The 113,565-nt window shown below is 65.2% G+C and carries 110 protein-coding genes (2 of these 110 only partly in view); 61 read left to right on the forward strand and 49 right to left on the reverse strand.

The window, feature by feature from the left end; genetic code table 11:
- From RM2_RS04455 to RM2_RS04475, 5 genes are all read left to right on the forward strand, one after another.
- Positions 1–976, forward strand: the 3' portion of a protein-coding gene (locus tag RM2_RS04455; protein WP_072687621.1) for an alcohol dehydrogenase catalytic domain-containing protein. Its footprint begins 131 nt before the window's first position; the window shows 976 of its 1,107 coding nt (coding positions 132–1,107); its start codon lies beyond the left edge, outside the window; its stop codon occupies positions 974–976.
- A 119-nt stretch (positions 977–1,095) separates the two neighbouring features.
- Positions 1,096–1,854, forward strand: a complete 759-nt coding sequence (gene dapB / locus RM2_RS04460) for a 4-hydroxy-tetrahydrodipicolinate reductase (protein WP_072687622.1) — start codon at positions 1,096–1,098, stop codon at positions 1,852–1,854.
- Positions 1,851–2,330 (forward strand): hypothetical protein, encoded by a 480-nt coding sequence (locus RM2_RS04465; RefSeq protein WP_072687623.1) that lies wholly within the window; start codon positions 1,851–1,853, stop codon positions 2,328–2,330. Before dapB ends, RM2_RS04465 begins: the two co-directional genes overlap by 4 nt.
- Before the next feature lie 167 nt (positions 2,331–2,497).
- Positions 2,498–2,950: a flavodoxin family protein gene (locus tag RM2_RS04470; RefSeq protein WP_072687624.1), complete on the forward strand. Its 453-nt coding sequence runs from the start codon at positions 2,498–2,500 to the stop codon at positions 2,948–2,950.
- A gap of 385 nt (positions 2,951–3,335) precedes the next feature.
- A complete protein-coding gene (locus tag RM2_RS04475) occupies positions 3,336–5,087 on the forward strand; it encodes a cutinase family protein (protein WP_072687625.1) in 1,752 nt (583 codons plus the stop codon).
- A gap of 305 nt (positions 5,088–5,392) precedes the next feature.
- Here the strand turns inward: RM2_RS04475 and RM2_RS04480 are convergent, their stop codons facing one another.
- Entirely contained in the window at positions 5,393–5,995 is a 603-nt protein-coding gene (locus RM2_RS04480) for a phosphatase PAP2 family protein (protein ID WP_245813730.1), read from the reverse strand.
- A gap of 165 nt (positions 5,996–6,160) precedes the next feature.
- On the opposite strand from RM2_RS04480, the gene RM2_RS04485 reads away from it, so the two are divergent.
- Positions 6,161–7,399 (forward strand): winged helix-turn-helix domain-containing protein, encoded by a 1,239-nt coding sequence (locus tag RM2_RS04485; protein WP_072687627.1) that lies wholly within the window; start codon positions 6,161–6,163, stop codon positions 7,397–7,399.
- A gap of 26 nt (positions 7,400–7,425) precedes the next feature.
- Here RM2_RS04485 and RM2_RS04490 read toward each other — a convergent pair whose 3' ends face one another.
- The gene (locus RM2_RS04490) at positions 7,426–7,860 is read right to left on the reverse strand and encodes an SRPBCC family protein (protein ID WP_072687628.1); all 435 of its coding nucleotides are present in this window, start codon (positions 7,858–7,860) and stop codon (positions 7,426–7,428) included.
- A 102-nt stretch (positions 7,861–7,962) separates the two neighbouring features.
- Positions 7,963–8,451, reverse strand: coding sequence for a toxin-antitoxin system HicB family antitoxin (locus tag RM2_RS04495; RefSeq protein ID WP_072687629.1), 489 nt, complete (start codon positions 8,449–8,451; stop codon positions 7,963–7,965).
- A gap of 157 nt (positions 8,452–8,608) precedes the next feature.
- Here RM2_RS04495 and thyX point away from each other — a divergent pair, with 157 nt between their 5' ends.
- The 6 genes from thyX (at position 8,609) to RM2_RS04525 (ending at position 16,923) form a co-directional block, all read left to right on the forward strand.
- Complete coding sequence (gene thyX / locus RM2_RS04500) at positions 8,609–9,361, forward strand: FAD-dependent thymidylate synthase (protein ID WP_072687630.1); 753 nt, start codon at positions 8,609–8,611, stop codon at positions 9,359–9,361.
- A 43-nt stretch (positions 9,362–9,404) separates the two neighbouring features.
- Complete coding sequence (dapA, locus tag RM2_RS04505; protein WP_072687631.1) at positions 9,405–10,313, forward strand: 4-hydroxy-tetrahydrodipicolinate synthase; 909 nt, start codon at positions 9,405–9,407, stop codon at positions 10,311–10,313.
- On the forward strand, positions 10,310–12,358 hold the full coding sequence (locus RM2_RS04510; RefSeq protein ID WP_072687632.1) for a ribonuclease J: 2,049 nt from the start codon (positions 10,310–10,312) through the stop codon (positions 12,356–12,358). The genes dapA and RM2_RS04510 overlap by 4 nt, the downstream gene beginning before the upstream one ends.
- A gap of 25 nt (positions 12,359–12,383) precedes the next feature.
- On the forward strand, positions 12,384–13,007 hold the full coding sequence (locus RM2_RS04515) for a TIGR03085 family metal-binding protein (RefSeq protein ID WP_072687633.1): 624 nt from the start codon (positions 12,384–12,386) through the stop codon (positions 13,005–13,007).
- Between the two features lie 80 nt (positions 13,008–13,087).
- A complete protein-coding gene (locus tag RM2_RS04520; RefSeq protein ID WP_072687634.1) occupies positions 13,088–15,712 on the forward strand; it encodes a DNA translocase FtsK in 2,625 nt (874 codons plus the stop codon).
- A 224-nt stretch (positions 15,713–15,936) separates the two neighbouring features.
- The gene (locus RM2_RS04525) at positions 15,937–16,923 is read left to right on the forward strand and encodes a TerC family protein (protein ID WP_072687635.1); all 987 of its coding nucleotides are present in this window, start codon (positions 15,937–15,939) and stop codon (positions 16,921–16,923) included.
- 40 nt (positions 16,924–16,963) lie between these two features.
- Here RM2_RS04525 and RM2_RS04530 read toward each other — a convergent pair whose 3' ends face one another.
- Both RM2_RS04530 and RM2_RS04535 read right to left on the reverse strand, forming a co-directional pair.
- On the reverse strand, positions 16,964–17,248 hold the full coding sequence (locus RM2_RS04530) for a YciI family protein (RefSeq protein WP_072687636.1): 285 nt from the start codon (positions 17,246–17,248) through the stop codon (positions 16,964–16,966).
- 58 nt (positions 17,249–17,306) lie between these two features.
- Positions 17,307–17,831: an amino-acid N-acetyltransferase gene (locus RM2_RS04535; protein WP_072687741.1), complete on the reverse strand. Its 525-nt coding sequence runs from the start codon at positions 17,829–17,831 to the stop codon at positions 17,307–17,309.
- Positions 17,832–17,948: 117 nt separating this feature from the next.
- Between RM2_RS04535 and pgsA the strand changes: the two genes are divergently transcribed.
- From pgsA to pspM, 5 genes are all read left to right on the forward strand, one after another.
- Positions 17,949–18,611, forward strand: coding sequence for a CDP-diacylglycerol--glycerol-3-phosphate 3-phosphatidyltransferase (pgsA, locus tag RM2_RS04540; RefSeq protein ID WP_072687637.1), 663 nt, complete (start codon positions 17,949–17,951; stop codon positions 18,609–18,611).
- Positions 18,608–19,108 carry a CinA family protein gene (locus tag RM2_RS04545; RefSeq protein WP_072687638.1) on the forward strand — a complete coding sequence of 167 codons (501 nt, stop codon included), beginning with the start codon at positions 18,608–18,610 and terminating at the stop codon, positions 19,106–19,108. The genes pgsA and RM2_RS04545 overlap by 4 nt, the downstream gene beginning before the upstream one ends.
- 72 nt (positions 19,109–19,180) lie before the next feature.
- The gene (locus RM2_RS04550) at positions 19,181–19,558 is read left to right on the forward strand and encodes a helix-turn-helix domain-containing protein (RefSeq protein ID WP_072687639.1); all 378 of its coding nucleotides are present in this window, start codon (positions 19,181–19,183) and stop codon (positions 19,556–19,558) included.
- Between the two features lie 156 nt (positions 19,559–19,714).
- A complete protein-coding gene (locus tag RM2_RS04555; protein WP_072687640.1) occupies positions 19,715–20,545 on the forward strand; it encodes a PspA/IM30 family protein in 831 nt (276 codons plus the stop codon).
- A 15-nt stretch (positions 20,546–20,560) separates the two neighbouring features.
- Positions 20,561–21,391 (forward strand): phage shock envelope stress response protein PspM, encoded by an 831-nt coding sequence (gene pspM / locus RM2_RS04560; RefSeq protein WP_072687641.1) that lies wholly within the window; start codon positions 20,561–20,563, stop codon positions 21,389–21,391.
- 2 nt (positions 21,392–21,393) lie between these two features.
- Here the strand turns inward: pspM and RM2_RS04565 are convergent, their stop codons facing one another.
- Genes RM2_RS04565 through RM2_RS04575 form a run of 3 tightly spaced genes read right to left on the reverse strand, consistent with a single transcriptional unit; the run spans position 21,394 to position 23,309 of the window.
- A complete protein-coding gene (locus RM2_RS04565) occupies positions 21,394–21,999 on the reverse strand; it encodes an energy-coupling factor transporter transmembrane component T family protein (RefSeq protein ID WP_072687642.1) in 606 nt (201 codons plus the stop codon).
- A complete protein-coding gene (locus RM2_RS04570; RefSeq protein ID WP_072687643.1) occupies positions 21,996–22,676 on the reverse strand; it encodes an energy-coupling factor ABC transporter ATP-binding protein in 681 nt (226 codons plus the stop codon). Before RM2_RS04570 ends, RM2_RS04565 begins: the two co-directional genes overlap by 4 nt.
- A 39-nt stretch (positions 22,677–22,715) precedes the next feature.
- Positions 22,716–23,309, reverse strand: a complete 594-nt coding sequence (locus RM2_RS04575; protein ID WP_072687644.1) for a biotin transporter BioY — start codon at positions 23,307–23,309, stop codon at positions 22,716–22,718.
- Between the two features lie 275 nt (positions 23,310–23,584).
- Between RM2_RS04575 and RM2_RS24390 the strand changes: the two genes are divergently transcribed.
- The 7 genes from RM2_RS24390 to recX all read left to right on the forward strand — a co-directional run bounded on the left by RM2_RS24390 (position 23,585) and on the right by recX (position 29,347).
- Complete coding sequence (locus tag RM2_RS24390) at positions 23,585–23,761, forward strand: hypothetical protein (RefSeq protein WP_169846673.1); 177 nt, start codon at positions 23,585–23,587, stop codon at positions 23,759–23,761.
- A gap of 240 nt (positions 23,762–24,001) precedes the next feature.
- A complete protein-coding gene (locus RM2_RS04585; protein WP_072687646.1) occupies positions 24,002–24,640 on the forward strand; it encodes a TetR/AcrR family transcriptional regulator in 639 nt (212 codons plus the stop codon).
- Positions 24,637–26,181, forward strand: coding sequence for a glycerol-3-phosphate dehydrogenase/oxidase (locus RM2_RS04590; protein ID WP_072687647.1), 1,545 nt, complete (start codon positions 24,637–24,639; stop codon positions 26,179–26,181). Before RM2_RS04585 ends, RM2_RS04590 begins: the two co-directional genes overlap by 4 nt.
- A 26-nt stretch (positions 26,182–26,207) precedes the next feature.
- Positions 26,208–27,356 (forward strand): glycosyltransferase, encoded by a 1,149-nt coding sequence (locus tag RM2_RS04595; protein ID WP_072687742.1) that lies wholly within the window; start codon positions 26,208–26,210, stop codon positions 27,354–27,356.
- A gap of 33 nt (positions 27,357–27,389) precedes the next feature.
- On the forward strand, positions 27,390–27,584 hold the full coding sequence (locus RM2_RS04600; protein WP_072687648.1) for a DUF3046 domain-containing protein: 195 nt from the start codon (positions 27,390–27,392) through the stop codon (positions 27,582–27,584).
- Between the two features lie 194 nt (positions 27,585–27,778).
- On the forward strand, positions 27,779–28,822 hold the full coding sequence (gene recA / locus RM2_RS04605) for a recombinase RecA (protein ID WP_072687649.1): 1,044 nt from the start codon (positions 27,779–27,781) through the stop codon (positions 28,820–28,822).
- A 9-nt stretch (positions 28,823–28,831) separates the two neighbouring features.
- Positions 28,832–29,347 carry a recombination regulator RecX gene (gene recX / locus RM2_RS04610; RefSeq protein WP_072687650.1) on the forward strand — a complete coding sequence of 172 codons (516 nt, stop codon included), beginning with the start codon at positions 28,832–28,834 and terminating at the stop codon, positions 29,345–29,347.
- Between the two features lie 51 nt (positions 29,348–29,398).
- On the opposite strand, the gene RM2_RS04615 is transcribed toward recX, so the two are convergent.
- From RM2_RS04615 to RM2_RS04630, 4 genes are all read right to left on the reverse strand, one after another.
- The gene (locus RM2_RS04615; protein WP_072687651.1) at positions 29,399–30,295 is read right to left on the reverse strand and encodes an amino acid ABC transporter permease; all 897 of its coding nucleotides are present in this window, start codon (positions 30,293–30,295) and stop codon (positions 29,399–29,401) included.
- Positions 30,292–30,972, reverse strand: a complete 681-nt coding sequence (locus RM2_RS04620; protein ID WP_072687652.1) for an amino acid ABC transporter permease — start codon at positions 30,970–30,972, stop codon at positions 30,292–30,294. Before RM2_RS04620 ends, RM2_RS04615 begins: the two co-directional genes overlap by 4 nt.
- 90 nt (positions 30,973–31,062) lie before the next feature.
- A complete protein-coding gene (locus tag RM2_RS04625; RefSeq protein ID WP_072687653.1) occupies positions 31,063–31,896 on the reverse strand; it encodes a glutamate ABC transporter substrate-binding protein in 834 nt (277 codons plus the stop codon).
- Between the two features lie 100 nt (positions 31,897–31,996).
- Positions 31,997–32,725, reverse strand: coding sequence for an amino acid ABC transporter ATP-binding protein (locus tag RM2_RS04630; protein WP_084721639.1), 729 nt, complete (start codon positions 32,723–32,725; stop codon positions 31,997–31,999).
- Positions 32,726–32,943: 218 nt separating this feature from the next.
- Here RM2_RS04630 and miaB point away from each other — a divergent pair, with 218 nt between their 5' ends.
- Together miaB and RM2_RS04640 are read left to right on the forward strand one after the other, a co-directional pair.
- Positions 32,944–34,485, forward strand: coding sequence for a tRNA (N6-isopentenyl adenosine(37)-C2)-methylthiotransferase MiaB (gene miaB / locus RM2_RS04635; RefSeq protein WP_072687743.1), 1,542 nt, complete (start codon positions 32,944–32,946; stop codon positions 34,483–34,485).
- Complete coding sequence (locus tag RM2_RS04640) at positions 34,482–35,087, forward strand: Rv2732c family membrane protein (protein WP_072687655.1); 606 nt, start codon at positions 34,482–34,484, stop codon at positions 35,085–35,087. The genes miaB and RM2_RS04640 overlap by 4 nt, the downstream gene beginning before the upstream one ends.
- Positions 35,088–35,114: 27 nt before the next feature.
- Here RM2_RS04640 and RM2_RS04645 read toward each other — a convergent pair whose 3' ends face one another.
- Positions 35,115–36,494: a DUF349 domain-containing protein gene (locus RM2_RS04645; RefSeq protein ID WP_072687656.1), complete on the reverse strand. Its 1,380-nt coding sequence runs from the start codon at positions 36,492–36,494 to the stop codon at positions 35,115–35,117.
- A gap of 205 nt (positions 36,495–36,699) precedes the next feature.
- Between RM2_RS04645 and RM2_RS04650 the strand changes: the two genes are divergently transcribed.
- The 6 genes from RM2_RS04650 (at position 36,700) to RM2_RS04675 (ending at position 42,769) form a co-directional block, all read left to right on the forward strand.
- Positions 36,700–37,416, forward strand: coding sequence for a class III extradiol dioxygenase subunit B-like domain-containing protein (locus tag RM2_RS04650; protein WP_072687657.1), 717 nt, complete (start codon positions 36,700–36,702; stop codon positions 37,414–37,416).
- On the forward strand, positions 37,413–38,342 hold the full coding sequence (gene miaA, locus RM2_RS04655; protein ID WP_174553820.1) for a tRNA (adenosine(37)-N6)-dimethylallyltransferase MiaA: 930 nt from the start codon (positions 37,413–37,415) through the stop codon (positions 38,340–38,342). Before RM2_RS04650 ends, miaA begins: the two co-directional genes overlap by 4 nt.
- Positions 38,339–39,187 carry a TrmH family RNA methyltransferase gene (locus RM2_RS04660; protein WP_072687659.1) on the forward strand — a complete coding sequence of 283 codons (849 nt, stop codon included), beginning with the start codon at positions 38,339–38,341 and terminating at the stop codon, positions 39,185–39,187. Before miaA ends, RM2_RS04660 begins: the two co-directional genes overlap by 4 nt.
- Positions 39,188–39,223: 36 nt before the next feature.
- Positions 39,224–40,093: a diaminopimelate epimerase gene (gene dapF, locus RM2_RS04665; RefSeq protein ID WP_072687660.1), complete on the forward strand. Its 870-nt coding sequence runs from the start codon at positions 39,224–39,226 to the stop codon at positions 40,091–40,093.
- A gap of 83 nt (positions 40,094–40,176) precedes the next feature.
- A complete protein-coding gene (hflX, locus tag RM2_RS04670) occupies positions 40,177–41,640 on the forward strand; it encodes a GTPase HflX (RefSeq protein WP_072687661.1) in 1,464 nt (487 codons plus the stop codon).
- The gene (locus RM2_RS04675; protein ID WP_072687744.1) at positions 41,633–42,769 is read left to right on the forward strand and encodes a hypothetical protein; all 1,137 of its coding nucleotides are present in this window, start codon (positions 41,633–41,635) and stop codon (positions 42,767–42,769) included. The genes hflX and RM2_RS04675 overlap by 8 nt, the downstream gene beginning before the upstream one ends.
- On the opposite strand, the gene RM2_RS04680 is transcribed toward RM2_RS04675, so the two are convergent.
- The 6 genes from RM2_RS04680 to RM2_RS04705 form a co-directional block, all read right to left on the reverse strand.
- A complete protein-coding gene (locus RM2_RS04680; RefSeq protein ID WP_072687662.1) occupies positions 42,755–43,420 on the reverse strand; it encodes a cyclase family protein in 666 nt (221 codons plus the stop codon). The genes RM2_RS04675 and RM2_RS04680 overlap by 15 nt on opposite strands.
- A gap of 158 nt (positions 43,421–43,578) precedes the next feature.
- A complete protein-coding gene (locus RM2_RS04685) occupies positions 43,579–43,869 on the reverse strand; it encodes a hypothetical protein (RefSeq protein WP_139277664.1) in 291 nt (96 codons plus the stop codon).
- On the reverse strand, positions 43,866–44,123 hold the full coding sequence (locus tag RM2_RS04690; protein ID WP_072687664.1) for an HPr family phosphocarrier protein: 258 nt from the start codon (positions 44,121–44,123) through the stop codon (positions 43,866–43,868). The genes RM2_RS04685 and RM2_RS04690 overlap by 4 nt, the downstream gene beginning before the upstream one ends.
- A 57-nt stretch (positions 44,124–44,180) precedes the next feature.
- On the reverse strand, positions 44,181–46,256 hold the full coding sequence (locus tag RM2_RS04695) for a PTS fructose transporter subunit IIABC (protein ID WP_072687665.1): 2,076 nt from the start codon (positions 46,254–46,256) through the stop codon (positions 44,181–44,183).
- On the reverse strand, positions 46,249–47,253 hold the full coding sequence (gene pfkB, locus RM2_RS04700) for a 1-phosphofructokinase (RefSeq protein ID WP_072687666.1): 1,005 nt from the start codon (positions 47,251–47,253) through the stop codon (positions 46,249–46,251). Before pfkB ends, RM2_RS04695 begins: the two co-directional genes overlap by 8 nt.
- A complete protein-coding gene (locus RM2_RS04705) occupies positions 47,250–48,017 on the reverse strand; it encodes a DeoR/GlpR family DNA-binding transcription regulator (protein ID WP_072687667.1) in 768 nt (255 codons plus the stop codon). The genes pfkB and RM2_RS04705 overlap by 4 nt, the downstream gene beginning before the upstream one ends.
- A 168-nt stretch (positions 48,018–48,185) precedes the next feature.
- Between RM2_RS04705 and ptsP the strand changes: the two genes are divergently transcribed.
- From ptsP to RM2_RS04720, 3 genes are all read left to right on the forward strand, one after another.
- Positions 48,186–49,853 (forward strand): phosphoenolpyruvate--protein phosphotransferase, encoded by a 1,668-nt coding sequence (gene ptsP, locus RM2_RS04710; RefSeq protein ID WP_072687668.1) that lies wholly within the window; start codon positions 48,186–48,188, stop codon positions 49,851–49,853.
- A gap of 169 nt (positions 49,854–50,022) precedes the next feature.
- Positions 50,023–51,264 carry a uracil-xanthine permease family protein gene (locus RM2_RS04715; RefSeq protein ID WP_072687745.1) on the forward strand — a complete coding sequence of 414 codons (1,242 nt, stop codon included), beginning with the start codon at positions 50,023–50,025 and terminating at the stop codon, positions 51,262–51,264.
- Between the two features lie 110 nt (positions 51,265–51,374).
- Positions 51,375–52,517 (forward strand): acyl-CoA dehydrogenase family protein, encoded by a 1,143-nt coding sequence (locus tag RM2_RS04720; protein WP_072687669.1) that lies wholly within the window; start codon positions 51,375–51,377, stop codon positions 52,515–52,517.
- Between the two features lie 33 nt (positions 52,518–52,550).
- Here RM2_RS04720 and lexA read toward each other — a convergent pair whose 3' ends face one another.
- Positions 52,551–53,282, reverse strand: coding sequence for a transcriptional repressor LexA (gene lexA / locus RM2_RS04725; RefSeq protein ID WP_072687670.1), 732 nt, complete (start codon positions 53,280–53,282; stop codon positions 52,551–52,553).
- A 320-nt stretch (positions 53,283–53,602) separates the two neighbouring features.
- Here lexA and RM2_RS04730 point away from each other — a divergent pair, with 320 nt between their 5' ends.
- Together RM2_RS04730 and nrdR are read left to right on the forward strand one after the other, a co-directional pair.
- A complete protein-coding gene (locus RM2_RS04730; RefSeq protein ID WP_072687671.1) occupies positions 53,603–54,118 on the forward strand; it encodes a LysM peptidoglycan-binding domain-containing protein in 516 nt (171 codons plus the stop codon).
- A gap of 180 nt (positions 54,119–54,298) precedes the next feature.
- Complete coding sequence (gene nrdR / locus RM2_RS04735; RefSeq protein ID WP_072687746.1) at positions 54,299–54,763, forward strand: transcriptional regulator NrdR; 465 nt, start codon at positions 54,299–54,301, stop codon at positions 54,761–54,763.
- A 44-nt stretch (positions 54,764–54,807) separates the two neighbouring features.
- On the opposite strand, the gene hrpA is transcribed toward nrdR, so the two are convergent.
- Positions 54,808–58,695, reverse strand: coding sequence for an ATP-dependent RNA helicase HrpA (hrpA, locus tag RM2_RS04740; protein ID WP_072687672.1), 3,888 nt, complete (start codon positions 58,693–58,695; stop codon positions 54,808–54,810).
- A 112-nt stretch (positions 58,696–58,807) separates the two neighbouring features.
- On the opposite strand from hrpA, the gene RM2_RS04745 reads away from it, so the two are divergent.
- Together RM2_RS04745 and RM2_RS04750 are read left to right on the forward strand one after the other, a co-directional pair.
- Entirely contained in the window at positions 58,808–59,902 is a 1,095-nt protein-coding gene (locus RM2_RS04745; protein ID WP_084721633.1) for an alpha/beta fold hydrolase, read from the forward strand.
- Positions 59,903–60,236: 334 nt separating this feature from the next.
- Entirely contained in the window at positions 60,237–61,469 is a 1,233-nt protein-coding gene (locus RM2_RS04750; RefSeq protein WP_072687673.1) for an aminotransferase family protein, read from the forward strand.
- On the opposite strand, the gene RM2_RS04755 is transcribed toward RM2_RS04750, so the two are convergent.
- Positions 61,433–61,735, reverse strand: coding sequence for a hypothetical protein (locus tag RM2_RS04755; protein WP_072687674.1), 303 nt, complete (start codon positions 61,733–61,735; stop codon positions 61,433–61,435). The two genes, RM2_RS04750 and RM2_RS04755, sit on opposite strands and share 37 nt — an antisense overlap.
- A gap of 17 nt (positions 61,736–61,752) precedes the next feature.
- On the opposite strand from RM2_RS04755, the gene RM2_RS04760 reads away from it, so the two are divergent.
- A complete protein-coding gene (locus RM2_RS04760; protein WP_084721634.1) occupies positions 61,753–62,469 on the forward strand; it encodes a hypothetical protein in 717 nt (238 codons plus the stop codon).
- Here RM2_RS04760 and RM2_RS04765 read toward each other — a convergent pair.
- The 3 genes from RM2_RS04765 to RM2_RS04775 form a co-directional block, all read right to left on the reverse strand.
- Positions 62,455–63,135, reverse strand: coding sequence for a PhzF family phenazine biosynthesis protein (locus RM2_RS04765; protein ID WP_072687676.1), 681 nt, complete (start codon positions 63,133–63,135; stop codon positions 62,455–62,457). The genes RM2_RS04760 and RM2_RS04765 overlap by 15 nt on opposite strands.
- 89 nt (positions 63,136–63,224) lie before the next feature.
- The gene (gene ahpD, locus RM2_RS04770) at positions 63,225–63,764 is read right to left on the reverse strand and encodes an alkylhydroperoxidase, AhpD family (RefSeq protein WP_072687677.1); all 540 of its coding nucleotides are present in this window, start codon (positions 63,762–63,764) and stop codon (positions 63,225–63,227) included.
- A gap of 3 nt (positions 63,765–63,767) precedes the next feature.
- The gene (locus RM2_RS04775; protein ID WP_072687678.1) at positions 63,768–64,355 is read right to left on the reverse strand and encodes a peroxiredoxin; all 588 of its coding nucleotides are present in this window, start codon (positions 64,353–64,355) and stop codon (positions 63,768–63,770) included.
- 226 nt (positions 64,356–64,581) lie between these two features.
- Between RM2_RS04775 and RM2_RS04780 the strand changes: the two genes are divergently transcribed.
- Positions 64,582–65,514: a hydrogen peroxide-inducible genes activator gene (locus RM2_RS04780; RefSeq protein ID WP_072687679.1), complete on the forward strand. Its 933-nt coding sequence runs from the start codon at positions 64,582–64,584 to the stop codon at positions 65,512–65,514.
- 22 nt (positions 65,515–65,536) lie between these two features.
- On the opposite strand, the gene RM2_RS04785 is transcribed toward RM2_RS04780, so the two are convergent.
- On the reverse strand, positions 65,537–66,295 hold the full coding sequence (locus RM2_RS04785; protein ID WP_072687680.1) for a LysR substrate-binding domain-containing protein: 759 nt from the start codon (positions 66,293–66,295) through the stop codon (positions 65,537–65,539).
- 73 nt (positions 66,296–66,368) lie between these two features.
- Here RM2_RS04785 and RM2_RS04790 point away from each other — a divergent pair, with 73 nt between their 5' ends.
- On the forward strand, positions 66,369–66,800 hold the full coding sequence (locus RM2_RS04790) for a DUF5997 family protein (protein WP_072687681.1): 432 nt from the start codon (positions 66,369–66,371) through the stop codon (positions 66,798–66,800).
- Between the two features lie 112 nt (positions 66,801–66,912).
- Here RM2_RS04790 and RM2_RS04795 read toward each other — a convergent pair whose 3' ends face one another.
- The 5 genes from RM2_RS04795 to RM2_RS04815 all read right to left on the reverse strand — a co-directional run bounded on the left by RM2_RS04795 (position 66,913) and on the right by RM2_RS04815 (position 74,528).
- Positions 66,913–67,827 (reverse strand): diacylglycerol kinase, encoded by a 915-nt coding sequence (locus RM2_RS04795; RefSeq protein ID WP_072687682.1) that lies wholly within the window; start codon positions 67,825–67,827, stop codon positions 66,913–66,915.
- On the reverse strand, positions 67,824–69,404 hold the full coding sequence (locus tag RM2_RS04800) for an FAD-binding oxidoreductase (protein ID WP_084721640.1): 1,581 nt from the start codon (positions 69,402–69,404) through the stop codon (positions 67,824–67,826). Before RM2_RS04800 ends, RM2_RS04795 begins: the two co-directional genes overlap by 4 nt.
- 426 nt (positions 69,405–69,830) lie before the next feature.
- Complete coding sequence (locus tag RM2_RS04805) at positions 69,831–72,335, reverse strand: DEAD/DEAH box helicase (RefSeq protein WP_072687684.1); 2,505 nt, start codon at positions 72,333–72,335, stop codon at positions 69,831–69,833.
- Positions 72,336–72,389: 54 nt separating this feature from the next.
- A complete protein-coding gene (locus tag RM2_RS04810) occupies positions 72,390–73,472 on the reverse strand; it encodes an alpha/beta fold hydrolase (RefSeq protein WP_072687685.1) in 1,083 nt (360 codons plus the stop codon).
- 96 nt (positions 73,473–73,568) lie between these two features.
- Complete coding sequence (locus tag RM2_RS04815) at positions 73,569–74,528, reverse strand: proteasome assembly chaperone family protein (RefSeq protein ID WP_072687686.1); 960 nt, start codon at positions 74,526–74,528, stop codon at positions 73,569–73,571.
- 288 nt (positions 74,529–74,816) lie between these two features.
- Between RM2_RS04815 and RM2_RS04820 the strand changes: the two genes are divergently transcribed.
- Both RM2_RS04820 and RM2_RS04825 read left to right on the forward strand, forming a co-directional pair.
- Complete coding sequence (locus RM2_RS04820) at positions 74,817–75,545, forward strand: DUF5642 family protein (RefSeq protein WP_072687687.1); 729 nt, start codon at positions 74,817–74,819, stop codon at positions 75,543–75,545.
- Positions 75,546–75,705: 160 nt separating this feature from the next.
- Positions 75,706–76,857: a DUF4192 domain-containing protein gene (locus RM2_RS04825; protein ID WP_072687688.1), complete on the forward strand. Its 1,152-nt coding sequence runs from the start codon at positions 75,706–75,708 to the stop codon at positions 76,855–76,857.
- 7 nt (positions 76,858–76,864) lie between these two features.
- On the opposite strand, the gene galE is transcribed toward RM2_RS04825, so the two are convergent.
- Together galE and RM2_RS04835 are read right to left on the reverse strand one after the other, a co-directional pair.
- Positions 76,865–77,857 carry a UDP-glucose 4-epimerase GalE gene (galE, locus tag RM2_RS04830; protein WP_072687689.1) on the reverse strand — a complete coding sequence of 331 codons (993 nt, stop codon included), beginning with the start codon at positions 77,855–77,857 and terminating at the stop codon, positions 76,865–76,867.
- A gap of 9 nt (positions 77,858–77,866) precedes the next feature.
- The gene (locus RM2_RS04835) at positions 77,867–78,553 is read right to left on the reverse strand and encodes an iron-dependent transcriptional repressor DtxR (RefSeq protein WP_072687690.1); all 687 of its coding nucleotides are present in this window, start codon (positions 78,551–78,553) and stop codon (positions 77,867–77,869) included.
- 135 nt (positions 78,554–78,688) lie between these two features.
- Between RM2_RS04835 and RM2_RS04840 the strand changes: the two genes are divergently transcribed.
- Both RM2_RS04840 and RM2_RS04845 read left to right on the forward strand, forming a co-directional pair.
- Positions 78,689–79,960 carry an acetoin utilization protein AcuC gene (locus RM2_RS04840; RefSeq protein WP_072687691.1) on the forward strand — a complete coding sequence of 424 codons (1,272 nt, stop codon included), beginning with the start codon at positions 78,689–78,691 and terminating at the stop codon, positions 79,958–79,960.
- Positions 79,953–82,682, forward strand: coding sequence for a bifunctional acetate--CoA ligase family protein/GNAT family N-acetyltransferase (locus tag RM2_RS04845; RefSeq protein WP_373863283.1), 2,730 nt, complete (start codon positions 79,953–79,955; stop codon positions 82,680–82,682). The genes RM2_RS04840 and RM2_RS04845 overlap by 8 nt, the downstream gene beginning before the upstream one ends.
- 139 nt (positions 82,683–82,821) lie before the next feature.
- On the opposite strand, the gene RM2_RS04850 is transcribed toward RM2_RS04845, so the two are convergent.
- From RM2_RS04850 to RM2_RS04860, 3 genes are all read right to left on the reverse strand, one after another.
- The gene (locus RM2_RS04850) at positions 82,822–83,793 is read right to left on the reverse strand and encodes a sigma-70 family RNA polymerase sigma factor (protein WP_072687692.1); all 972 of its coding nucleotides are present in this window, start codon (positions 83,791–83,793) and stop codon (positions 82,822–82,824) included.
- Positions 83,794–84,134: 341 nt separating this feature from the next.
- Entirely contained in the window at positions 84,135–85,622 is a 1,488-nt protein-coding gene (locus RM2_RS04855; RefSeq protein ID WP_072687693.1) for a DUF7782 domain-containing protein, read from the reverse strand.
- Positions 85,623–85,653: 31 nt separating this feature from the next.
- A complete protein-coding gene (locus RM2_RS04860; protein WP_072687694.1) occupies positions 85,654–86,007 on the reverse strand; it encodes a DUF3099 domain-containing protein in 354 nt (117 codons plus the stop codon).
- A gap of 59 nt (positions 86,008–86,066) precedes the next feature.
- Between RM2_RS04860 and RM2_RS04865 the strand changes: the two genes are divergently transcribed.
- A complete protein-coding gene (locus RM2_RS04865; protein ID WP_072687695.1) occupies positions 86,067–86,303 on the forward strand; it encodes a DUF3039 domain-containing protein in 237 nt (78 codons plus the stop codon).
- Here RM2_RS04865 and RM2_RS04870 read toward each other — a convergent pair.
- Entirely contained in the window at positions 86,276–87,463 is a 1,188-nt protein-coding gene (locus RM2_RS04870; protein ID WP_072687748.1) for a YihY/virulence factor BrkB family protein, read from the reverse strand. The two genes, RM2_RS04865 and RM2_RS04870, sit on opposite strands and share 28 nt — an antisense overlap.
- 257 nt (positions 87,464–87,720) lie before the next feature.
- Here RM2_RS04870 and RM2_RS04875 point away from each other — a divergent pair, with 257 nt between their 5' ends.
- Positions 87,721–89,478, forward strand: a complete 1,758-nt coding sequence (locus RM2_RS04875) for a DEAD/DEAH box helicase (protein ID WP_072687749.1) — start codon at positions 87,721–87,723, stop codon at positions 89,476–89,478.
- Positions 89,479–89,601: 123 nt separating this feature from the next.
- Here RM2_RS04875 and RM2_RS04880 read toward each other — a convergent pair whose 3' ends face one another.
- Positions 89,602–89,796 (reverse strand): DUF7455 domain-containing protein, encoded by a 195-nt coding sequence (locus tag RM2_RS04880; protein ID WP_072687696.1) that lies wholly within the window; start codon positions 89,794–89,796, stop codon positions 89,602–89,604.
- A 258-nt stretch (positions 89,797–90,054) separates the two neighbouring features.
- Here RM2_RS04880 and RM2_RS04885 point away from each other — a divergent pair, with 258 nt between their 5' ends.
- The 3 genes from RM2_RS04885 to RM2_RS04895 all read left to right on the forward strand — a co-directional run bounded on the left by RM2_RS04885 (position 90,055) and on the right by RM2_RS04895 (position 92,163).
- Entirely contained in the window at positions 90,055–90,429 is a 375-nt protein-coding gene (locus RM2_RS04885; protein ID WP_072687697.1) for a DUF952 domain-containing protein, read from the forward strand.
- A 65-nt stretch (positions 90,430–90,494) separates the two neighbouring features.
- Entirely contained in the window at positions 90,495–90,977 is a 483-nt protein-coding gene (locus RM2_RS04890; RefSeq protein WP_072687698.1) for a cation:proton antiporter regulatory subunit, read from the forward strand.
- 7 nt (positions 90,978–90,984) lie between these two features.
- On the forward strand, positions 90,985–92,163 hold the full coding sequence (locus tag RM2_RS04895; protein ID WP_072687699.1) for a cation:proton antiporter: 1,179 nt from the start codon (positions 90,985–90,987) through the stop codon (positions 92,161–92,163).
- A gap of 142 nt (positions 92,164–92,305) precedes the next feature.
- Here the strand turns inward: RM2_RS04895 and RM2_RS04900 are convergent, their stop codons facing one another.
- Both RM2_RS04900 and ppgK read right to left on the reverse strand, forming a co-directional pair.
- A complete protein-coding gene (locus RM2_RS04900; RefSeq protein ID WP_072687700.1) occupies positions 92,306–93,682 on the reverse strand; it encodes an RNA polymerase sigma factor in 1,377 nt (458 codons plus the stop codon).
- 121 nt (positions 93,683–93,803) lie between these two features.
- Positions 93,804–94,556: a polyphosphate--glucose phosphotransferase gene (ppgK, locus tag RM2_RS04905; RefSeq protein ID WP_072687701.1), complete on the reverse strand. Its 753-nt coding sequence runs from the start codon at positions 94,554–94,556 to the stop codon at positions 93,804–93,806.
- A gap of 183 nt (positions 94,557–94,739) precedes the next feature.
- Between ppgK and RM2_RS04910 the strand changes: the two genes are divergently transcribed.
- Positions 94,740–95,642 carry an inositol monophosphatase family protein gene (locus tag RM2_RS04910; RefSeq protein WP_281250396.1) on the forward strand — a complete coding sequence of 301 codons (903 nt, stop codon included), beginning with the start codon at positions 94,740–94,742 and terminating at the stop codon, positions 95,640–95,642.
- A gap of 7 nt (positions 95,643–95,649) precedes the next feature.
- Here RM2_RS04910 and cei read toward each other — a convergent pair whose 3' ends face one another.
- Entirely contained in the window at positions 95,650–96,303 is a 654-nt protein-coding gene (gene cei, locus RM2_RS04915) for an envelope integrity protein Cei (RefSeq protein WP_072687702.1), read from the reverse strand.
- A 466-nt stretch (positions 96,304–96,769) separates the two neighbouring features.
- Between cei and RM2_RS04920 the strand changes: the two genes are divergently transcribed.
- Positions 96,770–97,072, forward strand: coding sequence for a DUF4193 domain-containing protein (locus tag RM2_RS04920; RefSeq protein WP_072687703.1), 303 nt, complete (start codon positions 96,770–96,772; stop codon positions 97,070–97,072).
- Positions 97,073–97,141: 69 nt separating this feature from the next.
- Here RM2_RS04920 and RM2_RS04925 read toward each other — a convergent pair whose 3' ends face one another.
- Complete coding sequence (locus tag RM2_RS04925; protein WP_072687704.1) at positions 97,142–97,648, reverse strand: DUF3093 domain-containing protein; 507 nt, start codon at positions 97,646–97,648, stop codon at positions 97,142–97,144.
- Between the two features lie 35 nt (positions 97,649–97,683).
- On the opposite strand from RM2_RS04925, the gene dut reads away from it, so the two are divergent.
- Both dut and RM2_RS04935 read left to right on the forward strand, forming a co-directional pair.
- Positions 97,684–98,205 (forward strand): dUTP diphosphatase, encoded by a 522-nt coding sequence (gene dut / locus RM2_RS04930; protein WP_084721635.1) that lies wholly within the window; start codon positions 97,684–97,686, stop codon positions 98,203–98,205.
- 2 nt (positions 98,206–98,207) lie between these two features.
- On the forward strand, positions 98,208–99,053 hold the full coding sequence (locus RM2_RS04935; RefSeq protein WP_072687706.1) for a DUF3710 domain-containing protein: 846 nt from the start codon (positions 98,208–98,210) through the stop codon (positions 99,051–99,053).
- A gap of 50 nt (positions 99,054–99,103) precedes the next feature.
- On the opposite strand, the gene RM2_RS04940 is transcribed toward RM2_RS04935, so the two are convergent.
- Positions 99,104–99,808: an alpha/beta fold hydrolase gene (locus RM2_RS04940; protein ID WP_072687707.1), complete on the reverse strand. Its 705-nt coding sequence runs from the start codon at positions 99,806–99,808 to the stop codon at positions 99,104–99,106.
- 135 nt (positions 99,809–99,943) lie between these two features.
- Here RM2_RS04940 and RM2_RS04945 point away from each other — a divergent pair, with 135 nt between their 5' ends.
- Together RM2_RS04945 and RM2_RS04950 are read left to right on the forward strand one after the other, a co-directional pair.
- Positions 99,944–100,321 carry an OB-fold nucleic acid binding domain-containing protein gene (locus tag RM2_RS04945; protein ID WP_072687751.1) on the forward strand — a complete coding sequence of 126 codons (378 nt, stop codon included), beginning with the start codon at positions 99,944–99,946 and terminating at the stop codon, positions 100,319–100,321.
- Between the two features lie 29 nt (positions 100,322–100,350).
- The gene (locus RM2_RS04950) at positions 100,351–101,046 is read left to right on the forward strand and encodes a DUF3159 domain-containing protein (protein ID WP_072687708.1); all 696 of its coding nucleotides are present in this window, start codon (positions 100,351–100,353) and stop codon (positions 101,044–101,046) included.
- A gap of 85 nt (positions 101,047–101,131) precedes the next feature.
- Here the strand turns inward: RM2_RS04950 and RM2_RS04955 are convergent, their stop codons facing one another.
- Together RM2_RS04955 and RM2_RS04960 are read right to left on the reverse strand one after the other, a co-directional pair.
- Positions 101,132–101,806 (reverse strand): potassium channel family protein, encoded by a 675-nt coding sequence (locus RM2_RS04955; protein WP_072687709.1) that lies wholly within the window; start codon positions 101,804–101,806, stop codon positions 101,132–101,134.
- 48 nt (positions 101,807–101,854) lie between these two features.
- Positions 101,855–102,520, reverse strand: coding sequence for a potassium channel family protein (locus tag RM2_RS04960; protein WP_072687710.1), 666 nt, complete (start codon positions 102,518–102,520; stop codon positions 101,855–101,857).
- 175 nt (positions 102,521–102,695) lie between these two features.
- On the opposite strand from RM2_RS04960, the gene RM2_RS04965 reads away from it, so the two are divergent.
- Genes RM2_RS04965 through RM2_RS04975 form a run of 3 tightly spaced genes read left to right on the forward strand, consistent with a single transcriptional unit; the run spans position 102,696 to position 106,554 of the window.
- Positions 102,696–104,705 (forward strand): APC family permease, encoded by a 2,010-nt coding sequence (locus RM2_RS04965; RefSeq protein WP_072687711.1) that lies wholly within the window; start codon positions 102,696–102,698, stop codon positions 104,703–104,705.
- Complete coding sequence (locus tag RM2_RS04970; protein WP_072687712.1) at positions 104,702–105,976, forward strand: class I SAM-dependent RNA methyltransferase; 1,275 nt, start codon at positions 104,702–104,704, stop codon at positions 105,974–105,976. The genes RM2_RS04965 and RM2_RS04970 overlap by 4 nt, the downstream gene beginning before the upstream one ends.
- Positions 105,977–106,026: 50 nt before the next feature.
- On the forward strand, positions 106,027–106,554 hold the full coding sequence (locus tag RM2_RS04975) for a MarR family winged helix-turn-helix transcriptional regulator (protein WP_084721636.1): 528 nt from the start codon (positions 106,027–106,029) through the stop codon (positions 106,552–106,554).
- Between the two features lie 84 nt (positions 106,555–106,638).
- Here the strand turns inward: RM2_RS04975 and RM2_RS04980 are convergent, their stop codons facing one another.
- The 3 genes from RM2_RS04980 to glsA form a co-directional block, all read right to left on the reverse strand.
- Positions 106,639–107,478 (reverse strand): ABC transporter permease, encoded by an 840-nt coding sequence (locus RM2_RS04980; RefSeq protein ID WP_072687713.1) that lies wholly within the window; start codon positions 107,476–107,478, stop codon positions 106,639–106,641.
- Positions 107,475–108,437, reverse strand: a complete 963-nt coding sequence (locus tag RM2_RS04985) for an ATP-binding cassette domain-containing protein (protein WP_072687753.1) — start codon at positions 108,435–108,437, stop codon at positions 107,475–107,477. The genes RM2_RS04980 and RM2_RS04985 overlap by 4 nt, the downstream gene beginning before the upstream one ends.
- Before the next feature lie 93 nt (positions 108,438–108,530).
- Positions 108,531–110,351 (reverse strand): glutaminase A, encoded by a 1,821-nt coding sequence (gene glsA / locus RM2_RS04990; protein WP_072687714.1) that lies wholly within the window; start codon positions 110,349–110,351, stop codon positions 108,531–108,533.
- A gap of 249 nt (positions 110,352–110,600) precedes the next feature.
- Here glsA and dxs point away from each other — a divergent pair, with 249 nt between their 5' ends.
- Positions 110,601–112,553: a 1-deoxy-D-xylulose-5-phosphate synthase gene (gene dxs / locus RM2_RS04995; RefSeq protein ID WP_072687754.1), complete on the forward strand. Its 1,953-nt coding sequence runs from the start codon at positions 110,601–110,603 to the stop codon at positions 112,551–112,553.
- 52 nt (positions 112,554–112,605) lie between these two features.
- Here the strand turns inward: dxs and RM2_RS05000 are convergent, their stop codons facing one another.
- Positions 112,606–113,565 carry the 3' portion of a sugar porter family MFS transporter gene (locus tag RM2_RS05000; RefSeq protein WP_072687715.1) on the reverse strand. It continues 444 nt past the right edge of the window, so only the last 960 of its 1,404 coding nucleotides appear in the window; the start codon falls outside the window, past its right edge — the gene reads right to left on this strand; its stop codon occupies positions 112,606–112,608.

The following is a 113,565-nucleotide window of genomic DNA, read 5'->3' on the forward strand; positions in this document are numbered from 1 at the left end:
CGCCGGCCTGTGCCACTCGGACCTGTCTGTCGTCGACGGTAACCGGGTCCGGCCGGTACCGATGCTGCTCGGACACGAGGCGGCGGGGCGGATCGTGCAACTCGGCGCCGGTATCGACGACGTCGCGGTCGGTCAACGCGTGGTGATGACGTTCCTTCCGCGCTGCGGAGAGTGTGAAGGCTGCGCCACCGACGGCAGGAGGCCGTGCGTGCCCGGCAGCAAGGCCAACAATGATGGCACCCTGCTCGGTGGCGGATCACGACTGCGGCGCGGCGAAGATATTGTGCGCCATCATCTCGGCGTGTCCGGATTCGCGACGCACGCCGTTGTCAACAGACGGTCCGTCGTTCCCGTCGGCGACGACGTCCCGGCCGATGTGGCCGCGGTGCTCGGCTGCGCTGTTCTCACCGGCGGTGGCGCGGTACTCAACGAGGGAGATCCCGGACCAGGTCAGGCAGTCATGGTCATCGGACTCGGCGGCGTGGGAATGGCAGCGATCCTTACCGCGGTTTCACGCGGCGCAGGAGAGGTGATCGGCGTCGATGCCGTTCCCGAGAAACTCGAGACCGCACGGGAACTCGGTGCGACCTCGGTCTACACACCGGCCGAACTCGAACAGGCCGGGGTGCGGGCGCCCATCGTGATCGAGGCCGCAGGAAACGCCCGGGCATTCGAATCCGCGGTCCGCGCAACCGCTCCTGGTGGCAAGACGATCACAGTGGGATTGCCGGCGCCCGATGCGCGCTCGTCGATCTCGCCACTGACGTTGGTCGCCGAGGCTCGCACGATCATCGGTTGCTACCTCGGGTCTGCGGTTCCGTCGCGGGACATCCCGATCTACGAGGGACTCTGGCGCTCCGGAAAGCTTCCGGTGGAGAAACTCATCTCGTCACGTATTGCCCTCGACGACATCAACCAGGGCATGGACGAACTCGCCGACGGGAAGGCGATCCGTCAGATCATTACTTTCGACTGATCGCGCGCGACCGCTCCCGTGAGACGGACGGCTTGTGGGGCGGCACCCGGCATTGCGTAGGCTTTCGGACGAATCGTTGTGACTGGACGAATCGTTGTGACTGGACGGAGCGTGGAGAAGTGAGCGCAGCAGCACCCATTAGGGTCGGGGTTCTCGGGGCCAGGGGCAAGGTCGGCCGGGCGATCTGCGAGGCGGTGGAGCAGGCGCCCGATCTCGAACTCGTCGCCGCGGTGGACCACGGCGACCGGTTGGAGGCGTTCGTCGAGACCGGCACGCGGGTGGTCGTCGACTTCACCCATCCCGATGTGGTGATGGACAACCTGAAGTTCCTCGTCTCCAACGGTATTCATGCGGTGGTGGGCACCACTGGCTTCGATGACGCTCGACTGGACACGGTGCGGTCGTGGTTCGTGGACCGGACCGAGGTTGGTGTGCTGATCGCCCCCAACTTCGCGATCGGTGCGGTTCTCTCGATGCGCTTCGCGGAGTCGGCGGCACGGTTCTTCGACTCCGTCGAGGTCATCGAACTGCATCACCCGAACAAGGCGGACGCGCCGTCCGGCACGGCGTACCGCACCGCCGCGCTCATCTCTGAGGCGCGGCGCAAGGCCGGTGTGGGCCCCAGTCCCGATGCCACGACTACCGAACTGGATGGCGCGCGGGGCGCAGACGTGGGCGGGGTGCGCGTGCACTCGGTGCGACTGGCCGGACTTGTCGCCCACCAGGAGGTAATCCTTGGTACCCAGGGGGAGACCCTGACCATCCGGCACGATTCGATGGACCGCAACTCCTTCGCTCCCGGCGTCCTGCTCGGTGTGCGGGAGATCGGTTCCCGGCCGGGCCTCACCGTCGGTATCGACCCGCTTCTTGACCTGTGAAGGAAGACTCGACCAAGATCGTCTTCACGATCGGACTTTTGGTCGCGGCCCTGGCCTTCTATTTCGTCCTCCTCGGTCAACGCGGGATAGAACTGATCCAGGACGGAGGCGGCGCCGCGATCGGGCTCGGTATCGGCGTCCTGATCCTTCCGGTCCTGGGTGTATGGATCGTCTACGCCACGCTGCGTGCCGGATTCCAGCATCAGCATCTCTCCCGCCGGATCGCGGACGAGTCGCTGGAATTGGACGTCTCCGATCTGCCGAAGCGACCCTCCGGCCGCGTCGACCGCGACGCTGCAGACGCGTTGTTCCAACAGGTCAAGTTCGAATGGGAAGAAGACCCCGACAACTGGCGTCACTCGTACCGGCTCGCCCGCGCCTACGACTACGCCGGCGACCGCGGGCGCGCACGCGAGACGATGCGCAGAGCCGTCGAACTCGAGCGCGCCGAGCGCGAAGGCCGCGCGGGGAGTTGAACGCGGGCGTACGCTGATGTCCTCCAAACCGATGTCCTCCAAACCGATGTCCTCCAAACCGATGTTCACCAAGCTGATGGATTCCTGTTCGGGACACCAGCGAACTTTGGGAATATGTCAGGGGCGCTCGAGCACAATTAGGTCAACTAGCGGAATACTTGGATCAGATGCCACGACTGTTGATCGTTCACCACACTCCATCTCCATACACGCAGGAGATGTTCGAGGCGTTGCTCTCCGGCGCAACCGCTCCTGAGATCGAGGGCGTCGAGGTCGTGCGCCGACCGGCACTCACGGTCTCACCGGCCGACATGCTGGAGGCGGACGGCTACGTGCTCGGTACCCCGGCCAATCTCGGGTACATGAGCGGCGCACTGAAGCACGCGTTCGACATGTGCTACTACCCGTGCCTGGACTCGACGCGCGGGCGACCGTTCGGCCTGTATATCCACGGCAACGAGGGTACCGAGGGAGCCGCGAGGGGCGTCGATTCCATCACGACCGGGCTGGGTTGGGTGAAAGCCGCTGAGACCGTGGTGGTGTCGGGAAAACCGAGCACGGCCGACATCGAATCATGCTGGGAACTCGGCGCAACGGTCGCCGCACGACTGATGGGATGACGGTGCGGCAGAGACTCCCGCACTGTCCAGGCTCGGGTGCCGTTTCCCACCGATACGAGTTGCCACGCGCGACAACTTGTACGGGCCGATCGGTCTGCTCCAAATCGAGGCCCGCTTCCCGGCGTGGCTCGATGCAAACGGCGGTCCGGTGCTGCTCGCCGACCAGGATCGTGGACGAGGCACGAGCCGAATTCGAAGCAGCCGTCCGACTCACCGGCAACGGACGGGAGCAGGTGCTTTTGTGGCGCCGGGCCGCGGCACTCGCAGGCGGGTGAGCGCCCCGATGTAACACTGCAGCCCTGATCGGCGACATTCCCCCTGACGTGACGCGCGGTGCAGCGTTTGCCCGTGCGTCGACTGCCGGTCTGGTTTCGGGGAGTGGACATTGACTATCGACGGTTTCTTGGTGCGGCACCGGATTGCGACTCGGGTGTTCACCCGGGTCGCGTTGGGGGTGGTGCTGCTGGTGGGTTTGACGTGGGCCCTGTGGCCTGCATCGACGCGCACCGACGACGCCGCGTTGGTGGCGTCGACCACCGAATGCCACGACATGGTCACCGTCTCGATCGCCGGCCGCGGTGACACGCCCCGAGCGGGCACCACCAGGATGCTCGTCGACGAGAACGGCAACGAACTGCCCGCGGCGTCTGCGGACGATTACGAGAGCCCGTGGATCGATCAGGCGGCCAACGCACCGATTGGCGCCGTCGATCCTGACTCGTACGCCGCTATGTACATCGCGTACCCGGCGGACATGTCCAGCTACGAAGACGCGGTGAACACCGGTGTCGCGAACACCGAAGAGGTGATGAAAGCGATCCGCTTCTCGTGCCCGGACACCCAGTTCGCGATCGTCGGCTACAGCGAGGGGGCCGATGTGGCCCGCCGTGTCGCGATGAACGTCGGCCACCAGGAAGCCGGTGCGGACGGCGAATACGGGATCGTGAATCCGAGCGACGTCGTCGGTGTCGTCATCCTCGCCGACGCCGGACGCGCCGACGGTCAGGGTCCCTTCCCCGGCGCGGAGAACCCCTTCGCCAATCCAGACGGATTCGACCAGCAGTACCAGAGCGGCGATAACCCCGTTTCCGGCCAGGGTGCGCTGCCGGACACCGGCGGCTCGGATTTCGGCGACCTGAACGGCCGGATCGCCTCGTTCTGCTCCGAGGGCGACCTCACCTGCGCGGCACCACAGAACATTTCTCTGTTGCAGCTGGTCATCAACGTCGGCCGACAGCTCGACGTCGACGCACTCGAAACCGAACAGTTGACCCCGGCGACGGGCATCGACGTCGCGACTGTCGTGTCCCGGATCGCGCTCGACGCATTCGCGGACATCAAGTCGCAGCCCGACTGGATGCAGGGCGACGAGACTTTCCTGAACGTGCTGCTGAAGGTGTCGGATCCGTCGTACACCGGACCCGCTGAGACGCTGACGCCGACCACGGACCAGGCCGACGCCTCGGGCATTCCGGGTGCGACTCCGGTGTCGGGAGAGCTGGATTCGATCTCGGCAGAGGAGATGTCGCCGCTCGCATACCTACCGGAAAAGCTGTTCAATGAAGTCATCGGCCTGATTGTGACGAATCAGAACACGATCCCGGTGGTCATGAGCGACCCGTACCAGCTGACGCTCGGCCCCGACGTCGGGCACCACTTCGACTACTGGCGCGACGCCGATCCCGAGAACGGCAAGTCGTTGACCTCCGCCGACTACGCGGCGGCATGGTTGACCCACCTCGCAGAGCAGGCTCAAGCCGGTGAGCGGTTGGACCCGTCGGCGAAGCTCAGCCCGACCGAGCTGTCGGAGGCATTGGAGGAGGTGGCGGCCACCTCGGCTGCAGCGTCCTCAGCGGCATCGTCTGGCGCGTCGCCGTCGGCCACACCCACGGGTGCGTCGTCGTCGGCCGCGACCATCACGACTCCGGTTCCCACGTCGGCCGCGCTGTCCTCTGCAGCGTCGTCGTCGGCCGCTCCCGCCGAGGCCACGACGGGTAGTGCCCCTGCCGCCACAGCGGCACCAAGCAACACCGACGCGGCTACGCAGCAGCAGCCGACGACCACCGAGACCACGACGAAGACACCGGTGGCGAGCGAGTCGATCTCACCTACTACGACCTCGGCGCCGGTGGGGTAGCCGCGTCGGGACCTTCGGTGGCCTCACGTGTTTCCGCAAGCCGCGTCGGAGCCCGCGCAGGAGGTCCACCGCTACGCGACCGAACATCTCGGCGCAAGCCCGGTTCTTCTGGGGCGATGGGGGAAATCCTAGTGAGGGCTCCCTCTCGCAGCTTCTCGGCGGCGAGACCGCATCCCCTGGGTTAGAGCAGGTCATGGTCCTCGCCAAGTTCTTTCACGTGCCGCTGGACTACTTCGCAGGCGGTGACCCGTGTCAGGATTACCAGGGGTCGAGGAACCACTCGGGAAGAAAAGGGGTAAGCGGTCTCAGTAGAGTGCTGTCACCACTGTGTATGTCATCGGTGCCACGATCAAGCCCGTGGCTGTTCCGGCCAATACCTGTGTCAGCGTGTGATCGCGTAGATGCAGTCGCGCCCAGCCGATCACCGGAGTAAGCGCCAACAGCAGCCACCACCAGGGCGAGATGGCCAGACCGATTATTGCGACCGATCCGGACCAAACGGCGGTGTGTACTGAAGCCTTGATGTGAACGATCGAGGTCCACACCCCGATCGCCAGCAAAGTTGCCAGGCCCGCGATAGTTAGGCCGACGGTTTGTTCTGGAGCGCCGAACGCGAGCTGAAGCACCAGTGCGGCTGCCACGAGAACCAAAATCGCCACGATGACGCGATGTCTCTGGTCATGCTGGGTGACGTGATGATCGCCGACGCGATCGCGGCTCATCTCCCACAGGATCATCAGCATCGGTAAAACACCGGAGAACAACGCCACCACGGCACCCCACAGCCAGCTCCCGGCGTACACGCCGACTAGAAGTGACGCAGCAATGTTTACAGTCCACGGAGCGGCAATCTCGGTCAGCACCCGAGCCATGACATGGGCTGATCTGGCTCCTACCAAAGTGGTCACCGGCGTAGCCTTTCGTATTCGTGACCGATTTGTCGAACCCGGTGCATCTCAGTGGCTTGATCCGGCGAGCATGGGGAGCTGATATGACAGAGAGGGCATGAGGCCCAGTCTCCTTCTCGGAAACCGGGTGTTAACTGCGGCGTTCATGCAACAGAAAGAGAGCCCATGATCAGGCGTGAAATGACGGCTGCTGCGGCCCGGAGATCGGCGCTCTGGGCGCAGGGCTTCGGCGACAACAAGCCGGCCGCGGCGCCGACTCGAAGACACGTCCGGTCGATCCTCGATCGGGTGCGGCTGTTTCAGATCGACTCGGTCTCGGTGTTGGTGCGCGCCCACTACGTCCCGCTGTTCAGCCGTCTGGGCGAGTACGACCGCGGATTGGTCGACTCGGCGGCATGGTCGCACACCTCCCGAGCGCCGCGCATACTGACCGAGTACTGGGCGCACGAGGCCGCGTTCATCCCGATCGAGGACTGGCCGCTGATGCGCTGGCGAATGCACCGATACCGGCGGGGGCGGTACTCGGGCGAGGCCCGGGCGCTCGACCGAAATCCGGCCCTCGCCGCGGACGTTCTGGATGTGATCGGTGCGGTGGGTGCGTGCAGCGCCGGCGACCTCGAGAAGCGCCTCGGGGTCGACCGGATCGATCGCAAGGGTTCGTGGTGGGATCGCAGCGACACCAAAGTGGTGTGCGAGCAGTTGTTCGCTTCCGGCGCACTCGCGGTGGGCAAGAGGGTTGCGTTTACTCGCCACTACGACCTCACAGAGCGCGTCCTGCCGAAATCGATTCTTGCCGAGGAGGTTCCGGCGGACGATGCGATACGGGGTCTCGTACAGCGATCCGCGCGGGCTCTGGGCGTTGCCACCGAGTCGGACCTGCGCGACTATTACCGCCTATCCAAAGCGCAGACGGTGCCGGCCATCGAGGATCTCGTCGAGGATGGGGTGCTCGAACGGGTGAGGGTCCGTGGCTGGGACGCACCGGCATTCCTACACCGCGACGTACGCGTACCGCGCCAGATGGACGTGGCCGCGTTGCTGTGCCCATTCGATCCGCTGGTTTTCTGCCGTCCCAGAACGGAGCGGATCTTCGGTTTCCGCTATCGCCTGGAGATCTACACTCCCGCTCACAAACGAGTACACGGATACTACGTCTTTCCGTTCCTACTGAACGGCGAATTGGTGGCGAGGGTAGATCTCGCGGCGAACCGGGCTTCGGGGGTACTCGAAGTACGGTCTGCCTTCGTGGAATTCGATCAGTGCCCGGAGCGGGTGGTAGAAGCTCTACTTCCCGAACTGCAAAGGATGGCAACGTGGTTGGGGCTGGACGAGGTCAGGGTGAACGACCAGGGTGACCTCGGTGCCCTCCTCGCGGTCGAGGCGACCCGACCGCGAGGAGCCTAGTCGACGACCGCGAGGAGGGCAGAGAATTACAGGCTCTCGACGAACTTCGTCAGGCCCTTGCTGGCGGTCTCGAGTGCGGTCTTCTGCGCCTTCTTTACGAGGAATCCGGGCAGTGGGATCTTTGGATCGATCGTCAACTCGAACGTCACCTTCGTGCCCGTACCGGACTTGGTGAGGACGTACGAACCGTCCTGCGTGTTTTGCTGACCACTCTCGACGAGGTGCCACGACACGGTGTCGTCGCCATCGAACGTGTACTCGACCACCTGCTCGTCGTTGATGCCGAGGATCGAGACGCTCATCCGGACACGGTCGGGACGCCCGTCGTCGTGCGTGCTCTCGATGGTGACCGACTTATGGGGCGACGACCACTCGGGCAGGCGGTCTACAGCAGCAATCGCGGCCATTACCGTGGCCGGATCTGCCTTGATTTCGAATTCTTTGACGCCGGAAACGGCCATATTCTTCGCTCCTTCGAGCCCATGGCGACTCTCACCGTGTGGCTGATGCGACGTAATTACATCACCGTTGCCGTTGGGCGCGCGGAGTGAGTGCTCGCGTGCTCAGTATTCGTCCCTGCTGTTGCGGCGAATCTGATCATCGAGGGCGCCTTTGACCGCCTGCGAAACCCAGGAATTGAGTGACACGCCGTTTTGGGACGCGGCTTCCTCTGCCTTCGATTTGATCTGATCCATCAAACGCAGCGTGACGCGGCTGATGTCACCGGTGGCGTCATCGATGGCGGCGCCGATGTCCTCGGCCGTCGCATTCCGCTCGCCCCCGCCCTCGGGGTTGGCTTTGGGGTTGGCGCAGGTGCGGTGCACCTCGACTGCGACCTCGGTTCCGTCCGATCGCAAAGCGACGGTGCGATTGCCCAGTTCGGTAGACACCTCACCGGCGAACTCCGTGAGTACGGACAGGAGAATCAGTCGAGTCGCGGGCTCGACGGCAGCGGCGAGAGCCGTCGCCGTCGCCCGAGTCTGCTCGTCGCCGAGCGCGGCTGCAGAGTTCAAATCGTCTCGCAGCCGGGAGACGTAGTTGTCGAGGTCCATGACGTCAGTGTGACGCCATAGATGGCGTCAGTCAAGGAAGTCTTCGAGATCCCTTTGGCGGAGTCGTGGAGTCCCGCGACGCCAGTGAGGGCAGCGACTAGTGTCGATCCATCAGAAGGGACTTCCGATCAGGGAGTTGGGCAGGAGGACCAGAGCAGTGCCGCAGACCGTTCCGCTCAGGGTGCAACTCATCGCGAAGACGGAGTTCTTGCCGCCGGAAGACATTCCTTGGGAGACCGACGCGGATGGCGGTGAAGCGCTGGCCGAGTTTGCTGGCCGGGCGTGCTACCAGAGTTGGTCCAAACCCAACCCGCGTACCGCGACCAACGCCGGATACCTGCGCCACCTGCTCGAGGTCGGCCACGAATCGGTCCTCGAACACGGCAGTGTCAGCTTCTATATCACCGGCATTTCGAGGTCCTGCACTCATGAATTGATTCGACACCGCCACTTCTCCTACTCGCAACTGTCGCAGCGATTCGTGCGGGAGAACGACTCGAATGTCGTCGTCCCGCCCGCGATCGCCGGCGATCCTGAACTCGAACGACTCTTCGCCGAGGCCACCCACGCGAGTCGGACGGCATACGCTGATCTCCTCGAAGCTCTCGAATCGAAACTAGCGGACACGTCCAGCGTGCCGTTGCGTAACAAGCAGGCCAGGCAGGCGGCGAGGGCAGTCCTACCCAACGCAACCGAGACCCGGGTGGTGGTCACGGGCAATTTCCGGGCGTGGCGGCACTTCGTTTCAATGCGTGCCACTGAGCACGCCGACGTAGAGATTCGCCGGGTAGCGATCGAGTGCCTGAGGCAGTTGCAGGCGTCCGCCCCGAATGTCTTCGGCGACTTCGAGATAGTGGTCTCGGCCGACGGAACGGAAGTGGCGCGGAGCACATTCTCCGGGGACGCGTGAGTGGTGTGCGAAAGTACCTGAGGCACCGGGTAGCCTTCTGACCATGACCTACGGTGATTCCGCTTCTCCCGTCGAGCGTCCGTTCGGCACCGTGTCCACAGCGATGGTGACGCCGTTCACCTCGGACGGAAAGCTCGACGTCGATGCAGGTGTCCGCCTTTCCGCTCACCTCGTCGACAACGGGTGCGACGCCCTCGTCCTCGGCGGTACGACCGGTGAGTCGCCGACAACCACTGAGAACGAGAAGCTCGAGCTGCTCCGAGGGGTGATCGATGCGGTGGGTGACCGCGCGAAGATCATCGCCGGCGCCGGCAGCAATGACACTGCGCACAGCGTTGCGCTGGCACGTGATGCCGCCCGCGCAGGCGCGCACGGTCTCCTCGTCGTGACCCCCTACTATTCGCGGCCTCCGCAGGCGGGGTTGTACGCGCATTTCACCGCGGTTGCCGATGCCACCGATCTCCCGGTCATGCTCTACGACATTCCACCGCGATCGGTGGTCCCCATCGAGACGGAAACGATCCGGCTGCTGGCAGAGCATCCACGCATCGTCGCGGTCAAGGACGCCAAGGGTGATCTCAATGCCGGCGCCGAGCTGATCGGCACCACCGACCTCCAGTTCTACTCGGGCGACGATCCGCTCAACCTTCCATGGCTCGCGGTCGGCGCCATCGGATTCGTCAGCGTCATCGGACATCTCGTGCCCGCGCGGCTGCGAGAGCTGCTCGCTGCCTTCCACGCCGGTGACATGGCGCGCGCGCGTGCCATAAACCTGAGTCTGATCCCCGTGATCCGGTCGGTGGCACGCCTCGGCGGTGTCAGCGCGTCGAAGGCCGGTCTGCGGTTGATCGGCATCGACGTGGGGGAGCCTAGACTCCCACAGGTGGCGCCTACGCACGATCAGATCGACCTCCTCGCTGCAGACCTCCACGCTGCGGGGGTGCTCGCATGACCCGCACTCCTCGTCGCCGTGGCGCGAGCCGTCAGGCCGGCCCGCCGTCTCCCACTCCGACCCCGACCCCGACCCCGACCCCGACCCCGACTGCCACTCCGAGCCCGACTCCCGCTGCCGCCGAGTCGCAGAAGGCGGCACCCGAAGCCATTCCAGCGGCGACCGGGCGGCCGAGGTCGGCGCCGATCGTGGCAGATCAGCCGACGGCTCCCAGGTCGGCGGGGGCCAAGTCTGCGCCGGTGAAGGCTCCTTCCGCGAAGGGCGGCGCCGCCAACAAGTCGCCTTCGCGGCCTGGAAAGCGGGGCGGCGGCAACAACCGCCAGAACACCCGGGTGTCCGCAGCCGATCCGACTGCACGCCTCGGTGCCCCGCCGAAGGCGCCATTCAAGGGCCTTCGCGTGGTGGCGCTCGGTGGTATCGGCGAGATCGGTCGCAACATGACCGTGTTTGAGCACCAGGGCAAACTGCTCATCATCGACTGCGGCGTGCTGTTCCCGGAGGACCAGCAACCGGGTGTCGACCTGATCCTCCCGGACTTCCGCCACATCGAGGACCGGATGGCCGACGTCGAGGCGGTGATCCTCACGCACGGCCACGAGGACCACATCGGGGCCATCCCGTTCCTGCTGCGCCTGCGGCCGGACCTGCCCGTCGTGGGTTCGCGGTTCACGCTCGCTCTTGTCGCGGCCAAGTGCCGCGAACACCGCCAGCGGCCCAACCTCGTCGAGGTGGTCGAGGGCCAGCGCACAGGGCACGGGCCGTTCGAGTGCGAGTATTTCGCCGTCAACCATTCGATCCCCGACGCGCTCGCGGTCGCGATCCGCACCGATGCCGGAGTCGTGTTGCACACTGGCGACATCAAGCTCGACCAACTTCCGCTCGACGGCAGGCTCACCGACCTGGGCGGGTTCTCGCGCCTCGGCGATGAGGGCGTCGACCTGTTTCTCGTGGACTCCACCAATGCCGAGGTGCCGGGATTTGTCACGCCTGAACGCGAGATCGGCGGCGTGCTCGACAATGTCATCGGTAAGGCCCGGCAGCGCGTGATTGTGGCGTCCTTCGCCAGCCACGTCCACCGCATCCAACAGGTTGTCGATGTCGCACACCGATACAACCGCCGCGTTGCGTTCGTCGGCCGCTCCATGGTCCGCAACATGCAGATCGCACAGGATCTCGGATATCTGAGCGTTCCCGACGGCCTGGTCGTCGACATCGACACCGCGGCCAACCTGCCCGACGACCGACTCGTCCTTATCTCTACCGGTTCGCAGGGTGAGCCGCTCTCGGCGCTGTCGAGGATGGCGCGTGGCGAGCATCGGCAGATCAACATCCGGGAAAACGATCTCGTCGTCCTGGCGTCCTCGCTTATCCCGGGCAACGAGAACTCCGTATTCGCCGTCGTCAACGGGCTCGCCAAACGCGGCGCCACAGTCGTCACCCAGCAGAGCGCGAAGGTGCACGTCTCCGGTCATGCGTCCGCGGGTGAACTCTTGTACCTGTACAACGCCGTTCGGCCCACCAATGCGATGCCGGTGCACGGAGAATGGCGTCACCTGCGTGCCAACGCGGCTCTCGCGAAGGCCACCGGAGTGCCGGAGGAACGGATCCTGCTCGCGGAGGACGGCGTCGTCGTCGACATGGTCGACGGTCTCGCCGAGATCGTCGGGCAGGTGTCCGTCGGGCACGTCTACGTCGACGGACTGTCGGTCGGTGACGTAGGTGACTCCACGCTGTCGGATCGACTGGTCCTCGGCGAAGGTGGGTTCATCGCCATCAGCGTGGTCATCGACGAACACACGGGCCGCGTGGTCAGCACTCCCGAGGTGTCGGGACGAGGATTCTCCGATGATCCGACCGCACTGAAAGCCGCGGCGCAACTGGTCGAGGCGGAACTGCTGCAACTGGCGGCCGAAGGTGTCAACGACGTGCATCGCATCGCTCAGGTGATTCGGCGCGTCGTCGGCAGATGGGTTGCGGACAAGTACCGGCGCAGACCGATGATCGTGCCGACCGTCATCGCGGTGCCGTCGTCCGAGGGCGAGTAGTTCCCGGGCAGGTAGATTCGTCTGAATGACCTTCGCCCGAGATGAACGCCTCGCCCTTGTCGACTCGATGGCCGAATTCGGTCCCGATGCCCCGACCCTCTGCGGGACGTGGACCAATCGGGATCTCGCCGCCCATCTCATCGTGCGCGAACGACGCCTCGACACCGCTCCCGGCCTCGCCGTCAGCCGACTCGCCGGACATACGGAGCGGGTCCGGAACGAGACCGCGGCGCGTCCGTGGAGTCGTCTGCTGGACGAGGTCAGGTCCGGTCCGCCCGTGTGGTCGCCGATGTACTGGGTGGACGGCCAGGTGAACATGGGCGAGATGTTCGTCCACCACGAGGACGTCCGGCGCGCGCATGACGGATGGAAGCCGCGGATGCTCGCCGGTGAACGCCAGGACGCGCTGTGGGGTCTGGCGCGCAAGGTCGGCCGACTTGGCTACCGCCGCTCTCCGGTGTCTGTCGTACTCGAGCGGCCGTCCGGCGAGCAGGCCGCTGTCCGCAAGGCCGGCGACCGGCGGGTGATCTTGCGGGGTGAACCCGCGGAACTCGCCCTGCACGCCTTCGGCCGGGACCAGGTGCAGGTCGAGACCGACGGTTCGGCCACCGATATCGAGTCCGTGATGTCCCTCGAACGCGGCTTCTGACACCAGCCCGGACCAGGTCTCACCGTGTTATAGGTGTTGCGGATGGTCCGGAAGGTGCCGTAGCGACTAACCTGAGGGTCATGGCAGGAAAGGCGAGCGCCCGCGGTACGAGCACGACGAGGACGGGCGCGCGAGGGGCTTCGACGTCCTCCAAGCCGAAATCACGCACAACTCGCACGGTCAGCACCCCGCGGAAGTCCACGCCGCCCCGCCGCGGCGGCTCTCGTAACAGCACCAGGCGGCCGGTGGGGAAGAAGCCATCTACTTCCGGTCCACTGAAGTCGCTGGGGCGGGGGATCGGTGCCGGTTGGTCGCTGATGGCCAGGGGGGTCGGTGCTACCACCCGGACCGTCGGCAAGGCCACAGAGATCGAGCATGGGCACAGGCGCGACGGCATCGCGCTCGGACTCATCGCGATCAGCGTGGTCGTCGCGGGCAGGATCTGGTTCTCCGCGGGCGGGCCGATCGGCGAGTGGATCGAGACCGGCGTGCGTACCGTCTTCGGTGGGGCGGCGGGAGTGCTTCCCCTGATCGGTGTGGCCGTCGCCCTGATCCTCATGCGGACCGAGCCGAGACCGGAGATTCGGCCCAGGCTCGTCCTCGGCTCGCTCCTGGTGGGTCTGCCGGCGCTCGGACTCTGGCACATCGCCTCCGGGGCACCGACCGACACAGAGGGCCGCGCCCGGGGCGCAGGTTTCGTCGGTTACGCGGCCGGTGGTCCGTTGACCGATGGTCTGACCGTATGGCTCGCCGTCCCACTGTTGCTGATGGCCGGGCTGTTCGGTGTCCTGCTGCTGACCGGGACGACGATCCGCGAGGTGCCGGGCAAGTTGCAGTCGTACTTCGGGACCTCGCTCGGCCGCGAGTACTACGCCGACTACGACGACGGCTACGACGACGGCGGCGAAGGTGACCCCACACTGTTCGACGCGGACGGTTATCCGGTCGACGACTACCGGACCGGCGTCCGTGGGGCACCGGCCGACAACTATCCCACCGATGAATACGACGTCAGTGCCACCGCGAAGACGGAGGTGCTCGGGCTGTGGGACACCGAGCCGCCCGCAGAACCCGCCCCGGCACCTGCTCCGGTTCCGTCTCCGAGACGGGCGCGCACCAAGGCCACACCGATGGTCGCCCCAAAGCAGGAACCCGAATCCGAAACGGCGTCCGAAGTAGACAAGTTCGTCACGGATCGAGTCGTCGAGGGCGACTACATCCTGCCGCCCGCGTCGCTGCTCGTCGAGGGTGATCCGCCGAAGAAGCGCAGTCCAGCCAATGACAAAATGATCGAGTCGATCACCGAGGTGCTCGAGCAGTTCAAGATCGACGCGGCGGTCACCGGATTCACCCGTGGGCCCACCGTCACCCGCTATGAGGTCGAACTCGGGCCGGGCGTGAAGGTCGAGAAGATCACGGCTCTCGCCCGCAACATCGCCTACGCCGTCGCGACCGACAACGTGCGCCTGCTCGCGCCGATTCCCGGGAAGTCGGCGGTCGGCATCGAGGTGCCCAACTCCGACCGGGAGATGGTTCGCCTCGCAGACGTGCTCACCGCGCCGTCCACTCGCAAGGACCACCACCCGCTGGTGATCGGTCTGGGCAAGGGCATCGAGGGCGATTTCGTCAGCGCCAATCTCGCGAAGATGCCACACCTGCTTGTGGCGGGTTCGACCGGCTCCGGCAAGTCGAGCTTCGTGAACTCGATGCTGGTGTCGCTCCTGTCTCGGGCGACGCCCGAGGAAGTGCGGATGATCCTCATCGACCCCAAGATGGTGGAACTGACGCCTTACGAGGGCATTCCGCATCTCATCACGCCTATTATCACGCAGCCGAAGAAGGCTGCTGCCGCACTGGCCTGGCTGGTGGAGGAGATGGAGCAGCGCTACCAGGACATGCAGGTCAACCGGGTGCGCCACATCGACGACTTCAACTCCAAGGTGAAGTCCGGTGAGATCACAGCGCCGCTCGGCAGCGAACGCGTGTATCGGCCGTACCCGTATATCCTCGCCATCGTCGACGAGCTTGCCGACCTCATGATGACCGCGCCCCGCGACGTCGAGGACGCGATAGTGCGGATCACACAGAAGGCGCGTGCCGCCGGCATCCACCTCGTGCTGGCCACGCAGAGGCCCTCGGTGGACGTGGTGACGGGTCTGATCAAGACCAACGTGCCGTCGCGGCTGGCGTTCGCGACGTCGTCGCTGACCGACTCGCGGGTCATCCTGGACCAGCCCGGTGCGGAGAAGCTGATCGGCAAGGGTGACGGGCTGTTCCTGCCGATGGGCGCGGGCAGACCCACCCGCATGCAGGGCGCGTTCATCACCGACGAGGAGATTGCGGCCGTCGTCGACTTCGCGAAGAACCAGGCAGAACCGGAGTACACCGAGGGTGTCACCGCGGCGAAGGTCGGCGAGAAGAGGGACGTCGACGCCGACATCGGCGACGACATGGACGTGTTGTTGCAAGCGGTGGAACTCGTCGTCTCCAGTCAGTTCGGTTCGACATCGATGCTGCAACGCAAGCTGCGGGTGGGCTTCGCGAAGGCCGGTCGTTTGATGGACCTGATGGAGACCAGGGGAGTGGTGGGACCGAGCGAGGGATCCAAGGCGCGTGAGGTGCTCATCAAGCCCGACGAACTCGACGGACTGCTGTGGTCCATTCGTGGCGGCGATCCGAATGAGGCGCCGTCCGGCCAGGACTAGGCTCCCCGTGATTGCCTGAACTGGGTTGTTTGCGGGTTCGTTGCGGTTCGCTCGTTGTGGTTGAATGGTGAGCGAATTGGAGGGGAGTATCCCCACCTCTGTGGCAGCATCGTCAACACGACCGGCACCGTTGCCGCTCCGGCGCTGTCGGTCGTTCGGGCAGTTGGTTCCGATTCGGCGGGAGAGACCTCCGGTACCGACCAGGTTCGCCGGAGGTCCGCTTTATGCACGTGTCACCGCTCGTCTGGGTCATCACCTGTGTGGTGATTCTCGGACTGTTCGTGTTCGATTTCTTTGCGCACGTGCGCACGCCGCACGCACCTACGTTCCGCGAGTCGGCCTTCTGGTCGACGGTGTATATCACGATCGCCATCCTCTTCGGCCTGGTCGTGATGTGGCACTGGGGGGGGGGCCAGTACGGCGGCGAGTACTTCGCCGGTTATGTCACGGAGAAGGCGCTGTCGGTCGACAACTTGTTCGTGTTCGTCATCATCATGGGGACGTTCGCCGTGCCCCGGGAATATCAGCAGAAGGTGCTGCTGATCGGCATCGTGATGGCACTGGTGATGCGCGGAATCTTCATTGCGGTCGGTGCCGCGGCGATCAACGCCTACAGCTGGGTGTTCTACCTGTTCGGCGCCTTCCTCATCTACACCGCCTACACGCTGGTACGCGATCACGGACACGAGAAGGAGGCGGAGGAGGAACGCGATTCCAGGATTGTCGCCATCGCGAGGAAGATTCTCCCTACCACTGACTCCTACGACGGCGACAAACTCGTCACGCGGGTAGACGGCAAGCGTGTGGTGACCCCGTTGTTGCTCGCTCTCCTCGTCATCGGATTCACCGACCTTCTGTTCGCGCTCGACTCGATTCCCGCGATCTACGGACTCACACAGGAGCCGTACATGGTCTTCACAGCCAATGCGTTCGCACTGATGGGTCTGCGGCAGCTGTATTTCCTGATCGGCGGATTGCTCGACCGCCTGGTGTACCTTGCGTACGGCCTGTCGATCATCCTTGCGTTCATCGGCGTCAAGCTCGTCCTGCACGCTTTGCACGAGAACACGCTGGGCTTCGTGAATGGCGGTGAGCACGTCGCCGTGCCGGAGTTGTCGACGGCCGTGTCGCTCGGCGTCATCATCGGCGTGCTGGCGGTGACGACTGTCGCCAGCCTCTTGAAGACGCGGAACACCACGCCCGCGCGGTAAGTTGCCGTGTGCCATGCCCGAGGACGGCTACCCGGGTGGATCAGGAGCTGAATTCGCCGACTACCGGAATCCACTCGACGATCCGCGTGGCCGCGATGAGATCGTTGCGGGCGAACGGGTCGTGAGTGAAGAGCAATTCCACGGTCGTCGCGTCGGCGGCATCGACGACGATGAACGCTCCGCTGCCGTCGGCGAACGGGCCGGACGACACGACGGTCTTCCGCTCGGCCAGCCCACCGAGCCATTCCCGGTGGGCGGGGCGGTGCTCGTCGCGTCCGGCAACCGTCTCGGCCGAATACGTGTACTCCACTACGAACAGGGGCATGGTCTCGCTCTCTGGTGAGGTGTTTCCTCGAACACTAGAACTCGAACACTAGAAGAGGTCAGAGGGTGAGAAGCATTCGGGTGTTGCCGAGCGTGTTCGGTTTGACGTAGCTCAGGTCGAGGAACTCGGCGACACCGGTGTCGTACGAACGGCACATTTCGGCGTACACCTCCGCCGTCACGGGGGTGCCGTCGACTTCGACGAATCCGTGCTTGCCGAAGAAGTCGACTTCGAACGTCAGGACGAACAGTCGCTCGAGGTCGAGTTGCTTCGCGACCTCGATCAGCTTTGCGACCAGATCGTGGCCCACCCCCCGGCCCTTGACAGCGGGATCGACCGCGATCGTGCGTACTTCGCCGAGATCGGCCCAGAGCACATGCATTGCGCCACAACCGATCAGGTTGCCGTCGTGTTCGGCAACCCAGAACTCCTGCACGGACTCGTAGAGGGTGACGAGGTTCTTCTGGAGCAGGATCCTTCCGGCGTAGATGTCTATCAGACGCTTGATCTCGGGGACGTCGGAGGTTCGTGCTCGCCGCACGATCAACTGAGTGTCGGCAGCATCCGACGTCCGAGAAGTCATGTCGTGCACATTAGCGAACGGCCTTACCGATATTCTGGGGCACGTGCCGGTACGACCTACGAATCCACCCGACTCCCCGTTGCTCCCAGGGGTGCAGTTCGACGCTGGGGTGTGCCGATGAGTACGCAACGCGAGGATTGGGCGGCCGCCGACGACGCAGCGGCTTCTGATCAGGCCGCCGAGCCGGTAGGTGAGGCGACGGTACCGCTTCTGAACATTGCGAACATTCTCACGATCCTCCGGATCTTCCTGGTCCCGGTCTTCCTGGTGGTGCTGTTCGTCGACGACGGTCATACGACGACCTGGCGCCTGGTGGCCACCGGTGTGTTCGTAGTCGCCGCCATTACCGATCGGATCGACGGGCAACTCGCCCGCAAGTACGGCCTGGTCACCGATTTCGGCAAGCTCGCCGATCCCATCGCGGACAAGGCGCTGATCGGCGCGGCATTGGTGGGCCTGTCGATCCTCGGTGATCTGCCCTGGTGGGTGACGGCGGTGATCGCGGTGCGCGAACTGGGCATCACGCTGCTCCGGTTCGCGGTCTTGCGGCACGCCGTCATCCCCGCCGGTCACGGCGGCAAACTCAAGACGCTCGTACAGTCGGTCGCGATCGGCTTCTATCTGCTGCCGCTGCCGGACGGGTTCGAGATCGTGGGCTGGATTCTGATGGGTGCCGCCGTGCTGCTCACTGTGGTGACCGGGCTGGACTACGTGGTGCAGGCGGTGCGTCTGCGGGCCGGGGTGCACAAGGTCGAGGCGAACGCGAGTACGGGGGCGTGACCGACCCGCTGGTGGAGGGGACGCGGGTCGCCGAGTTGGTTGCCGTGCTCACCGAGCGCGGGGAGACAGTCGCCACCGCGGAATCGCTGACCGCGGGATTGCTTGCCGCGACCATCGCCTGTGTTCCGGGCGCCAGCGCTGTGCTCCGCGGTGGGCTGGTCGTCTACGCTACCGATCTCAAGTCGACGCTCGGTGGGGTCGACCGCAGGCAGTTGGCTCAGGACGGCCCCGTATCAGCCTCTACGGCACACGCACTCGCTGAGGGTGCTCGGGAGCGATGCGGTGCCGACTGGGGTATCGGGCTGACGGGTGTCGCGGGTCCGGACACGCAGGACGGACATCCGGTGGGGACAGTGTTCCTGAGCATTTCCGGGGCCTCCGGAACCTCGGTCCGGCACCTCGGATTGGCCGGCGACAGGTGGTCGATTCGCAAATCTACGGTTTCCGTTGCCGTGTCGGGCCTCCTCGATCGTGTGCAGGGAACATCCGCAGGCTAAGGTCGGGAACCAATCGGTCCTGTTCGCGCGTTGAGATAGGGCGAGACAGGTGACGGATGAAGGAGGAGCGAGATGGCGTTGCTATTGCGTCAGGCGATAGGTGACAGCCTTCGGCGCACGCGCGTTTCACAGAGCCGGACCCTGCGTGAGGTCTCCAACAGTGCGCGTGTGAGCCTCGGATATCTGTCCGAGGTCGAGCGGGGACGCAAGGAGGCTTCGAGCGAACTCCTGGCGGCGATTTGCGAGGCACTGGACGTTCCATTGTCCGATGTGCTGGTCGACGTCAGCGAATCGTTGACCGACAGGTCTTCGGCCAAGCGTGGGGACACCGAGCGGACCCTGCCCGCCGAGGCTCCTGCTGGGAGCGCACGAGCGGGTTCGACGAGCATTGCCCGCGACACGCGGGTGGTCATCCCCGCACGTCCGGCGCAGGCATTGGCTGCCGCGTAGCACCAACCGCGTTGAACCGATACATTTCTTGTTAACTGCCGATCTCTTCTCTCGGTGGATAGACGGTGGGGGCACGCAGCCCTTGTTCCGGTGCGTGACGGTCGCGCATCGGGTCGCGCAACGCGCGGCGCAACAGATGGAGGCAGGATCAAACCAATGGCTAATCCTTTCGTCAAGGGATGGAAGTACCTGATGGCCCTCTTCAATTCCAAGATCGATGAGAAGGCTGACCCCAAGGTTCAGATTCAGCAGGCGATTGAGGATGCGCAGCGTCAGCACCAGGCCCTGTCTCAACAGGCCGCATCTGTCATCGGTAACCAACGCCAGCTCGAGATGAAGCTCAGCCGCCAGCTCGACCAGGTGGAGAAGCTCAACGCCAACGCACGGCAGGCCGTCAACCTGGCCGATCAGGCGCAGGGTGCAGGCGATGCCGACAAAGCCGTCCAGTACACCAACGCTGCCGAGGCGTTTGCCGCGCAACTCGTCACCGCCGAGCAGGGCGTCGAAGACCTCAAGGCGCTGCATGACCAGTCACTTCAGGCCGCCGCACAGGCAAAGAAGGCAGTCGAGCAGAATGCGATGGCACTGCAGTCGAAAGTCGCCGAGCGCACTAAGCTGCTCAGCCAGCTCGAGCAGGCCAAGATGCAGGAACGCGTCAGCGAGTCTCTCCGCACAATGGACAGCACGCTATCCGCGCCGGGCAACACACCCAGCCTCGACGCCGTACGCGACAAGATCGAGCGCCGTTACGCTGACGCACTCGGCTCGGCCGAACTCGCGCAGAACTCGGTGTCGGGTCGCATGATGGAGGTTCAGCAGGCGAGTGTCCAGATGGCTGGTCACAGTCGGCTCGAACAGATCCGCGCCTCGATGAAGGGCGATGCGCTGCCGTCCGGCGGCGCCACCAGTGCGCCGGCCAAGCCGGCCAAGCCCTCACTCGACAAGCAGCCGCCCACCGCGGGCCAGACTGGCACCTCGGGTCAGTAGCCGAACAGCAATCGCATGAGTATCACCCGAGGTGGCCGACCCGGACGCGCAGTCCGGTCGGCCACTTTCGTGTCCGGCCTACTCGGCATCCAGGACACTCTCCGTGAGGCCGGGGAATCCGTCGCGGATGCGGTGCAACGATGGCGTGATCCGCGAGAACGTCTGCTGCGGAAGAAGAGACAGGCGAGGCGCCGCGCCAAGCGCTACGGCATCCTGTCGGGATCTTCGGCCGCCGGTGCCGCAGGTCTTGCCCTGATGTCCGCACCGGAGTGGTCGATGCTCATGGCAGGCGGGGGCGCAGTGGTATTCGCGGTTCCCGCGGTGATGGCCGTCCGCAGTTTCCGCAGGCTCGGTGCCGTTACGTTGCCACCGGGTCTTCCCGCACGTCGTGTGCTTCCGGATCCGGCCTCGGTTGCCAGGGAGCCGATGGAGCGACTCGCGCGCAGCGAGCGGGCTCTTCACGGCATCCTCGGTGTGCTGTCCCGCTCGGGAACGGTCAGTGCCGAGGACATCGAAGACACCGATTCGACGGCGCGCTCCGCCGCAACCGCACTCCAGGCGGTGTCCATCGACATCACATCCATGGAGGACGCCACCCGCGGCGGCAGGGCAGCGGCGGCAGCCCTGCATCGTGCAATCGCCTCCGCAGCGACGCAACTCGACGACGGCGTCGAACAGTTCGAGAAGTTCGTGGCTGCTGCCGCCGAAGTAGCTGTCCCGGGAACGGCGGGCGGCGTCGGTGGGCTCGCCCTTGTGCGTGCCGAACTGGTGTCGGCCACTGAGAAGCTCTCCGGACTGGCCGCGGCGCTCGACGAGATCGACGACATCGTCCGCCGGTACCGCTGAGGTCAGTCGTCGGCGCCGCGGGCGGCGAGTGCCTCACCCATTGCATCGGCTGTCATCAGCGTGCTCACGACCACGGGTGCTGCCAGGGCTCGCAGAGAGAAGCCCAACCCCCGCGACTTTCGGGCGTCTTCGACGCGCCGGACGATCCCGGACATCAGCGGAATGCAGCGGATCGTCATGGCAAGCACCAGCGCCACTCGGTCCGGGTTGACGCCGATCCGGCGCAGTGGCCGCATGGCCGCGGTGATTGCGTCCAGCATGTCGGTGACCCGCGTCGTCAGGCTCAGCAAGGCGGCGGCCGCCACCGACAGCAGGAGTGTCCCGCACACGATGAGGGCCCGCTCCCATCCGGTGAACACGACCTGGAATGCCCCGATGACGACGAGCATCCAGAGCAGAGGTCGGGGTTGTGACGCCGCCGCACGGACGGGGATCCGCGCGACCGCATATGCGCCCACCACGATCAGGGCTGCGGGCAGGAGATCCCATGGCTGGCGGACGAAGACGGTGATGGCAACGATGCCCCCGACGAGGGCGAGGACTTTCGGGCCGGCGGGAAGTCGGTGCACGACCGTATCGTCGGGGTGATACAGCCCGAGGGTGCTCATCGAACCAGGTTGCGGTAGAAGTCGATCGATGCGCTCGGCGCACCGTCAGCAGCGACCCGACCCTCGTCGACCACGAGAACCCGGTCGAACGAGTCGAGCAATTCGAGCTGGTGGGTCACGACGATCATTTGCTGAGGGAGTTGTTCGAACCTTTCTGCGACGATACGGGTATTGCGCAGGTCGAGCAGGGTGGTCGGTTCGTCGGCGACGAGTACCTCGGGTTCGGTGACGATCACCGCGGCCAGGGCGAGGAGTTGCTTCTGCCCACCCGACAGCAGGTGGGTGGGGTGGTCAGCGTGGTCGGCGAGCCCGAACTCTTCGAGAACCCGGGCGACACGGTCGGCGCGTCCGGTCTTGTCCAGGGAGGTCCGGCGCAGCGAAAATCCGATGTCCTCGGCCACCGTCGGCATGATGATCTGGTGGTTGGGGTCGGTGAAGACGAAGCCCACCTTCTTCCGCACCTGCCGGCCCCGTCGGGCGGTGTCGAGGTCGTCGACGGTCACCGTGCCGGCGGACGGCACGATGAGCCCGTTGATCATGCGGGCGAGCGTCGACTTGCCTCCACCGTTCGCCCCGACGATGCCGATGCGGTGCTCGCTCAGGGTCAGGTCGACATCCTCGAGGACGGGTCGCTCGCCGTAGGCGTGTCGGACGCCGCGGAACCGGATGTCGCTCATCGTCGCCGACCACTCATCGCCGCTGACCGATCACCGAGATCAGTGAACCTTTGCCTTGCCGAACGCCGTGGCGGAGTCTCTCGACAATGCAGGGTAGGCCCGATGCACCTGAGAGGCCACGAGTGCCGTGATGACCGCCTTGATCAAATCGCCGGGAAGGTACGTGGTGTTGGCTGTGACGGCCTGCCACAGCGTGAGGTCCGCACGCATCATCATCCCGGCCAGCCCGAAGGCGTACAGGACGATGATTCCGCCGAAAATGTTGATCACGATCCCGGGGGCGATCCGGTAACGGGGAAGGAGTCGGACTGTCAGCCAGCCGATGACGGCGACTGCGGGTATCCACCCGATGAGAAATCCCGCCGTGGGTCCGGCCAGCGACGTGAACGTGGTGCGCCCGCCTGCGAGCACCGGGAGCACGAGGCCCAGCGCTATCACGGTCAGTACCGAAAGCACCCCCTTGCGCGGGCCCAGTAGTGCACCGGCCAGCATGACGCCCAGCGTCTGCAGGGTGATCGGCACGCCGGAGCTACCGACGTTGATGGTGCCGGGCAAGCCCAGCGCCACGATCAGCGCGGCGAACACCGCGACGTGGGCAAGGCCACGTGCGGATAGTGGGGGTGTCGACGACACGGCCTGCGTGCTCCTCTCCGTGCTGGACTGAACTCGCCGAGTTTACGTCAGGGTGCCGGCGACATTTCGCGCGCGCGTCGCCAAGAGCCGTAAGGTGTGGGGGAGAACCCTGATCTTTTCCTGATTTTTCGGTGACCTGGCGATTTGCTCCAGTCGGTGTGCGAGGCTGGTGTGAGTACCCGACAACTGGAGCCGACGATGTGTCGGGCACAGCATTCGAAGGCGCAGCATTCGATCGCACAGGAATCGATCGGGGAGATGTCGAGGAGGCAGTCGTGTTCTGGAAGATTGTACTGGCGGTCGCGGTGATCTGGATCGCGCTTGCCGTGGTCGGTGCGCTCACCAAGGCCCTGTTTTCGATCCTTGTGATCAGCGCCGTGGTGTTCGGTCTGTATTTGCTGTTCAAGGCGATGTCCGGATCCGGCGACAAGTCGGACGTCACGCGTCGCTGACGGACATCCGATCCGCACTCGTGACCAGTGCGGGCTGGTAGCGCGGGTTTGCCCCTCGTTCACCGATTGGCGCGGTCGGCCATTGCGCCATCTTGCCTAGCAACCGCATCATTTCCCCTTGTCGCCAGACTCGGTGCGGGCCGCCCGTGAACGGGCATGAGACGAGCCGAAGGGGTGCGGTGTGATTCGCCCGCCGGTTCGGTACTTCGGGTTTGGGTATGCGTTACGGTGTTACACATAGTGTCTATTCGTAATCCTTTGTCGCGCGATCCTTTGCCGCGCGAAGGCAGCCCACCGAGCGTCGAAGACGTCATTCTCGATGCCGCACGTTCGTGCATCCTAGATTTCGGGCTTCGCCGAACCACGCTGGCCGAGGTTGCTCGTCGCGCGGGCGTCAGCAGGCCGACCGTATACCGGCGGTGGGCAGACACCAGGGCGGTGGTCGCCGACCTCATGACGCGCGAGATCACAGCCGTGATCCCCACTTTTTCGGCGGAGGAATCGATTCATCGCCAACTGGTGGATGCGGTGATCCACGTGTCCACCAACGTGCGCGAGCACTCGCTGTTCGTGAAGATTCTGCATTCGGATCGGGAACTGTTCACCCCCTACATCCTCGAGCGGCTGGGTACCAGCCAGAAGGCGATCATCGACCAGGTCGCGCTCGCGGTGTCGGCGGGTCAGCAGCAGGGATCGATACGCTCCGGCGACAGTCGCCATATCGCCGTCATGGTGCTGCTCATGGCACAGTCCGCGGTGCAGTCCGCGGCGATGGTGGCGAAGGAACTTCCCGGCCAATCGCTGACGCAGCAAGTCCGCAATGCCATCGGGGCCTACCTGGCACCCGACAACCACACGCCAACTCGAGGAGACCGGTGAACAACTCGAACACTCCATCCGTCAAAAGCTCGTCGGCGCTCAACGCCGCCCGCAGAGCGCGCGAACTCGACCAGTTGTCCAACGGCGAAACAGTGGATCTGCTGGTGATCGGTGGAGGAATCACCGGCGTCGGCGTTGCACTCGACGCGGCGTCCCGCGGGCTGACTGTCGTACTCGCCGAAAAGAGAGACCTCGCCTTCGGAACCAGCCGGTGGAGTTCGAAACTTGCCCACGGCGGACTGCGTTACCTGGCGACGGGCAACGTCGGCATCGCCCGGGAGAGCGCGGTCGAACGCGGAATCCTGATGACCCGCACGGCCCCGCACCTCGTCCGCGCGCTGCCGCAACTCGTCCCGGTCCTCGATTCCACCACTGCATTCAGCAAGTACCTCGTCCGCGCGGGCTTTTTGGCCGGTGACGTCCTCCGTGCGAGCGCCCGCACGTCGTCCTCGGTACTGCCGAGGTCTCGAACCGTCCGGTCCGACCGGGTGATCGAACTCGCGCCCGCGGTCCGGCGTGACGGGCTGCGCGGTGGATTGGTGGCGTTCGACGGTCAATTGATCGACGATGCGAGGCTCGTCGTGGCCATCGCTCGTACTGCCGCTTTGCACGGTGCGAAGGTTCTCACCCGCACCGGTGCCTATGATGTCACCGGGACGTCGGCAACGCTTCGCGACGAACTGACCGGCTCGGAGATGCGGATCAAGGCGCGTGCGGTGGTCAATGCGGCGGGTGTGTGGGCGGGCGAGGTCGATCCCGAGATCGCGCTCCGACCGAGCCGTGGAACTCATTTGGTACTCCCTGCCGAGAGGCTCGGCAACCCCACCGCAGCCCTTACGGTCCCCATCCCTGGTGAGACCAATCGTTTCGTCTTCGCGCTGCCCGCGCAGTTGGGCCGCGTGTATCTGGGACTTACCGACGAGGCGGCTCCGGGGCCCGTTCCGGACGTCCCGACCGCCTCGGACGAGGAGATCGACTTTCTTCTCGCCACAGTCAACACCGCGCTCGAGGTGCCGCTCGAGCGCTCGGACATTCTCGGCACCTTCGCGGGGTTGCGCCCGTTGCTCGATACCGGCGACGGGTCCACCGCGGACCTGTCCCGCAACCATGCGATTCTGCGTTCCGGCACTGGTCTCGTCAGCGTGGTCGGTGGCAAGCTGACCACCTACCGCAAGATGGCGGAGGACGCCGTCGACGCGGCTGTCGAGGGGTCGGGACTGGAAGCAGGCCCGTGCCGGACCCGGACACTCCCGCTGGTCGGCGCCGCGGCACCCGAGGCGCTGCGGAATGTGGCTGCGCCGCCGACGCTGCTGGCTCGCTACGGAACGGAAGCGGCGTTGCTGGCCGCCGCCGCCCCAGACCTTCTGGCGCCGATCGCAGAGGGACTGGATGTGAGCCGTGCCGAGTTCGAGTTCGCGGTGACGCACGAAGGTGCGCTCGACGTCGACGACGTGCTCGACCGGCGCACGCGGATCGGGCTCGTCCCCCCCGACCGTGAGCGCGCCTCGAGCGCTGCCGCATCGGTGTTCGAGATGGGGTGACGCCGACCGTGTGACACCCTGTGGTCGTGCGAGTCGCCGTCGTTGCCGGGCCTGATCCCGGACATGCCTTTCCTGCCATTGCGTTGTGCCTTGCGTTCAGCAAGGCCGGAGATGATTCGGTCCTGTTCACAGGTGCGCGCTGGGTCGAGGCGGCCCGGGCAGCCGGGGTTCCCGCCGAGTTGTTGAGGGGTCTGGCGCCCCGCCCGACGGACGACGACCTCGATGCCGGTGCCCGTATTCATGCACGGGCCGCGCACATCTCCACCGAGATGCTGCCCGACCTCCGTGCGATAGGACCGGACCTCGTGGTCTCCGACATCCTCACCGCGGGCGGAGGGATGGCTGCTGAACGGCTCAGGATTCCATGGGTCGAATTGTCCCCGCACCCGTTGTATTCGGCGTCGAAGGGATTGCCGCCCATCGGAAGTGGATTGGCTCCAGGGGAAGGTGTTCGCGGCCGACTCCGGGATACGCTGATGCGGGCGGCGACGGCACGGTCGATCCGGATGGGCGTGCGGCAACGCTCCGAGGCGCGCGTCGGTGTCGGACTGCCGGCGAATGACCCCGGGCCGGTGTGCCGGTTGATCGCGACACTTCCGGCGCTCGAGGTGCCGAGGCCTGACTGGCCTGCCGAAGCGCATGTGGTGGGGCCCTTGCTATGGGAGCCCACGAATGAGGTACTCGCGCCCCCGGACGGCGTCGATCCGCTGGTCATGGTCGCGCCCTCGACGGCGTTCACAGGCGCGGAGGGGATGCTCGAGACGACTTTGTCCGGGCTCGACGGGGCAGGTGTCCGGGTGATCGCGTCCGTTCTCGACGGAGCGTCGACGCCTGTTCCGCCGTGGGCGCGAGCAGGTCTCGGGCGTCAGGACGTGATGCTGCGCGAAGCCTCTGTAGTTGTCTGCGGCGGTGGGCACGGCATGTTGGCCAAGGCGTTGCTGGCAGGCGTTCCGGCCGTGGTGATTCCCGGCGGCGGCGACCAGTGGGAACTCGCGAACCGGGCCGCACGGCAGGGGAGCGCCGTGGTGGTGCGTCCCCCGAGCGCGGAGGCGCTCCGCACGGCGGTCGAACAGGTGCTTGCCGACGGCGCATATGCCGAGGCGGCGCAGCGGGCCGCGCGGACCGTCGAGAACGTCACAGATCCGGTGGACGTGTGCCGCGGTGCGCTGCGGTGAGAGTGCAGTTCGCGGTTCGGCTACCGTGGGCGTGTGCGACTGACCGAATTTCATCAACTCATCCGCGAGGAGTTCGGGCAGATGCGTGGTGATGCACTCCTCATCGACCACGTGCTGCTCAATCTGGGTGGGAAAACCGCAGCCCAAGCCATCGAGGACGGCCGGGAGCCTCGTGAGGTCTGGCGAGAACTCTGCATCGAGTTCGATGTCCCGCCGCTGCGCAGGTAGCAACACCGCGCAGGTAGCAACACCGCGCAGGGAGCAACACCGCGCAGGGAGAATTCGGCGTGTCGAACGGCCCGATACACAAATCGAACACATGTTCCCCTATGCTGGTGATGTTCGGTGGTCACGGTTCTTGTCGGTACCCGGATCTAACCTGACTGCAAGATCGCTGATGAGACTCGAGAATGGGGACGACGATGGCACCACAGGCACACGATCGTGACAAGGCGCTCGACCTCGCGCTGGCGCAGATCGACAAGAACTTCGGCAAGGGTTCGGTGATGCGCTTGGGCGAAGGTGTGCGTCAGCCGATCGCTGTCATCCCCACCGGTTCCATCGCGTTGGACGTGGCTCTCGGCATCGGAGGTCTGCCCCGCGGACGCGTCGTTGAGATCTACGGCCCGGAATCGTCGGGTAAGACCACCGTGGCTCTGCACGCGGTCGCCAACGCTCAGGCGAACGGCGGCATCGCAGCCTTCATCGATGCCGAACACGCCCTCGATCCCGACTACGCCCAGAAACTCGGCGTCGACACCGATGCCCTGCTGGTGTCGCAGCCTGACACGGGTGAGCAGGCGCTCGAGATCGCCGACATGCTGATCCGGTCCGGCGCCCTCGATATCCTCGTGATCGACTCGGTAGCCGCTCTCGTCCCGCGCGCCGAGATCGAGGGCGAGATGGGTGACAGCCACGTGGGCCTGCAGGCGCGGCTGATGAGTCAGGCGCTGCGCAAGATGACCGGTGCCCTCAGTAACACCGGAACCACTGCGATCTTCATCAACCAGTTGCGCGAGAAGATCGGTGTCATGTTCGGTTCCCCCGAAACCACCACAGGTGGTAAGGCGCTGAAGTTTTATTCGTCTGTGCGCCTGGATGTTCGGCGTATCGAGACCTTGAAGGACGGCACCGACGCAGTGGGTAACCGAACGCGTGTCAAGGTGGTCAAGAACAAGGTCGCCCCGCCGTTCAAGCAGGCGGAGTTCGACATTCTCTACGGTCACGGAATCAGCAAGGAAGGCTCGCTGATCGACATGGGGGTCGAGCACGGATTCATTCGTAAGTCCGGTTCCTGGTACACCTACGAAGGCGACCAGTTGGGGCAGGGCAAGGAGAACTCCCGTAAGTTCCTGTTGGAGAACACCGACATCCGGGACGAGATCGAGAAGAAGATCAAGGAAAAGCTCGGAATCGGTGCCGACGTCAGTGTTGCCACGGATGACGCAGCCCCGGCCGAATTCTAGGGTGCAGCCGTGCGTCCTACGGGCGGCGGTGGATCGGAGGCGCAGGCGAAGGACTTATGCCTGCGCCTGCTGACTGATCGCGCTCGAAGTAGAGCGGAACTAGCCGAGCGTTTGGTCCAGAAGGACTACTCGGCAGACGTCATCGACCGCGTCCTTGATCGTCTGACCGAGGTTGGACTGGTCAACGATGCGGACTTCGCCCTGCAGTGGGTGCATTCGCGGCACACATACTCCGGCAAGGGGAAACGTGCGCTTGCAATGGAATTGCGTCGCAAGGGCATCGGCCAAGAAGATGCCGCCGAGGCGCTCGCTCAGATCGACGGCGAAGATGAACGGCAACGTGCCTCGGAATTGGTTGCGAAGAAGTTGCGCACGATGTCGGTGGACGATCGCGATCGGGCGGTGCGCAGACTGATCTCCATGTTGGCGCGCCGCGGGTTTCCCCAAGGTGTGGCCTTCGAGGTGGTGAAGGAACAACTCGACCGCGCCGGTGCGGATACCGACGACATGTTCGAGGAGTTGTGACAACGCCCGGGCGGTGCTCTACGAGTACCGCCCGGACACTTCGTCTGGTTGCTATCGCTTGTCGGTGATGTCCATGCCCGGAACCGACACGTCGGCAAGGTCGGGACGATCTCCTCCCGCTGCTCCGGCCTTCTTGCCTGCTCGTAGTCGCTTCTCCACCCGGGTGGCCACCACGGTGAGTGTCGAGTTGATGATGATCATGATGATCGCCACGACGATCAGGGACGGCAGGTAGTTGCCGTAGAACGCGCCGAGTTGCTGACCCGACCGCACCACCTCGACGTAACCGATCAGGTAGCCGAGGGCGGAGTCCTTCAACGCCACCACCATCTGCGAGATGATCGCGGGAAGCATGGCCGTGACTGCCTGCGGCAGCAAGATGGTCCGCATGACCTGGCTCTTGCGCATGCCCAGCGCCATCGCGGCCTCACTCTGCCCCTTCGGGAGCGAGTTGATGCCGGCCCGCACGATCTCTGCGATTACCGCGCCGTTGTAGAGCGTGAGGCTCACGATGACTGCGGCGAGCGCAAGGTACGTCGACTTGAAGACTTCGTACTCTGCGAACAGTTGGTACGAAAAGATCATGAGAATCAGCACTGGGATGGCGCGGAATACTTCGACGAACGTCCCGGCGATCCACCGTACCGGTCGGTGATCCGACAACCTGCCGACGCCGAGGATCGCGCCCAAGATCAGCGCGAGCAGAATCGACGCGGCCGCCGCGATGAGGGTGCCGCGGATACCGGGGAGGAGATAGGTGGTCCACGAGGTGGACTCGACGAACGGACTCCACTTCTCCGACGTCAACTGGCCCTTGTCGTCGAGTGCCGCGTAGACGAGGTAGCCGACGCCCACCATGAGGGCGACGACGGCGACGGAAGCCAAGCGGTAGAGCCTCTTGGCCTTGGGTCCAGGCACGTCATAGAGGACGGTGGCCGAATTGCTCATCGTGCAACCTCGAATCGCTTGCTCAGGTACCCGAACAGAAGCCCCAACGGCATGGTGAGGACCACGAACCCGAGTGCGAAGATTCCACCGACGACGAAGATGGCGGCCTCGTTCTCGATCATTTCCTTCATCAGGAGGGAGGCCTCCGCGACGCCGATCACCGAGGCGATCGTCGTGTTCTTGGTCAGGGCGATGAGAACACTACCGAGGGGGGCGGTGACCGCACGGAAGGCCTGCGGCAGCACGATCAGCCGCAGATTCTGGGAGAACGTGAGCCCCAATGACCGGCCCGCCTCCGCCTGACCGACGTGCACGGTGTTGATACCGGCCCGGAGCGACTCGCACACGAACGCCGCGGTGTAGATGCTGAGTGCGAGCACGGCGAGCCGGAAGTTGTTCTGCTCGAAGAAGGTCGGCGACTGTCCGGGGGCGAGTTTGACGCCCAACGTCTGGAAGAGCCCGAACGAGCAGAAGATGACGATCAGCGTCAGCGGAGTGTTGCGGACGATGGTCACGTACCCGGCTCCGATCCCACGTGCGATAGGGATCGGCGACACTTGCATGGCAGCCAGGATGGTGCCGAGAACCAGGGCACCGACAGCGGAGAATGCGGTGAGTTGCACCGTCGTCCAGAACGCGTCGATCAACTGATCGCCGTACTTGCTCAGTAGGTCCACTTACCGTCTCCCCAGATCACTGGTGGTTCGTCTCGAGCCGGGCCGGGCGGCGCCCGCAGGGGAACCGTCCGACCCGGATGCGTGAGTTGCTCAGTACCGATCGACGGTCGGCGGCGCAGGGATCGGGTATCCCGATGCGCCGACGGTGTCGTTGAACGCGCGCTCCCACGAGCCGTCCGCGATCATCTCGTCGATGGCGTCGTTGATCTTGGCACGGGCCTCGTCGTCGCCCTTGGCGAGGCCGATTCCGTAGCGTTCCTCGGTGAAGGGCTGGCCGACAACCTTCAGTTCACCTGGGTATTGCGCGGCGAATCCGGCGAGGATGATGTCGTCGGTTGTCACGGCATCGACTGCGCCGTTACGCAGTGCCTCGACACATGCCGAGTACGTGTCGAACTCCTGGAGTTGGACGTCCTGCGCGTACCTGTCCTTGACCGTCTGCGCCGGTGTGGAACCGGTGACCGAGCACAGCTTCGTGCCGTCGTTGAGCGACTCGGGGCCGGTGATCTCTGTGTTGTCGGACTGCACCAGGAGTGACTGTCCTGCGATGAAATACGGCCCCGCGAAGTCGACCTTTTCCTTGCGCGCATCGGTGATCGAGTAGGTCGCGGCCACGAAGTCGACCTCGCCGTTCTCGATCAGCGTCTCGCGCTGAGCCGAGGGGGACTCCTTGAACGTGATGTTCTCGGGCGTGACTCCCAGTTTGCCGGCGACATACTCGGCAACCTCGACGTCGAAGCCGGTGAAGGATCCATCAGGGTTGCGCAACCCGAGGCCGGGCTGGTCGTACTTGATGCCGACGGTGAGCGTGCCCTCGGACGCGCTCTGTAGAGCACTCCTCTGCTCACCTCCGCCGCATGCGGATGCGACGACGGCGATCGCCATGACGCCGATTCCCATACGAATCGAGCGATTGATCTTCATACAGATCCTCCAATTGAAATACGGGTGTGGAGTGTCTAGCACAGTCGACCGCAGAGCACACGGCCGTCGACCGACAGGACACAGGATGGCGCTCTAACGGTCAGTGGCTGAGAATCTTGCCGAGGAAGTCTTTTGCCCGCTCGGAGGTGGGGGCGGTGAAGAAGGTGCTGGGATCGGAGTCCTCGACGATCTGGCCGTCGGCCATGAAAAGGACGCGGTCGCCGGCCTTACGGGCGAAGCCCATCTCGTGGGTGACCACGAGCATGGTCATGCCGTCCTTGGCGAGTGAGGTCATGACGTCGAGAACCTCGTTGACCATCTCCGGGTCGAGTGCGGATGTGGGCTCGTCGAACAGCATGACCTTGGGGTTCATTGCGAGCGCGCGTGCGATCGCGACTCGCTGCTGTTGTCCACCCGACAACTGGGCCGGGTACTTGTCCGCCTGGTTGGCGATGCCGACTCGTTCGAGCAGTCCGAGAGCCGCTGTCTTGGCGTCTTTGCTGCTCTTCTTCCGCACTTTGACGGGTGCGAGCATCACGTTCTCGAGGATTGTCTTGTGTGCGAAGAGGTTGAACGACTGGAATACCATTCCCACATCAGCGCGCAGTGCCGCCAGTGCTCTGCCCTCAGCGGGCAACACGTTCCCGTCCACCGCGATAACCCCGGAATCGATGGGCTCGAGACGGTTGATGGTTCGGCACAGCGTCGACTTTCCCGATCCCGAGGGTCCGAGGACGATCACGACCTGTCCGCGGGGAACTTCGAGGTCGATCTCCTGGAGCACGTGGAGGTCGCCGAAGTGTTTGTTCACCGATTTCATCGATATCATGGAGGGCACCTCGCCCGTGGACGGGGTCGGCGTCGCATCGTCGGCTTGCGTCATAATCGATGACCTTAGGTGTTGACGGCGGAGATGATCTACCTCGGCACCCAAAATTTCTTCATCAGCACCGAGAATTCGTGCCGATGCAGTGAAAATTGATGGACCCGGCCGCGATCATGTCTCCCGCGACGAGGCGATTTGGTGCGAGCCGTACCCTGGCACAGGTGGACACGATCGACCAGAACCTCATTCCGCGCGGCGGCCGGGACACCCAGCGCAGCTACGAAGTGCGTACGTACGGCTGCCAGATGAACGTGCATGACTCCGAGCGGCTGTCGGGTCTGCTCGAAGATGCCGGTTACACGAAGGCCGCTGCGGGACGGGATCCCGACCTCGTGGTCTTCAACACCTGCGCGGTGCGGGAGAACGCCGATAACAAGCTGTACGGCAACCTGAGTCATCTCGCACCGGCAAAGGAGCGCAATCCCGGCATGCAGATCGCGGTCGGTGGCTGCCTGGCGCAGAAGGATCGCGACGTCGTCGTCAAGAAGGCGCCGTGGGTCGACGTGGTGTTCGGTACCCACAACATCGGTTCGCTGCCCGCACTGCTCGATCGGGCTCGCCACAACCAGCGGGCCGAGGTCGAAATCCTCGACGCGCTCGAGGCATTTCCGTCGACGTTGCCCGCCAAGCGTGAGTCCGCGTACGCCGGGTGGGTGTCCATCTCGGTGGGATGCAACAACACATGCACGTTCTGCATCGTGCCTGCACTGCGCGGTAAGGAAATCGACCGGCGCCCCGGCGACATCCTGGCCGAGGTCCAGGCACTGGTGAACGAGGGTGTCCTCGAGGTCACGCTCCTCGGGCAGAACGTCAACGCGTACGGGGTGTCCTTCGCCGACCCCGAGCAACCCCGCGACCGCGGCGCGTTCGCCGCTCTCCTGCGCTCATGCGGGGACATCGACGGGCTCGAGCGCGTTCGGTTCACATCACCGCACCCGGCCGAGTTCACCGACGACGTCATCGAGGCGATGGCCGAGACACCCAACGTGTGCCCCCAGTTGCACATGCCCCTGCAGTCCGGTTCGGATCGAGTATTGAAAGCGATGCGCCGCTCATACCGGAAGTCGCGATTCCTCGCGATCATCGACAAGGTTCGCACCGCGATGCCACACGCGGCGATTACCACCGACATCATCGTGGGCTTCCCGGGTGAGACCGAGGAGGACTTCCAGGACACGCTCGACGTCGTCCGCCAGGCGCGTTTCACCAGTGCATTCACGTTCCAGTACTCCAAGCGGCCCGGCACCCCGGCGGCGGAGATGGACGACCAGGTGCCGAAGGCCGTCGTCCAGGAACGGTACGACCGTCTCATTGCGCTGCAGGAAGAGATCACGCTCGAGGAGAACCAGAAGTTCGTCGGTGCGGAGGTGGAACTACTCGTCGCCGCGGGAGAGGGGCGCAAGAACGCGGCGACCGCCCGCATGAGCGGACGTGCACGTGACGGCAGGCTCGTCCACTTCCGGCCGGAGGGAAACCTCGACGGAAACGTCCGGCCCGGCGATGTCGTCACCATTGTTGTCAGTGCCGCAGCCCCACACCACCTCGTCGCCGATACTCCCGTCCTGAGCCATCGACGCACCCGGGCGGGTGACTCCTTCGAGCTGGGCGTCACCCCGAAGACCCCGCCGATCGGTGTGGGTCTCGGACTTCCGCAGATCGGTGCGCCGGCGCCACTACCCGATCAGATGGGATGCAACGCATGACCTCCTCGCACAATTCCGATCGGGTCGGAAACAAAAATCCGAGTGGCGAGGGCGACCCGATCGACGGCTACCGGAAGGATTTCGACGCCGCCGAGAAGAAGGTGGCCGGCGAGATCGACCCCGGTGCGCGCGCGCTGGTCGTCGCGGTCGCGGTCGTCGTCCTGCTCGGCTCGTTGACGCTGCCACATTCCGGCATAGCCAACGGGTGGGAGGTACTGGTGAACAGCAACGAGGCCCGCGACGAGGCGATCGCACTTCCGTCGCGACTGTTCGTAGGGTTCGCGGTTGCGTTCGGTGTCGTCGCGTCGATGCTGGCGCTGATCACGCGCCGCTGGGTTCTGGCTTGGATCGCTCTCGCGGGAACTGCCTTGTCCGCCGTGCTCGGGATGCTCGCCATCTGGTCGCGGCAGACACCGCCACCGGGGGTCGTGGCCTCGGGCCCCGGCATCGGGCTGATCATCGGTTGGCTCACCGTTATCGTGCTCACGTTCCACTGGTTGAAGGTGGTCTGGGGCCGGACCGCGCTGCAGTTGGCGGCCGAAGAAGAACGCCGCGCCGCTGCCGCCGAAGCGGAGCAGCGCGGCGATTGGAACGTCGGCTGACGCCGAGCCCGATCGTAGGTCCGGGCCCTACGGGCCGCTGACCGCACCCTCCGCAGCCTCCGCCCATTCGCGCCACTGCTTGGCCTGCGCGAGGGCGCTCTCGGCATCTTTCGTCTTGCCTGCCGCGGTGGCCTTGGCGGCCTGTTCTTCGAACTGCGCGACGCGCTCGCGGAATTGTGCGGCCCGGGCAAGGGCCTCCGGATCGGTGCGCCGCCACTGTTCGTCGGCCGCGTCGTGGACTCGCTTCTCGATGGCCCGAAGCTTGCCCTCGAGTTCGTGGATCCGCTCGCGGGGCACCTTGCCGACGGCGTCCCACTTCTCCTGGACATCGCGCAGTGCGGCCCTTGCGGCGCCGATGTCCTTGGATGGATCGATGTTTTCGGCGCTCTTCAGCAGCGCCTCCTTGGCTACAGCATTTTCCTCGAACTCGGCGTCGCGCTCGGACGACGCCGAGTTACGGGCGGCGAAGAACACGTCCTGGGCGGTCTTGAATCGTTTCCACAGGGCGTCGTCGGCCTCGCGCGGAGCGCGCCCGGCCGCCTTCCACTCGGCGAGAAGGTCGCGGAACGCTCCGGCGGTGGGACCCCAGTCGGTGGAGTCGGACAGCGCCTCGGCCTGTGCGACGAGTTCTTCCTTCTTGGTCTTGGCCGCCGCACGCTCACGATCGAGTTCGGCGAAATGCGCTCCGCGGCGCCGATTGAACGCTTCCCGAGCCTTCGAATATCGCTTCCACAGCGTGTCGTCGACTTTGCGGTCGATCCCCCGAATCGTCTTCCACTCGTCCAGGATTTCTCGCAGCCGGTCGCCGGCGGCCTTCCACTGCGTCGACTCGGCACCGATCTGCTCGGCCTCGGCGGCCAGCTCTTCCTTGCGTTCGGTTTGCGCCTTCCGCGACAATTCCTTCTCATGTTTGGCGTGGGCGGCCGCCTCGTCCGATTCGGCGATGATGACATCGAGACGCGCTGCAAGTGAATCGATGTCGCCGATCACTGCGGCGGTCGGAAGGGATTCGGAGATTCCGACCGCCGCCGCCTTCGTCTTCTTCGCGTCGCCGGTGCCCGAACTCAACCGCGCCTCGAGAAGAGCTACCTCGGTCGCGATGTCCTCGAAGCGTCGGCCGAAGTGCGCGAGTCCCTCGGCTGCGTCGCCAGCCTGCCACGAGCCGATCTGCCGCTCGCCGTCCGCGGTTTTCACCCAGGCTGTGCCGTCGTCGTCGACGCGACCGAACTTGCTCGGGTCGCTACCGGTGGTGACAGGGGGAGCGGAGAGAGCGTGTGTCGGGGTGGGGTGGGGCTTGGGAACACCGGGCTTTGCCAGCCCTCCCGGTTTCGGGACGCTGGGCTTCGGCGTGTCGTGCTGACGAGAGGCAGGCTCAACACTGGGCTGCACGTCGCTGCTGTCGGTCATCGGTTCCTCATCTCTGCCGCGCGTCACGGCTGCCTGAACGCAATACTGGCTCCATACGACCCGGGGGCGGGTGCTGGTTTCCATTCAACCCGGTACGGGCCTTGTGAGCTATTGAATCAGGTAGGAGGGTCGACGTTGCTGCCGATCGGCGCCGACGCCCTATTCGGATGTCGGCTACACGAACCTGGTCGACTAGCGTGGCGGTGTGTTCAACGCCGCAATTCTCGTGCCGTCGCCACCTCTTCTGGTTCCCGAACTGGCCGGGTCGGCAGCGGGGGAGATGACTCCTCTGCGGGATGCGGTTGCCGCGGCCGCGAAGGCGCTGTATGCGCTCACGACCGATTGGATCGCAATCGGAGCGGCGTCCGACTCGGTCGACGTCAGGCCCGGCGCGCAGGGCACCTACCTCGGCTACGGCGTCGATGTGCAGGTCGCGCTGCGCCCCGCCCCGGCCGGCGAGCCCGACCCGGACCTGCCGCTTGCCGCGCTCACGGCCGGATGGATCCGGGGCACGTGGGCGCCGGCTGCCGTCGTCGACGCGCGGATACTTGCGTCCGACCTGTCCCCTGAGCAGTGCGCCGAGTACGGCGCGGAGCTGCGCTCCTTCCTCGACCGCGATCGCGAACCCCGCGGCCTCGTGATCGTCGCGGACGGGGCCAACACGCTCGACGCGAAGGCACCCGGAGCGTTCGATCCGCGCGCGAAGGGGGTGCAGGCGGGGATCGACGCTGCACTCGACGCCGGCGACCGCGACGCACTGCTCGCCCTCGACCCCTCGGAGTGCGCGTCACTCGGTATCGGAGGGCGCGTTCCGTGGCAAGTGCTGGCCGGCGTGTTCGACACGCCACCGATCTTCTGCCGGACGCTTTATGGCGCAGCACCCTATGGGGTGGGCTACCACGTGGGGGAGTGGCGTCCGTGACTCCGCCTGTGCCGATCGCCGTGGTCGGTCCGACCGGCACCGGCAAATCCGATCTCGCCCTGGACCTGGCCGTGCGACTCGGCGGCGAGATCGTCAACATCGACGCGATGCAGTTGTACCGGGGAATGGACATCGGTACCGCCAAACTCGCTCCCGACGAGTGGCGCGGAATACGATACCATCAACTCGACGTACTCGACGTGACACAGACGGCCTCCGTCGCGAATTACCAGCAGGCAGCGGTCCGTGACGTCGAGGCGATCGCAGTGCGTGGCGCCGTGCCGGTCATCGTCGGCGGATCAATGATGTACGTCCAGTCGCTGCTCGACGAGTGGAGTTTTCCCGCCACCGATGCGGCGGTGCGCGCGCGATGGGAGGCGGTCCTCGCCGCGAGGGGAGTCGCGGCGGTGCACGAAGAACTGAGCCGTGTCGACCCTGAGGCCGCGGCATCGATCCTCCCGACCGACGGCAGGCGCCTGGTCCGGGCACTCGAAGTGGTGGAGATCACTGGTCGGCCGTTTGCGGCGTCCGCGCCGCGCATAGGCGAGCCACGATGGGGAACCCGCATCGTCGGTGTCGACCGCGAGAGCGCCGAACTCGACGAGAGGATCCGGCTCCGCACTCGACTGATGTTCGAGCGAGGTCTCGTCGACGAGGTGCGGGGGCTGATCGAACTGGGTTTGCGCGAAGGTGTGACCGCACCACGTGCGATCGGCTACGCGCAGGTCCTCGCCTGGCTCGATGGCGAATACGATCTCGACGAGGCGCAGGAGCGCACGTTCATCGGCACTCGCCGGTACGTGCGCCGGCAGCGATCGTGGTTCCGACGGGATACCCGCATTCGGTGGGTGGACGGAAACGATCCGGACCTCGCGGACACCACGATCCGAATCCTCGACGACAGACGAATACTGGGAGAACCATGAGTCGCACGCCGCCTGGACGCAACCGTCCGGCACCGACCTTGCTCGTGACCGCCCGCAACGCCCGTTTCCAGCAATGGCAGTCGTATCTCACGAACCGCGCAAAACGAACGAAGGCGGGACGGTTCCTCATTCAGGGCGTACGTCCCCTCAACCTAGCGTTGGAGTACAACTGGCCCATCGAATCGCTTCTGCACCGCATCGACGGCCCGCCGCTGTCCGTATGGGCCCGTGAGGTTCTGGCGTCCCGCTCGCTCGAACAGATCGGTGTCAGCGCCGAACTGATGACGGAGTTGGGGGAGAAGACCTCCGCGGTGCCCGAGTTGATGGCCGTCGCGAAGACCCGCACACCGCGACTGAAGGACCTGCGGCAACAGTCCGCGCCGCTGATCGTTGTATTCGACCGTCCGAGTTCACCAGGCAATCTGGGCACACTCGTCCGTTCGGCCGACGCGTTCGGCGCCGACGCTGTCGTGGTGGTCGGGCACGGCGCCGACCCGTTCGACCCCCAGAGTGTTCGCGCCTCAACCGGATCCTTGTTCGCGATGCCGGTCGTCACCGTGTCGGCCGTGGAGGAGATCCTCGCCTTCCGGGAATCCCGGCGTGAGTCCGGAACCGATCTGCAAATCGTTGGGACGGACGAGAGCGGGTCCGTCACCGTCGACGCCCACGACTTCACCGGCGGAACAGTGCTGGTGATCGGCAACGAGACTCGCGGAATGAGCGCCGCGTGGCGCCAGGCCTGCGACACCGTGGTCACGATCCCCATCGGGGGAGCCGCGAGTTCTCTCGGCGCCCCCTCCGCGGGTGCGGTTGTGCTCTACGAAATAGCCCGGCAGCGTAGATGAGCGATTCGTTCGCGGCCGTTGGATAGAGTGGTGCGCATGGACTTCAGTAAGGGACACGGCACCGAGAACGACTTCGTGGTGCTCCCCGATCTCGACGTCCGCATCGACTTGTCCGCCCCGCGGGTGACGGCACTGTGTGATCGCCGACGAGGCATCGGAGCCGACGGAATCTTGCGCGTGGCCAAGGCCGGTGCGTTGGCGACGGCCGGTGTGCTGGCCGCACTGCCTGAAGGTGTGTCCGAAGACGACTGGTTCATGGACTACCGCAACGCGGACGGTTCGATCGCCGAGATGTGCGGCAACGGTGTCCGCGTCTTCGCGCACTACCTGCGGTCGGCGGGCCTCGAAGCGCGTGAGGAGTTCGTGGTTGGTAGTCGGGCGGGCGGCAAACCGGTGATCGTGCATTCAGCAGACCGCGCTCGCGGCGACGTGACTGTGGACATGGGCGCCGTCCGGGATCTGGGCACCAGCACGGCGACCATCGACGGCAAGGTGTTCAACGGCATCGGTATCGATGTCGGTAACCCGCATCTGGCCTGTGTGGATCCGCATCTCACGGCTGCCTCACTCTCGGCCCTCGACCTGTCGGCCGCTCCGGGGTTCGATCCAGGCTTCTTCCCTCACGGCGTAAACGTGGAGATCCTCACCCGTATCGATTCCGGCGCCGTCGACATGCGCGTGCACGAGCGTGGGGTCGGCGAGACCCGATCGTGCGGAACCGGCACGGTTGCCGCGGCAACCGCCGCGCTGCGCTTCGACGGATCCGACTCCGGTGAGGTGGACGTTCGCATTCCCGGTGGCCAGGTCACTGTGTTGCTGTCCGGTGGCCGGGCGACCCTACGCGGCCCGTCCATCCTGGTGGCGTCGGGGGATCTCGACGATGGCTGGTGGAACGGTGTCACCTGATCGCCCTCGGCGAAGCCTCACCTGATCGCCCTCGGCGAAATGCGTGTGCGCGCCCCGGGCATTCCGTGGGATCATGAGGGTGTATGAAGAAAACACATCGCACAGAAGAATCGCCGCTCCCCGACTCCGCTGAGTTCGCTGACTCCGCCTACGGCGACGCGCACCTTTCGGTCGGCGAAATGCAACTCGAGGACCGCAGTGCGCTGCGCCGGGTTGCCGGGCTGTCCACCGAGCTCACCGACGTCACCGAGGTCGAATACCGACAGTTGCGCCTCGAACGCGTGGTGCTGGTCGGTGTCTGGACGCAGGGCACCGCGGCGCAGGCAGAATCCAGCATGGCCGAACTTGCTGCGCTGGCCGAGACCGCCGGGTCCGAGGTCCTCGAAGGTCTCGTGCAGCGGCGGGACAAACCTGACGCGGCCACCTACATCGGTTCCGGTAAAGCCGAGGAACTCCGCGAGGTCGTCCTGTCGACCGGCGCCGACACCGTGGTCTGCGATGGTGAACTCACACCCGCGCAGTTGACCGCCCTCGAGAGGGTCGTCAAGGTCAAGGTCATCGACCGGACCGCGCTGATCCTCGACATCTTCGCCCAGCACGCGACGTCCAGGGAGGGCAAGGCCCAGGTCGCGCTCGCTCAGATGGAGTACATGCTGCCGCGACTGCGCGGCTGGGGTGAGTCGATGTCCAGGCAGGCGGGCGGTCGCGCAGGTAGCAATGGTGGCGTGGGTCTGCGTGGTCCCGGTGAGACCAAGATCGAAACGGACCGGCGCCGTATTCGTGAGCGAATGGCGAAACTGCGCCGCGAGATCAAGGGCATGAAGGCCGCCCGCGACACCAAGCGCACCCGTCGACTCCGCAGCGAGGCACCATCCATCGCGATCGTCGGTTATACGAACGCCGGCAAGTCGAGCCTCCTCAACGCGTTGACCGGATCCGGCGTGCTGGTGCAGAATGCGCTATTCGCCACCCTCGATCCGACTACCCGCCGGGCCGCGCTGGACGACGGCCGCGAGTACATCCTCACCGACACCGTCGGTTTCGTGCGGCATCTGCCCACGCAACTGATCGAGGCATTCCGGTCGACGCTCGAAGAAGTCACTGACGCGGACCTGTTGCTTCACATCGTCGACGGTTCCGATCCTCTGCCCACGGATCAGATCAAGGCCGTGCACGAGGTGATCACCGAGGTGATCAGGGAAAACGACGCGCCCGCGCCGCCCGAACTCATCGTGGTGAACAAGATCGATGCGGCCGACCCGATCACGTTGACCCAGTTGCGCGGACTGCTGCCCGGTGCGTCGTTCGTCTCCGCTCGGACCGGCGAAGGCATCGCCGAGTTGCGACAGCACCTGTCCGAAGTCCTGATCCGGCCGGAGATAGAGATCAATGTTTTGCTCCCGTACACGCGGGGAGACCTGATGGCACGGATTCATTCGGACGGCCAGATCCTCGACTCCTCGCACGGTGAGGACGGCACACGCGTTCATGCGCGGGTACCCGTGGCGTTGGCATCGGCGCTGGTTCAGTACGGCGGCAGTGCCTGACTGCCCACGGTGGTCCGCCGCAGCCACGGTTGTCGTGCTCGCGGGCTGCGCACCACTCGCGACGGTCACTGTCGGGTCCGCGCAATCGGTCTTTCTTGACCGGGCTTTCGTCGACGCGTCGGAATTCACCCCGGATTGCACCCCCGACGACTCCGGTGTCGGGGCACCGGAGGGGGCGTCTCTGGACGAATTGTCCGGGCTCGCCTCGACGGGAGGACTGCTCTACGCGGTCGGTGACAGCGGTTCCGATCGTGCCGTCGCCGTGATGGGCGCGGACTGCGTGGTGCATCGCTGGCTTCCCCTGCCCGTCGATCCCTACGATGTCGAGGACATGGCGGTCGGTCCGGACGGTCGCCTGTGGTTGGCCGACGTCGGGGACAACGGGCGTAGACGCGACACCGTGGCTCTGATTGCGATGGACCGGGACACCGGGGCGGGGGAGTTGCACCGTCTGACATATCCGGACGGCCCGCATGACGCCGAGACGATCCTGATCCAACGTGACGGCACCCCGCTGATCGTCACGAAGGAGTTGTTCGGGGCGGGCAGTGTGTACCGGCCCGTCGGCGGTGCGGAAGTGGGCGGCCTCGCCACTCCCGGGCCCACCCCGCTCGAGAAGGTGGGCGTGCTGGACGTCTCGGAGGCGAGCGGCGCGGACGCCGAAGGGGGCGGCACCACCGCGCAGGCGCTGCACTCGACGATGTTCACCGGCGGAGCGGTGTCCGCCGACGGGACCGTTGCCGCCGTGCGCAATTATTCCGACGTGTTCCTCTTTTCTGCACCGGACGGTGACCTGCTCGCGGCCTTCGCATCGGGTCCCGCCGTGCGTGCGCGCGTGCCGCAGCAACCCCAAGGAGAGGCGGTCGCGTTCACCGAGAACGGGGATTTGCTGATCGCCTCCGAAGCCCGTGGGGGACCGATTCCGCCGGTTCAGATGCTGCCCGGTGCGGTGTCGCTGGTGCAGGATCAGGCCCGCGCCCATACTGCTGCGGAGGAAGAATCGGCCGAGTCCGCCGGATCGCGGTGGGGGATCGGGATCGGCATCGGCATCGCCGCCGTTTCTGTGGTCGCGCTGACAACAGCCCTCGGCTACGTCGTCCGTCGCCGTGCCCGCTCAGAAATCCCCTAGGGCGACCGCACGCACAGGGGCACCGTCGAGGCCCACCAGGCGAATCGGGAATGCCGAGAAGAGGGGGTTTCGGGTCGTCACTGCGGCGAGGTTCGTCAGGTTCTCGAAGATCACGCCGCCGGCACCGAGGAAGATTTCGTGGAAGGGAAGGTTAGCGGCCTCAGTTTTGGCTTCGATGGGCGAGAAGTCCGGGCTCAGTAGATCGACACCGACCGTCCGAACCTGCTGGGAAACAAGGCAATCGGCAATCTTGGCATCAAGGAAGGGGTGTTCGAAGTACGTCGAGGTGTTGAAGTGCTCGGACCAGTCGGTCTGGAAGATCACGATCTCTCCCGGCGCGAGGCCCTCGAGTTGTGCGCTCACTTGATCGAACTCGATGCGCTGCTGCTTTTCGACGTCCTCGACCCGGACGATACGCGCCCTGCCGTGGAAGAAGGTCAAATCGACATCGTCGATCGCGGCGGCACCTTCGATGCTGTGCGACGGTGCGTCCACGTGGGTGCCGCTGTGAGTCCCCATGTGCAGTGCCGACACCCGGAACCCATCGGCCGGCACCGTCGCCACCGTCTCGAAGGCAACGGTCGGATCTCCGGGGAAGACTGACATCCCCGGCGTCAGAGGTTGGCTGAGGTCGGTAATGCGAACAGGCATAGTCGTTGCTCCTGTCAGTATGGACGAGCTCCTGTCAGTGCGGACGATGCTCCGAGTTCCGTGGAACTTCGGCGGCATCCCGGTAAGAATCAGGTGACGCTCACCTGATCATTGTGCGTGTCCAAACGATCGAACACCTCCCGACCACTTGGTGATGCCTACTTGTGCTGCGGGACGTCGGCGAGACGTCTGCCCGGTGTGGAAGCCGAGAGTTGGTTGCGCCGCGGCAGTGCCCATGTCAGGTAGAGCACGAAGCTGACGGCGAATGTCGGAATAGTGGCGCCGATCGGACTCGGATATACGAAAGTGAGAACGATCGAGGTGGATGCCCCGACCAACCAGGTGAACACGGCGAAAGTGTTGACACCGCCCGAGTACCAGAACTTCCCCCCCACGATCGCGCAGAATGGCCCGGTCGTAGTTGGCCCTGTGGAGGAAGTAGTAGTCATGCGTCGAGGTCTGCTGCCACCAGTTGCGCGACCCTCTCGACGGTGTCGGCGTCCTCGCTGGTAACCGTGACATCGGTGCCTTGAGTGGCGCCGAGCGTCATGATGAGCAGGGCGGACCCGGCGTCCACCGGTTCGCCGTCCGCCACGGCGAGCGTGACCGGCACTCCGGCGGTGGCGACCGCCTCGGCGATGACGGCGGCGGGGCGGGCGTGCAGGCCGATGGACGAACCGACGGCGACTGTGGTGCTGGGCATGTACTTTCTCCTCTTTCAGGGTGGGGATATTCGGTCGAGCGGATGGATCGGCTTTTCTTACGCGGCGACCGCCGCGACGTCGGGGTCGAGTTCGGCGTCCGACGTGCCGGGCCTGATGAATTCCTTGGCACCGATGACGCACAGCGTCGCCACAACCGCGCCGACCGCCAGTGACACGAGGAACCACAACAGATTCCCGACCGCGAAGAACACAAATATTCCGCCGTGCGGCGCGCTGAGGCTGACGTCGAACGCCATGATCAGGGCTCCGGTGACGGCACCGCCGGCCATCATCGAGGGAATGACGCGCAACGGATCGGCGGCGGCGAACGGAATGGCACCTTCCGAGATGAACGCCGAGCCCAGTAACCAGGCCGCCTTACCGTTCTCTCGTTCCGCCTCGCTGAACAGGCTGGGGCGCAGGAGGGTCGAGGCCAGTGCCATCGCCAGCGGTGGAACCATGCCGGCCGCCATCACGGCGGCCATGATGCGGAGCGTCGCGGGATCGTTGACATTCAGTCCGGCAACCGCGAACGCATACGCCGCCTTGTTCACCGGGCCTCCGAGATCGAAGCACATCATCAGTCCGAGGATGATGCCGAGGAAGACGGCGGAACTGCCCGACAGACCGTTGAGCCAGTCCGTCAGGCCCGAGGTGATCGCGGCGAGGGGACGACCGAGGACCAGGAACATCAGCGCGCCGACGATCAGGGTTGCCAACAACGGGATGACGACCACCGGCATCAGGCCGCGCAGCCACCGGGGAACCGCGATCCGGCTGATCCACAGTGCCACCACGCCGGCGATCAGGCCACCGACCAGACCTCCGATGAAGCCCGCGCCCACGAACACTGCCACGGCGCCCGCGGTGAATCCGGGTGCGAGACCGGGTCTGTCGGCGATCGCGAACGCGATGTAGCCGGCGAGAGCCGGAACCAGGAAGTCGAAGGCCAGTGACCCCAGTTGGAACAGCACCGCGCCCAGATATGTCGTCAGGCCACCGTCCGGCAGGTTGCCCAGGGAGTTGTTGAGGACGATGTCCGATGCGGGACCGTCGATCTCGTATCCGCCGAGCAGGAAGCCGAGTGCGATCAGAAGACCACCGGCGGCGACGAACGGAATCATGTAGCTGACACCGGTGAGCAGCACCTGCCGTAGGTGGGTGCCCCAGCCGATCGAACCGACCGGTTCTTCGGCGTCCGCGGCCCCGCTGCCTGTGCGCACGGTGGCGAGTGACTCGTTCGAGCCGGCGCGGAGGGCTTCGGCGATCATGGTGTCGGGTTCGTTGATCGCACGTTTCACGCCGGATGTGACCATCGGTTTGCCGGCGAAACGGTCCTTGCCCTTGACCCCGACGTCGGTGGCGAAGATGACGGCGGACGCCTCCGCGATCACCCTGGGCGCCAGCGGTGTGCTGCCGCTCGAACCCTGGGTCTCCACGTGGACGGTGATGCCCGCACGCTTGCCTGCGGCAACGAGTGAGTCGGCGGCCATGTAGGTGTGAGCGATGCCTGTGGGGCATGCCGTGACGGCAACGATGTGCCTCTGTGGCGTTTCGGTTTCGGCCTCCGGTTCGGTTTCGGCAGCGCCGGTTTCGGCGGCCCCGATCTCGGCAGTGACTGCCGCGGCCGACTGGGTCGATGGGGGTGCTGCGGGTGCGAGGACGCCCTCGACCAGGGTGACGATGTCGGCCGGTGTGTTCGCCTCACGTAGTGCACCGACGAAGTCGGGGCGTACCAGCGCCCGTGCGAGTGAGGACAGCAACTTCATGTGCTGGGCACCGGCACCCTCGGGTGCGGCGATGAGGAACACCAGGTCGGCGGGGCCGTCGGGTGCGCCGAAGTCGACCCTCGGGTCGAGTCGGGCGAATCCGAGGGAGGCAGCCCGGACGGTGGCTGCGCGGCAGTGAGGGATGGCAATTCCGCCGGGAAGACCTGTCGCCGACTGAGATTCGCGTTCCATCGCGGCTTCGCGGAGCGCACCCGCATCGGTGGCGCGTCCTGCGTCCGTCAGACGATTGGCGAGCGCGAAGATCACGTCGTCTCTGGAAGCCCCGAGGTCGGAATCCAGGGAGACCAGATCTTCGCTGATGATCGGTGAACCCGCTTCGCGGTCGGGTGGCGAGTCAGACATGGCGGTTCCTTCTGCTTTGGGCCGGATCAGGGGCTGGGGAGTTGAGAACTGTGACGGTGACGGCGCCGATGTCGACGTGTTCGGGAGTCGGCAATGCGGTGCCGGGGAGGGCCGCTGCCGCGCTGCCGTAGGCGACGGCGGAACGGAGACAGTCAGCGGGCGGTGCGCCGCCTATGTGTGCTGCCAGATATCCCGCCAGGGACGAGTCGCCCGCGCCCACGGTGCTGCGGGCAACGATCGGCGGTGGGGTCGCCCACCAGGCGCCGGCGTCCGTTACGAGAACGGCACCGGCGGCGCCGAGAGTGGCGAGGACCGCTCCGACTCCGCTGTCCACGAGTTGCCGGGCTGCGTGCGCGGTGACCGTCGGATCTCCGCGTAGCGCAGACTCTTCGAGTAGCGCGTCGTCGGCGCCAGTCAACTGAGCGAGTTCCTCGCTGTTGGGTTTGACGAGGTCGGGGCCGGCGGCGGGAAATCGTCTCGCTAGGGCGAGGAGTGGGGCGTCAGACGTGTCGATGGCGACTCGGCACGCGGACGGGCGCAACGCCTCCACGAGTGTCGCGTACCAGTCGGTGGGAATGCCCGGGGGGAGCGAACCGGACAGCACGACCCATTCCGCGTGGGACCCGCGTTCAATGATCTCGGTCTGTAGGTCCGCGAGGGATTGCTCGGACATCGTGACGCCCGGTTCGTTGATCTTGGTGGTGGTGCCGTCGGGTTCGGTGATCGTGATGTTCGTGCGGGCCGCGCCGGGCATCGCCACGCCGATGTGCTCGACTCTGCGCTCGGACAGGGCGGCCAGCAGCGGATCCCCGTCGTTGCCAGGCAGGACCGCCAGCGTGGCGACACCGGCCGACGTGAGTGCCCGCGCAACATTGACGCCTTTGCCGCCGGGATCGATGTGGGCTGCGGTTGCGCGCAGCACTCTTCCCCGTTCGAGGCGTCCCAGAAGGTCGACCGTGCGGTCGATGCTCGGATTGGCGGTCAACGTCACGATCATGCGATCACCACCTCGATTCCCTGGTCGCGGAACTTGGCCCGGTCCGTCGAACTGATCTCGTCGTCGGTCACGAGAATGTCGACACTGTGGACGGGCGCAAAGCTCACGAGGTGTTCGCGGCCCACCTTCGACGAGTCGGCGACGACCACCACGCAGTTGGCGCAGCAGACCATCGCGCGCTTTACCGCCGCCTCGTCAGTGTCCGGAGTGGACAGACCGTGTTCGACGCTGAGCGCGTTGGTGCCGATGAACGCGACGTCGACGCGGAGGACGTCGAGGACACGCAGGGCCTCCTCCCCGACAGTGGCCTGCGTGATTCCGCGGACGCGGCCGCCCAGCATGTGGAGTCTGACCGAGTTGATCCCGGCGAGGCGGGCCGCGATCGGAACGGAGTTGGTGATCACCGAGAGGTCGAGATCGGAGGGGAGTTCGGGGATGATGCGTCCCGTAGTGGTTCCCGCGTCGAACAGGACACTGCCTCCGGTTGGCGGGAGGTAGGAGCCCGCCTGCTTGGCAATCCGGTCCTTGTGCTCGGCGCGAGTGTGGTCGCGCTCCGCCAACCCCGGTTCCGTGACGGTGAGTGACGTGGCCGGCACGGCGCCGCCGTGTACTCGGCGGACGTGCCCGAGACGCTCGAGCAGAGCGAGGTCGCGGCGCACGGTTTCGGTGGTGACGCCGAATGTGGCGGACAAATCCGCAACCGACATACGCCCCCGCTGGGAGATCAGTGTGGCGACCGCTTGTCGGCGTTCTTCCGGATACACCGCTTCCTGTCCTCTTCTCGTCGATCAACGTTTTGGTGATGGCAGGGCTGAGGCCTACCCACCACATGGATGTTGTGTCATGTTGGTTTACGCCCGAAGATGTTGACATGTCAAGAGTGCTGAGTAATCTCCGGCACGTAGACAGAAGCGAGCCTGCCAGGAGGACCGATGACCGAAGATCGTGAAATCGTGCGAGGTACGCCGGTAGTTCCGGGTATCGCCTTTGCGCCCGTGATCTGGACGGCTCCGAGGCCTGAGGTCGTGCCCGGGATGCCCCGCATCGACGCATCGACGCGAGACGGTGAAAAGGTCCGCTTCGAGGAGGCAGCCGCTTTGGTCTCGCAGCGACTGCGTGATCGTGCGACGACGGTCTCCGGTGCCGCAGCCCAGGTATTGTTGGCCAATGCCACCATGGCGGTGGACCGCGGTTGGCTGGGGGCGGCGCAAAAACTGATTGCCGATGGAACCCCGGCGGAGGAAGCGGCGGTCGAGGCCACCGAACAGTTCGTCGCTCTGTTCACCAATATGGGTGGGCTGATGGCAGAGCGCGTGACCGATCTTCGCGACATCCGGGATCGAGTCGTCTCCGAACTCCTGGGCCTTCCGGAACCTGGAATCCTGGTGCCAGCGACGCCGTCGATCCTCTGTGCCCAGGACCTGGCGCCTGCCGACACGGCGGGTCTCGATCCCGAAATGATCATCGGTCTCGTCACCGTCCTCGGTGGACCGACCAGTCACACCGCGATCATCGCGCGGCAACTGGGAATCCCGTGCGTCGTAGCGGTGCACGGCCTCGAGTCCGTGACTTCCGGTACGTCTGCCTTGCTCAACGGTGAGGCGGGCGAACTGGTGGTGGAACCGGACCCCGGCGAGGCCCGCGCAGCGGTGGAGCAGGGCCGCGCCGACCGGATGCGCATCCAGGCGTGGAACGGTCCGGGTCGCACGAGTGACGGCGTGTCGGTCTCCATCTTGGCCAACGTTCAGGATGGCGCAGGCGCGCGGTCGGCCGGTACCACCGCTGCCGAAGGTGTCGGACTGTTCCGCACCGAATTGTGCTTTCTGGACCGCGATTCCGAGCCAAGCGTTGACGAGCAGGCCGAGATCTACAGTGAGGTGCTCGAGGCGTTCGCTGGGCGCAAGGTCGTGATTCGGACACTTGATGCAGGTTCGGACAAGCCACTTCTCTTTGCCCATCACGCCGACGAGGCGAACCCGGCACTCGGTGTTCGCGGCATCCGGATCGCGGCAGAGAACCCGGGCATCCTCAGCCGGCAGCTCGACGCCATCGCCATCGCGGCCAGGCAGACGAAGTCACAGCCCTGGGTGATGGCACCCATGATCGCGACCCCCTCTGAGGCGGAGTCCTTCGCAGCGCAGGTACGTGCTCGTGGCCTCGTGCCCGGCGTGATGGTGGAGGTCCCCTCCGCCGCACTCCTCGCGGACCGTCTCCTCGGGCACGTGGACTTCCTGTCCATCGGGACGAACGACCTCGCGCAATACACGATGGCCGCCGACCGGATGTCTTCCGATCTGGCGTCGTTCACCGACCCGTGGCAGCCTGCCGTGCTGGCGCTCGTGGCACGGACGGCGGGGGCAGGGATCGCCGTCGAAAAGCCTGTAGGCGTGTGCGGAGAGGCAGCAGCTGATCCATTGCTCGCCTGCGTGCTGATCGGACTTGGTATCACTTCGCTGTCCTGTGCAGGTGCTGCCGTGTCGGCGGTCGGAGCGAAGATCGGGACGGTGTCGCTCGCCGACTGCCGTCGAGCGGCCGAAGACGTGCTCACGGCCGACGATCCGGCGCACGCGCGCGCCGCGGCCGCGCGCGTGTTGGAGTGATCCACCCCCGCTGACCGGGTCCGGTCCGGATTCACCGAACTCCGAACCTTCCCCCTAGTATTGGCGAACTGTGACGATAGAAAACGACGCTTCCCGCCGCAAGGGCGACTCGCAGAGCACCGATGGAACCACTGACCAGACCACCCCCACCAAGGCTTTCGGATGGACGGTGCACGGCGACGGCCGACGGATCACCGAGGGCGAGGTGGTTGCCCCCGGAGAGCGTCTGACCTGGCCGCGCACCATCGGAATCGGCATGCAGCACGTCATTGCGATGTTCGGGGCGACCCTGCTCGTACCGACCATCACCGGGTTCCCGGTCACGACCACGCTGCTGTTCTCCGGCATCGGCACCGCGCTGTTCCTGCTGATTACCCGTGGCCGAATCCCCAGCTACCTCGGATCCTCGTTCGCCTTTATCGCGCCGCTCACGGCTTCGCAAGGGTCGGGTGCCGCAGCGCAACTCGGTGGCGTGGTCGCGGCGGGCGTGCTGCTGCTTCTGGTGGGTGTGGCGGTGAAGCTTACCGGCTCGCGGGTCATCGATGCCTGCATGCCGCCCGTCGTGACAGGTGCCGTAGTCGCGCTGATCGGTCTCAATCTCGCGCCCACGGCGGTGGATTCGTTTCAATCGCAGCCGCTGATCGCGGGTGTGACGCTCCTGTCGATCCTGCTCGTGACGGTCCTCGGCCCGGGACTACTGGGGCGCCTCGGCATTCTGGTTGGTGTTGCGGTCGGGTGGGTGTTCGCTGCTGTGATCGGCGGACTCGCCGACGAACGCGTGACGGCACTGCGGGACGCGGCCTGGTTCGGAGTGCCCGAACTGCGGGGGCCGACGTTCGAATGGTCGGTGATCGCCCTGACTCTGCCGGTGGTGATCGTGCTGGTCGCGGAGAACGTCGGCCACGTCAAGGCGGTGTCCGCGCTGACCGGGCGTTCGCTCGACGACGTCGCCGGTAACGCGCTCGTTGCGGACGGCCTGGCTACCACCCTCGCAGGTTTCGGCGGCGGATCCGGAACCACCACGTACGCGGAGAACATCGGAGTCATGGCCGCGACGCGCGTCTACTCCACTGCCGCATACTGGGTCGCGGCCGCGACCGCAGTGGTTCTGGCGTTCTCGCCGAAATTCGGTGCCCTCGTGTTCACGGTGCCGAGCGGTGTGATCGGCGGCGCCACCCTCGTGCTGTACGGACTGATCGGTGTGCTCGGCGTGCGGATCTGGATGGATGCGGGGGTGGACTTCACCGACCCGGTGAACTTGACCGTGGGCGCTGCGGCGCTGGTCGCGGGCATCGGGGACCTCACACTGGCCATCGGGTCCGTGGAACTGGGTGGGATCGCGTGGGGATCGGTGGGTATTCTCGTCGCGTACCCGGTCATGCGCTCGCTCGCGAGGTTCCGCAAGGCCTGACACCGTGTCCGGGAGTCACGAATCCAGATCGTCTGAGTCATTCACCACACCGTTCCGCACCTCTAACGTTGAAGGTGACGGACCGAGATAGTTGACATGAGGAGCCCGGCGTGGAGCGCACCCTGTTCGAACCGGAACACGAACTGTTCCGTGAGTCGTACCGAAAGTTTCTCGCACAGTACGCCGAGCCGAACCACGCCAAGTGGGAAGAACAAAACATCGTCGACCGCAGCCTGTGGATCGAGGCCGGCAAGCAGGGCTTCCTCGGTACGGCGGTGCCGGAGGAATTCGGTGGCGGCGGAGTACGTGACTTCCGGTACAACGCAATCGTCACCGAGGAGAACACCCGCGGCGGATACAGTGGCATCGGGTTCACGCTGCACAACGACGTCGTGGCGCCCTACCTGCTCGACCTGTGCAACGACGAGCAGAAGCAGCGCTGGTTGCCGGGCTTCTCCTCAGGTGAGTTGATCACCGCGATCGCGATGACCGAACCGGGCACCGGCAGCGACCTGCAGGGCATCAAGACGCGCGCGGTGCGCGACGGTGACGACTGGGTTCTCAACGGCTCCAAGACCTTCATCACGAACGGCATCAATGCAGACCTCGTGATCGTCGTCGCGTGTACCGATCCGGACAAGGGTGCGCAGGGATTCAGTCTCCTCGTCGTCGAACGGGGCATGCTGGGCTTCGAACGTGGCCGCAATCTCGACAAGATCGGGATGAAGGCGCAGGACACGGCCGAACTGAGCTTCACCGATGTCCGTGTCCCGGGCGCCAACCTCCTCGGCGAGGAAGGAAGGGGCTTCCTCTATCTGATGAAGAACCTCCCGCAGGAGCGGCTGTCGATCGCCGTCGTGGCCGCGGCAGCGATGGAGTCGGCGCTGGATATGACCATCCAGTACTGCCGTGACCGGAAGGCTTTCGGCAAGTCGATCGGCAGCTTTCAGAACACCCGGTTCGTGCTCGCCGAACTTGCCACCGAGACGACGGCGGTCCGTGTCCTCGTCGACAAGTTCATCGAGATGCTCAATGACGAAAAATTGTCGGTGCAGGAAGCCGCCATGGCGAAGTGGTGGACCACCGAGGCGCAGGTCCGGTTGATCGACCGGTGCCTGCAACTCCACGGTGGCTACGGCTACATGAAGGAATACCCGATCGCCAAGGCATACATGGACTCTCGTGTACAGACCATTTACGGCGGTACAACGGAGATCATGAAGGAGATTATCGGTCGCGGCCTCAATCTCTGAGGTGAGACATGCCGGATTTGCCGAGGCGAATCGCTAGATTTTGCGCATGACCGTTACGACCTTGCCGAGAATGGCGGCATTGTTACCGGAGATCGGCTCGAACAGTGGATTGTGCGGCGTCAGCCAGACTTCGTTCTTCGTGCGCTTGAATGTCTTGACCGTGGCCTCGCCGTCGATCATCGCGGCGACGATGTCGCCGTTCTCCGCCACGTTCTGCTGACGGACCACCACCCAATCGCCGTCGCAGATCGCAGCGTCGATCATGGACTCGCCCACCACCTTCAGGAGGAACAGCGAACCCTGACCTACGAGCTCACGCGGAAGAGGGAAGACGTCCTCGATGGCCTCCTCAGCCAGGATCGGACCGCCGGCGGCGATGCGGCCGAGGACGGGGACGAATGTGGGTTCTGGATGCGAGACGTCCTCCGTGCCGGATGCGACGGTGGCAGGACCGACCCTGACGGCCGAGCTGGCCGCGACGCCCGCTGCTGCCTCGTCGAGGCTGCGTATATCTACCGCGCGCGGACGATTGGGGTCTCGTCGGAGGACGCCCTTCCTCTCGAGCGTGCGGAGTTGGTGGGCGACAGAGGACGTGGACGTCAGACCGACGGCGTCGCCGATCTCCCGGATACTCGGCGGGTAGCCACGCTCGTTCACCGACATGCGGATCACCTCGAGGACGCGGCGCTGCCGGTCGGTCAACCCGACGGCGGAGCCACCGCTCACGCGTGGAGCGGAACCGTCGGTCGAGCTGTCGTCCGTCATGGCGAGGTGCCTCCGTCTGTATGTGAATGTTTTCCGTGTGTGTCGATTTTCCCGGTGTGGGTCTCGTGTGACTGCTGTGCCGGGTGACTCGAATCTATCCCGCTTTCGTCAGAGTTTCAAACGTTTGTTCGACACGGGTCGCGAGAAGTGGAGACATTGTCGGGGTGTCATGGTAAGAATCGAACATGTGTTCTTTCGAACGCATGATCGAATGCCTGGCATGATCGAACACTGGGCGGGATCGAACACCGGGCGGGATCGGAAGCCTGGTGGATCGGAAGCCTGGTGGATCGTGACGGAAACGAGCAGCGGAGGTACGGATGGGCAACGCAGTTCTCGACCGACAGTCAGTTCTCGACCGGCAGTCAGTTCCCCGCCGGCTCGCGCTCGTCCGAGGTGTCGTGCGGCCGCGAGCCGCAAGGACGTACCGGACCGAGCCTCGCCGCCACGCCGGCGATGGTGACCTCCGGCGTCCGGATTCTGGCGCCGTCTCGTATCGGTCTACTCGGGCCCGCGTCTCCCGCGCTGATCATGCGTGCGAAGAGGCTGAGGTCGGCTGGCGGATGGTGCTGGCGAGCGTCGTCATTACGGCGGGAGTGCTGTGCGGCCTCGTCGGCGTGGCTCAACTCGCTACGACGGGCAGCATCGGCGGAGCAGTCGTCACGCAGGTAGTTCAGGTGCAGACGGGAGAGAGCCTGGCTGCTATCGCGAAGCGCGTTTCGCCGGGATTTCCGGTGGCTGTGGTCATCGATCGCATCATGGAACTCAATGCGATGTCGAATTCGGTGTTGCGTCCAGGCCAGAGCCTGATCGTCCCGTCGTCGATCACCCTGTGACGGGCGCCGCTCTGCATGACTGTCACATCGAGCGGACGGGTAGTCTCGGATGCTGTCAGTTCCACCACTTCGTGTGGTCGCTTCGAGATCGTGCATCCGTTGAGTGAACCGGTGTTTGTCGGTTTGCAACCGGGGGAGGCGAATTGTTGCGGCCACGACGGCTACGACGAAGGAATCGCCATGCACTGCCCGTTCTGCCGGCACCCGGATTCACGTGTAGTCGATTCACGAGAAGCAGACGAGGGACAGGCCATTCGCCGTCGCCGGTCGTGTCCTGAGTGTGGTCGCCGATTTACCACCGTCGAGACCGCAGTCCTGTCGGTCGTGAAACGCAGTGGTGTCACCGAACCGTTCAGTCGGGAGAAGGTGGTGAGGGGTGTGCGCCGCGCCTGCCAGGGGCGTCAGGTCGACAACGATGCCCTGAATCTCCTTGCCCAGCAGGTCGAAGATGCCGTGCGGGCGTCGGGGTCAGCAGAGATCCCGAGCAATGAGGTCGGTCTGGCAATTCTGGGTCCGCTCAGGGATCTGGACGAAGTGGCGTACCTGCGGTTCGCTTCGGTGTACCGGTCGTTCAGCTCCGCAGAGGACTTCGCTCGTGAGATCAAAGAGCTACGTGCACAAAGGGAATCCAGCGACGACGCCTGAATCCGGTACGGCGCGTCAGCGCACCTTCCCCATAGTCCTGCGCGTCAGCGCACCTTCTCTATGGAATTGAGGACTCGCTTCTCTGAGACTGCGATCGGAGTTCCGAGACTCTGAGCGAACAGGCTTACCCGCAGTTCCTCTATCATCCAGTGAATCGCGTCGACCTCGGCCGAGTAGTGTCGCTCTTCCGGCAATGCCGAAAGTAGACGTTCGTACCCGGCGTACACACGATCGAGGACGTTCATTCCCTTCTGGTCACGGGGTGCGCTCCCAGGCAGGGCTTCGAGGCGTGCGGTCGCGGCGGCGAGATAGCGGGGTAGTTCACGGAGTCGGGCCGCGCCGAGGTCGGCAACGAAGCCGGGGAAGAGCAAGGACTGTCGCTGTTCGCCTACGTCGTCGGCAGCTTCGCCGCCGGTGCTCTCCAGGACCACTGCGAGACGGTGATCCGCTTCCAGAATCGGCGATACCAGTCGGAGCAGCACCGCCACGCTGCGTGCCATCTCCGCTCGTGCCGCGGTCACCAGGGTGTCGAACTCCTGCGGTGTGCGCACCGCCGCACCGCGTGCGGAGATCAACTGGTTTGCCACTGCGTTGCGGCAGTCGTCGATCAGTGCGTCGAGGCTTCCGTCGGGGTTTTGCCCCAGTGCGAGTCTCTGTGCGTTGCTTAGACCGGACGTGACGGTTTTTGGCTGCGTGGGCACAGCAGCGAGGAGCAGTTGTCGCGTGCCCGCGCGCATGGCTGCGCGTTGAGCAGCGGGCGTGCTGAGGACGCGCACGGCGACGCCGTCGCCCTCCGGGACCAGCGCGGGGTAGCCGGTGACCCTCTGCCCGCCGAGTTCTCGGGTCACGGTGGATTCGAGTGAGCCGAGGGTGGTGGGGGTCCAGGTGAGTGCGGGCGGCCGCTCCGAATTCGATGCCGCCCGCGCGACTTCCACCTGCACTCGGGGAGCGAGGGACTTCCGTAGCGAGGTGAGGTCTTTGCCCCGGCCCAGGACGGCACCCTTCTCGTCCACAACGACGAACGTCATCCGGAGGTGGTCGGGCAGTGCGGTGGAATCGAAGTTCTGGGGGTCTATGCGGCAGCCCCCGAGTCGCGACAACTCGCGTGCAATCGCCGTGACGAGTGGTTCGGATCGCGGTGTGACGGCTGCCAACGCGGCGGCCGCGAAGTCGGGAGCCGGAACCACCTGTCGTCGAAGGGTCTTCGGTAGCGTCTTGATGAGCGCGGTGACCAACTCGACCCTCATACCGGGGACGAGCCAGTCGAAGCCCACCGGACGCAGACTCGACAGCAGGGCGATCGGGATGTGTGCTGTGACGCCATCCTCCTCGTTGCCGGGTTCGAACTGGTAGGTGAGCGGGAACTGCATGCCGCCCTGACGCCACGCGTCGGGGTATTCGCCGCCGAGGACCGCAGCGGACTCGGCGTTGACGACGGTCGACTGGGTGAACGTGAGCAGGTCGGGTGTGGCGCGCCGCGCGACCTTCCACCAGGAGTCGAAATGGCGCGCCGACACGGCTTCCGGGCCGACGCGTTGATCGTAGAAGTCGTAGAGGGTGTCGTCGTCGACGAGGATGTCGCGCCTGCGGGCGCGGTGCTCGAGTTCTTCGACGTCCTCGAGAAGGGCCCGGTTGGCGTGGAAGAACTTGTGCTGAGTCTGCCATTCACCCTGGACCAGTGCGTGGCGGATGAACAGTTCCCGGGACATCTCGGGGTCGATGGTGCTGTAGTTGACGGCGCGCCGAGCGACGAGTGGGATCCCATACAGCGTCACCCGTTCCCAGGCGGCTGCGGAACCTCGCTTGGACGACCAGTGTGGTTCGGAGTACGTGCGTTTCACAAGATGTGGGGCAAGTTTCTCGGCCCACTCGGGTTCGATCCGGGCGGACATCCGCGCCCACAGTCGTGACGTCTCGACCAGTTCCGCAGCCATCACCCATCGTGGTGGGTTCTTGAACAGGCCTGACCCCGGAAAGATCGCGAACCGACTTCCGCGGGCGCCGAGGAAGTCGCGCTTGTCGCCCTCGCGAAGCCCGATGTGCGACAACAGTCCTGCCAGCACGGACTGATGGATTGCGCCCGTCGCAACGGTGGCGCCGTTGGTCTCCCAGCCGAGTCCGCGGGTGATCTGACGGAGTTGTCCGTGCAGGTCCTGCCATTCGCGGATGCGTAGCCAGTGCAGAAACTCGCTTCGGCACATCTTGCGGAACTGGTTGGACGACAGCTCGTTCCGCTGCTCGCGAAGGTACTTCCACAGCTGGAGATAGGCGAGGAAATCGGAGTTCTCCACGTTGAACCGGGCGTGTTTCTCGTCGGCAGCCTGCGCGAACTCGGCCGGACGTTCCCGCACGTCCTGAATGGAGAGGGCGGACACGATCACGAGCATCTCGGACAGGCACCCGTTCCGGTGTGCCTCGACGAGCATCCGGGCCATTCGTGGATCGACCGGTATCTGAGCCAGTTCGCGACCGACCGGGGTGAGGACGGGCAGTTCGCTCTTGGTGTTGTGCTCGATCGCTCCGAGTTCCTCGAGCAGACCGATACCGTCGCGGACGGCCCGCGGGTCGGGTGGCGCGACGAAGGGGAAGGCGGCAATGTCGCCAAGGCCGAGCGCCGTCATCTGAAGAATGACGGACGCGAGGTTGGTGCGCAGGATCTCCGGTTCGGTGAACGCGGGCCGGGCCTCGAAGTCTTCTTCCGAGTACAGCCGTATGCAGATGCCGTCGGCGACACGGCCGCAACGGCCGGAGCGCTGGCGGGCGGAAGCCTGGGAGATCGGTTCGATCGGCAGGCGCTGCACCTTCGTGCGCACCGAGTATCGGGAGATTCGTGCAGTACCGGGGTCGACGACATATCTGATGCCGGGCACGGTGAGGGACGTCTCGGCGACGTTCGTCGACAGCACCACCCGGCGCCCGGTGTGGGGCGTGAAGACTTTGTGCTGCTCCGCCGCCGATAGACGCGCGTACAGGGGGACGATCTCGGTTCCCCGCAGCCTCCGGTCGCGCAAGGCGTCGGCGGTGTCGCGGATCTCCCGTTCACCGGACAGGAAGACGAGGATATCGCCGTCGCCCTCGCCGGACAGTTCTTCCACCGCCTCGCACACGGCGTCGACCGGGTCGCGGTCGAACGTCTGCTCACCCACTTCGACCGTGAGTGGGCGGTACCGCATCTCGACGGGGAACGTTCTCCCCGATACCTCCACGATCGGTGCCGGTACTCCGTCGCGGGCGAAATGCCGCGCAAATCGCTCCGGATCGATGGTGGCCGATGTGATGATCACCTTGAGATCAGGTCTGCGGGGCAACAGTTGCCGCAGGTATCCGATGATGAAGTCGATGTTGAGGCTGCGTTCGTGAGCCTCGTCGATGATGAGTGTGTCGTACCGGCGCAGCATCTTGTCGCGTTGGATCTCGGCGAGCAAGATGCCGTCGGTCATCAGTTTGACCATGGTCCCGTCCGACACCTGGTCGGTAAATCGCACCGTGTATCCGACGGTCTCGCCCAGTTCACCGTGAAGCTCCTCGGCGATCCGCTCAGCGACGGTGCGGGCGGCGAGGCGCCGAGGCTGAGTGTGGCCGATGAGGCCGCGCACACCACGGCCCAGTTCGAGGCAGATCTTCGGGATCTGTGTCGTCTTGCCGGACCCTGTCTCGCCCGCCACGATGACCACCTGGTGCTCGGAGATCGCCTTCGCGATGTCGTCGCGCCGCCGGCTCACCGGCAGGGCATCGGGGTATTCGATGAGTGGCACGCCGGCAAGCCTTCGTGCCAGGCGTCCACGTGCCGCGGTGATCTCGTCCGACAGCGAGGCGAGCGCTTCGGGCGTGCGTGCACGATCCAGTCGGCGGCGAAGTCGGTGCTCGTCTCGCAAGGTAAGTTCGCCGAGGGTCTTCTTCAGTTCCGATCGGCTCGGTGATGTGGTGGACATGCTGGACACAGACTAACCAACCTTGTAGATCGGCCTCTGCGTCGCCCATCCCTGTGCCAGAATCGACCGTCCGTGACTGAGCAATGCGTGACTGAGCAATGGCTGGGAGAGTATGACCGACGAGTTTGCAGGCGAGACGTTCGACTTGCTCAGCCGCGACCGAGGTAGTGTCGTCGTCGCCGACGACGGCGTCCCACTCGCAGTGCGCGAGGTAGGGCCCGAATGTGCTCCTTTGACGACGGTGTTCGTCCACGGCTTCTGTAACCGGATGACCGGTTGGCATTTCCAGCGCTCCCATCTCGAGGGGATGTGGGGTCGTACGATCCGTATGGTGTTCTTCGATCTGCGAGGGCACGGGAACTCCGGCGTGCCGCGCCGCGACACGTGCACCATCCCTCATCTTGCGAGGGACCTGGACGCCGTGATCCGTGCCCTGGTGCCGGACGGCCCGATAGTGCTGGTCGGTCACTCAATGGGCGGCATGGCCATCCTCTCGTACGTCGGGCAGCATCCCGACCTGATCGGTTCGCGTGTGGTCGGGGTGGGGTTGATCGCGACCGCGGCGCAACCGTTGGGGGACGTCGGTCTGGCGAGGACCCTCAACACGCCCGTCGTCGCAGGCTTCAGCACGGCGGCACGCCGCCTTCCACGGGTTGTGCAGGGCGGTCGGGGAGCCGGTAAGAAGGTCCTGGCGCCGATTCTGAGATCGGCGTCGTTCGGTGACCGGAGGATCAGCCCGGCAATCATGTGGCACTCCGAACAGATGATCCACGACACGCCACTGAAGACACTCGTCGACTTCCTGCCGTCGTTCAAGAAGCACGACGAGGCGGCGGCTGTGCCGTTGCTCGCGGAGATCGAGACGCTGGTGGTGTGCGGTGATCGCGACGTCCTGACCCCGTTTCGGTATTCGAAGGCGATCGCGGAAGGATTGCCGGACACGGAGTTGGTGAAGGTTCCCGGCGCAGGTCACATGGTGCAATTGGAACGTGCCCAACTGGTCTCCGAGGCGATCGACCGGCTGGTGACTCGTACGGTCGAATCGCTCCCCGCGCCGAGTCAGTGGAGCGAGTGGGTCCGCGTTGCCACCGACTCCGTCGACCGTCGGCCGCGGCGGGCCGACCGCGCACGACGGCGGGTCCACGCTTGGGTGACCCGCGGCTTCCGTAGGAGCTTTCCCTTCTCTCCGGGCTCGTCATCGCACTGACCGTCGCGAACCAGACCCTGATCGGCTACCGCCTTCGTGAATCACCGCCCTTCGAGGCGGAGATGATTCGCCAGCCCTCACCGGCCGGTCGGTTCTGGCGCGCACCCGGCTGGCGAAGTCGGTGCAGGACCGCGGCCAGGACTACCCTCGCGACAGGACGTGCCGAGAGTCGAACTGCCCGTGGAGCCGACAGAAGTCCGGAATTCATTCCGGCAGACTGCGGTGAAGCAGGAACCGATCGATGTGCCGCATGATCGGCACGGCAGAAATCCCCACCCTTCAGGCCGGGGACGTCAAATGGCATAGTCGGTATGGGTGGGTTTCATGAAGGGAAATGAGTATGACGTCGGCACTGTGGCACGGATTCGCAGATATGGGCGCGGTGGAGCAGAAGGGTCCGTTCGTGGTGTCCCGCGGCGAGGGCGCGTACATCTGGGACGACCACGGTAACCGCTACCTCGACGCGACCGCGGGTCTGTGGTTCACCAATGTGGGGCACGGACGTTCGGAGATCGCGGACGCCGTCGCGCAGCAACTTCGGACCGTGGCGCACTTCTCGAACTTCGGTGACTTCGTGCCCGAGACCACAGCGAGGCTTGCCGAACGTCTCGCGGCCCTCGCGCCGGTGCCGGGCAGCAAGATCTTCTTCACTTCTGGGGGATCGGACTCCGTGGATACGGCGGCCAAGCTTGCACGTCGCTATTGGCACGAGATGGGCAAGCCCGGTAAGACGATCGTGGTCGGCCGGCAGAAGGCATATCACGGCATGCACGTGGCGGGCACTGCCCTGGCCGGTATCTCGGTCAACCGGGAGGGCTACGGCGAATTGATGGCCGATGCGGCAACGGTCGCCTGGAACGACGCCAAGAGTCTGCTCGAACTGATCGAGCGGATAGGCGCCGACAAGATCGCGGCGTTCTTCTGCGAACCCGTAATCGGTGCGGGCGGCGTGTACCTGCCGCCGGACGGGTATCTTGCCGAGGTGCGCGACATCTGCCGCGAGCACGACATCCTGTTCGTCGTCGACGAGGTCGTGACTGGATTCGGGCGTATCGGCGGTGAATGGTTCGCATCGACACGGTTTGACCTTCAACCCGACCTGATGACGACGGCGAAGGGCCTGACGTCCGGTTACGTCCCGATGGGTGCGGTGTTCATCGCCCCACGCGTCGCGGAACCCTTCTTCGCCGGCGGGGTCTGGTGGCGGCACGGGTACACGTACGGCGGACACGCGGGCGCCGCGGCGGCCGCTCTGGCCAACCTCGACATCATCGAACGTGAGAATCTGCTGGCGGAGTCGAAGCGGCTCGAATCCTCACTGCACGAGCACCTCGCGCCCCTCGCCGACCATCCGCGGGTCGAAGAGGTACGCAGCGGTCTCGGCGCCGTCGCAGCGGTGCAACTGGCCGATCCGGCCGAAGCCCTGCCATTCGTGAACACGCTGCGGGAGCACGGAGTCTCCGGTCGCGCCGCCGGCCAGGGGGCCATGCAGATCTCGCCGTCGTTCGTGATGACGGACGACCAGGTAGCTCAACTCTCCGACGGGTTCCGTCGAGCGCTGGGCTGATTCGTCCTGGCATCGCGCCTACGGAGGCGGCGCAGGGCGCCTGTGAGCCTGTCCCGCCAGGTCGGCGGGGCAGGCTCGATCCCTCTCCTCCCGTCGTCCGACGCGTAAACGCGGGTGTAGCGCTCATGGAGCCGCGCCCGGACCTCGTCAGGTGTGTACGCCTTGCGCTGCCGGTCCGCGCGTACGGCGACGACTCCGGTCGCGGCCACACCCACCGCCCCGGCGAGTCCGACGAGTTTCCACCATTGCCTGCCGCGGGGTCGCATCCTTCTAGGCTAGGGGTATGGACGCCCCGCGAGACATGGACGCACGACACAGCGGTTCGAGTATCGACCTCGACACCGCCGTCGAAGTCACCAGAACCGGTGATATCTGGATCTTCCGCGGACTATCTCCGGCCGACAGGGCCATTCAGACGCTGACCAACAGTCCGGTCAATCACGTAGGAATGTCGGTGGTGCTCGAGGATCTGCCGCCGCTGATGTGGCATGCAGAACTTGGACATTCGTTGCAGGACATGTGGACCGGTCGATTCCAGCGAGGTGTGCAACTCCACGATCTCCGCGCCGCGGTCCAGGTGTGGGGCGCGCGCTACGGGCAACGGGGATGGCTTCGGCAACTCGCCGACCCGGCCACCCCGCAGCAGGAAGACGCGCTACTGCGCATCATCGCACGACTCGACGGCACGCCCTTCCCGTCTACCGCGAAGCTTGCGTCACGCTGGTTCAGAGGCCGTCTGCCCCGTATCGGTCGTCGGCAGGGGGATGCTGTGGGTCTCGAAAGCGCCTACTGCGCCGAGGTGGCCGCGCAGACGTACGAGGCGATGGGGCTGATCACCGGGCGACACCGCGCCAGCTGGTTCGACCCTGGAAAGTTCTGGAGCGGGGACAAGCTCCCACTGGCGCCCGGCGTGACACTCGGCCGCGAGATCGAAGTGACCCTGGGCGAAGCCGACTTTGCCGCGGGGCGGAAGCAGCGTCCATCCTCAGAGGTTGTGTGACTTCTCGGGGCGGACGAGGCCGCCGACCTCGATCCACCCGGCCGAATCGTAGGTGGTGTGCAGCTGGGATCCGCGCCCCTGCGTGATGAGGAGGGCGTGGCGTAGGTGGTCGGTGATGTGGACAGCAGCCGCCCCGGTCGCCTCGTCCTCCTTGATTCCTATGTCCGGAGCAAACATTCGTGATCGGATGGAATGCTCGACCTTGTCCGTCCATGCCCACAGATAGTGATGGCCCGGACCGAACTTCTTCGGATCGGCAGTCTCCACGTCGCGCACGCTGTTCATCGGGTACAGCGAGAACTCGGGCGCCCATTCGGCCTTTGCGCGCACCCAAGTGATGGCTCCGGATCGTCGGGTCGCGACGGAACCTGCAGGAACCTCCAGCGTCCGGACAGGGGTGCCGCGCTCGTGCAACCACCAGGACAGCCCGACGGTGGGATGGCCGGCGAAGGGTAACTCGGTGGTGGGAGTGAAGATCTGGGCGCCTGCGTGCTCGGAGCCGGAGGCGGGAAGTTCGACGAAGATCGTCTCGCTGTACCCCAGTTTCGCGGCGACCGCCTGCCGGTTCTTCGCAGGAACGGTGGAGGAGTCGACGATCCCGAGCGGATTGCCGTGGTGTCCCTTTTCGTCGGTGAACACCCGGACGACGTCTACGTGGATGGGCATTACCGCACCTTATCGCCTCCGTCGCCGAACGGCCCCAGCGTGCGGTGAATGCCGCACTCTGGGGCCGTTCCGGTGACACTGGTTCCGTGTCAGACGCCCGCGGTGGCCAGAGTCTCGCTGGCTTCCACAGCCTGCGCGACGCCGGCGACGATGGAGCCGGCACGGATCGCTTCGAAGATCACTTCACGGTCGATACCCTCCTGGCGGAGGGTGTTCTCGTGGGCCTCGAGGCAGTGGTTGCAGCCGTTGATCGCGGACACCGCGAGCGACCACAACTCGAAGTCGGCCTTGTCCACGCCCGGGTTGCCGATGATGTTCATCCGCAGTCCCGCGCGCAGGTCGTCGTACTTACCGCCCAGGTAGCCCTTGGTGCGGTAGAAGACGTTGTTCATGCCCATGATGGATGCGGCACCGAGTGCGGCGTCGTAGGCCTCGGCCGATAGGGTGTCGGCGGCCTCTTCGGCGATCTGCTTCAACGTGGTCGCCGACTTGGTGGCGGCGGCGGTTGCGAGCAGCGTGCCCCACAACTGTTGCTCGTTCAGGACGGTGCTGCGCGCAATGGAACTCAGGTTGAGCTTGAGGTCCTTGGCGTACTCGGGCAGGGAATTCTTGAGATTCTCGACAGTCACAGCTCAGACGCTCGCATTCAGGAGTTCGCCTGCGTTGATCGTCGGGTCACCCTTCTTCCAGTTGCAGGCGCACAACTCGTCGGACTGCAGGGCGTCGAGGACACGCAACACCTCGTCGACGTTGCGGCCCACCGAACCGGCCGTGACGGAGACGAACTGGACCTCGTTGTTGGGGTCGACGATGAACGTCGCGCGGTCGGCGACACCGTCGGCGTTGAGGACTCCAGTGGCCTCGGCCAGCTCACGCTTGAGGTCCGAGAGGATCGGGAAGGGGAGGGTCTTCAGTTCCTCGTGCTGTGCACGCCACTGGAAGTGGACGAACTCGTTGTCGACCGAGGCTCCGAGCACCTGGGCGTCGCGGTCGGCGAACTCGTCGTTCAGCTTGCCGAACGCGGCGATCTCAGTGGGGCACACGAACGTGAAGTCCTTGGGCCAGAAGAACACTATGCGCCACTTGCCTGCGTGATCGTCGCTGGTGATCGTGGTGAAGTAGTCGTCGGGCTGCTGGGCGTCGACCTTGGAGAGGTCGCCACCGATGACGGCCTTCAGGTTGTATGCGGGAAACTGGTCGCCGATGGTGAGCAGAGCCATATCTCGTTCTCCTACTTGTCTTGTGAACATAGCGAGCGCCGTGCAACCACACCCGAGGTGTCGGTTGAGGGTTTAGACACCGAAAGCGGGTCATGGCACTTCGTCGAGCCAAGCTGTCGACCCAAGCTGCCGACCCAAGCTGCCGACCCAAGCGTTCTGGTGTGGCCTCATTCTGCACAAGCGTTGCCAAAAGGCAAAGTCGATAGATATGCCTACACTGATAGGTATGGCTGATCGGAGTTATCAACCCACGCTGTCACAGCTGCGTGCGTTCGTCGCGGTGGCCGAATACCGCCATTTCGGTACGGCAGCAGTACAATTGAGTGTGAGCCAACCCACACTGTCGCAGTCGCTCGCGACGCTGGAGAACGGGCTCGGCGTGCAACTCATCGAGCGCAGCACCAGGCGCGTCCTCGTCACGACGGCTGGAGAACGGCTCCTCGGTCAGGCCAAGTTCATCCTCGACGCCGCGGTCTGTTTCGTCGCAACCGCGGCGGGTGCGGGAGACCAACTGGCCGGACTCCTGCGGATCGGCCTGATCCCCACCGTGGCTCCGTACGTCCTGCCGGCCTTGCTGTCGGAGCTACGCAAGGAGATGCCCGCCCTGGAGCCTCAGATCATAGAGGACCAGACGGTCCGCCTGCTGGAGTCCTTGCGAGCCGGTGCGATCGACGTCGCGGTGCTGGCCCTGCCGTCGGAGGCCCCCGGCCTCATCGAGGTTTCCGTGTACAAGGAGGATTTCGTGGTCGTTCTGCCGAGGCATCATGCGCTCGCGGGCCGGGACGACCTAGCGCTCGACGTGCTCGGCGAACTGCCCTTACTGCTCCTCGACGAGGGGCACTGTCTGCGTGATCAAACGTTGGATCTGTGCCGTTCGGGCGAGGCGCACCCGCTGTCCGGGGACACCCGCGCGACGTCGCTGGCGACCGTCGTGCAGTGTGTGGCAGGGGGGCTGGGTGTGACGTTGGTCCCGGACTCGGCCGTCGGGGTCGAGACTCGCCGCGGTGATCTCTCCACTGCACGGTTCGCCGAGCCCGCACCGGGGCGGACGATCGGCTTGGTCTTCCGGGCGTCGAGCGGTCGTGCCGAAGGGTACCGGCAGTTGGCCTCGCTGCTGCGGAGTGCGGCGCCGGCAGGTGTTGTGGCTGTCGAGGGCTGACCGACCGAGCACCGCCTCGAGATCAGCGGCGTTTGCGTCTGCCAGGTTTAGACCCGGACCCGGACCCGGACCTGCCGCCGCTGCGGCGCGGATCCTGCTTTCGCGGCGCGGATCTCGCCTCTGTCTGCTTGCGGGGCTTGGGCGTCTTGGTCTTCGGTGTCTCATGCGGGCTGCGGCCGCGTGAACTGTTCGCGGTCCGCCCGCGAACGATTCCGATGAACTCGTCGATGAGATCGGTGGTGCGGTCCTCCACCCACGCCAGAGCGATACGGGACTCGGGTGCGCCGTCGACGGGGCGATAGGTGAGGTCCTTGCGGTGATTCAGGCGAGCAAGGGACATCGGTACCACGACGACGCCGACGCCGGCGGCGACGAGTTCGATCGCGTCACTGGTCGAGGCGGGGCGGTCCAAAGTGCGACGGCCCGGGAGGTGGTCCCACACGAGTGGGGTGTCCACCGGGTCGAGGACGAGTTCGTCGGCAAGATCAGCGAGGGCGATTCCCTCAGCAGCGGTGAACACGTGGTCACTGGGAACGACGACGACGGGTACCTCCGCGTACAGCGGGATGACGCTCAGTCCGTCGCGGTCGACCGGCAGGCGTAGGAGCGCCGCGTCGGCGCGGTCCTGACGAAGCGCCGCCGTAGCGTCGGCGGCATTGCCTGCCAGCAGTTCGAGCGGGGTGTCTGTGACGCGCTCGCCCCAGATCCGGACCCACTTCGCGGGTGTGACACCGGGGACGTACGTGAGCCGGAACGGTCGGGAGTCAGTCGCCTCGGTCACCCGATCAGGCTACTCGCCGGGTCTCGAGAGCCGCCGGTGCGGCCGACCGTCGCCTGCTCGTTACCCTTAACGCATGACGTCGCAGAAGACCCCCCAGACAATGAAGCCGGCTACCGCCGCCAAGAAGCTGGGCGTGTACCTCCAGGGCACCCCCGCGGAGTTCCAGTCCGGTGTGGTCTCGCGCGACGAACTGAACGAATGGCAGACGGATCCGCCGGAGTGGCTCGCTACTCTGCGCCGTGAGGGCCCACACCCGCGTTCCGTCGTCGCCACCAAGCTCGGTGTCTCCATCGCCGGTCTCGCCCGCGGTGGTGTGGCCGAGGCCCTCACCACCGCGCAGATCGACGCACTCCTCGCCGACCAGCCTGACTGGCTCGTCGGCGAGCGCGCCAACCTCCTCGAGGTCCACAAGGAGGAGAAACGGATTCGCGAGCAGCAGGCACTCAAGAGTGAGCAGTCCAACCGCACGCCGCGTAACGCGGGGCCGTTCAAGCCGTCGACCTAGTGTGCCCTCCTGCTCGTGACCCGACCGAGGCGTGGGGCGGACCTTGCGCACTTGGTTCGTCAAGGGTTGGCCGGGGTGCTCGCCACGCGCTGGCCGCCCCGCGGCCGGTGACTCAGGTCGGCCCGCGACTGAGGATGTGCAGCGCTGATGGGACCGCCTCGATCGTCACCGGTAGGGGCCCGACCCTGTCGCCGTCCGCGTAGGCGGGGATGTCGTCGCACTGCAACCGCACACTGCGCGAACGGTAGGTCTGCACGTCGGGCAGCTCCACATGCGTGCCCTTGTAGACCCGCGGGAACAGCCGAATCAGCCTCGATCGACGACCGTACTCGACGACGGTGACATCGAGCAGACCGTCGGTTCTGTCCGCGTTCGGGCAGATCTGCATCCCGCCACCGTACGAGCGGCCGTTGCCGACGGCGACGAGCGTGGCGTCGACCTTCACCGTCTCCTCGTCCAGTTCGATGCGGTGGCGAAGGGGTTTGACCCGCGAGAGTTCCACGAGCATCGCCAGGTTGTACCGCATCGGCCCCTTCGGCCACGACATCCGGTTGGCCCGATCCGCAACCAGCGAATCGAAACCGCTGGCAATGATGGTGCCCGCCCACACGACCGAACCATCGGTGAGCGTGATCCGGGCGAGGTCGGATTCCTGCACCTCACCGTCGGCGATCACATCCGCCGCAGCGGCGGGGTCATCGACGGGGATACCGAACTCACGCGCATGGTCGTTGCCCGTCCCTGCCGGGATCAGCCCGATCGGCACCCCGGACTGTGCGGCCGCCTGCAACCCGATGCTGATCGCACCGTCACCGCCCACCACGACGAGCGCGTCGGTGCCCTCATCGATGGCCCGCCGGGCCAGTGTGCGGGCATGATCGGCGTCCGTCCCGATGATTTCGGTGACCGCGACTCCCCGCTCACGCAGGCGCGCGACCGCCTTGCGACCGGCGGTCGGTCCGTTGCCGTGCCCGGCCAGCGGGTTGATCAGGACGGTGACCTTCTCGATCGCCTTCTGTTCGCTCATGGAATCAACTTGCCCGGGTTGAGGATTCCCGCAGGATCGACGGCGTTCTTGACCGCACGCAGGACCGTGACGCCCAGGTCGCCGATCTCGTCCCGCATCCACGGGCGGTGATCGACGCCGACCGCATGGTGGTGGGTGATCGTTCCGCCGGCGGCGATGATCGCGTCACCGGCGGCGGTCTTGGCCTTGCTCCACTGGGCGATCGGGTCGTCGTTCTGCGCGCACACGATGGTGAAGTACAGCGACGCACCCGTCGCGTACGTGTGCGAGATGTGGCACAACACCAGCGGCGGGGTCCCCTGCCCGGACAACGACTCGGTCAACGCCGTCGTGACCGCGGCACGCAACGTCGCGAGGTTGCCCCAGCGAGTTGCCGTTTCGAGGGTCTCGCACAGCACACCCGCATCGAGCAGGGCGTCGCGCAGGTAGGGGGCGTCGTAACGGCCGTGTTCCCAACCGTTCCCGGGTTCCTCGCCGAGCGAGGTCGCACCGTTGGCCTGCAGGACGGTGCGGGCCTCGGCCACCCGCTCCGCGGTGTGCTCAGCGGTGCCCTCGAACGTGGTGATCGCCAGGCAGCCGCCGGTGACAGCCTCCTCGCCGATCTTGTCGTGGGTGGCGAGGTTGACGCCCGTCTCGGCCTCGTCGGACAGTCGCAGCACGGTCGGCACCGCGCCTTCCTGTCGCAGCGCGCGCAGTGCTGCCGCGCCGGTCTCGAAATCGGGGAAGCGCCACCCCTCGCGGACAACGGACTCCGGGACCGGGTGCACCTGCACGCGGACCTGGGTGATGACGCCGAGGGTTCCCTCCGATCCGACGAACAACTCGCCGAGGTCCGGACCCGCGGCGGACGCCGGTGCACGCCCGGTGTCGAGAATGCCTGCGGGGGTCACCACCCGCAGACCCTGCACCATGTCTTCGAACCGGCCGTAACCTGCGGAAGCCTGGCCCGAGGAGCGGGTTGATGCGAATCCGCCGATGGTCGCGAACATGAAACTCTGCGGGAAATGCCCCAGCGAGAAGCCGCGTGCGCCGAGTAGTTCCTCGACTCTGGGACCGCGCAGGCCCGCGCCCAGGGTCGCGATCCCGGAGTCGATGTCGAGGTCGATCAGCGAATCGAACCGCCGTAGGTCCAGCGAGAGGACCGCGTCGAACTTCTCACGCACCGGGTCGAGTCCGCCCACGGCGCTGGTACCGCCGCCGAACGGCACGACGGCGATCGAGTTGTCGGCGCAGTATCCGAGGATCTCGGCGACTTCGTCCTCGGTACCCGGGGTGACCACGACGTCGGGGGCGTTCTGCGTTTCGGTGCTGCGACGACGCAGCATGTCGAGCGTGCTCTTACCGCCGGCCCTCAGTAGTCGATCGTCGTGTTCGGTGCTGCAGAATTGCTCGCCGACAATCCCGGCGAGCGCCGCAAGTTGCCCTTCGGATACCGCGCTCGGAGCCAGGACCACGTTTGCTGCTACGCGGTCGGGAGTCTCCCGAATCGTGACCCCGAGGGCTTGCCGTAGCAGGCCCTTGATGCCGTCCGAGAGAACCTTGCGCTTCTCCGGTGCGCCCCAGGCATCCCACTTCATCGGGGGTGCGGTCAGGACGGCTTGATCTTCGGATCGCTCATTGCTCATGCGTTGTAGTGTTACACATCGTGCAAGAGTGTAACTAGGCCCTCCAGCGACCGCTGCGTTCTCGCCACACCTGACGAATGGGCCGCAACACCACTCCCATCTGCTTGCGCACCTTCCTTCGCGTCACGAGCACCCCCTGAACGGCCGCTAGGTGCAGGGCGAATCGATGAACGCACTCGATCTCGGCCGGACGACTGGGGTGAATCGGAGTACGCGCGTGCGCCTTACGAGGTTCCAGCAACTGACCTAGCTTCTACGGATCCGCAACGAGATTGCCCATTCTCAACCGCTCGACGGCGAGCTGGACGGAAGAGCCGCCGCCCTTCCGCCGGTGGAAATCCGCCAGGCATCGCTGACGGGGTTCGAGGTGGCCAGGACTCAGCCCTCGGCCACCTCGAACTCGTCGAAGACCACCTCGCCGGCCGCGTCCGACTCGGCGAGATTGACCTCGCCCAGCAAGGCCCAGCCGTGGTCGCCCTGGGGGTCGTCGAGGACCTGCCGCACGCGCCACAACGTCGGCTCCGCGGTTACCTGGAAGAGCAGTGGTCCGCGGGCCGATGGGCCAGTGCGGATCTCGTTGTATTCGTCGAAGTACAGCTCCATGAGGTCGGCCCAGTCGTCGCCGTCGAGGCCGTCCCCGAGCTTGGCGAGTTCGTCCCAACGTTGGCGGGCGGCAAGTTCGACGCGGCGGAACATCGCGTTGCGGACCATCACCTTGAACGCGCGGGTGTTCGCGGTGATCGGTCGCGGCGCGTCGGCGCCGAACGCTATCTGCTGGTCGTCGGACTCGGCGCCCGGGTTGGTCAGTTGTTCCCACTCGTCGAGGAGACTCGAGTCGACCTGGCGGATCAGCTCACCGAGCCACTCGATGAGGTCATCGAGTTCCTCCGTGCGGAACTCCGTCGGAACTGTCTGCCGGAGAGCGCGATACGCGTCGGCGAGATACCTCAACACCAGGCCCTCGGAGCGTGCCAGCCCGTAGTGGCTGACGAGTTCGGCGAATGTCATCGCCCGCTCGACCATGTCGCGCACCACGGACTTGGGCGACAGCGCGAACTCCGAGATCCAAGGATGGCCACCGCGATACATCTCGAACGCAGGAAACAGCAGGTCGACCAACGGCTTCGGCCACGTGACCTCTTCGAGTAGCTCCATCCGCTCCTCGTACTCGATTCCGTCGGCCTTCATCTGCGCGACCGCCTCGCCGCGGGCGAAGTGTTGCTGCGCCATGAGGACCTGGCGCGGGTCGTCGAGGGTTGATTCGATCACCGACACCACATCCAGAACATACGAGTCGGATTCGGCATCGAGGAGTTCGAGTGCGGCCAGGGCGAAGGGGGATAGTGGCTGGTTCAGTGCGAAATCCCGCTGGAGATCCACGGTGAGCCGGGCCATCCGGCCGTACTGGTCGGGTTCGTCGAGACGTTGCACGATGTCGGCATCGATCAGCCCCCGATACAGCGAGAGCGCCTTGAGGATGTGCTTGCGCTGCGCGGGACGGGGTTCGTGGCTGTCCTCGAGCAGATGACGCATCGCCTCGAAGCAGTTGCCCGGACGCGCGATCACGTTGAGTAACATGGAGTTCGACACGGAGAAGCGTGAGACGAGCGGCTCCGGCGGCGCCCCTACCAGCCGATCGAACGTGGCCTCGCCCCAGGAGACGAAACCTTCCGGTGCCTTCTTTCGCTGCACCTTACGGCGTTTCTTCGGGTCGTCGCCGGCCTTGGCCAGCGCGCGAAGGTTCTCGACCTCGTGCTCGGGGGCCTGCACGACGACAGTGCCCAGAGTGTCGTAGCCTGCGCGTCCGGCCCGGCCTGCGATCTGATGGAACTCCCGGGCCCGGAGATGTCGTGTGCGGGTGCCGTCGTATTTGGTCAGTCCGGTGAGGAGCACCGTGCGGATCGGGACGTTGATCCCCACGCCGAGAGTGTCTGTTCCGCAGATCACCTTCAGGAGGCCGTCCTGCGCCAGCTTCTCGATGAGTCGGCGGTACTTCGGCAGCATGCCCGCGTGGTGGACACCGATGCCGTGCCGGACCAATCGCGACAGTGTCTTGCCGAACCCCGTAGAGAACCGGAATCCGCCGAGAGCGTCGGCGATGGCGTCCTTCTCGCCGCGGGAGCAAAAGTTTACGCTGGTCAGGGCCTGGGCTCGTTCCAGCGCGGCGGCCTGAGTGAAGTGCACGACATAGACGGGTGCCTGATTGGTCGTCACCAACTCCTCGATGGTCTCGCCCACCGGCGTCGTCGCGTACGAGAACATCAACGGCACTGGGCGTTCGGTGCCGGCCACCACGGTCGTCGCCCGGCCGGTGCGCCGGGTGAGGTCCTTCGAGAAGAAGTCGACTTCGCCGAGAGTGGCGGACATGAGAAGGAACTGCGCACGGGGGAGTTCGATCAGGGGGACCTGCCAGGCCCAACCGCGGTCGGGCTCGGAGTAGAAGTGGAATTCGTCCATGACGACCTGATCGATGTCGGAATCGGCGCCCTCACGCAGTGCCAGGTTCGCGACGATCTCAGCGGTCGCGCAGATGATGGGTGCCCGCGAATTGACCGCCGCGTCGCCCGTCATCATGCCGACGTTTTCCGCCCCGAATACCTCGCACAGTGCGAAGAACTTCTCGCTGACCAGGGCTTTGATCGGGGCCGTGTAGAACGTGCGCTTTCCGGTGGCCATCGCGTAGAAGTGCGCACCGACCGCCACCATCGACTTACCGGAGCCGGTGGGGGTGGCCAGGATTACGTTGGCCCCGGATACCAACTCCATGACGGACTCTTCCTGGGCAGGATAGAGCGTCAGGCCCCGATCTTCGGTCCACGAGGTGAAAGCGTCGAAGACGGAATCGGAATCCGCGTTGTCGGGGAGCAGGTCGGAGAGAAGCACCGCTACAGGCTAGCCGGACGGCTGCAAGTCGCCGCCGGGCCGGGCGGGGACCGGCTAGGTCATGCTTCGCTTGTCCGTTCCCATCGCGTCAACACCCACCGCGTCAATACCCATCGCATCCGTCCCCATCGCATCACGGGTCGCTGTGCCGATGTGTACACCGCCGGTGACGGTGCTCTCGTCGCCACGACTGTCGAGCATTTGTCGCCACCAGGCTTCGTCGAAATACGAGGGATGGGTTCCCGAGAGGAAATCTTCGAGGGTACGCAAAAAGCGCATCGGATCGTCTCGGAAGGGAAAGTGGCCTGCGCCGCGGAAGACTTCCAAATGAGAGCCCGAAATCGCAGCGTGGGCGAGGTGAGCATGACTGACCGGGATGACGGTATCCCGGTCGCCCCAAATGATTTGTACGGGGATATTTTCGACCAGATAGGACCGGTCGAGCATGGTGACGACCTGGCCACGCCAATCGACGACCGCGCGCAGAGTGCGCAGGAACGCCGCATGGGCGGCGGGGTCGTACAGTTCCGAGAGCACCCGCACGAGATCGGGTGTGTCGTGAAGGATTTTGCCGGAATGCAGTCGAATTCCGTTCAGTCGGCTCAACGCGTTCCCCATAAATCGCACGGTGGGAATGGCTCCGGGGATGCGCAACAACTTCAGCGCCTCGTTGAGTACCGGGATCGACGCGAGGCGAAGGAGCGGATGAACGTCTGTGGTGACCCCACCCGCTGCTACCAGGACCAGTCGGTCCACCATTTGCGGGAACTGGTAGGCGAATTGCATGGCAACGCCGCCGCCGAGTGAGTGGCCGACGACGGTAACCCTGTCGATGCCGACTGCGGACAGGAGGTCGCGCATGGCGTTGGCGTAGGCCGCGATGGAGTAATCAGCCCGCGGTTTGTCGGAGCACCCGTGGCCCAGAAGATCAGGCGCAATGACGGTGTAGTTCTCGGCAAGGTGCGGGATGATTTCGGTCCAGGTGGAGGAGTTGTCGCCGATTCCGTGGATCAGCAACAGTGCCGGGCCCTCACCTGCCATTCGGAACGCACGCCGGTGGCCGTGGATCGTGCGGAACATCAGGCGGGTTTCGGCGTCCGGAACAGGCCTGAGCGAGCGAATGCTGGTGTCGCTCATGTCGCGATCGGACCCACGGGCACCGTCGGAATGTTGATCCGGTTGACCGCTGCGGCCGCGGCGTCGGCGATGCGCGCCCGCACAGTCTGTTCCGGGTCAGGCTTCACCGGGTGATCCGCCCCGTTCCTCGGAGTCACCGTCCTGCATGGCCTGTTCGGCGAGGAAACGCTCGAATTCCGCGCCGAGTTCCTCGCCACTCGGAAGGTCCGCGTCGCTGGCCAGGAGAGTGGACTGCTGTTCTTGAGCGGTGACGTAGGCGTCGTATTGGCGTTCGAGTGCGTGGACGACGGTTTGCACTTCATCGTTGCCTGCGATGTGCTCGTCCACCTGCTCCCGTGTCCGTGCGGCCGCCTCGCCGAGAGCAGCTAGTGGCAGATCGAGTTTGGTGACATCGCTCACATTCTCGAGCAGGGTTTCGGCTGCTCCGGGGTAGTCCGTCTGAGCCAAGTAGTGGGGGACATGGACCGAGAATCCGATCGACTCGTGCCCATGCTGAGCCATCCGCAACTCGATCAGCGAGGAGGCGCTGCCGGGTACCTGCAACTCGCCCGACCAGCGCTGGTGGTCCTTGATCAGTTCCTTGTCGGTGGAATGCGCGGTTACGCCCAGCGGGCGGGTATGGGGGATGGCCATGGGAATGGCGTTGATCCCCACGGTCCGGCGCACACCGAGTTGTTCTGCCAGCAGGCGCACCGCGGTGGTGAAGCGCTCCCACCGGAAATCGGGTTCCATGCCGGCGAGCAAGAGGAACGGGGTGCCGGCGACATCTTTCAGCGCGTACAGATTCAATTCGGGCTGGTCGTAGTCCGAGAAGTGATCGGCCTTGAACGTCATTGTGGGCCGGCGTGAGCGGTAGTCGACGAGTTCGTCCACCGCGAACGAGGCAACCAACTCGCTCTCGAGGCTCTCGAGAAGGTGTTTGGTGGCAAGTTTCACGGCGTGGCCTGCGTCGGAGAAGCCCTCGAGCCCGTGGACCAGCACGGGTCCCAGCCCGTCCGCGGAGGACAACTGCGGTGCCGGGAATTCCAGTTCGTACATCTTCGACTGTTCGTCCATTGCAGACCTCTTCTCTTTCGTGCCTAGCCTCCAGTGTCCCCTATCGTCTTCGGCACCGGTACGTCGGACGTTCGTCTAGGAGGTTCTGCTCGGGGCAACACGATGGGGTGACCGATAATTCCCGAATGAGAGCCTTATCGTGCGGGTGGAGGATAACCAATCCCTGCGTTTCGAGAGGCAGATCGCCCGGGATTCCGAACCGCAGCGTCCTCGCTGACGGCGTGTCGGCGTGGCAGAGTGGCCGACAGGCTCCCGGCGGGAGCATCATGATTCCGACAGGGGAGGTCGATGGTGAGGTCTGGGCGCACATCGGTATGGACTGTCCTCGGCGTTCCAGTGGCCTTGATCGTCGCGGCGTCATCAATCCTCGCGGGGTGTTCCTCGGCGGTGCCGGGTACTGCAAAGCCGAGTGCAACGTCCGCGTCTGGTTCCGGGGCAGGGTCGCCGTCCGGCAAGGAACTCTCGACACTTCTTGTCGACCCGGCCGACTTCCCAGCCCGGTACGAGGCGATCGTACTGCCCGCGCGGGCCGTGGCGATGGCGGCACCCGACCTGACAGGAGTGTCACAGAGTGCGGTGGTCGACCCGGCCGATTGTGCGCCGCCGGAACAAGATTACGGCCCTATGGGCACAGTCATGGCTGTGGGGACGGACAATGCGAGCCGGTCGACGATCTCGGTCGAACTCACCAGGACCGACGCGCCCCTCGCTGAACTCGCGAAGCAGGTGGAGGAGTGCGGCGAGGTCACCGTAACCGACAACGGAGCCGAGTCGGCGGTCACCACTGAGACCACCCCTGCGCCTCCGATCCGAGCCGACGACACACTTGCGCTTCGTCGGACCGTCAAGTCCGGCAATGAGGGAGCGACGGTCACTCAGTCGATGGTCACCTTGATGGCCCAGGTGGGCGATGTACGTATCTCGGCCACCTTCATGTCCTTCGGCGACACGAAGGCCGATACTGTGGCGCTCGACGAGGTGTTTACCGCGGCAGTTCAGAAGGTGCACAACAGCTGAATGTGGACGCTAGCATTCGTCCTCGACGAATCTTGGATCGACGGCCGCGTCTGCTGAGCATGTCGGGGAGTTGTGCACAACCGACCGTTCATCCACAGTTGTCCCTGTCGTCCCCGGTCGCAATCCGTGCGCGGTGGTGACGACCGTCAGAGTCTGGAGCATGACGACGCCCGCATTTCCCTCCAGTTCCAACTTCTCCGACAATCCTGTGGGTGGACGGTCCCCGGACCAGTTCGCCGTACGGTTGTCCCACCCGGGCGAGCTCTTCGCTGCGGTTCCCGCTCTGCTGGGCTTCCGGCCCGAGCACTCGATCGTCGCCGTGTGCCTGTCAGGGAGGCCTACCTCGACGGTGGGAGCCGTCATGAGGCACGATCTGATCCTCGGTGGTGGCGCCGTACCGACCGAGCCGATGTCTGCAGTGTTGAAGCAATTCGGTGCGGTGTGCGAGCGGGAGAAGGCCACCGGCGTGCTCCTGCTGCTGGTCGACGACCGCTTTGACGATCAGCGCGCGACGTCGCGTGCCGAACTTGCCGCCATCGTCGAGGAATTCGAAGAGCTCCTCGAATCCGGGCCGACCGAACTAATCGACGTGCTCATCACCGCAGAGATCGCCAGTGGTTGCGAGTGGTTGAGCCTCCTCGCGGGCGGCGCTCACGGCGCGCAGACCGACCCCTCCTCCTCCCACGTCGCGGTCGCGCAGGTCCTGGGAGGTCGAGCGATCCGCTCCTCGCGCGGCGACCTCGAAGCGACCATCGAGTCGGGACCGGCGCTCGAGCGGATGCAGATCGCTGCCCTCATCGACGGCGCTCGCGAAACAACTGCTCTGAAAGGGGAACTCGCTGAGCGGGCGGCTGATCCGGGCCGCAGCCACCGGCGCGAACTCGAATCGGTTCTGTCGGCCATTGCGCGGCTGTCCTCGGGGGAGCGCCTCCTCGCCCCGGATTGCGCAGAATTGGCGCGCGCGTTGGACAACGTCAAGGTCCGGGACAGCGCTCTCGCACTCGCCGTCGGCGCCTGCGCCGACGAGGCCGAACAATTGTGGATTCTCCTCGCCCGCAATCTCCCAGACCCGGAACGTGCGAACGCCGCTGTGCTGCTCGGATACAGTGCCTACGTTCGAGGAGACGGACCGTTGGCCGGCATCGCACTCGGTGCCGCACTGGATTCGGATCCCGGCCACGTTCTGGCCACGTTGCTTGACGGCGCGCTGCAATCCGGACTCCGGCCGACCGCTGTGCGCGACCTGGCCGTAACCGGCTATGAATGCGCGAAGAAGATCGGTGTCGGGCTACCCCCGCCGATTGAGGTCTGAACGAGGGTCACCGCTGAGCCGCGTGTGACCTATCGCCGAGTTCCTGCAGGTACGACCATGCATCCGCGACGATCTCGTCGAGATCGGTGTGCTCGGGGCGCCACCCAAGTTCCGCGATCGCGCGATCGCTGGATGCGACGAGTACGGCAGGATCGCCTGCCCTGCGCGGAGCATCTTCGACCGCTATGGGTAGCCCGGTTACGCGCGCACATGCCGAGATAACCTCGCGCACACTGAATCCAGCACCGCTTCCAAGGTTGTAGATGCGGTGTCGACCCTCGATGGAGGACTCCAGCGCCAGGACGTGCGCCTCGGCGAGGTCGAGCACGTGGATGTAGTCGCGGATCGCTGTTCCGTCCGGGGTGGGCCAGTCGGTTCCGAAGACGGAGATCTTCTCCCGCTGTCCGAGAGCCACCTGGAGCACGAGAGGAATCAGATGCGTTTCGACGATGCGATTCTCGCCGGCCGACTTGTACGCTCCCGCGACGTTGAAATAGCGGAGGCTGGTCGGTGCGAGCGAATGCGCCACCGAGTACGACGTGATGGCATGGTCGATCGCGAGTTTGGTCGCCCCGTAGGGGTTGGTGGGGCGGGTGGGGTCCGCCTCCGTGATCGGCGAGTGCTCGGGCTCGCCGTAGGTGGCGGCGGTGGACGAGAACACGAGTTTCCGGGTCCCCGAATGCCGCAGCGCCTCTAGGAGTTCGAGCGTGGTGACGACATTGCCGCGCCAGTACTTCTCCGGGTACTCGACTGATTCGCCGACGAGCGATTGTGCCGCAAAGTGCAGGACGCCGTCGAAACGCGGCGTACTGCCGGTGCCGAGAACGTTCGCCACGACCTCCGCCACGTCGCCCTCGACAAAGTCGGCGCCGAGCGGCACGGCATCGGCGTTACCCGTGGACAGATCGTCGATGATGACGACCTCGTGCCCCCGCTCGAGCAGGACGGTGCTGCAGACGCTGCCGACATAGCCCGCACCGCCGGTAACAAGAAGTTTCATGGACTATTCCTATACCTGCTTCACCTGGACTGCGTGCGCCATCTCCTCGGACAGGTCGAATCCGTTGTGGCCGGGCACCGTGATCGTGACCGAACCGGGCTGGGTTTCGACGGTGACGCGGGCGTCCGGAACGACGCCGGCCGCGCGCAGTTGTCCGATGACGTCCGGGTCGGACTGCACGTACTCGGCGAGGCGGCGCACTACGACCGCGATCGGTCTACCAGGCGGGAGGTCCGTGAGACGGATGAGGTTCTCGGGGGGGTCGATCGGTCGGTCCAGACCGAGTTGGGCCAGTCCGGGAATCGGGTTGCCGTACGGGGAGGTTGTGGGGTTTTTGAGCACCTCCACCAGGCGGCGCTCGACTTCCTCGCTCATCACGTGTTCCCAACGGCACGCCTCGGCGTGTACCTCTTCCCACCTGAGTCCGATGATGTCGACGAGAAGTCGTTCGGCCAGGCGGTGCTTGCGCATCACCGAGACCGCGAGTTCGCGGCCCTTCTCCGTCAGTTCCAGATGGCGGTCACCGGCGACCAGGAGGAGACCGTCGCGCTCCATCCGAGCGACGGTCTGGCTGACCGTCGGGCCGCTCTGCTCGAGTCGTTCGGCAATACGTGCTCGAAGAGGTATGACGCCCTCTTCCTCCAAGTCGTAGATCGTGCGGAGATACATCTCCGTGGTGTCGACCAGATCCTTCACACTCACACCCCTTCGTCTTGGTTGATTCTACCGGTCGTTACCCGCCACCCGTGTGTGCGGCGTCTTGCTGCGCGTCTGCGTCGGTTGTAGCGGTGTCTGCTAGCACCCTCTCCAGAGGACCAGTAGCGTGAGTTCATGACCACGTCTTTCAATGCTGGGAAGGATTCGGCTGCAGTGGTATCGAACCGTGCAGTCGTGTGGAGTCCGGACTATCTCAGCTATCGGTGGAGTGCGGACCACCCGATGAACCCGACCCGGCTGGAGTTGACGATGTCGCTCGCAAGCGGTCTGGGCCTCTTGGAGGGCGCCGAATTGGTGCGGCCCGAAGCGGCTTCGGACGCAGATCTGTTGCGGATCCACACCCCCGGATACATCGAGGCCGTCAAACATGCCGGGCATTCGACCACGCCGGGTGTGCTCGGACCGGACTCCCCGCACGGGCTCGGCACAGAGGACAATCCCGTCTTCCCGCAGATGCATGAAGCGAGCGCGATCCTCGCCGGCGGTTCCCTCACTGCGGCGCGCGAGATCGCATCTGGTCGTACGCGAAGGGCAGTGAGCATTGGGGGTGGTATGCATCATGCGATGCCCGACTGGGCGTCCGGCTTCTGTGTGTACAACGATGTTGCGATTGCGATCTCGTGGCTGTTGGACAACGGCTTCGACCGGATCGCATATATCGACGTCGATGCACACCACGGTGACGGGGTCCAGCATGCGTTCGCCGACGATCCGCGGGTCCTGACGATCTCGCTGCATCAGCACCCGGCGACGCTCTGGCCCAACACAGGATGGTCGAGCGAAATCGGTCGGGGCTCGGGGGAAGGTACGACGATAAATCTCCCCGTCCTGCCCGGGACAGTTGATGCCCCGTGGCTCAGGGGTTTTCACGCCGTCGTCCCAGGCGCGATCGCAGCTTTCCGTCCCCAGATCGTGGTCAGCCAGTGCGGGGTCGACAGTCACCGCGAGGATCCTCTCGCCGACCTCGCGTTGACGATCGACGGACAGCGTGCTGCGTTCCTGGCGATGCGCGATCTTGCAGACCGACACGCGGAGGGGCGCTGGCTCGCTGTAGGCGGCGGCGGGTACGGACTCGTCCGGGTGGTACCGCGGGCGTGGACCCACCTCATTGCCGCAGCGCTCGATGTCGAGCTGCGTCCAGACCGTGCCGTGCCCGAGTCCTGGCGCGAGCGCGCGCACTCACTCGTGCCCAGTGTGGACCTCCCGGTCAGCATGAGTGATGGCGGTGACGTGGATTACCTGCCCTGGGACGGTCCGGGCGGCGCCCCAGAAACGGGAATCCCGGCCGTCGACAGGGCACTCACGCGTGTCGACTCCGCGGTCATCGCCACGCGCCGCGCTTGCTTCCCTCTCCTCGGCCTCGACCCGGAGGATCCCCGTGACTGAGTCGACGGACGGTACCGGTGCGGCTGGGGACACTGGGGCGCAGGAGGGCGCCGACACCAGAGGCAGGACACCGGACGCCGCGCACAACTACCCGCGGTACTGGGAGGTCGACGTGCTGGCGTCGGACGGCGGAGCGGTGGCGTTGCGGCCGATCGTGCCCGAGGACGCCGAGAAGCTCGTCGCCTTCCACTCGAAACTGTCGGAACGGACCCGCTATCTGCGGTATTTCGGCCCGTATCCGACCATGCCGGAGCGAGACATCGTCCACTTCACCACTGTCGATCATCACGCCCGGGTGGCGTTTGTGGTGGTGCTCGGGGACGAGATCATCGCAGTCGGCCGCTACGAGAGGCTCATCGGGGAGGGAGACGGAAACTCCGCTGAAGTCGCGTTTGTGGTCGCCGACGCGCATCAGGGGCGCGGGCTTGGGCCCGTCCTGCTCGAGCATTTGGCCGGCGCGGCTGCGGAGAATGGGATCACGATGTTCGTGGCCGAGGTTCTCGCGGAGAACGGGCGCATGGTGACGGTCTTCCGTGAGGCGGGCTACCAGGTGAGCCGCAGCTTCGACGGCGGAGTGGTCAGGCTCGAGTTCGCGATCGACGCTACCGAAGCGATGGTGTCCGTACGCAATTCCCGCGAGCGGGCGGCAGAGGCGCGCAGTATGCGCAATGTGCTCAGTCCACGGTCCGTCGCGGTGATCGGTGCGTCCACGGACACCGCGAAGGTCGGCAGCGCGGTGCTGGCCAATCTGCTGAGGGCAGGGTTCTCGGGCCCGGTGTACCCAGTCAATGCCGAGCACCGTTCGGTCCACGGCGTGCGGGCGTATCCGACCGTCCGCGACATCCCCGACGAGGTGGATCTCGCGGTGGTCGCCGTTCCTGCCGAATCGATCAACGCCGTGCTCGACGACTGTCTGGTCAAAGGCGTCAAGGCTCTCGTCGTCGTGTCGTCGGGGTTCAGTGAAACGGGCCTACGCGGAGAGCAGTCCGAGCGGCGACTCGTTCATGCCGCACGGGCTCACGGGATGCGTGTGATCGGACCCAACGCGTTGGGGGTGGCGAACAACGACCGGGCCGTATCCTTGAATGCGACTCTCGCTCCTGTACTGCCGAGCCCCGGCAACGTCGGATTCTTCTGCCAGTCCGGCGCTCTCGGTATCGCTATCCTCGACGAGGCCGCGCGCAGCCGCATCGGATTGTCTGCCTTCGTCTCCGCCGGAAACCGCGCCGACGTGTCCGGCAACGACCTTTTGCAGTACTGGGATTCGGATCCGGCCACCGAAGTGGTGTTGCTGTATTTGGAGAGCTTCGGTAATCCGCGCAAGTTCTCGCGTATCGCCCGCCGGGTGGCCCGGAACAAGCCCATCGTCGCCGTGAAGAGCGGTCGGCACGCTGTTCCGCCTGCCCTGGCGGCGGCGAGTGTCGAGATGGACGACTCGATCATCCGCGCGCTCTTCGAGCAGGCCGGCGTCGTGCAGGTGGGGTCGATCTCCCAACTCTTCGACTGTGCTCTGCTGTTCGGCTACCAACCGCTGCCCGCGGGCCCCCGACTCGCGGTGGTGGGAAACTCCACCGCGCTCGGTGTGCTGGCGGTCGATGCCGCTCGCAGCGAGGGCCTGCAGGCCGGGGACCCGGTCGACCTGGGTCCCCAGGCCGGGCCCGAGGAGTTCGCAAGCGCAGTGGGCGCAGCATTGGCGTCCGCTGACGTCGATTCGGTGATCGCCGTGTTCGTTCCGCCTGTCGCGGTTCCTGCAGAACCCTTCGCGCACGCCCTGCGGGAGGCGGTCCGCGATGCCGACAAGCCGGTGCTGACGACGTTCCTCGCCGCCGAGGGGGTGCCGGACGTGCTGGCGGTGCGGGGCCGGGACGGGCATCCGACCCGCGGATCGGTGCCGTCCTACCCCGGTCCGGAACGCGCGGCATTGGCATTGGCGCGGGCCTGGCGGTACTCGGCATGGAAGAACAAACCGTCTTCGAAGGTGTTGCGCCCCACCGGTATCGATCCGGATCGAGCGAAAGCGATGGTCCAGGGCTGGCTCTCGACCTCACCCGGACGGTGGCTGTCGGACTCCGAGTCCGCGCAGCTCCTCGGGTGCTACGGGGTGGACGTCGTGGAATTCCGTTCGGCTGCTCACGAAGACGAGGCCGTGAGTGCCGCCGAAGAATTGGGCTATCCGGTGGCGGTGAAGGCGACGGTGGAGCAGTGGCGGCACCGGCCGGACCTCGGAGGGGTGCGACTCGATTTGGTCGGAGCTGATTCGGTCCGATGGGCCTACCGCGACCTCGCGTCCGCGTCCGGCGAAGCGCTTCTCCATGTGCAACGGATGGCCACCAAGGGGATCGGCTGCGTGGTGGGGGTGCAGGAGGATCCGTCGTTCGGTTCGCTCATCTCGTTCGGTCTTGCGGGGGTGATCTCCGACCTTCTCGGCGACCGCGCCTATCGACTGTTGCCGCTGACCGAGGACGCTGCCGCGGAACTCATCGATGCACCGAAGGCCGCGCCGCTCCTGTCCGGGTACCGCAGCGCGGTACCCGTGAACAAACGGGCGCTGGTCGACCTAGTGCAGCGGATCTCTGCGCTCGCTGACGATCTGCCGGAGGTCCGGGCACTGGCCTGCGAACCTGTGCTCGCCTCGGCGGAAGGCGTTCAGATCACCGACTCCCGGGTGCGGATCGGGCCGGAACCGAGTTCGGTGGACCTGGGGCCACGCAGGCTGCGCTGACAGGGCACACAGGCTGACAGGGCACACAGGCTGACAGGGCACACAGGCAGCCTGGAGGCAGCGGAATCCAATATGGAGTTGAAGACAGCAAGCGCCGGTGCCGACAATTTCGATCGGCACCGGCGCAGCGCGGGGAGTGTCAGCTGGCGTAGGAACGAAGCCGCTCGGCGCGGTCACCCTGCCGCAGCTTGCCCATTACCTCGCGCTCGATCTGACGCACACGTTCTCGAGACAACCCGAAGAGTTTGCCGATCTGGTCCAAGGTGCGGGGCTGACCGTCGTCGAGTCCGTAGCGCAGGCGGATGACCTGTTGCTCACGTTCGTCGAGCGTGGCAAGCACGGTTCGCACGTCGGTGTGTAGGAGTCCGGCGATGACGGCGTTCTCTGCGGACGTGGCCTCGGAGTCCTCGATGAAGTCGCCCAAGGGAGCTTCTTCATCGTTTCCGACCGGCATGTCGAGGCTTACCGGGTCGCGGCTGTGGTCGAGCAGGTCCGCGATCTTGTGCGCCGGGATGCCCGACTCCTCGGCAAGTTCATCGTCGGAGGCTTCGCGGCCGAGTTGCTGGTGCAGTTCACGCTTGATGCGAGCAAGTTTGTTCACCTGCTCCACGAGGTGCACGGGCAGCCGGATCGTCCGGCTCTGATCGGCCATTCCGCGAGTGATCGCCTGACGAATCCACCAGGTGGCATACGTCGAAAACTTGAAGCCCTTCGCGTAGTCGAACTTCTCCATTGCGCGGATAAGCCCCAGGTTGCCTTCCTGGATGAGGTCGAGCAGAGGCATGCCGCGGCCGGTGTACCGCTTCGCGAGCGATACGACGAGCCTCAGGTTGGCCTCGAGGAGGTGCGCACGCGCGGACCGACCTTCGCGGACGATCGTGGCGAGGTCGCGCTTCTTGGCGGGGGAGAGGCGTTTCCCGGTATCCAAGATGTGCGCGGCATAGAGCCCAGCCTCGATTCGCTTGGACAGTTCCACCTCGTCTGCGGCTGTCAGCAGAGCAGTACGGCCGATTCCGTTCAAATAGACGCGGACCAGGTCCGCAGCGGGGCTCTGGGCGTCCAGGTCGGCGGCGCTGGGGCGAATGCGGCTAGTGGTGCTGGGGCTTGTCATGACTTGCCTCCTCATCGGTGGTGTCTCATATGGATCAACGCACCGGCGGTCCAGGAAAGTTCCCGGCCGACAATTCACAAAACGGCCGTGACCTGCGAAGTTAGCGATTCTGTCCTGAGAAGTTGCTGAGAACCCGTATAAGGGTGGCAATTCGGGGACCCGGGCACCTCGGCGGCCTGCTTCGTCAGATGGTGTGAAGGTGAGGCAAGGACACTGTCGGGCGAGCCCTCCTCGAATCCCGACGTGCGCCCAGGTCGAGGGTGGCAGAGGTCGCCGACAGCGCCTGGGTAACCATGGGCGACTTCAGCGGTCGCCGTGGCTGTCCGGGTATGTCCCAGGGATCAGGCCGGCTCGGCGGGCAGCACGAGTCCGTGCCGGACGAGCGAATGCACAAGCGGCACGGCTGTCTGTGCCAGCGCCTCGGCGTCCACGTCGTGGGCGGCCGCAAGGAGTTCGATCAGTTCGCCCAGTCCGAGGCTGCCGCTGCCCATGCCCGCGACGAGCGAAGCCAGGAGGTCGTCCACTTCGTGCTGCCACGCTGGGCCGCTTCCTCGATGCAACCGGGCGACCACCTGGTTCCATCCGTTGTCTCCGGGCAGGAACACCCGTTCGAGGGCGGTGCTCTCCTCGACGCGAAAACGCGCGGTGAGCACGTCGTGCTCGCGTAGCCACTGCACCCGATCGAAGTACGCGAGTGCCTCCGCGCCGAGCGGATCGCTGAAACCGTGGGTGAGGTCCTCCGCCATCAGGTCGGTCGGAGCGTCGGTCCGCCGCAGGTAGACGAACCCGAAGCCGACTCCCTCCACGTTCGCGCTCGCAAGGTGATCCAGCCAGTCGCCGGCGATCGCCGCCGATGCCGGATCGTGGATGTCGAGGTCTCCGTCTCGCATCCAGGTGCCGACGTACAGCTCCGGGTCGGCGCGGTCGCGCTGCACCACCCAGGCGTCGATGCCGTGCGCCGGTAGCCACGAGGCCACCCGGGAACGCCAATCCTCGCCCGCCACGTGAATCCAGGACGCCAGCAGTGCTGCGATGCCTCCCGGGGCGAGATGGTCCGCGACGCGGGAGATCATCAGTTTGCTCGAGCCGTCGAGGTCGAGACCGGAGTCACGGTAGGTGTGCCCTACCCGAGGGCGGCTGACGACGAACGGCGGATTGGCAACGATCTGATCGAACGTTCGGCCCTGGATCGGGTCGAACCACGACCCGACGAGCAGTTCCACCTCTTCCTCGTTGAGGGCCGCGCTGACGGCCGCGAGATCGACGGCCCGGACATTGATGTCGGTCGCGGTGACCGCGGCGGCGTAGGAGGCGCCGTGCAGGGCCTGGATTCCACATCCGGTCCCGACGTCGAGCAGGGTTCCGACCGGCGCGGTCGGTGTGGCCAGCAGCAGGGACAGCGATGCGTGCCCGACGCCGATCACGTGATCGACGGAAGTCTCGCGGGGCCGGAACGAGCCGTCGAGATCGGACACCACCCAACGGTTGCCGCCGCCGATGTCCATGGGGCGGAGATCGAGTGCTGCGCGAACGATGTCGCCGTCGGCGTCGAGCAGGCCCGCGGCAACCGCGTCCTCGACCGAGAGGGGAGCGAGGGCCGCCGCCACCTCGTCGGCCGGACAGTCGTCGGTGAGGAGGAATAGGCGGATCAGGGTGCCGAGTTCGCCGCAGCGTGTGCTGGCCCGGCGCACCGGGACCGGTTCGTTGCGGCTCAGAGCCGCATGAACCTCGGGGCCCAGCGCGTCGAGCAGGGTGTCCGTGTCGTAGTGGTTACGAATGAAAGCCTCGCGCAGAGGAAGGCAGATCGACAGCAATTTGTCACGGTTCACCTGTGCATTGTTGCAGTACGCCGGATCGGGGTCAGCCGTCGATCGTGTGGTGCGAAGGTGTGGGCAGACTTGTCGGCGACTCGCGGTGGTCGTATCGACTGGGCTCGTCCTTGGTGCGCGGAGGACGGTCGTTGGCGATGAGAACGGCGATCCACGGCAGCGGGATCGACAGGCCGATGATTGCCATCGAGATCCAGGCGTTCGCCCAGATGCCGTATGCCCCGGCCGCGAAGATCAGCGCTGGGAAGCGGAAAGACATGATGATCAGGTATTTACGGACACGGGCGCGGTGCTGCTCCTCGAGGGATTGTGCCGCCTCGGTGATGAGAATCGGATTGTCCGGTGAGCCCTCGTGCGAACCACCGAACCCTGCACCTCGTGCCATGACTCCATGGTTTCACGGTCGGACATCGAATGCACACGGGGGTGCGGCATTATTGAGGGGTGAGCACTGAAACCAAGGAACGGCCCGACGTCACAACCGACGAGTCTACCGACGACGACACTCCCAAATTTTTTCACTACGTCAAGAAGAACAAGATCGCGGAGAGCGCTGTCATGGGCACGCACGTCGTCGCATTGTGCGGCGAGGTGTTTCCGGTGACGAAATCCGCGAAGCCTGGTTCGCCTGTATGCCCGGACTGCAAGAAGGTCTATGAAGGATTACGCAAGGGCGAGTGAGGTTTCGCCTGCGGATTCAACACACTCGGTGGCGCGAGAGGTTCTCGGACCGGGCCGTCGGATAGCGGGCCGTCGGGTGTCGGGTCGTCCCGATATCGGGAATCGCCGCGGCCCGAGACGGCGCGGTCGCCAGCGATCTTGATCGGACCGGTGGCGATGCGCCGGGTGAGGTTGGTCACCGGGCCGGTGGACGGAGAATTGTCGGCCTGCGTGGCGAGCCACTCTCGCATCTGCGCCATGCGCGTCGCACGGGCGGGCCAGAACTCCTGGATGGTGGCGTTGAACTCCGCACCGAGTACCACCGCGAAGCCCAGGAAGAATGTGAACAGCAGAAACGCGATCGGCGCGGCCAAAGCGCCGTACGTGTACCCGGTTCCGGTCAACCACGTGAGGTACCACCGAAGGCTGATGCTGGCGCCGAGGAAGAAGGCTCCGGCGACGAGTGCGCCGCCGAGCAGTCGGTGCCAGGGCAGCGACCTGGGAAGAGCGACCTTGTAGAGAGTGGTCAGGCCGATGATCAACAACAGCCCCACGCCGGGGTAGTAGAACGTGGCGACCATCTCGGAACCGATTGCGCGCCACGCCTCGGGGAGGACCTTGATCACGAGAGTCGGCCCGAGCGCGACGAGGGGCAGAGTGAAGACCGCGAGGATCAGGAACATTACATAGAGCAGCAGCGCGAACAACCGCTGCCAGACGGGGTGCCGCGCCTCCTGCTGGCCGTGGGCTTCGACGATGGAGTCCACGAACGTGGAGATGGCGGATGAGCCGGCCCACAGTGACAGCAGGAAGCTCAGCGACACTATCTGAAGGCGTCCGCGTTCGAGTACATCGCTGAGAGTCGGCCGGATGATCTGCTCGACGACGCTTTCGCTGAAAACGGTTCCGCTGAAAGTGATGATCTTGGACTGGATGATGCCGACGGTGTCGGGCCCGAACCATCCGCCGACGTATCCGAGCATTCCCAGCAGACCAAGTAGCAGGGGAGGGAGGGACAGCGTCTGCCAGAACGCCGCGGTGGCCGATTTTCCGAAGATCGAGTCATCCCACGCCTTTCTCAGTGTGTGACCGATCACGCTCAGCGCACGACGAAGTGGGTGGCACCCCGGCGGGGGCCCGCCACTGCCGTTCTTCGGCGACCGCGCCGGGGATTTGCTCATGATGCTTCCAGCATCCACGACGACACGCCCGGTTGCCCACCGCAGTCGCGCCCGTGTCGCGAAGAATCTGCCCCTCTCGGGTGCATCGCGAATGCGGTTCACGTCCGGTACGGGCGTTACGCTCGTTGACGGACAGCGCCTTCGGGACTGGACCCGGCCGTGTCGATCGAATACCGAGGAGTGCGAACAAACTGTGCCATGCCATCGGAGGGCAACCCTTGAGTGCTGAGACAGTGGGCTCCCAGTCGGCGCCGAGAATAGAGACCGAGGCGGCGCAGATAGTCGGAACCGAGGCATATCTAGCTCAGACGGAACCGGCCAGGCCCGCGGGACCACTTCGCGCATGGCAGCGTCGTTCGCTGACGAGGTATCTGTCCAGCAGTCCCCAGGACTTCCTCGCGGTCGCGACACCTGGTGCGGGTAAGACCACCTTCGCGTTGCGGGTCGCGTCTGAGTTGCTGCGTGACCGCACCGTGGATCAGGTGACTGTGGTCGCCCCCACCGAGCACCTCAAGCATCAGTGGGCCGAGTCGGCGGCTCGCAGCGGCATCGCGCTGGATTCGTACTTCTCGAACTCGACAGGGCAGACGTCCAGCGACTATCAGGGTGTGGTGGTGACATACGCGCAGGTCGCGTCCCATCCCTTCAAACACCGTGTCCGCACCGACAGCAGGCGCACGCTGGTCATCCTGGACGAGATCCACCACGGTGGTGACGCAAAGAGTTGGGGTGAGGCCATCCGGGAGGCTTTCGGTGACGCCACCCGCCGCCTCGCACTGACCGGAACGCCGTTCCGCAGCGATGACAGTGCGATCCCGTTCGTGACCTACGAACCCGACCGCGAAGGTCTGATGCGATCGAAGGCCGACTATTCGTACGGCTATTCGGACGCTCTCGCGGACGGGGTCGTCCGGCCGGTTGTGTTCCTTGCATATTCGGGGGAGGCCCGCTGGCGGAACAATGCGGGCGAGGAGTTCTCTGCGCGCCTCGGCGAACCGCTCAGCGCCGAACAGACCGCTCGGGCGTGGCGAACGGCGTTGGATCCAGAGGGGGAATGGATTCCGGCGGTCCTACACGCAGCTGACACGAGACTCGGCCAGTTGCGGGCCGGCGGCATGCCCGACGCGGCTGGGCTGGTGATCGCAACGGATCAGACTGTGGCCCGCGCCTACGCAAAGACGCTCACCGAAGTCACCGGGGAAGAGCCGGCGGTGGTGCTGTCCGATGATCCGACCGCGTCGAAACGCATCGCGGAGTTCGGCGCGAGCACGCAGAAGTGGATGGTCGCGGTCCGTATGGTGTCGGAAGGTGTCGACGTTCCGCGGCTGGCCGTCGGCGTGTACGCCACCAGTGCGTCCACCCCGCTCTACTTCGCGCAGGCGATCGGGCGGTTCGTGCGGTCACGTCGCAAGGGTGAAACCGCGAGTGTGTTCCTTCCGTCCGTGCCCGTGCTGCTCGACCTGGCCAGCCAGCTCGAGGCGCAGCGCGACCACGTGCTGGGCAAACCGCATCGGGAGAAGGAGGGGTTCGACGACGACCTTCTCGCCGACGCGAACAAGCAGAAGGACGAGCTCGGCGAGGACGAGAAGGCGTTCACGTCGCTCGGTGCCGACGCCGAGCTCGACCAGGTGATCTACGACGGCTCGTCCTTCGGAACGGCCACGTTCTCGGGCTCGGACGAAGAGGCCGACTACCTGGGCCTGCCGGGCTTGCTCGACGCCGATCAAATGCGTGCGCTGCTGCGTCAGCGTCAGTCCGAGCAGCTCGTCAACCAGGAAGCCATGCCGGCTGAGCCGACCGTCGTCCCACAGGTGACCGATCGGGTCGCGGCCGCAGGCCAGCTCGCGCAGCTGCGTCGTGAACTGAACAGTCTCGTCGCGATGCAGCATCACAGGACGGGCAAGTCGCACGGCACCATCCACGGTGAACTGCGTCGCATGTGCGGGGGACCGCCCACCGCGATCGCTACGGTCGAGCAGCTGACCGAACGAATCTCCACGCTGCGACAGTGGTGACCACCACGTCGTCGATTCACATCACCTGGTCGATCCGACATAAGAGACCGGCGAGTGCGTGCACTCGCCGGTCTCTTATGTCGGAAAGAGGTGAGCCTGGGAAGGGTCACCCGGGCTGACGGGTCAGATTGCAGCTTCGGCTTCGGCTTCGATCGTGGCATTCATCTCGCGAAGTCGATCTGCGTGCTCGTTGGCGTGGTGACCGCAGAAGAGCAATTCTCCTCCGGTCGGAAGAACCGCGCGAACGCGGGCGCCTGCACCGCACCGGTCGCACCGGTCGGCTGCGGTCAACGCGGGGCTGGTCAGTGTTCCGGGCATGACTCCTCCGTACTGGCTCTCGGCTCGCGCCGAATGCCTGGGGCCTGGTCCGCCGCGTCGGGGGTGGCGCGGTGGATACACTCTGTCAGACGTTTGGGGTTTGCGGGTTGTTCCCATCGGCGTTTCTCAGTGGCACATCACACACGAAGTGCGCCGCAACCTGCGAACAGGCGCTGAAGAGGGCGTATTCGAACAGACCGGCCGGTCGGAGTTCGCTGACAGCTGATTGCATTTGGTGCGTGACGTTAGTCTCGCCCTGTGAATTCCGAACACGCGAACGCCGATGGAGCCGAGGTCCTCGTCCACATCTGTTCCCGTGGCGAATGGCGCGCGGCAGAGCGCGACGGCAGTCGTGTGCCTGACACGTTCTCCGCGGACGGTTTCATCCACCTGTCGACGCTCGCCCAGGTCCATCTGCCGGCAAACCGGCTGTTCACCGGGCGCACGGACCTCGTTCTGCTCCGAGTCGAACCCGGTGCTCTCGGTTCGCCGGTGAGGTGGGAACCCGGGATCCCGACTGACCCGGGGTCGATGCTATTTCCACACCTGTACGGACCGTTGCCTGTATCGGCGGTAGCCGGGGTCGAGATCTACCTTCCCGACGCCGAAGGCACGTTTCCTGCCCGCCAGTGAGATCGGACCGGGCCGGTTCCGCGAGTCTCCGCGGAGGGGTTCACAGGCGGGACTACCGTGGAGGGATGAACGTTGAAGTGACGGCATTGCCGGGCATCGGGGTGCGGAAGGACTTCGTACTGGCTTCGGGTCGTCGTATCGGCGTCATCAGTCATCGCGACGGTCGCACCGACCTGATCGTATCCAAGCCCGATGACCCTGACGCCTGCGCTGCCTCCTTGCCGCTGAGTACCGAGGAAGCCGCGGTGCTCAGCAATCTGTTGGGGGCTCCGCAGTTGGTGGCCCAGCTGGAGGAAGAACACCGGGACCTGCCAGGCATCCGGACCAAACAGTTGTACCTCAAGGAGGACTCCCGGTTCGACGGTCGGACGCTCGGCGACACGGCCATGCGTACACGGACCGGGGTCTCGATCGTCGCGGTCATGCGGGCGGGTCAGGTGAATCCGTCACCGAAACCTGGCTTCCTGCTCACATCCGGTGATCTGCTGGTCGCTGTCGGAACTGCAGAAGGACTGGACGCGGCAGCCAAGCTCTTGGCCAGCGGCTGACGGTCCTGTGGATACCACTACGCTCGCGCTCATCGAATTGGGCGCGGTGTTCTTCGCGCTCGGGCTACTGGGCCGTCTGGCGGCCCGGTTTGGTATGTCGCCGATCCCGTTCTATCTGATCGGTGGGCTGTGCTTCGGAAACGGTGGGTTCATCCAACTCGCCGACATCGACGAGTTCAGCCATCTTGCAAGTGAGATCGGGGTGGTTCTGCTCCTCCTGCTGCTGGGGTTGGAGTACACGGCGTCGGAGTTGGTCACCGGACTGCGCCGGTCGTGGATGGCCGGCGTGGTGGATATCGTCCTCAACGCTGCACCCGGTGCGATCGTGGCACTGATGCTGGGGTGGGGCGCCACTGGCGCCGTCGTTTTGGGTGGTGTCACCTATATATCATCTTCGGGCATCATCGCGAAGGTGCTGAGCGACCTGGGTCGACTCGGAAACCGCGAAACCCCGGTCGTGCTCTCGATCCTGGTGTTCGAGGATCTCGCTATGGCCGTCTACCTACCGATCTTGACCACGCTGCTCGTCGGTGTGAGTTTCTGGGGTGGCGTCGGGGCCGTGGGCATCTCGCTGATCGCCATCTCAGTGGTTCTGGTCGTTGCGTTGCGCTACGGACGCTATGTGTCCGCGCTACTTGACAGCCCGGACAGCGAGACCTTGCTGTTGAAACTACTGGGTGCCGCCCTGCTTGTCGCGGGCATCAGCTCCGCGCTGCAGGTCTCGGCCGCGGTCGGAGCATTCCTCCTGGGGATCGCGATCTCCGGATCGACCGCTCACAATGCCAGCCGCGTCCTCGAGCCCCTTCGGGACCTGTTCGCGGCGATGTTCTTCGTCGTGTTCGGACTCAATACCGATCCTTCGGAAATCCCACCGGTGCTCGGTTGGGCGATACTGCTTGCTGTTGTGACAGCACTCACCAAGATGGCCACCGGCGTCTGGGCGGCGAAGCAGCAGGGCGTCGCCCGGCTTGGTCGAGCCAGGGCCGGCGCCGCGCTGATCGCCCGCGGTGAGTTTTCCATCGTGATCGCCGGCCTGGCTGTCTCGGCGGGCGCGGTCGAAGGTCGGCTCGCGGCCCTCGCCACCGCTTATGTTCTCCTCATGGCAGTTATTGGTCCGGTGGCAGCCCGAGTAGTCGAACCGGTGGCCAACACATGGGTTCGGGTTCGGGCTCGGGCCAGCGCATAGCGCCACGGTCAACTCCTGCTTCAGGAGTGGCGCGAGCGGTGCCTTCGGGACTCAAAGAGTCCAATGCCTTCGGGACTCGGAGAGTCCAATGCCCCCGGACTCGGAGAGTCCGGGGGCATTGGACGAGTTCAGTGCACGAACGTCAGTCCAGGTAGTCTCGCAGCACCTGCGACCGGGACGGGTGGCGCAGTTTCGACATGGTCTTGGACTCGATCTGGCGGATGCGCTCGCGCGTGACCCCGTAGACCTGGCCGATCTCGTCCAGGGTGCGCGGCTGTCCGTCGGTCAGTCCGAAGCGCAGGCGCACCACGCCCGCCTCACGCTCGGACAGCGTATCCAGCACTTGCTGCAGCTGATCCTGCAGCAAGGTGAAGGACACAGCGTCGACGGCCACAACGGCTTCGGAGTCCTCGATGAAGTCGCCGAGTTGGCTGTCGCCCTCGTCGCCGATGGTCTGGTCCAGGGAGATGGGCTCGCGCGCGTACTGCTGGATCTCCAGCACCTTCTCGGGCGTGATGTCCATTTCCTTGGCGAGCTCTTCGGGAGTGGGCTCACGGCCCAGATCCTGCAACAGTTCGCGTTGGATGCGCCCGAGCTTGTTGATGACCTCCACCATGTGCACCGGAATGCGAATGGTGCGGGCCTGGTCAGCCATTGCGCGGGTGATGGCCTGACGGATCCACCACGTGGCGTAGGTCGAGAACTTGTATCCCTTGGTGTAGTCGAATTTCTCGACGGCCCGGATGAGGCCCAGATTGCCTTCCTGGATCAGGTCCAGGAAGGCCATGCCGCGTCCGGTGTAGCGCTTGGCCAGCGATACGACGAGGCGGAGGTTGGCTTCGAGTAGGTGGTTCTTGGCACGGTTTCCGTCACGGCAGATCCAACTCATGTCCCGGCGCTGGGTGGCGGGGAGCTTCTCACCGGAGGCCGAGACTTCCTGCATGATCTGGGTTGCGTAGAGCCCGGCCTCGATGCGTTTGGCGAGATCCACCTCCTCTTCGGCGTTGAGGAGTGCAACCTTGCCGATCTGCTTGAGGTATGCGCGAACCGAGTCGGCGGATGCCGTGAGCTCGGCATCCTTGCGTGCCTGACGTAGGGCCTCGGACTCTTCCTCGTCCCAAACGAAGTCACCGGAGGCCTTGTCCTTCTCGGACGGTTCCTCGGTTTCGTCGTCCGTGCCGACCGCGACCACCTCGACGACATCGGACTCGACCTCGGCCGAGTCGCCGTCGGTGACGTCGTTTTCTTCTATGTCAACGGAGCCTTCGTCGGGGCTGGCCTCGCCGTCCGCCGACTTACCGACCCCGGCTTTCTTGGCGGGAGCTTTCTTGGCGGGAGCTTTCTTTGCGGGAGCTTTCTTTGCCGCAGCTTTCTTTGCGGGAGCTTTCTTCGCCGCGGTCTTATTGGCGGGAACATCCTCGGTCGCCGAAGCAGTGCCGGCGGCTGTCGCTGCGACTGGCGCTCCCGGTCCTGACTCCGAAGTCGAATCAGTAGTCTGACGTGTATCGGTGGCTGCCACGTACGCCCTTTCGTGACGGTGTCGTGCGGCGTCACGCCAGAGTGATCATCCGGCGGAGAGGTCTACTGGTTTCGCCGGCGCGCAGCCGGGCTCTTTCATTGTAACGACCTATTCGAAATAGTTATGGAGCGATGCCCGTGTCGACCGCAATAGCTGCGCCCACTATCCCCGCTGTATTGAGAAGCGCAGCAGGTACAACGGGTGTCCTGCTTGTCAGATGAGGAATCCACTTCTCGTGTTTGCGGCTGATGCCGCCGCCCGCGATGAACAGATCCGGCCAGAGTAGGTCCTCGAACCGGGTCAGCACGCGGGACACCTCCGCCGCCCATTCCTTGTAGGACAGATCATTGGCGTCCTTCACCGAGGACGCCGCCAGATGCTCGGCTTCCTTGCAGTCAACTTCCATGTGCCCGAATTCGGTGTTGGGCAGCAGGACGCCGTTGTGAAGGATCGCCGAGCCGATGCCGGTGCCGAAGGTGAGCAGGATGACAACTCCACTCGCATCCTTGCCTGCGCCGAGCCTGTCCTCCGCTATCCCCGCAGCGTCGGCGTCGTTGAGCACCGTGACGGGGCGGCCGCCGAAAGCATCGCCGAACAGGGCGCGCGCGTCTGTTCCGATCCATTTCTTGTCGATGTTCGCCGCAGAGCGTGCCACTCCGCCGGTGACCACACTCGGCAGGGTGACACCGACCGGCCCGTCCCACCTCGCCAACCGGACGATCTCGGCGACGGTCTCCGCGACCGCGTTCGGAGTGGACGGCTGGGGAGTGGGGAGTTTGATGCGGTCTCCGATCAACTCGCCAGTCGTGAGATCGACGGTGCCCCCCTTGACGCCGCTGCCTCCCACGTCAACACCGAACCCGGTTTTGGTCATGGCGTGTGCTCCTCCGTGTCGAACTACGACGTGTTCTCCGTGCGCTTTCCGGCTGTCCGTCACAATAGTGCGTCGAGGCAGGTTCGGTGGGCTGAGGCGCCTCTGCACGCGGAGTGCCCCGGGGGTCGGCAACCGGAGCGCCAGCGGTGGTGCGAGGCAGTGGAAGTGTGTTCCGATGGGGGTGTGTATGCACCCCAGAGTCGAGAGACCGAGCAAGGCCGTATCGGCACCGATCCGCAACGACTGCTCGACGTGGCTGTGGCTGTGGCTGAGGAGGCTGCCGCCCACGTCCGGTCACGACGTCCCGAGGTGTTCGGAAGTGTCGGGAAAGGAGCAGCGTCCGGCAATTCCGTTGCGTCGAAGAGCACCCCCACGGACCCGGTCACCGTGGTCGACACCGAGAGCGAGCGAGTCATCCGCGACCGTCTCGCGATTCTGCGGCCTGACGATGCGATCCTCGGTGAGGAGGGTGGCGGGGAGGGAAATTCCCTCGCCGGGGTGCGGTGGGTCGTGGATCCGATCGACGGCACGGTGAATTTTCTGTACGGGGTGCCCGCCTACGCAGTCTCGGTGGCTGCGCAGATCGATGGAATGTCCGTTGCGGGGGCTGTGGTCGACGTGGCGGCCCGATCGACGTATTCCGCGGCACGGGGTTGCGGGGCGACTCTCACCGATGCTGAGGGGCGGGTGAGAGAGCTTCGGTGCAACCCGGTCACGGACGTGTCGATGGCCTTACTCGCAACCGGATTCGGGTACAGCGCGGCGCGGCGCAGGGTGCAGGGTGCCCTCATCGGCGAGATCCTCCCGCGGGTACGGGACATTCGCCGGATTGGATCGGCGGCCCTCGATCTGTGCATGGTCGCGTCCGGTCAGGTCGACGCGCACTTCGAACACGGGCTGAGCCCCTGGGACTGGGCCGCAGGATCACTTATCGCTACCGAAGCAGGGGCGCGCGTGCGTATCCCCGCCCCACACTCGTCGAGTGCGGACGGTGAATTGGTGGTGGCAGCAGCCCCTGGCATCGCCGACGAACTGGAGGCACTGTTCGCCGAGGTCGGAGTGGACGGCCCGATTCAGGAGACATGACCGGCGGTCAGCAACGGGCCGTGCGAGCCGCCTTCAACAGGTCAATGTCGAGAGGAGCGGACTGAGTTCCCGGCGGCGGATCCTTCAGGGACCGCAGCACCTCTTCGGCATCAGGGTTCGGTGAGATCTCGCGGAAGTAGGTTCCGAGCGCGAGATCGACGGTGTCGTCGGTGCGTGAATCCTCGATGAGTTCGGCGCACGGGGCGACGAGCCAGAGGGCACTTGCCGCGACGGTTCCGTTCGGCCCGAACCTCAGCTGTCCCTGGCACTGCATGTTCTGGTCGACGTAGATCGGGTCGTTTCCGGCCTGGACGTCGGGGGCGCTCGCGAAACCGTAGTCGCTCAACTGCGCAGCCACCTGCGCCGCCTGGCCGACCTCGCCGTTGGCGTTGAACACGCGCACCTTCGCGGCAGACAGTGCGGCGGGTTCCACGTCCAGCAGCGTCGAGGCGTCGACCCTCTCGCCTAGCGTGGGCTGCGGCGGTGGATTGCACGCGACGGTCGTGGCCGGCTCCTCGTCCTGACTGAGGATGCTTGTCCACAGCACAGCGCCGAGCAGGGCGAGGACCACGAACACGAGGAGTATCGGCATTGCTCGCCGCCTCCGGAACGGACGACCCTCGTCGTCGAGTGGGCTGCCGTCGGTGATCAGTGAAACCACAGTGTGCCTCGACCTTTCCTGCGAAACTGCACGTCGTATGTATCGCCCGCACAGCGCCGATACAGTGCCCGGCCACAGGTCGTGGCGCAGGTTCGGCACCCACTGTAGATCGCCGGAGTCCCGATACTTCGAACCCTCCCCGACTGCGGAATGTCACAGGTTGCTGTGACATTGGTGACGATTTGCAGACAATTTGCACGATCGGTCAATTCGGTTACGCCTTTCGAGTCGCGTTCGGCTACTGTCTGGCGGCCCGAGTCGTTCGGAGAGCGTGGAACGAGGGTGGGCAGATGAGGCGTACAACACGATTTGGGACCTGTTTCCGGCACTGATCCAAGCGCGCGGCATCGTTCGTCCGCGGGGTGTGATCTGCGGCGGAACGGGTGGCGCGTGGGAGGTTGACCACCAATGGGGTCGGCGTTCCTCGCAAGCCGGGATATATGGAAGAGGACGAGGGGAAAACGACATGGCAACTGACTACGACGCACCGCGGCGAACAGAGTCCGACGAGGTTTCGGAGGATTCGCTGGAGGAACTGAAAGCGCGACGCAACGAAGCACAATCGGCGGTCGTCGACATCGACGAGTCCGACACTGCGGAATCCTTCGAATTGCCCGGCGCGGATTTGTCGGGGGAAGAGCTCTCGGTGCGGGTCGTGCCCAAGCGGGCCGACGAGTTCACGTGTTCGAGTTGCTTCCTGGTACACCACCGAGGCCGACTCGCGAGCGACGCCGGTGGGGTGCTGGTCTGCAGGGACTGCGCGGCCTGAGAGCGCAGGCCGGAGCCAGTGGCGGACGGTGGTGGCAGGGCACCACCGTCCATTCAGCCTCCGCTCTGTCTACGGGCGGGCGCGGCTGATGGCGGCCAGCAATGCGGCCGGGCGCCGAGTGCTGACCAGCCAGTAGGGGGTCGGATCCTCGGGATCGTCGAGAACGATGAGGACCATCGACTTGACCCACACGCGGTGCTGAACGAACGCGGAGGGGTCCAGTTGGCGACCGAGGGCTGCGCTCTTGGCCGACCCGGGGACCTCGGCGACTCGCGTGATCACGTCCACAGGCAGATGTGCTCGCCCGACCTTCAGGTGGACGCCGTTCGGTTCGTCAACGACCTCGACTCGGAGTCGGCTGAGCCAGATAAGACCCCACACCGGGAGCGGGAGCAGCAGGACGTACGGCAACCAGGCGCGCAGACCCGGCGCCCCCATATGCACCTCCGCGGCCAACAGTCCGGCGACGAACAAGCCCACAGCCCACCACCAAATCGGCACCCACAGACGCTCCGAGTACAGCGTGGACTGGATGTTATCGGTGGGCGCGGCTTCGGGCCGGGACGTTTCTGACACCCAACTAGGATAGTCGTAGTGCGGGAGTAGGCTCTGTGCACGTGAGCGACCAATCTTCCGGCTTCCCTGTCGACGCGGCCTGCGCCCTTCCACCTGTCGCCCTCCAGCGGCTGGACCCAGATATTCCGATACCACAGCGGTCCCACGATGGTGACGCAGGTGTCGATCTCTGTAGCACCACTGACATCACCATCGAGCCGGGGCGACGTGTTCTCGTCGGGACAGGGGTGGCGATTGCTCTGCCTCTGGGCACCGTCGGACTCGTCCATCCACGGTCAGGACTGGCCACCAAGTCGGGTCTGTCTGTGGTCAACACCCCGGGCACCATCGATGCCGGATACCGAGGCGAGATCAAGGTGTGCCTAATCAATCACGACCTCGACACGCCGATCGAAATCTGCCGGGGCGACCGGATCGCCCAGTTGGTCGTGCAGCGTGTGGAATTGGTCTCATTCGTCGAGGTGGAGTTCCTGGACGACACCACTCGCGGCAGTGACGGACACGGGTCGAGCGGAGGCCACGCGAGCCTCTTCGGCAATGCCAGAGAAGGAGTCTGAACATGATTGGACGTCGGAAGAAGAAACCCGAGGACGACTCCCGCGGATTCGCCGAGGACACCAAGGCGGCAGTCGCGGCCGGTGAGGCGGAACTCGAGGTGGAGTCCGGCGAAGACTACGACGAGGTCGGTGAGGTCGACGGAGGCCCCCACGACGTCGAGGACCTGGACCCGGACGACGATCTCACCGTCGGCGAGACGGGCACTCGCCTCGATCTGGGGTCGGTCCTCGTCCCGATGCCACCGGGCGCCCAGTTGCAGGTCGAGATGGCGCCGAACGGTTCTCCGCAGGCCGTTCACCTCGTCACCCAGCACGGGAGAATCACCGTCGCGGCGTACGCCGCTCCGAAATCTCCCGGCCAGTGGCGGGAAGTCGCGGGCGACCTCGCCGAGTCCCTGCGCAACGATAATGCCGGGGTGAGCATCGAGAACGGGCCCTGGGGACGTGAGGTCGTCGCCGTCACCCCCAACGCAGACCTTCGTTTCATCGGCGTCGACGGCTATCGATGGATGGTCCGTTGCGTGGTGGCGGGGCCGAGCGGCGGCAACACCGCCGGCTCGGAACTCGTCGTGACCGCGAGGGCGATTCTGCGTGACAGTGTCGTCAAGCGAGGAACCGAACCGAACCCGGTACGGACGCCGCTTCCGGTGGTGCTGCCCGAGGCCCTCGTCAAGCAACTGGCTGCGGCTCACCAGCAGCAGTTGGCGCAGCAAGAGGGTGCAGTTCCGCAGGAGCCTGCCGAGCAGCAGACTGCGGCGGGGGGCGCATTGGATGGGTCTTCCGCGCCTGCCGCGCCGCCGCAGCGCCGCGGCGAATCCGGTTCGGCGATGCAGCAACTGGGCCGCTGACTGCGGTAGCAGCAATTGGGTGCTGACTGCGGTGAGCGGGGTGCCGCGCTTCAGGGCAGTAGCGAGTTCAGCGCCCTGAAACTTTCGCGCCCCAGGATCGCGGGGTCCGCACCGATTTGTTCGAGCGATACCGTGGCCAGACCAGCGTGAGGTAGCCGGTCGGCCCAGATGCGCGCCACCTCGAGTGGGTGAACGGGGTCGTCGGTGGCGGCGACGATCCCGACCGGCACAGCGATACGTTCGAGTTCCTCCACTGCGGGCGCCCGGTACTCGGCAGCCTCGTCGAGCGCGGCGGGAAGGTGCGGCCACTGTGATTGCCAGGATTTGGCCAGTTCCCTGCCGAGCCAGGACGGGCTCGAGGCGATCATCTCAGCGGTTACCTTCTCGATTCCGTCTGCTCTCAGTCTGGCTGCGGTGAACCGGGCGCCGGCCGCGGCAGGAGCCTCCCCGGCGGTGCCCGTCCACGCCGGCAGTGCCGCGAGGACGCCCACGACACGGTCGGGGTTGGTACCAGCCCATTGCAGCGCCACTGCGGCCCCGATGGATACCCCGCCGATGATGATGCGTTCGTGCAGAGCAGCGCAGTCGAGGGCGTCGAAGTAGCCGGCGACGACGCGGCGGGGGTCGGGTTCGACGGCCACCGTGGCTATCCCGTGGCTCGTCAGGGGGTCGGTGAATGCGCGATTGACGAAGTCGGCGTCGGATCCCGTACCAGGGAGTATCAAGGCCACTGTGGGCCGGAAATCGAAGGGCATGTCTCGATTTTGCCTTCCACGTCACAGCGACCTCACATAGTGCAGTCGCGGGGAACTAATGGGTCTACAGTGGCGAGTACACAGCCCTACAAGTGGCGCGAAGACGTCGCGCCGCACATGCTCCAGGAGCGCGAAATGGCACCCGCCACGGCAGGATATTTTCGTCGGATGACTCGCAGGCTAACCGAGGACCTCGAGCAGCTGGACGCCGAGGAAATGGCTGAGACGTCACAGGCATCCGGTGCACAGCGTGCCTGCGATTGCAGTCGCGGTGAGGAAGTCACGATGCTGGGACGGCTCCGCAGCGTCGAGGTGTGTCCGAAGTCCGCGAACGCCAGCATTGAAGCCGAGTTCTTCGACGGCACCGAACAGGTCACATTGGTGTGGATCGGCAGGCGGAGGATCCCGGGTATCGAACCGGGAAAGACGCTGCTGGTGCGTGGCCGGGTCGGCGAACGCGACGGCCAGAAGGTGATCTTCAACCCGTACTACGAGTTGCGCAGCGAGTCGTAGGGGTCCGCCTCGTGTGGCACTCTCATTGAGTGATCGAAACGAAACAGCAGTCCATTATCGAACAACTCGGCGGGATCGGCGGGTTGGTCTATTCGACACTGCCCATTCTGGTCTTCGTTCCCGTCAATGCGGTGTGGGGCTTGGCCCCGGCGATCTGGGCAGCCCTGGGAGTCGCGATCGCCGTTCTCGTCCGGCGCCTGATCCAACGCAGCCCCATCCAGCCTGCAGTATCGGGGTTCTTCGGCGTCGGTATCTCTGCGTTCATTGCGTACCGTACAGGCGATGCCAAGGGCTACTTCCTGTTCGGGATCGTCACCAGCCTTGTCTACGGGGCGGTGTTTCTCGGCTCGATTCTGGTGCGCTGGCCAATCATTGGCATCATCTGGGGATTCCTCAACGGCCACGGCAACCTCTGGCGCCGTCATCGCGGTGCGGTGCGTGCCTACGACCTGGCCACGGCGGCATGGGCGCTCGTGTTCGGTGCGCGGTATCTCGTGCAGTCGCAACTCTACGATGCGGACCAGACCGGCTGGCTCGCCTTCGCCCGCATCGCGATGGGATGGCCGATGGCCGGATTGGCGCTGTTGGTGACGATCTGGGCTGTTCGCCGGGCAGACCGGATTGTTGAACCGGGACCGTCCGAAGACGTTGTCGCGGAAACGGACGACGCGGAGACGGACGACGCGGAGGCGGTCGATTCCCGGGACGAGCCAGGGCACGGTTAGCTCTGCAGCGGTAACAGGTTGCGCCGGAAGCAGAGTCGACGAGATCCAGTGATGTGGTGGTGCTCGACTGATCCTTCGGGTCGGATCAATTCCGCTGAGGTAAATGGAGGCCCACGGCAGCTCGCAGGTCATCTTCGACATCCACCGATGCGACGAACAGCAGTTCGTCTCCGCCCTCGAGGGGATCGTCCGGCTGCGGCACGATCACTCGTCCGCCGCGCAGGATGGTGACCAGTGCGGCGTCACGGGGCACTTGGAGCTTGCGGACGGGCTTCCCGGCGAGCGCCGTGTTGTCCGGGAGGGTGACCTCGACGAGGTTGGCCTGACCCTGACGCAGCGTCATGAGCCGCACGAGGTCGCCAACCGAGACGGCCTCCTCCACCAGTGATGCGAGCATCCGCGGTGTGGACACCGCGACGTCGACGCCCCAGGACTCGTCGAACAGCCATTCGTTGCGCGGGTCGTTGACGCGCGCGACCACGCGACTGACCCCGAATTCGGTTTTCGCGAGAAGGCTGAGAACCAGGTTGGCCTTATCGTCACCGGTGGCTGCGATCACGGTCTCGTAGGATTCGAGCGAGGCCGCTTCGAGGCTGCTCAGTTCGCACGCATCGGCGTGCACCCAGGTTGCCTCGGGCACGGAGCCGTGTTCGATGTGTTCGAGTTTGCGCTCGATCAGCATTACGTCATGCTGGCTGCGGACCAGTTCGCGTGCGATAGAGCGTCCGACTGCGCCGGCTCCTGCGATTGCGACTCTCATCGATTGTTTCCGTTCGGGTGGTCGATCGTGAATATTCTCACTGTCGTGTCAGTCGTCTGCGGGTGGGGGATTGCCTGCGAGCGCGACGGCCTCGGCCACCGTTCCCGACACGGCCGCGATGTACACCTGGTCGTCGGCCTGAAGGATGGTCTTGCGATCGGGCAGGATGCCGGTGCCGAAGCGGATGATGAACGCGACACGCGAATTCGTGGCCGCCTCGAGTTCGTCGATCGGCCTACCGATCCAGTCTTCGTGCAGCGACAACTCGGTGACGGCCACCGTTCCCGACGGATCGCGCCACCTGGCCGTCTGGCTGTCGCGGGTGAGGGTGTGGAGGAAGCGGTCCGTCGACCACGGCACGGTGGCGACGGTAGGGATTCCGAGCCGCTCGTACACGGCGGCGCGCTTTGCGTCGTAGATTCGGGCGACGACGCGTTCCACACCGAACGTCTCGCGGGCGACCCGCGCGGCGATAATGTTGGAATTGTCACCAGACGACACCGCAGCGAACGCCTCGGCGCGCTCGATACCGGCCTCGACCAGGACGTCACGGTCGAAACCCATTCCGACGACGGTATGCCCGGGAAAGTCGCGTTCGAGTCTCAGGAATGCGGCCGGGTCGCGATCGATGACCGCGACCTCATGTCCGATCCGAGTCAGCGAGCCGGCGAGTGACGAACCGACCCGGCCGCACCCCATGATGACCACATACACCTTTTACTCCGTTCAGGGGTTCTGGCGTCACGCCTCGAGTGCGTGCGTACCGAATCGAACCGTACAGTGCCCACACGGGAGGGCAAGCAAGACGGAGATCGCAAAATGGACACATTGGATGGACACATTGGTGGGTGCGGGTCCAGGTTCATCTAGGACGGCATAGGCTTTGCCAGTGTCAAAGCTCTCGACCGCCACCAAGCGGCTACTGCTCGGCAGACCTTTCCGGAGCGATAAGCTCGGGCACACGCTGCTACCCAAGAGGATCGCCTTGCCGGTCTTCGCCTCGGACGCGATGTCCTCGGTCGCCTATGCACCCGAGGAAGTCTTCCTCGTACTGTCGATAGCGGGGATCTCCGCGTACGCGTACGCGCCTTGGATCGGGCTCGCTGTCGCTGCGGTGATGGTGATCGTCGTGGCCAGCTATCGGCAGAACGTGCACGCCTACCCGTCGGGTGGTGGTGACTACGAGGTGGCGACGGTCAACCTCGGTCCGACGGCAGGCTTGACGGTCGGCAGTGCGCTGCTCGTCGACTACGTGCTGACGGTGGCCGTGTCGATTTCTGCGGCCGCGTCGAATATCGGTTCTGCCATCCCGTTCGTCGCCCAACACAAGGTGTTGTTTGCGGTTGCGGCCATCGTTTTGCTCACGGCCATCAACCTGCGCGGTGTGCGCGAGTCGGGTATCGCGTTCGCGATACCGACCTACGCGTTCATCGTCGGGATGGCACTGATGCTGACGTGGGGGTTCTTTCAGATTTTCGTCCTCGGCAGGGATCTGCGGGCAGCGTCGTCGGGATTCGAGCTCCAAGCCGAGGATTCCCACTTGTACGGAATCGCGTTCGCCTTCCTTGTCGCGCGTGCGTTCTCCTCCGGTTGTGCGGCGCTGACCGGTGTCGAGGCGATCAGCAACGGTGTTCCTGCGTTCCGGAAGCCGAAGTCGCGTAACGCGGCCACGACCCTGCTCTTACTCGGGTCGATCGCGATCGTCCTGCTCATGGGCATCATCATCCTGGCTCAGAAGATCGGGATCGTCTATGCGGACGATCCGCAGGATCAGTTGACGGGTGTGCCGGCTGGATACAACCAGAAGACACTGATCACGCAAATTGCCGAGACCGTGTTCGGCGGATTCCCGATCGGCTTCTATTTCATAGCCGTCGTCACCGCTCTGATCTTGGTGCTGGCCGCGAACACCGCGTTCAACGGATTTCCAGTTCTCGGATCGGTCCTGGCGCAGGATCGTTACCTGCCCCGTCAACTGCATACTCGCGGCGACCGTCTGGCGTTCAGCAACGGCATCATGTTCCTGTCCGGGGCTGCCATCGCCTTCGTCGTCCTGTTCGATGCCGAGGTCACCAAACTCATCCAGCTCTACATCGTGGGGGTGTTCGTCTCGTTCGTGCTGAGCCAGACTGGCATGATCCGGCACTGGACCCGGCACCTGAGGTCCGAGAGGGATCCCGCCCAGCGTCGCCGGATGTACCGGTCGCGGGTGATCAACTCGATAGGCCTCGGCATGACCGGCGCGGTGCTGATCATCGTGGTGATCACCAAGTTCGCGGCTGGCGCGTGGATCGCTATCGTCGCAATGTTCGCGATCTTCATCGTGATGAAACTGATCCGCAAGCACTACGACAGCGTGGCCGTGGAACTCGAGGAGCAGGAGTGGGATGGCGTTCTGCCCAGCCGGACCCACTCGATCGTTCTCGTCTCGAAGTTGCATATGCCGACGATGCGTGCGCTGGCCTACGCCCGCGCCACCCGCCCCGACACGCTCGAGGCGATCACCGTCAACGTCGACGAACCCGACACCCGCGCACTCGTGCGGCGGTGGGAGAAGAGCGACATCACGGTGCCGCTGAAGGTGATCGAGTCGCCCTACCGTGAGATCACGAAACCCGTACTCGACTACGTGCGCCGCGTCCGCAAGGACTCACCGCGCGACGTGGTCACCGTGTTCATACCCGAATACGTTGTCGGACACTGGTGGGAGCAAGTCTTGCACAACCAGAGCGCTCTGCGGCTCAAGAGTCGGCTGCTGTTCCAGCCCGGTGTGATGGTCACCAGTGTTCCGTGGCAGTTGAGTTCGTCCGAGAAGGCGAAACCGATGAACATCGAATACACTGCCGGGGCGGCACGTCGCGGCTACGAATCCGAGGGAAACGACGGTGAGAAGCGTTGAGTGAGAGCTGGTTGGGCCGTCGAGTCGAACTCCGGTTGGGAAACCCCGGGCACGGTGGATTCGTCGTCGCCCGGCACGAGGGCCGCGTGGTTTTCGTGCGGCACGGACTGCCGGGAGAGCGCGTGACGGCCGCCGTCACCGAGGATCGAGGCGGATCTTATTGCCGGGCCGACGCGATCGAAATCCTCGATGCGTCTCCCGAGCGGGTCATGCCCATGTGCCCGGTGTCGGGGCCGGGCGGTGCAGGATGCTGCGACTTCTCACACGCAAGTCTGCGAGTGCAGCGGGAGATGAAGTCCCAGGTGGTATCCGAGCAGTTGGTGCGGCTCGCACGAGTGCAGCGAAACGTCGACGTCGAGGAACTGCCTGGCACGGGCGATGGAACCGGCTGGCGCACTCGGGTCCGGCTCGCCGTCGACGCAGACGGTCGACCCGGCTACCACCGGCACCGGAGTTCCGGAATCGTGACGGATCTCGCCTGCCCGCAAATCGAGCAGGGTGCCTATGATGGTGTGGCCGAGCATGATTGGAAACCTGGCAGCGAGGTGCAAATCGTCCTCGACGGGGCGGACGAGCGGCATGTCATCGAGATCGCCCCGCCAAAGGTGTCGAGGACGGGCCGTACCAGTTCTGGTCGGCGGGGCGCCATGGCGCGCAGGGCTGCCGGTGGTGCACCCCGGGCCGAGCGGGTGGTCCTCGGATCGGGGCGTCCGGTGGAACACGTGGGCGACCGTGAATGGCCGCTGGCCGGCACCGGGTTCTGGCAGGCGCATCGTGGCGCCGCCGAAACCTATTCGGAGGTGGTTGCCGAGTGGGCCGAGATGTCCGAGGGTGACGCGGCGTGGGACCTCTACAGCGGAGTCGGGGTTTTCGCTGCCGCCCTGGCCGGCACCGGCGGGCCATCCGTCCACGTGGATTCCGTCGAGTCCTCGCGGCAGGCAGTCTCCGACGGCAGGGCCGCACTCGCCGATCTGCCGCAGGTGTATTTCCATGCCGACCGCGTGGAACGAGCGATCTCTGCGCTGCCCACCCCACCGCGGGTCGTGGTGCTCGATCCACCCCGATCCGGAGCGGGTCGGGACGTGATAGAGGCGGTGACCGCTGCCGGCGCTGAACGCATCGTGCACGTCGGTTGCGACCCGGCGTCTTTCGCCCGCGACATCGGTCTCTACCTCGCGCAGGATTACCGGGTGCACGAAATCCGCGCATTTGACGCGTTTCCCCTCACACATCACGTGGAGTGCCTCGCGTTGCTTGTACGTGGCCACTAGGGTGGCATCGTTGTTTACCGAACGCAACGAAATGTATAGTCGATCCTGCAATGAGTGAGTGGTCGGAGGGCAACGCGATGTCGGTACGGGCAGATTCGGTACAGGCAGATACTGCGCAAGCGCTTGTCGACGGAGTGTTCGCGCTGGGGCGGTCGCTGCGGTCCGTCGTGTCCGCGAGCGGCGAGACCCAGATCGCTCCCGCGCTGACGAGCGTGCTCTTCGCGCTTGCCGCGCGAGGGGAGTGCCGCCAGAACCAGTTGGCCGCCGATCTGTGCGTGAGCCAGTCTTCGTTGAGCCGGCAAATCTCCGAACTTGTCGCCGGGGGATACGTCTCACGCGCCACCGACCCCCACGACAAACGCGCGTCGCGCATTCGGGTGTCGCCGAACGGAATCGAGATCCTACGAGAGACGACCGAACGGCGCGCCGAACGATTGCGCAGCATGCTCGAAAGCTGGTCGCAGGAACAAGCATTGGCGGCGGTGGCGTCGCTGACCCAGCTCAACGATACGTTCGGTGCCTCCGCTCAACGCCGGAATCCGCGCCCCGCGCCGTGCCCACCGCAGACTGGGAATTGACCGGTAGACGGGCAACATCGTTCCTGGGCTGGCCCGGTCCGACGACGGATTCACCGACTGCGGGACGTGTCGGGGATGCCAAGATCACGACTTGCGGTTGTACAGGCGCATCGTCAGGGGCCCGAAGATCACGACGAACCCGGCGCACCAACCGAAGACGACGGTGAGTTCCGCCACCTCCACGGACCCTGCCATGAGCCCGCGAAGTGCCGTCACCAACTTGCTGATGGGGTTGACTCCGACGAACGACTGGAGCCAGCCCGGCATGGTGGCGGGGTCCACGAAGATATTGCTGGCAAACGTCAGTGGGAACAGGATGAACATCGACACACCCAGGACCGCCTGCTCCGTGCGCATGAGCATGGCGAACATCGTCCAGATCCAGGACAGGCTGAACGAGAACAGCAACAGCAGTCCGATCGACGCCACGACCCCGACGAGACCTCCGTCCGGACGGAAGCCCAGGACCAGCCCGAGGATCAGGACGATGATCGAGGCGATTGTGTAACGGACGACGTCGCCGAGCAGCGCTCCGACGAGGGGTGAGGGGCGCCAGATCGGGAGCGAGCGGAACCGGTCGAAGACACCCTTCTCGATGTCCTTGTTGAGAGTCAGTCCCGTGTACATCGTGATCATGACGACCGTCTGTACGAGAATCCCCGGCAGAAGGAACTGGACGTAGGCGCTGGTCGATCCGGCTAGCGCGCCGCCGAACAGGTATGTGAACATCAGCGTAAACATGATCGGGAACATGGTCACGTCGAAGAGTTGTTCGGGGACGTGCTTGATCTTGAGTAGGGCCCGCCAGCCAAAAGACAACGAAGTGGACCACGCCGTCGGTCTCGGCGGCCTGGGCCCCGGCACCTTCAGGATGTCGGCGACGGCTGTGGCAGTGACGGCGGTCCGGTCGGTTGTGGATGTCATGACGCATGCTCCTCGGTGGGTCGACCGGTCAGGGAGAGGAAGACTTCGTCGAGGCTTGGTTGCCCCAATGCGAATGTGCTGACTGCGATTCCGGCGTCGTTGAGCGCGGGCAGTGCCCGCGAGACGCGGGTCGGGTCGTCGATGCGAGCGCTGAGGGCTGCCGGATCGGGCTCTTCGGTGATCGGTACCTCGAGCACCTCCCGCAGCAGCACTGCCGCAGCCGAACGGGTATCTATGTCGGCGACACGGACGTGCAGGGCACCCGATCCGACCGAGGACTTGAGTTCTCCGGTGGTGCCCTCCGCGATCACCTTGCCGTGATCGATGACGGCCACCCGGTCGGCGAGCTGATCGGCCTCGTCGAGATATTGCGTCGTCAGCAGCACCGTCGTCCCGCCGGCCACCAGGGCGCGGACGATCTCCCACACCTGATTGCGGCTGCGCGGGTCCAGTCCGGTGGTGGGTTCGTCGAGGAAGATCATCTCCGGTGTGACGATGATGCTCGCCGCGATATCGAGCCGTCGGCGCATGCCGCCGGAGTAGTTCTTCACCTGCCGCTTTCCGACTTCCTCGAGCCCGAACGCGGAGAGTAGTTGTTCGGATCGGGAGCGGGCGGCCGCACGGGAATACCCGAACAGGCGCCCGAGCAGCAGCAGGTTCTCGGTGCCCGTCAAGTCCTCGTCGAGCGAGGCGAACTGGCCCGTGAGCGAAACCTTGCTGCGCACCGCATCCGCTTCGGTCGCTACGTCGTGCCCCAGTACGGTGGCCGATCCGCCGTCGAGGGGAAGGAGTGTGGCCAACATGCGAATCGCAGTGGTCTTGCCCGCGCCGTTGGGTCCGAGTACGCCGTAGACACCCCCGAGCGGCACGGCGAGGTCGAGGCCGTCGACCGCACGAGTGGATCCGAACACCTTGACGAGCCCCGTCGTCTCGATGGCCAGCTTGGTCTCCATGAGTATTTGCACCTTGCTTTCGATTCGAACGCGGCCGATCCCGGGCACACACAGTGTCCGATACTTCCGGTTTCTGCAACAGGTTTTCGGGTGAACCGCTCAGCGGCTGCCGCCCTGCCCCAGTACGGACCGCAACATGACGTCGAGTTGTTCGTAGGCGCCGACTGCGAGTCTCTCGAGCAGTGCCAGCTTGAGTTCCGGTTCTGCTGCGGTCATTTCGGCGTATCGATCGGCGGTGAGCACCGCGACCGTCACCGGCGTGTCGGTTCGGACGTCGTTGAGGAAGCGGGAGTCGAGGATCACCGTCATCTCCCCGAAGCTCATTCCGGCAGAAAGCGTCACGATCCGGTGCACCGCCCCCGACTGGTCTGTGACTGTCGTGCTTACCTGACCGGACAGCAGCAGGAACAACCCGCATGCGCCGTCGCCGCGTCGGACGATGTATTCACCGCGAGCGTACGTTCGGGTCTCGAGATCGTCGGTGAACCACTCCAGTTGCCCGGGACTCAGCGAGGACAGCACCGGATGCTCGGAGACCGCAACCGAGCGGGACTGGCGGGCAGTGCTGCAGTACCGATCCAGCAGGATGTCCTCGCACCACTGCACTGCGGCGTCGAGATCGGCGTACACCCTGCCGGTGCTCCCCGACAGGTTGGAGTGGGTGTTGCCGAGCAGGCCGACTGGGTCGACGAAGGTGATCGCACACCCCCGTTCTGTCAGGTCGGCGCGCAGGGTCTCGATCATGCGGCGCGCGATCCCGCCGACCTCGTCGACGCGGCGGACGTCGACGACCACCACTTCGAGGCCCTCCTCGGAACCGCCGATCTCCCGGACCGCTGTCTCCGCACCCGCGAACAGCAGATCTCCATGGAGTTCGTAGATTCGGCCTCGGTTGCCGACGTCGTCGAGCGTGGCTCGTTCGGCGAGTGTCCGCCGCATCCGGGAGGGTGCGTCGGAGACGGAGTAGCGAGCGCGGATCGCCGACCGGGCTGCGCGGGTGACGTGGAGGAAGTGAAGTTCCAGTTCGGACGACAGGGCTCGGCACGCCTCCACGCCGCGCACGCTGTTGCCGTGGGAATCGAGTCGCGGCGAGTAAATCGCGATGCCGATCTGGCCCGGAAGCACAGCAATGACCCCGCCGCCGACGCCACTCTTGGCCGGCAACCCCACCTCGTACAACCACTTCCCCGCGCCGTCGTACATCCCGCACGTCGACATCACGCTCAGCACCCGCTCGACGAGAGCCGGATCCAGGACCGTGTCTTGGGTGAGGGGGTTGACTCCGTTGTTCGCCATCGTCGCGGCCATCAAGCTCAGATCTCGGCAGGTCACGTCGATCGAGCACTGGCGAAAGTACAGGTCGACCGCCTCGTCGGGGTTGCCGGCGATGATGCCGAACGAGCGCAGCATGTGCCCGATGGCGCGATTGCGGTGTCCGGTCCGAGACTCGGAGGCGTACACGGAGTCGTTGAACGTCAGTGCCCGGCCTGCGTACCGCGAATACGCCCTCCGGATCCGCTCGAACCTCGAGTCCACATCCGGTCCGGCAACCAGCGCCGCCGCAGTGATGGCGCCCGCGTTGATCATGGGATTGCGCGGCCGCTCGGTGTGCGGATCGAGGCTGATCTCGTTGAACGCTTCCCCGGACGGTTCGACATCGATCTTGGTGGCGATAGCGTCGGCCCCGCAGTCGGCGAGCGCGAGAGCGTAGGTGAAGGGTTTCGAGATGGACTGGATCGTGAAGGGCAGCCGGGTGTCGCCGACCTCGTACACATGGCCGTCGACCGTCGCAACGCAGATGCCGAACGAGTCGGGCGCTACAGCCGCGAGTTCGGGAATGTAGTCGGCAAGTGTGCCGTCACGGTTCTCCGCGGTTCGGTCGAAGATATTTGCGATCAGCGCGTCCACGACAGTGCTCATGAGACGACCCTAGGAGTCTGATCACCACGATGTCGGGGTTCGGATGAGCGGGACCGCGCGGCAATCGTGTGAAGCCAGTCACGGCAGCGGCGACGATACCCAAGGAGAATTGTCGGTATAGGGGACCTACCTGCCCTGCCGTGTTTCCGGCACGTCCTCGGCTCCGTACACTGGTTTCACTGTGACGTGACACGAAGCCACGTGGCATTGGCACGTAAGGCAGCGTGCATCACGGAGGGAGCGATCTCGTTGGGTGTTCTTGCCCGTATCCAGACGCCTGACGATCTTCGTCAGCTGAATCCGGCGGAGATGAGGCAGCTCGCCGGGGAGATCCGGCAGTTCCTTGTGCAGAAAGTCGCGGCGACCGGCGGGCATCTGGGTCCGAACCTCGGCGTCGTCGAGTTGACGCTCGCGGTACACCGCGTCTTCGAGTCACCGTCCGACCCGATCATCTTCGACACCGGTCACCAGGCGTATGTCCACAAGATCCTCACAGGCCGCAAGGACGACTTCGATTCGCTCCGAAAGCAGGGCGGGCTCTCCGGCTATCCGTGCCGGGCCGAGAGCGATCACGACTGGGTCGAGTCTTCGCACGCCTCGGCGTCACTGTCCTATGCGGACGGTCTCGCGAAGGCATTCGAGATCACCGGCCAGGCGCGCCATGTGGTCGCCGTCGTGGGCGACGGAGCCCTGACCGGCGGCATGTGCTGGGAGGCCCTGAACAACATCGCGTCAGGCAAGGACCGTTCGGTGGTGATCGTCGTCAACGACAACGGCCGCTCGTACGCTCCGACGATCGGTGGTCTCGCGGACCACCTCGCCACGCTGCGCCTCCAACCCTCCTACGAGCGGATCCTCGACAACGGTCGCAGGATCCTCAAGCAGATCCCGTGGGTCGGGCCGACCGCCTACTCGGTGCTGCACGGGATGAAGGCCGGCATCAAGGACGCCGTCGCTCCGCAGGTGATGTTTACCGATCTCGGCATCAAGTATCTCGGACCGGTCGATGGACACGACGAGGTGGCGCTCGAATCCGCGCTGCGGCGTGCGAAGGCTTTCGGCGGACCTGTCATCGTTCACGCCGTCACCCGCAAGGGTATGGGCTACGCGCCCGCCGAGAACCACGTGGCCGATCAGATGCACTCGACCGGCGTGATCGATCCGCTGACAGGGAAGTCGGCTGGGACTGCATCGGCCGACTGGACGTCGGTGTTCTCGGCCGAGTTGATCGAGCAGGCCGGTCTGCGGCAGGACATCGTGGCCATCACCGCTGCGATGGCGGGTCCCACCGGACTCGCCGCCTTCGGTGAAAGATTCCCCGACCGGATGTTCGACGTCGGGATCGCCGAGCAGCATGCCGTCACCTCCGCGGCGGGCCTTGCCCTCGGCGGACTGCATCCGGTGGTCGCGATCTACTCGACCTTCCTCAACCGCGCGTTCGACCAGTTGCTGATGGACGTGGCGTTGCTGAAGTTGCCCGTGACCTTCGTTCTCGATCGCGCAGGTATCACCGGCAGCGACGGCGCCAGCCACAACGGCATGTGGGACATGTCGCTGCTGGGCATCGTTCCCGGTATGCAGGTTGCGGCTCCACGTGACAGCGACACTCTCCGCGAGGAGTTGATTGAGGCCCTGGGTGTCAAAGGCCCTACCGCACTGCGCTTCCCGAAGGGTGCGGTATGCGACGTCGTGCCCGCGGTGAGCCGACTGGACGGCGTCGTCGACATCCTTCGCGCCCCATCCGGACCGAAACATGTCCTGATCGTGTCGGTCGGCGCGTTCGCCGGTCTCGCACTCACCTCCGCCGACCGGCTGGAGCAGCAGGGCATCTGCGCGACCGTTGTCGATCCGCGCTGGGTCCTCCCGGTCCCGGAGTCACTGGTGAAACTCGCCTCGGACTACAGCTTGGTGGTCACCGTCGAAGACAGCGGACTGCATGGTGGCATCGGTTCTACCGTCTCCTCGGCGCTGCGGTCGGCCGGCGTGGATGTGCCCTGCCGTGATCTCGGTGTTCCACAACAGTTCCTCGATCATGGGTCCCGCGCACAGATCCACGCCGAACTGGGCCTCACCGCGCAGGACGTCGCCCAGCAGATCACGGGATGGGTTGCCGGCCTGGGGAACCTGAACCCCACCGGGCGGGACGATATCGACGCGTATGAGCGCGCACAGCGCGTCGAGAGGAACGGCTGTCAAGGCTGACCTCTCGCCGACGGGATCCGGCCGAATCACAGGGTGATCCGGCCGGATCGGATCAGGCGCGCATTTCCTCGAGTTCCTTGCCCGTCGTCTCCGGGATGTTAGACCGAACGAAGAAGAACGAGAGCAGGGCGAAGAACGCGAACGTCCCATAAAGGAACCACAGGCCAACCGACTGGGTCAGTGGCGGGAAGGCCAGGGACACTGCGAAGTTGGCGAGCCAGTTGGCCGCCGTACTGATACCGAGGGCGACGGTGCGCATGTCGTTGGGGAACATTTCACCCAACAGCACCCACATGACCGGCCCCCACGTGGAGGCGAAGAAGACGACGAAGAGGTTGGCGCCGACGAGGGCGACCGGACCCCACGGGCCGGGAAGGTCGACGTTGTCGCCGCTTCCCGTCGCCTGTGAGAAGGCGATTGCGGCCATCAGCAGGCTCACGAACATGCCGATCGAGCCGATCATCAGTAGGATTCGACGGCCGACCCGGTCGACGAACAGGATCGCGACGAATGTCATGCCGACGTTGATGATCGAGGTGATCACCGACGTCGTGAAGGACTGGCTCTCGGTGAACCCCACAGACCTCCACAGCGTGGTGGAGTAGTAGAAGATCGCGTTGATACCGACGAACTGCTGCAAGATGGCCATTGTGATGCCGACCCAGACGATGGGCTGCAGCCCGAACTTCGGTCCGCGAATATCTGCGAACGAGGTGGCCGATTCGTGGTGCAGGCTTTGCCGGATCTCCCGGACTTTTCGCTGCGGGTCGTGTTCGCCGGTGATGGACTTGAGAATTCTGGCGGCCTCCTCGTCGAGGTGCCTTTCCACCAGATAGCGGGGAGACTCGGGAATGAGTAGGGCCAGAACGCTGTAGGCGATCGCGGGAATCACGCCGATGAGGAACATCCACCGCCAGGCCTCGAGGCCCAGCCACAGTTCGTTCGCCGCACCGTCCGCGGCGTTCGCCATCACCGCATTCGACAGCAGCGCGGCGAAGATGCCGATCGTGAT

The sequence above is a fragment of the Rhodococcus marinonascens NBRC 14363 genome, from assembly GCF_001894885.1.
In the GTDB taxonomy this organism is placed as follows: Bacteria; Actinomycetota; Actinomycetes; order Mycobacteriales; family Mycobacteriaceae; genus Rhodococcus_F; species Rhodococcus_F marinonascens.

What these genes read in the sequence shown, in the direction of transcription:
- RM2_RS04640 (WP_072687655.1), top strand. Translation starts at nt 34,482, where the DNA reads ATGACCTCCTCGCACAATTCCGATCGGGTCGGAAACAAAAATCCGAGT.
- RM2_RS04745 (WP_084721633.1), top strand. Translation starts at nt 58,808, where the DNA reads ATGACCGACGAGTTTGCAGGCGAGACGTTCGACTTGCTCAGCCGCGAC.
- RM2_RS04840 (WP_072687691.1), top strand. Translation starts at nt 78,689, where the DNA reads ATGACCACGTCTTTCAATGCTGGGAAGGATTCGGCTGCAGTGGTATCG.
- RM2_RS04775 (WP_072687678.1), bottom strand. Translation starts at nt 64,355, where the DNA reads ATGGCTCTGCTCACCATCGGCGACCAGTTTCCCGCATACAACCTGAAG.
- RM2_RS04495 (WP_072687629.1), bottom strand. Translation starts at nt 8,451, where the DNA reads ATGGACCTCGACAACTACGTCTCCCGGCTGCGAGACGATTTGAACTCT.
- RM2_RS04660 (WP_072687659.1), top strand. Translation starts at nt 38,339, where the DNA reads ATGAGTCGCACGCCGCCTGGACGCAACCGTCCGGCACCGACCTTGCTC.
- pspM (WP_072687641.1), top strand. Translation starts at nt 20,561, where the DNA reads ATGAGTATCACCCGAGGTGGCCGACCCGGACGCGCAGTCCGGTCGGCC.
- RM2_RS04695 (WP_072687665.1), bottom strand. Translation starts at nt 46,256, where the DNA reads ATGTCTGACTCGCCACCCGACCGCGAAGCGGGTTCACCGATCATCAGC.
- RM2_RS04555 (WP_072687640.1), top strand. Translation starts at nt 19,715, where the DNA reads ATGGCTAATCCTTTCGTCAAGGGATGGAAGTACCTGATGGCCCTCTTC.
- RM2_RS04790 (WP_072687681.1), top strand. Translation starts at nt 66,369, where the DNA reads ATGACGTCGCAGAAGACCCCCCAGACAATGAAGCCGGCTACCGCCGCC.
- RM2_RS04920 (WP_072687703.1), top strand. Translation starts at nt 96,770, where the DNA reads ATGGCAACTGACTACGACGCACCGCGGCGAACAGAGTCCGACGAGGTT.
- RM2_RS04760 (WP_084721634.1), top strand. Translation starts at nt 61,753, where the DNA reads ATGGACGCCCCGCGAGACATGGACGCACGACACAGCGGTTCGAGTATC.
- RM2_RS04685 (WP_139277664.1), bottom strand. Translation starts at nt 43,869, where the DNA reads ATGACTACTACTTCCTCCACAGGGCCAACTACGACCGGGCCATTCTGC.
- RM2_RS04940 (WP_072687707.1), bottom strand. Translation starts at nt 99,808, where the DNA reads ATGCCCTTCGATTTCCGGCCCACAGTGGCCTTGATACTCCCTGGTACG.
- RM2_RS04815 (WP_072687686.1), bottom strand. Translation starts at nt 74,528, where the DNA reads ATGGACGAACAGTCGAAGATGTACGAACTGGAATTCCCGGCACCGCAG.
- dapA (WP_072687631.1), top strand. Translation starts at nt 9,405, where the DNA reads ATGACCTACGGTGATTCCGCTTCTCCCGTCGAGCGTCCGTTCGGCACC.
- RM2_RS04490 (WP_072687628.1), bottom strand. Translation starts at nt 7,860, where the DNA reads ATGGCCGTTTCCGGCGTCAAAGAATTCGAAATCAAGGCAGATCCGGCC.
- RM2_RS04765 (WP_072687676.1), bottom strand. Translation starts at nt 63,135, where the DNA reads ATGCCCATCCACGTAGACGTCGTCCGGGTGTTCACCGACGAAAAGGGA.
- glsA (WP_072687714.1), bottom strand. Translation starts at nt 110,351, where the DNA reads ATGAGCACTGTCGTGGACGCGCTGATCGCAAATATCTTCGACCGAACC.
- RM2_RS04825 (WP_072687688.1), top strand. Translation starts at nt 75,706, where the DNA reads ATGACGACGCCCGCATTTCCCTCCAGTTCCAACTTCTCCGACAATCCT.
- RM2_RS04750 (WP_072687673.1), top strand. Translation starts at nt 60,237, where the DNA reads ATGAGTATGACGTCGGCACTGTGGCACGGATTCGCAGATATGGGCGCG.
- RM2_RS04615 (WP_072687651.1), bottom strand. Translation starts at nt 30,295, where the DNA reads ATGAGCAATTCGGCCACCGTCCTCTATGACGTGCCTGGACCCAAGGCC.
- ppgK (WP_072687701.1), bottom strand. Translation starts at nt 94,556, where the DNA reads ATGACCAAAACCGGGTTCGGTGTTGACGTGGGAGGCAGCGGCGTCAAG.
- RM2_RS04755 (WP_072687674.1), bottom strand. Translation starts at nt 61,735, where the DNA reads ATGCGACCCCGCGGCAGGCAATGGTGGAAACTCGTCGGACTCGCCGGG.
- RM2_RS04630 (WP_084721639.1), bottom strand. Translation starts at nt 32,725, where the DNA reads ATGATATCGATGAAATCGGTGAACAAACACTTCGGCGACCTCCACGTG.
- RM2_RS04520 (WP_072687634.1), top strand. Translation starts at nt 13,088, where the DNA reads ATGGCAGGAAAGGCGAGCGCCCGCGGTACGAGCACGACGAGGACGGGC.
- RM2_RS04510 (WP_072687632.1), top strand. Translation starts at nt 10,310, where the DNA reads ATGACCCGCACTCCTCGTCGCCGTGGCGCGAGCCGTCAGGCCGGCCCG.
- RM2_RS04945 (WP_072687751.1), top strand. Translation starts at nt 99,944, where the DNA reads ATGGCACCCGCCACGGCAGGATATTTTCGTCGGATGACTCGCAGGCTA.
- RM2_RS04935 (WP_072687706.1), top strand. Translation starts at nt 98,208, where the DNA reads ATGATTGGACGTCGGAAGAAGAAACCCGAGGACGACTCCCGCGGATTC.
- lexA (WP_072687670.1), bottom strand. Translation starts at nt 53,282, where the DNA reads ATGACGGACGACAGCTCGACCGACGGTTCCGCTCCACGCGTGAGCGGT.
- RM2_RS04800 (WP_084721640.1), bottom strand. Translation starts at nt 69,404, where the DNA reads ATGAAGTGGGATGCCTGGGGCGCACCGGAGAAGCGCAAGGTTCTCTCG.
- RM2_RS04625 (WP_072687653.1), bottom strand. Translation starts at nt 31,896, where the DNA reads ATGAAGATCAATCGCTCGATTCGTATGGGAATCGGCGTCATGGCGATC.
- galE (WP_072687689.1), bottom strand. Translation starts at nt 77,857, where the DNA reads ATGAAACTTCTTGTTACCGGCGGTGCGGGCTATGTCGGCAGCGTCTGC.
- hrpA (WP_072687672.1), bottom strand. Translation starts at nt 58,695, where the DNA reads ATGTCCACCACATCACCGAGCCGATCGGAACTGAAGAAGACCCTCGGC.
- RM2_RS04515 (WP_072687633.1), top strand. Translation starts at nt 12,384, where the DNA reads ATGACCTTCGCCCGAGATGAACGCCTCGCCCTTGTCGACTCGATGGCC.
- RM2_RS04690 (WP_072687664.1), bottom strand. Translation starts at nt 44,123, where the DNA reads ATGCCCAGCACCACAGTCGCCGTCGGTTCGTCCATCGGCCTGCACGCC.
- RM2_RS04870 (WP_072687748.1), bottom strand. Translation starts at nt 87,463, where the DNA reads ATGAGCAAATCCCCGGCGCGGTCGCCGAAGAACGGCAGTGGCGGGCCC.
- RM2_RS04730 (WP_072687671.1), top strand. Translation starts at nt 53,603, where the DNA reads ATGGGCAACGCAGTTCTCGACCGACAGTCAGTTCTCGACCGGCAGTCA.
- dapF (WP_072687660.1), top strand. Translation starts at nt 39,224, where the DNA reads ATGGACTTCAGTAAGGGACACGGCACCGAGAACGACTTCGTGGTGCTC.
- RM2_RS04680 (WP_072687662.1), bottom strand. Translation starts at nt 43,420, where the DNA reads ATGCCTGTTCGCATTACCGACCTCAGCCAACCTCTGACGCCGGGGATG.
- RM2_RS04485 (WP_072687627.1), top strand. Translation starts at nt 6,161, where the DNA reads ATGATCAGGCGTGAAATGACGGCTGCTGCGGCCCGGAGATCGGCGCTC.
- RM2_RS04780 (WP_072687679.1), top strand. Translation starts at nt 64,582, where the DNA reads ATGGCTGATCGGAGTTATCAACCCACGCTGTCACAGCTGCGTGCGTTC.
- RM2_RS04565 (WP_072687642.1), bottom strand. Translation starts at nt 21,999, where the DNA reads ATGAGCACCCTCGGGCTGTATCACCCCGACGATACGGTCGTGCACCGA.
- RM2_RS04570 (WP_072687643.1), bottom strand. Translation starts at nt 22,676, where the DNA reads ATGAGCGACATCCGGTTCCGCGGCGTCCGACACGCCTACGGCGAGCGA.
- RM2_RS04880 (WP_072687696.1), bottom strand. Translation starts at nt 89,796, where the DNA reads ATGCCCGGAACACTGACCAGCCCCGCGTTGACCGCAGCCGACCGGTGC.
- hflX (WP_072687661.1), top strand. Translation starts at nt 40,177, where the DNA reads ATGAAGAAAACACATCGCACAGAAGAATCGCCGCTCCCCGACTCCGCT.
- RM2_RS04550 (WP_072687639.1), top strand. Translation starts at nt 19,181, where the DNA reads ATGGCGTTGCTATTGCGTCAGGCGATAGGTGACAGCCTTCGGCGCACG.
- RM2_RS04975 (WP_084721636.1), top strand. Translation starts at nt 106,027, where the DNA reads ATGAGTGAGTGGTCGGAGGGCAACGCGATGTCGGTACGGGCAGATTCG.
- pfkB (WP_072687666.1), bottom strand. Translation starts at nt 47,253, where the DNA reads ATGATCGTGACGTTGACCGCCAATCCGAGCATCGACCGCACGGTCGAC.
- ptsP (WP_072687668.1), top strand. Translation starts at nt 48,186, where the DNA reads ATGACCGAAGATCGTGAAATCGTGCGAGGTACGCCGGTAGTTCCGGGT.
- RM2_RS04955 (WP_072687709.1), bottom strand. Translation starts at nt 101,806, where the DNA reads ATGAGAGTCGCAATCGCAGGAGCCGGCGCAGTCGGACGCTCTATCGCA.
- recA (WP_072687649.1), top strand. Translation starts at nt 27,779, where the DNA reads ATGGCACCACAGGCACACGATCGTGACAAGGCGCTCGACCTCGCGCTG.
- RM2_RS04525 (WP_072687635.1), top strand. Translation starts at nt 15,937, where the DNA reads ATGCACGTGTCACCGCTCGTCTGGGTCATCACCTGTGTGGTGATTCTC.
- RM2_RS04470 (WP_072687624.1), top strand. Translation starts at nt 2,498, where the DNA reads ATGCCACGACTGTTGATCGTTCACCACACTCCATCTCCATACACGCAG.
- RM2_RS04530 (WP_072687636.1), bottom strand. Translation starts at nt 17,248, where the DNA reads ATGCCCCTGTTCGTAGTGGAGTACACGTATTCGGCCGAGACGGTTGCC.
- RM2_RS04795 (WP_072687682.1), bottom strand. Translation starts at nt 67,827, where the DNA reads ATGAGCGAACAGAAGGCGATCGAGAAGGTCACCGTCCTGATCAACCCG.
- pgsA (WP_072687637.1), top strand. Translation starts at nt 17,949, where the DNA reads ATGAGTACGCAACGCGAGGATTGGGCGGCCGCCGACGACGCAGCGGCT.
- RM2_RS04890 (WP_072687698.1), top strand. Translation starts at nt 90,495, where the DNA reads ATGAACGTTGAAGTGACGGCATTGCCGGGCATCGGGGTGCGGAAGGAC.
- RM2_RS04980 (WP_072687713.1), bottom strand. Translation starts at nt 107,478, where the DNA reads ATGACATCCACAACCGACCGGACCGCCGTCACTGCCACAGCCGTCGCC.
- RM2_RS04810 (WP_072687685.1), bottom strand. Translation starts at nt 73,472, where the DNA reads ATGAGCGACACCAGCATTCGCTCGCTCAGGCCTGTTCCGGACGCCGAA.
- RM2_RS04820 (WP_072687687.1), top strand. Translation starts at nt 74,817, where the DNA reads ATGGTGAGGTCTGGGCGCACATCGGTATGGACTGTCCTCGGCGTTCCA.
- RM2_RS04645 (WP_072687656.1), bottom strand. Translation starts at nt 36,494, where the DNA reads ATGACCGACAGCAGCGACGTGCAGCCCAGTGTTGAGCCTGCCTCTCGT.
- RM2_RS04535 (WP_072687741.1), bottom strand. Translation starts at nt 17,831, where the DNA reads ATGACTTCTCGGACGTCGGATGCTGCCGACACTCAGTTGATCGTGCGG.
- nrdR (WP_072687746.1), top strand. Translation starts at nt 54,299, where the DNA reads ATGCACTGCCCGTTCTGCCGGCACCCGGATTCACGTGTAGTCGATTCA.
- RM2_RS04850 (WP_072687692.1), bottom strand. Translation starts at nt 83,793, where the DNA reads ATGACAAGCCCCAGCACCACTAGCCGCATTCGCCCCAGCGCCGCCGAC.
- RM2_RS04860 (WP_072687694.1), bottom strand. Translation starts at nt 86,007, where the DNA reads ATGGCACGAGGTGCAGGGTTCGGTGGTTCGCACGAGGGCTCACCGGAC.